The sequence below is a fragment of the Pseudomonas sp. 31-12 genome, assembly GCF_003151075.1.
Lineage (GTDB): Bacteria > Pseudomonadota > Gammaproteobacteria > Pseudomonadales > Pseudomonadaceae > Aquipseudomonas.
On sequence record NZ_CP029482.1, the window covers coordinates 4,571,133 to 4,686,475 of the forward strand.

Annotated in this window: 99 protein-coding genes, 8 tRNA genes and 4 pseudogenes (2 of these 111 cut by a window edge); 43 read left to right on the forward strand and 68 right to left on the reverse strand. The window is 60.4% G+C overall.

Annotation, left to right across the window (positions count from 1 at the left end):
- Together DJ564_RS21640 and DJ564_RS21645 are read right to left on the reverse strand one after the other, a co-directional pair.
- Nucleotides 1–2,197, reverse strand: the 5' portion of a protein-coding gene (locus tag DJ564_RS21640) for a xanthine dehydrogenase family protein molybdopterin-binding subunit (RefSeq protein WP_109633174.1). It extends 635 nt beyond the left edge of the window; 2,197 of the gene's 2,832 nt are visible here — the first part of the coding sequence; it begins with the start codon at nt 2,195–2,197; its stop codon lies off the left edge, out of view.
- Nucleotides 2,198–2,381: 184 nt separating this feature from the next.
- Nucleotides 2,382–3,323: a LysR family transcriptional regulator gene (locus tag DJ564_RS21645; protein WP_109633176.1), complete on the reverse strand. Its 942-nt coding sequence runs from the start codon at nt 3,321–3,323 to the stop codon at nt 2,382–2,384.
- A 125-nt stretch (nt 3,324–3,448) separates the two neighbouring features.
- Here DJ564_RS21645 and DJ564_RS21650 point away from each other — a divergent pair, with 125 nt between their 5' ends.
- Genes DJ564_RS21650 through aldA form a run of 4 tightly spaced genes read left to right on the forward strand, consistent with a single transcriptional unit; the run spans nt 3,449 to nt 8,214 of the window.
- Nucleotides 3,449–4,744 (forward strand): MFS transporter, encoded by a 1,296-nt coding sequence (locus tag DJ564_RS21650; protein WP_109633177.1) that lies wholly within the window; start codon nt 3,449–3,451, stop codon nt 4,742–4,744.
- A 17-nt stretch (nt 4,745–4,761) separates the two neighbouring features.
- On the forward strand, nt 4,762–5,946 hold the full coding sequence (gene rhmD / locus DJ564_RS21655) for an L-rhamnonate dehydratase (RefSeq protein WP_109633179.1): 1,185 nt from the start codon (nt 4,762–4,764) through the stop codon (nt 5,944–5,946).
- A gap of 14 nt (nt 5,947–5,960) precedes the next feature.
- Complete coding sequence (locus DJ564_RS21660) at nt 5,961–6,761, forward strand: aldolase/citrate lyase family protein (protein WP_109633180.1); 801 nt, start codon at nt 5,961–5,963, stop codon at nt 6,759–6,761.
- Nucleotides 6,762–6,780: 19 nt separating this feature from the next.
- A complete protein-coding gene (gene aldA / locus DJ564_RS21665; protein ID WP_109633183.1) occupies nt 6,781–8,214 on the forward strand; it encodes an aldehyde dehydrogenase in 1,434 nt (477 codons plus the stop codon).
- A gap of 143 nt (nt 8,215–8,357) precedes the next feature.
- On the opposite strand, the gene DJ564_RS21670 is transcribed toward aldA, so the two are convergent.
- From DJ564_RS21670 to leuC, 22 genes are all read right to left on the reverse strand, one after another.
- Nucleotides 8,358–10,781, reverse strand: coding sequence for a TonB-dependent receptor (locus DJ564_RS21670; protein WP_109633186.1), 2,424 nt, complete (start codon nt 10,779–10,781; stop codon nt 8,358–8,360).
- A gap of 67 nt (nt 10,782–10,848) precedes the next feature.
- The gene (locus DJ564_RS21675) at nt 10,849–11,799 is read right to left on the reverse strand and encodes a FecR domain-containing protein (RefSeq protein ID WP_109633188.1); all 951 of its coding nucleotides are present in this window, start codon (nt 11,797–11,799) and stop codon (nt 10,849–10,851) included.
- The gene (locus DJ564_RS21680) at nt 11,796–12,305 is read right to left on the reverse strand and encodes a sigma-70 family RNA polymerase sigma factor (protein ID WP_109633190.1); all 510 of its coding nucleotides are present in this window, start codon (nt 12,303–12,305) and stop codon (nt 11,796–11,798) included. Before DJ564_RS21680 ends, DJ564_RS21675 begins: the two co-directional genes overlap by 4 nt.
- A 249-nt stretch (nt 12,306–12,554) precedes the next feature.
- Nucleotides 12,555–12,631: transfer RNA gene (locus DJ564_RS21690), tRNA-Asp, on the reverse strand.
- Between the two features lie 92 nt (nt 12,632–12,723).
- A tRNA-Asp gene (locus DJ564_RS21695) sits at nt 12,724–12,800 on the reverse strand.
- Nucleotides 12,801–12,855: 55 nt separating this feature from the next.
- A tRNA-Val gene (locus DJ564_RS21700) sits at nt 12,856–12,931 on the reverse strand.
- A 283-nt stretch (nt 12,932–13,214) separates the two neighbouring features.
- Complete coding sequence (locus DJ564_RS21705) at nt 13,215–13,991, reverse strand: SDR family oxidoreductase (RefSeq protein WP_109633194.1); 777 nt, start codon at nt 13,989–13,991, stop codon at nt 13,215–13,217.
- A complete protein-coding gene (locus tag DJ564_RS21710; RefSeq protein WP_010456020.1) occupies nt 13,988–15,199 on the reverse strand; it encodes an O-succinylhomoserine sulfhydrylase in 1,212 nt (403 codons plus the stop codon). Before DJ564_RS21710 ends, DJ564_RS21705 begins: the two co-directional genes overlap by 4 nt.
- A 79-nt stretch (nt 15,200–15,278) precedes the next feature.
- A complete protein-coding gene (gene purF / locus DJ564_RS21715) occupies nt 15,279–16,784 on the reverse strand; it encodes an amidophosphoribosyltransferase (protein WP_046026886.1) in 1,506 nt (501 codons plus the stop codon).
- Nucleotides 16,785–16,825: 41 nt separating this feature from the next.
- A complete protein-coding gene (locus tag DJ564_RS21720; protein ID WP_109633196.1) occupies nt 16,826–17,386 on the reverse strand; it encodes a CvpA family protein in 561 nt (186 codons plus the stop codon).
- A 99-nt stretch (nt 17,387–17,485) separates the two neighbouring features.
- A complete protein-coding gene (locus DJ564_RS21725) occupies nt 17,486–18,163 on the reverse strand; it encodes an SPOR domain-containing protein (protein WP_109633198.1) in 678 nt (225 codons plus the stop codon).
- Entirely contained in the window at nt 18,147–19,454 is a 1,308-nt protein-coding gene (folC, locus tag DJ564_RS21730; protein ID WP_109633199.1) for a bifunctional tetrahydrofolate synthase/dihydrofolate synthase, read from the reverse strand. The genes DJ564_RS21725 and folC overlap by 17 nt, the downstream gene beginning before the upstream one ends.
- Entirely contained in the window at nt 19,451–20,371 is a 921-nt protein-coding gene (gene accD, locus DJ564_RS21735) for an acetyl-CoA carboxylase, carboxyltransferase subunit beta (RefSeq protein ID WP_109633201.1), read from the reverse strand. Before accD ends, folC begins: the two co-directional genes overlap by 4 nt.
- Before the next feature lie 208 nt (nt 20,372–20,579).
- Complete coding sequence (locus tag DJ564_RS21740; RefSeq protein ID WP_109633202.1) at nt 20,580–21,203, reverse strand: phosphoribosylanthranilate isomerase; 624 nt, start codon at nt 21,201–21,203, stop codon at nt 20,580–20,582.
- Nucleotides 21,204–21,266: 63 nt separating this feature from the next.
- On the reverse strand, nt 21,267–22,091 hold the full coding sequence (truA, locus tag DJ564_RS21745; protein ID WP_162556271.1) for a tRNA pseudouridine(38-40) synthase TruA: 825 nt from the start codon (nt 22,089–22,091) through the stop codon (nt 21,267–21,269).
- Between the two features lie 306 nt (nt 22,092–22,397).
- Nucleotides 22,398–25,046, reverse strand: coding sequence for a FimV/HubP family polar landmark protein (locus DJ564_RS21750; RefSeq protein ID WP_109633205.1), 2,649 nt, complete (start codon nt 25,044–25,046; stop codon nt 22,398–22,400).
- Nucleotides 25,047–25,254: 208 nt separating this feature from the next.
- On the reverse strand, nt 25,255–26,265 hold the full coding sequence (locus DJ564_RS21755; protein ID WP_109633207.1) for an aspartate-semialdehyde dehydrogenase: 1,011 nt from the start codon (nt 26,263–26,265) through the stop codon (nt 25,255–25,257).
- 282 nt (nt 26,266–26,547) lie between these two features.
- The gene (gene asd / locus DJ564_RS21760) at nt 26,548–27,660 is read right to left on the reverse strand and encodes an aspartate-semialdehyde dehydrogenase (RefSeq protein ID WP_109633208.1); all 1,113 of its coding nucleotides are present in this window, start codon (nt 27,658–27,660) and stop codon (nt 26,548–26,550) included.
- 69 nt (nt 27,661–27,729) lie between these two features.
- On the reverse strand, nt 27,730–28,812 hold the full coding sequence (gene leuB, locus DJ564_RS21765) for a 3-isopropylmalate dehydrogenase (protein ID WP_109633210.1): 1,083 nt from the start codon (nt 28,810–28,812) through the stop codon (nt 27,730–27,732).
- A 65-nt stretch (nt 28,813–28,877) separates the two neighbouring features.
- A complete protein-coding gene (locus DJ564_RS21770) occupies nt 28,878–29,645 on the reverse strand; it encodes a class I SAM-dependent methyltransferase (RefSeq protein WP_109633211.1) in 768 nt (255 codons plus the stop codon).
- A 147-nt stretch (nt 29,646–29,792) separates the two neighbouring features.
- A complete protein-coding gene (gene leuD, locus DJ564_RS21775) occupies nt 29,793–30,437 on the reverse strand; it encodes a 3-isopropylmalate dehydratase small subunit (protein WP_109633213.1) in 645 nt (214 codons plus the stop codon).
- 10 nt (nt 30,438–30,447) lie between these two features.
- Entirely contained in the window at nt 30,448–31,866 is a 1,419-nt protein-coding gene (gene leuC / locus DJ564_RS21780; RefSeq protein WP_109633215.1) for a 3-isopropylmalate dehydratase large subunit, read from the reverse strand.
- 148 nt (nt 31,867–32,014) lie between these two features.
- On the opposite strand from leuC, the gene DJ564_RS21785 reads away from it, so the two are divergent.
- Nucleotides 32,015–32,905 carry a LysR family transcriptional regulator gene (locus tag DJ564_RS21785; RefSeq protein WP_109633217.1) on the forward strand — a complete coding sequence of 297 codons (891 nt, stop codon included), beginning with the start codon at nt 32,015–32,017 and terminating at the stop codon, nt 32,903–32,905.
- Nucleotides 32,906–32,971: 66 nt separating this feature from the next.
- Entirely contained in the window at nt 32,972–36,250 is a 3,279-nt protein-coding gene (locus DJ564_RS21790; RefSeq protein WP_109633219.1) for a PAS domain S-box protein, read from the forward strand.
- 50 nt (nt 36,251–36,300) lie between these two features.
- On the opposite strand, the gene DJ564_RS21795 is transcribed toward DJ564_RS21790, so the two are convergent.
- The 10 genes from DJ564_RS21795 to gltX all read right to left on the reverse strand — a co-directional run bounded on the left by DJ564_RS21795 (nt 36,301) and on the right by gltX (nt 42,174).
- The gene (locus DJ564_RS21795; protein WP_109633221.1) at nt 36,301–36,744 is read right to left on the reverse strand and encodes an Hsp20 family protein; all 444 of its coding nucleotides are present in this window, start codon (nt 36,742–36,744) and stop codon (nt 36,301–36,303) included.
- 132 nt (nt 36,745–36,876) lie between these two features.
- Nucleotides 36,877–37,836 carry a tRNA-dihydrouridine synthase gene (locus DJ564_RS21800; protein ID WP_109633223.1) on the reverse strand — a complete coding sequence of 320 codons (960 nt, stop codon included), beginning with the start codon at nt 37,834–37,836 and terminating at the stop codon, nt 36,877–36,879.
- A 77-nt stretch (nt 37,837–37,913) separates the two neighbouring features.
- On the reverse strand, nt 37,914–38,351 hold the full coding sequence (locus DJ564_RS21805; protein WP_109633224.1) for a thioesterase family protein: 438 nt from the start codon (nt 38,349–38,351) through the stop codon (nt 37,914–37,916).
- A 48-nt stretch (nt 38,352–38,399) separates the two neighbouring features.
- Nucleotides 38,400–39,233, reverse strand: coding sequence for an alpha/beta fold hydrolase (locus DJ564_RS21810; protein WP_109633226.1), 834 nt, complete (start codon nt 39,231–39,233; stop codon nt 38,400–38,402).
- A gap of 31 nt (nt 39,234–39,264) precedes the next feature.
- A complete protein-coding gene (locus tag DJ564_RS21815; RefSeq protein ID WP_008028313.1) occupies nt 39,265–39,804 on the reverse strand; it encodes a TetR/AcrR family transcriptional regulator in 540 nt (179 codons plus the stop codon).
- Between the two features lie 183 nt (nt 39,805–39,987).
- Nucleotides 39,988–40,063, reverse strand: a tRNA-Glu gene (locus DJ564_RS21820).
- Between the two features lie 80 nt (nt 40,064–40,143).
- Nucleotides 40,144–40,219 (reverse strand) — tRNA-Ala (locus tag DJ564_RS21825).
- 53 nt (nt 40,220–40,272) lie between these two features.
- A tRNA-Glu gene (locus DJ564_RS21830) sits at nt 40,273–40,348 on the reverse strand.
- A gap of 79 nt (nt 40,349–40,427) precedes the next feature.
- A tRNA-Ala gene (locus DJ564_RS21835) sits at nt 40,428–40,503 on the reverse strand.
- A gap of 189 nt (nt 40,504–40,692) precedes the next feature.
- Nucleotides 40,693–42,174 (reverse strand): glutamate--tRNA ligase, encoded by a 1,482-nt coding sequence (gene gltX / locus DJ564_RS21840; protein ID WP_109633228.1) that lies wholly within the window; start codon nt 42,172–42,174, stop codon nt 40,693–40,695.
- 220 nt (nt 42,175–42,394) lie between these two features.
- Between gltX and DJ564_RS21845 the strand changes: the two genes are divergently transcribed.
- Together DJ564_RS21845 and DJ564_RS21850 are read left to right on the forward strand one after the other, a co-directional pair.
- Nucleotides 42,395–43,444 (forward strand): HlyD family secretion protein, encoded by a 1,050-nt coding sequence (locus DJ564_RS21845; RefSeq protein WP_109633230.1) that lies wholly within the window; start codon nt 42,395–42,397, stop codon nt 43,442–43,444.
- 49 nt (nt 43,445–43,493) lie between these two features.
- Nucleotides 43,494–44,984 carry an MDR family MFS transporter gene (locus DJ564_RS21850; protein WP_178082352.1) on the forward strand — a complete coding sequence of 497 codons (1,491 nt, stop codon included), beginning with the start codon at nt 43,494–43,496 and terminating at the stop codon, nt 44,982–44,984.
- A gap of 130 nt (nt 44,985–45,114) precedes the next feature.
- Here the strand turns inward: DJ564_RS21850 and uvrB are convergent, their stop codons facing one another.
- Nucleotides 45,115–47,130, reverse strand: a complete 2,016-nt coding sequence (gene uvrB / locus DJ564_RS21855; RefSeq protein ID WP_109633233.1) for an excinuclease ABC subunit UvrB — start codon at nt 47,128–47,130, stop codon at nt 45,115–45,117.
- A 351-nt stretch (nt 47,131–47,481) separates the two neighbouring features.
- Here uvrB and DJ564_RS21865 point away from each other — a divergent pair, with 351 nt between their 5' ends.
- Nucleotides 47,482–48,678, forward strand: a complete 1,197-nt coding sequence (locus tag DJ564_RS21865; protein ID WP_109633237.1) for an amino acid aminotransferase — start codon at nt 47,482–47,484, stop codon at nt 48,676–48,678.
- 237 nt (nt 48,679–48,915) lie between these two features.
- Entirely contained in the window at nt 48,916–49,125 is a 210-nt protein-coding gene (locus DJ564_RS21870; RefSeq protein ID WP_109633239.1) for a hypothetical protein, read from the forward strand.
- Here DJ564_RS21870 and DJ564_RS21875 read toward each other — a convergent pair.
- A complete protein-coding gene (locus tag DJ564_RS21875) occupies nt 49,122–49,352 on the reverse strand; it encodes a hypothetical protein (protein ID WP_109633241.1) in 231 nt (76 codons plus the stop codon). The genes DJ564_RS21870 and DJ564_RS21875 overlap by 4 nt on opposite strands.
- 227 nt (nt 49,353–49,579) lie before the next feature.
- On the opposite strand from DJ564_RS21875, the gene DJ564_RS21880 reads away from it, so the two are divergent.
- Both DJ564_RS21880 and DJ564_RS21885 read left to right on the forward strand, forming a co-directional pair.
- Nucleotides 49,580–49,655: transfer RNA gene (locus DJ564_RS21880), tRNA-Asn, on the forward strand.
- A gap of 148 nt (nt 49,656–49,803) precedes the next feature.
- A pseudogene (locus tag DJ564_RS21885) lies at nt 49,804–49,950 on the forward strand (integrase); the annotation flags it as partial.
- Nucleotides 49,951–50,220: 270 nt separating this feature from the next.
- Here DJ564_RS21885 and DJ564_RS21895 read toward each other — a convergent pair.
- From DJ564_RS21895 to DJ564_RS21905, 3 genes are all read right to left on the reverse strand, one after another.
- Nucleotides 50,221–53,307 carry an efflux RND transporter permease subunit gene (locus tag DJ564_RS21895; RefSeq protein ID WP_109633243.1) on the reverse strand — a complete coding sequence of 1,029 codons (3,087 nt, stop codon included), beginning with the start codon at nt 53,305–53,307 and terminating at the stop codon, nt 50,221–50,223.
- Complete coding sequence (locus DJ564_RS21900; protein ID WP_109633244.1) at nt 53,304–54,425, reverse strand: efflux RND transporter periplasmic adaptor subunit; 1,122 nt, start codon at nt 54,423–54,425, stop codon at nt 53,304–53,306. Before DJ564_RS21900 ends, DJ564_RS21895 begins: the two co-directional genes overlap by 4 nt.
- A gap of 177 nt (nt 54,426–54,602) precedes the next feature.
- Nucleotides 54,603–55,223 (reverse strand): TetR/AcrR family transcriptional regulator, encoded by a 621-nt coding sequence (locus DJ564_RS21905; RefSeq protein ID WP_109633246.1) that lies wholly within the window; start codon nt 55,221–55,223, stop codon nt 54,603–54,605.
- Between the two features lie 87 nt (nt 55,224–55,310).
- Here DJ564_RS21905 and DJ564_RS21910 point away from each other — a divergent pair, with 87 nt between their 5' ends.
- Nucleotides 55,311–56,828 carry an efflux transporter outer membrane subunit gene (locus tag DJ564_RS21910; protein WP_109633248.1) on the forward strand — a complete coding sequence of 506 codons (1,518 nt, stop codon included), beginning with the start codon at nt 55,311–55,313 and terminating at the stop codon, nt 56,826–56,828.
- A 226-nt stretch (nt 56,829–57,054) separates the two neighbouring features.
- Here the strand turns inward: DJ564_RS21910 and DJ564_RS21920 are convergent, their stop codons facing one another.
- Complete coding sequence (locus tag DJ564_RS21920; protein ID WP_109633252.1) at nt 57,055–58,572, reverse strand: nucleobase:cation symporter-2 family protein; 1,518 nt, start codon at nt 58,570–58,572, stop codon at nt 57,055–57,057.
- Between the two features lie 228 nt (nt 58,573–58,800).
- Between DJ564_RS21920 and DJ564_RS21925 the strand changes: the two genes are divergently transcribed.
- Both DJ564_RS21925 and DJ564_RS21930 read left to right on the forward strand, forming a co-directional pair.
- On the forward strand, nt 58,801–59,112 hold the full coding sequence (locus DJ564_RS21925) for a BrnA antitoxin family protein (RefSeq protein WP_109633254.1): 312 nt from the start codon (nt 58,801–58,803) through the stop codon (nt 59,110–59,112).
- Between the two features lie 103 nt (nt 59,113–59,215).
- The gene (locus DJ564_RS21930; protein ID WP_256597446.1) at nt 59,216–59,674 is read left to right on the forward strand and encodes a hypothetical protein; all 459 of its coding nucleotides are present in this window, start codon (nt 59,216–59,218) and stop codon (nt 59,672–59,674) included.
- A gap of 68 nt (nt 59,675–59,742) precedes the next feature.
- Here DJ564_RS21930 and DJ564_RS21935 read toward each other — a convergent pair whose 3' ends face one another.
- The 3 genes from DJ564_RS21935 to DJ564_RS21945 all read right to left on the reverse strand — a co-directional run bounded on the left by DJ564_RS21935 (nt 59,743) and on the right by DJ564_RS21945 (nt 64,147).
- On the reverse strand, nt 59,743–60,570 hold the full coding sequence (locus DJ564_RS21935) for an arylamine N-acetyltransferase (RefSeq protein WP_109633258.1): 828 nt from the start codon (nt 60,568–60,570) through the stop codon (nt 59,743–59,745).
- A 112-nt stretch (nt 60,571–60,682) separates the two neighbouring features.
- Nucleotides 60,683–61,477 carry an exodeoxyribonuclease III gene (locus tag DJ564_RS21940; RefSeq protein ID WP_109633260.1) on the reverse strand — a complete coding sequence of 265 codons (795 nt, stop codon included), beginning with the start codon at nt 61,475–61,477 and terminating at the stop codon, nt 60,683–60,685.
- A gap of 99 nt (nt 61,478–61,576) precedes the next feature.
- Complete coding sequence (locus DJ564_RS21945; RefSeq protein ID WP_109633262.1) at nt 61,577–64,147, reverse strand: EAL domain-containing protein; 2,571 nt, start codon at nt 64,145–64,147, stop codon at nt 61,577–61,579.
- Nucleotides 64,148–64,301: 154 nt separating this feature from the next.
- On the opposite strand from DJ564_RS21945, the pseudogene DJ564_RS21950 reads away from it, so the two are divergent.
- Nucleotides 64,302–64,622 (forward strand): annotated as a pseudogene (locus tag DJ564_RS21950) (GNAT family N-acetyltransferase); the annotation flags it as partial.
- A gap of 62 nt (nt 64,623–64,684) precedes the next feature.
- Here DJ564_RS21950 and DJ564_RS21955 read toward each other — a convergent pair.
- From DJ564_RS21955 to DJ564_RS21965, 3 genes are all read right to left on the reverse strand, one after another.
- Nucleotides 64,685–65,641: a zinc-binding alcohol dehydrogenase family protein gene (locus tag DJ564_RS21955; protein WP_109633264.1), complete on the reverse strand. Its 957-nt coding sequence runs from the start codon at nt 65,639–65,641 to the stop codon at nt 64,685–64,687.
- A 30-nt stretch (nt 65,642–65,671) separates the two neighbouring features.
- Nucleotides 65,672–65,845: a DUF1427 family protein gene (locus DJ564_RS21960; RefSeq protein WP_010458583.1), complete on the reverse strand. Its 174-nt coding sequence runs from the start codon at nt 65,843–65,845 to the stop codon at nt 65,672–65,674.
- A gap of 159 nt (nt 65,846–66,004) precedes the next feature.
- A complete protein-coding gene (locus DJ564_RS21965) occupies nt 66,005–66,790 on the reverse strand; it encodes a helix-turn-helix domain-containing protein (protein ID WP_109633266.1) in 786 nt (261 codons plus the stop codon).
- A 145-nt stretch (nt 66,791–66,935) separates the two neighbouring features.
- On the opposite strand from DJ564_RS21965, the gene DJ564_RS21970 reads away from it, so the two are divergent.
- Nucleotides 66,936–67,163, forward strand: coding sequence for a DUF6555 family protein (locus DJ564_RS21970; RefSeq protein WP_010458578.1), 228 nt, complete (start codon nt 66,936–66,938; stop codon nt 67,161–67,163).
- 69 nt (nt 67,164–67,232) lie between these two features.
- On the opposite strand, the gene DJ564_RS21975 is transcribed toward DJ564_RS21970, so the two are convergent.
- The 3 genes from DJ564_RS21975 to DJ564_RS21985 form a co-directional block, all read right to left on the reverse strand.
- On the reverse strand, nt 67,233–67,400 hold the full coding sequence (locus tag DJ564_RS21975) for a metallothionein (protein WP_109633268.1): 168 nt from the start codon (nt 67,398–67,400) through the stop codon (nt 67,233–67,235).
- 83 nt (nt 67,401–67,483) lie between these two features.
- Nucleotides 67,484–67,939 (reverse strand): DMT family transporter, encoded by a 456-nt coding sequence (locus tag DJ564_RS21980; RefSeq protein ID WP_109633270.1) that lies wholly within the window; start codon nt 67,937–67,939, stop codon nt 67,484–67,486.
- A complete protein-coding gene (locus DJ564_RS21985) occupies nt 67,939–68,424 on the reverse strand; it encodes a DMT family transporter (protein WP_109633272.1) in 486 nt (161 codons plus the stop codon). Before DJ564_RS21985 ends, DJ564_RS21980 begins: the two co-directional genes overlap by 1 nt.
- 249 nt (nt 68,425–68,673) lie before the next feature.
- Here DJ564_RS21985 and DJ564_RS21990 point away from each other — a divergent pair, with 249 nt between their 5' ends.
- Nucleotides 68,674–69,609, forward strand: a complete 936-nt coding sequence (locus DJ564_RS21990) for a LysR family transcriptional regulator (protein WP_109633274.1) — start codon at nt 68,674–68,676, stop codon at nt 69,607–69,609.
- 137 nt (nt 69,610–69,746) lie between these two features.
- Here the strand turns inward: DJ564_RS21990 and DJ564_RS21995 are convergent, their stop codons facing one another.
- Nucleotides 69,747–71,429: a methyl-accepting chemotaxis protein gene (locus DJ564_RS21995; RefSeq protein WP_109633275.1), complete on the reverse strand. Its 1,683-nt coding sequence runs from the start codon at nt 71,427–71,429 to the stop codon at nt 69,747–69,749.
- Nucleotides 71,430–71,558: 129 nt separating this feature from the next.
- The gene (locus DJ564_RS22000) at nt 71,559–72,875 is read right to left on the reverse strand and encodes a Na+/H+ antiporter family protein (RefSeq protein WP_162556272.1); all 1,317 of its coding nucleotides are present in this window, start codon (nt 72,873–72,875) and stop codon (nt 71,559–71,561) included.
- Nucleotides 72,876–74,404: 1,529 nt separating this feature from the next.
- On the opposite strand from DJ564_RS22000, the pseudogene DJ564_RS32890 reads away from it, so the two are divergent.
- Nucleotides 74,405–74,551 (forward strand): annotated as a pseudogene (locus tag DJ564_RS32890) (HAMP domain-containing protein); the annotation flags it as partial.
- A gap of 102 nt (nt 74,552–74,653) precedes the next feature.
- On the forward strand, nt 74,654–75,409 hold the full coding sequence (locus DJ564_RS32895) for a methyl-accepting chemotaxis protein (protein WP_371922087.1): 756 nt from the start codon (nt 74,654–74,656) through the stop codon (nt 75,407–75,409).
- Between the two features lie 201 nt (nt 75,410–75,610).
- Here the strand turns inward: DJ564_RS32895 and DJ564_RS22015 are convergent, their stop codons facing one another.
- Genes DJ564_RS22015 through DJ564_RS22030 form a run of 4 tightly spaced genes read right to left on the reverse strand, consistent with a single transcriptional unit; the run spans nt 75,611 to nt 78,206 of the window.
- Complete coding sequence (locus DJ564_RS22015) at nt 75,611–76,924, reverse strand: sensor histidine kinase (protein WP_109633281.1); 1,314 nt, start codon at nt 76,922–76,924, stop codon at nt 75,611–75,613.
- Nucleotides 76,921–77,589: a response regulator transcription factor gene (locus tag DJ564_RS22020; RefSeq protein WP_109633283.1), complete on the reverse strand. Its 669-nt coding sequence runs from the start codon at nt 77,587–77,589 to the stop codon at nt 76,921–76,923. Before DJ564_RS22020 ends, DJ564_RS22015 begins: the two co-directional genes overlap by 4 nt.
- Before the next feature lie 3 nt (nt 77,590–77,592).
- A complete protein-coding gene (locus DJ564_RS22025) occupies nt 77,593–77,898 on the reverse strand; it encodes a PepSY domain-containing protein (RefSeq protein ID WP_109633285.1) in 306 nt (101 codons plus the stop codon).
- Nucleotides 77,898–78,206: a PepSY domain-containing protein gene (locus DJ564_RS22030; RefSeq protein WP_109633287.1), complete on the reverse strand. Its 309-nt coding sequence runs from the start codon at nt 78,204–78,206 to the stop codon at nt 77,898–77,900. Before DJ564_RS22030 ends, DJ564_RS22025 begins: the two co-directional genes overlap by 1 nt.
- A 324-nt stretch (nt 78,207–78,530) precedes the next feature.
- Here DJ564_RS22030 and DJ564_RS22035 point away from each other — a divergent pair, with 324 nt between their 5' ends.
- The 5 genes from DJ564_RS22035 (at nt 78,531) to codA (ending at nt 83,784) form a co-directional block, all read left to right on the forward strand.
- Nucleotides 78,531–79,610, forward strand: coding sequence for a hypothetical protein (locus DJ564_RS22035; RefSeq protein WP_109633289.1), 1,080 nt, complete (start codon nt 78,531–78,533; stop codon nt 79,608–79,610).
- Nucleotides 79,611–79,694: 84 nt separating this feature from the next.
- Nucleotides 79,695–80,051, forward strand: a complete 357-nt coding sequence (gene queD / locus DJ564_RS22040) for a 6-carboxytetrahydropterin synthase QueD (protein WP_008152165.1) — start codon at nt 79,695–79,697, stop codon at nt 80,049–80,051.
- Between the two features lie 185 nt (nt 80,052–80,236).
- Complete coding sequence (locus tag DJ564_RS22045) at nt 80,237–81,070, forward strand: alpha/beta fold hydrolase (protein WP_109633291.1); 834 nt, start codon at nt 80,237–80,239, stop codon at nt 81,068–81,070.
- A 181-nt stretch (nt 81,071–81,251) separates the two neighbouring features.
- The gene (codB, locus tag DJ564_RS22050; RefSeq protein ID WP_109633293.1) at nt 81,252–82,523 is read left to right on the forward strand and encodes a cytosine permease; all 1,272 of its coding nucleotides are present in this window, start codon (nt 81,252–81,254) and stop codon (nt 82,521–82,523) included.
- Nucleotides 82,524–82,536: 13 nt separating this feature from the next.
- Entirely contained in the window at nt 82,537–83,784 is a 1,248-nt protein-coding gene (gene codA / locus DJ564_RS22055; protein ID WP_109633295.1) for a cytosine deaminase, read from the forward strand.
- 110 nt (nt 83,785–83,894) lie between these two features.
- Here codA and DJ564_RS22060 read toward each other — a convergent pair whose 3' ends face one another.
- Nucleotides 83,895–84,887 carry a diaminopimelate epimerase gene (locus DJ564_RS22060; protein WP_109633296.1) on the reverse strand — a complete coding sequence of 331 codons (993 nt, stop codon included), beginning with the start codon at nt 84,885–84,887 and terminating at the stop codon, nt 83,895–83,897.
- Between the two features lie 46 nt (nt 84,888–84,933).
- The gene (locus tag DJ564_RS22065; RefSeq protein WP_109633297.1) at nt 84,934–85,713 is read right to left on the reverse strand and encodes a helix-turn-helix domain-containing protein; all 780 of its coding nucleotides are present in this window, start codon (nt 85,711–85,713) and stop codon (nt 84,934–84,936) included.
- A 91-nt stretch (nt 85,714–85,804) separates the two neighbouring features.
- Between DJ564_RS22065 and DJ564_RS22070 the strand changes: the two genes are divergently transcribed.
- Both DJ564_RS22070 and DJ564_RS22075 read left to right on the forward strand, forming a co-directional pair.
- Nucleotides 85,805–86,056 carry a hypothetical protein gene (locus tag DJ564_RS22070; RefSeq protein WP_109633298.1) on the forward strand — a complete coding sequence of 84 codons (252 nt, stop codon included), beginning with the start codon at nt 85,805–85,807 and terminating at the stop codon, nt 86,054–86,056.
- A 137-nt stretch (nt 86,057–86,193) separates the two neighbouring features.
- Nucleotides 86,194–87,345 carry an MFS transporter gene (locus DJ564_RS22075; RefSeq protein WP_109633299.1) on the forward strand — a complete coding sequence of 384 codons (1,152 nt, stop codon included), beginning with the start codon at nt 86,194–86,196 and terminating at the stop codon, nt 87,343–87,345.
- 116 nt (nt 87,346–87,461) lie between these two features.
- On the opposite strand, the gene DJ564_RS22080 is transcribed toward DJ564_RS22075, so the two are convergent.
- The 5 genes from DJ564_RS22080 to DJ564_RS22100 all read right to left on the reverse strand — a co-directional run bounded on the left by DJ564_RS22080 (nt 87,462) and on the right by DJ564_RS22100 (nt 93,565).
- A complete protein-coding gene (locus DJ564_RS22080) occupies nt 87,462–89,885 on the reverse strand; it encodes a TonB-dependent receptor (protein ID WP_109636161.1) in 2,424 nt (807 codons plus the stop codon).
- Between the two features lie 97 nt (nt 89,886–89,982).
- Nucleotides 89,983–90,957, reverse strand: a complete 975-nt coding sequence (locus DJ564_RS22085; protein WP_109633300.1) for a FecR family protein — start codon at nt 90,955–90,957, stop codon at nt 89,983–89,985.
- A 40-nt stretch (nt 90,958–90,997) separates the two neighbouring features.
- Complete coding sequence (locus tag DJ564_RS22090; RefSeq protein WP_109633302.1) at nt 90,998–91,498, reverse strand: sigma-70 family RNA polymerase sigma factor; 501 nt, start codon at nt 91,496–91,498, stop codon at nt 90,998–91,000.
- A gap of 137 nt (nt 91,499–91,635) precedes the next feature.
- The gene (locus DJ564_RS22095) at nt 91,636–93,126 is read right to left on the reverse strand and encodes an aldehyde dehydrogenase family protein (protein WP_109633304.1); all 1,491 of its coding nucleotides are present in this window, start codon (nt 93,124–93,126) and stop codon (nt 91,636–91,638) included.
- Nucleotides 93,127–93,175: 49 nt separating this feature from the next.
- A complete protein-coding gene (locus tag DJ564_RS22100; RefSeq protein WP_109633306.1) occupies nt 93,176–93,565 on the reverse strand; it encodes a cytochrome c family protein in 390 nt (129 codons plus the stop codon).
- 232 nt (nt 93,566–93,797) lie between these two features.
- On the opposite strand from DJ564_RS22100, the gene DJ564_RS22105 reads away from it, so the two are divergent.
- From DJ564_RS22105 to DJ564_RS32905, 3 genes and pseudogenes are all read left to right on the forward strand, one after another.
- Nucleotides 93,798–95,120 (forward strand): hypothetical protein, encoded by a 1,323-nt coding sequence (locus DJ564_RS22105; protein WP_109633308.1) that lies wholly within the window; start codon nt 93,798–93,800, stop codon nt 95,118–95,120.
- 273 nt (nt 95,121–95,393) lie between these two features.
- Nucleotides 95,394–95,900, forward strand: a pseudogene (locus DJ564_RS32900) (cache domain-containing protein); the annotation flags it as partial.
- A gap of 147 nt (nt 95,901–96,047) precedes the next feature.
- Nucleotides 96,048–97,301, forward strand: a complete 1,254-nt coding sequence (locus DJ564_RS32905) for a methyl-accepting chemotaxis protein (protein ID WP_371922088.1) — start codon at nt 96,048–96,050, stop codon at nt 97,299–97,301.
- A gap of 150 nt (nt 97,302–97,451) precedes the next feature.
- On the opposite strand, the gene DJ564_RS22115 is transcribed toward DJ564_RS32905, so the two are convergent.
- A complete protein-coding gene (locus DJ564_RS22115) occupies nt 97,452–98,600 on the reverse strand; it encodes a hypothetical protein (RefSeq protein WP_109636162.1) in 1,149 nt (382 codons plus the stop codon).
- 450 nt (nt 98,601–99,050) lie between these two features.
- On the opposite strand from DJ564_RS22115, the gene DJ564_RS22120 reads away from it, so the two are divergent.
- Complete coding sequence (locus DJ564_RS22120) at nt 99,051–99,974, forward strand: hypothetical protein (protein WP_109633312.1); 924 nt, start codon at nt 99,051–99,053, stop codon at nt 99,972–99,974.
- A 194-nt stretch (nt 99,975–100,168) separates the two neighbouring features.
- Here DJ564_RS22120 and DJ564_RS22125 read toward each other — a convergent pair whose 3' ends face one another.
- On the reverse strand, nt 100,169–100,531 hold the full coding sequence (locus tag DJ564_RS22125) for a DUF6124 family protein (RefSeq protein ID WP_109633314.1): 363 nt from the start codon (nt 100,529–100,531) through the stop codon (nt 100,169–100,171).
- Nucleotides 100,532–101,251: 720 nt separating this feature from the next.
- Here DJ564_RS22125 and DJ564_RS22130 point away from each other — a divergent pair.
- The 5 genes from DJ564_RS22130 to DJ564_RS22150 all read left to right on the forward strand — a co-directional run bounded on the left by DJ564_RS22130 (nt 101,252) and on the right by DJ564_RS22150 (nt 104,776).
- A complete protein-coding gene (locus DJ564_RS22130; protein ID WP_109633316.1) occupies nt 101,252–102,400 on the forward strand; it encodes an amine dehydrogenase large subunit in 1,149 nt (382 codons plus the stop codon).
- A 13-nt stretch (nt 102,401–102,413) separates the two neighbouring features.
- Nucleotides 102,414–102,953 carry a MauE/DoxX family redox-associated membrane protein gene (locus tag DJ564_RS22135; RefSeq protein ID WP_109633318.1) on the forward strand — a complete coding sequence of 180 codons (540 nt, stop codon included), beginning with the start codon at nt 102,414–102,416 and terminating at the stop codon, nt 102,951–102,953.
- A 3-nt stretch (nt 102,954–102,956) separates the two neighbouring features.
- Nucleotides 102,957–103,577, forward strand: a complete 621-nt coding sequence (gene mauD / locus DJ564_RS22140; RefSeq protein WP_109633320.1) for a methylamine dehydrogenase accessory protein MauD — start codon at nt 102,957–102,959, stop codon at nt 103,575–103,577.
- Between the two features lie 19 nt (nt 103,578–103,596).
- On the forward strand, nt 103,597–104,118 hold the full coding sequence (locus DJ564_RS22145) for a methylamine dehydrogenase light chain (RefSeq protein WP_109633321.1): 522 nt from the start codon (nt 103,597–103,599) through the stop codon (nt 104,116–104,118).
- Between the two features lie 136 nt (nt 104,119–104,254).
- Nucleotides 104,255–104,776 carry a cytochrome C gene (locus DJ564_RS22150; protein WP_109633323.1) on the forward strand — a complete coding sequence of 174 codons (522 nt, stop codon included), beginning with the start codon at nt 104,255–104,257 and terminating at the stop codon, nt 104,774–104,776.
- Here DJ564_RS22150 and DJ564_RS32090 read toward each other — a convergent pair.
- A complete protein-coding gene (locus tag DJ564_RS32090; RefSeq protein WP_162556231.1) occupies nt 104,724–105,107 on the reverse strand; it encodes a hypothetical protein in 384 nt (127 codons plus the stop codon). The two genes, DJ564_RS22150 and DJ564_RS32090, sit on opposite strands and share 53 nt — an antisense overlap.
- A gap of 80 nt (nt 105,108–105,187) precedes the next feature.
- Here DJ564_RS32090 and DJ564_RS22160 point away from each other — a divergent pair, with 80 nt between their 5' ends.
- Nucleotides 105,188–105,748 carry a hypothetical protein gene (locus tag DJ564_RS22160; protein WP_109633326.1) on the forward strand — a complete coding sequence of 187 codons (561 nt, stop codon included), beginning with the start codon at nt 105,188–105,190 and terminating at the stop codon, nt 105,746–105,748.
- Between the two features lie 117 nt (nt 105,749–105,865).
- Entirely contained in the window at nt 105,866–108,154 is a 2,289-nt protein-coding gene (gene tynA / locus DJ564_RS22165) for a primary-amine oxidase (protein WP_109633328.1), read from the forward strand.
- Between the two features lie 43 nt (nt 108,155–108,197).
- Here the strand turns inward: tynA and feaR are convergent, their stop codons facing one another.
- The 3 genes from feaR to paaY all read right to left on the reverse strand — a co-directional run bounded on the left by feaR (nt 108,198) and on the right by paaY (nt 110,783).
- Nucleotides 108,198–109,112, reverse strand: a complete 915-nt coding sequence (feaR, locus tag DJ564_RS22170) for a transcriptional regulator FeaR (protein WP_109633330.1) — start codon at nt 109,110–109,112, stop codon at nt 108,198–108,200.
- Between the two features lie 84 nt (nt 109,113–109,196).
- Entirely contained in the window at nt 109,197–110,120 is a 924-nt protein-coding gene (gene paaX, locus DJ564_RS22175) for a phenylacetic acid degradation operon negative regulatory protein PaaX (protein ID WP_109633331.1), read from the reverse strand.
- 66 nt (nt 110,121–110,186) lie between these two features.
- The gene (gene paaY / locus DJ564_RS22180; protein WP_109633333.1) at nt 110,187–110,783 is read right to left on the reverse strand and encodes a phenylacetic acid degradation protein PaaY; all 597 of its coding nucleotides are present in this window, start codon (nt 110,781–110,783) and stop codon (nt 110,187–110,189) included.
- 361 nt (nt 110,784–111,144) lie between these two features.
- Between paaY and paaF the strand changes: the two genes are divergently transcribed.
- The 5 genes in view from paaF to pcaF are tightly spaced (at most 49 nt apart) and all read left to right on the forward strand, a layout consistent with a single transcriptional unit that may run on beyond the window.
- Nucleotides 111,145–111,918, forward strand: coding sequence for a 2,3-dehydroadipyl-CoA hydratase PaaF (gene paaF / locus DJ564_RS22185; protein ID WP_109633335.1), 774 nt, complete (start codon nt 111,145–111,147; stop codon nt 111,916–111,918).
- Nucleotides 111,919–111,967: 49 nt separating this feature from the next.
- The gene (paaG, locus tag DJ564_RS22190; protein WP_109636164.1) at nt 111,968–112,759 is read left to right on the forward strand and encodes a 2-(1,2-epoxy-1,2-dihydrophenyl)acetyl-CoA isomerase PaaG; all 792 of its coding nucleotides are present in this window, start codon (nt 111,968–111,970) and stop codon (nt 112,757–112,759) included.
- Between the two features lie 3 nt (nt 112,760–112,762).
- On the forward strand, nt 112,763–114,286 hold the full coding sequence (paaH, locus tag DJ564_RS22195; RefSeq protein WP_109633337.1) for a 3-hydroxyacyl-CoA dehydrogenase PaaH: 1,524 nt from the start codon (nt 112,763–112,765) through the stop codon (nt 114,284–114,286).
- A complete protein-coding gene (gene paaI, locus DJ564_RS22200) occupies nt 114,273–114,722 on the forward strand; it encodes a hydroxyphenylacetyl-CoA thioesterase PaaI (RefSeq protein WP_109633339.1) in 450 nt (149 codons plus the stop codon). The genes paaH and paaI overlap by 14 nt, the downstream gene beginning before the upstream one ends.
- A protein-coding gene (gene pcaF / locus DJ564_RS22205; protein WP_109633341.1) for a 3-oxoadipyl-CoA thiolase crosses the window boundary here: on the forward strand, nt 114,715–115,343 show its 5' portion. The gene runs 583 nt beyond the window's last position; only the first 629 of its 1,212 coding nucleotides appear in the window; its start codon is at nt 114,715–114,717; its stop codon lies off the right edge, out of view. The genes paaI and pcaF overlap by 8 nt, the downstream gene beginning before the upstream one ends.

The following is a 115,343-nucleotide window of genomic DNA, read 5'->3' on the forward strand; positions in this document are numbered from 1 at the left end:
AGCGGTTGAACCCGTGCACGGTTGCGCCGGTCACCAGGCCTTTTTCGTGGGCGTGTCTGGCCAGTTGCTCGAAGCTCAGCGGCTGCATGCCGTTGGCGGTGAGTCGGCCGTCGACCCAATGCGCATCTTCGCGGCGCACCACATACGGATTGGCCTGGCCGCCGTAAGGGCCTTGGCCCCAGATCTGCAACGCCGCCGGCCACAAACCGTGGTTGAACAGCACGCGCGCCGCTTCACGGGTGGCGTGGCTGAAGTAGTAAGCAGAGTTGGTCGCCGACGAAGCCGAGGCGAGCTTGCCGACCCAACGCGGATTGCGCAGGAAATTGTCCTGCTCGGCCTGGCTCATGATGTACGGATTGCCGCCGGTGATCAGCTGCAACTCTTTCCATTCGGTCTCGCCGGTCTTCACTTCAGTCGCCGGGACGCCGAGGAAATCGGCCACGACCAAGGCTTGCGAGGTGGACATGCCGGTGCCGATTTCGATACCGATGTGGCGCAGGGTGATGTGCCCATCAGCGGTGAATTCGATGCTCGCCATCGGCGCTTCGGAGCCGGTGCCGAAGTCTTTCTGGCAGATGGCGAAACCAACGCCGTACCAGTTATCCGGGTCCTGGGCTTCACGCTGCTTTTTGACCGCGTCGCGGTTTTTCCAGACTTCGTGGACAGCGGCTTTATCGAGAATTTCGTGCAGGCGCAAGGCACCCGCCGGCACCGCGCCCTGGGTGTTTTTCATGCCTGAGACCATGGCGTTTTTCTTGCGCAGATCAATCGCATCGATGCCGAGGCGATCGGCAATTTCATCGACCATCATCTCGGTGGAGGCCATGCTTTGCAGCGTGCCGTAACCGCGCATCGACCCGGCTTCAACGGCGCGGGAATGGTAGGAGGTGACCTGCAAATCGTTCTGCGGCATGTAGTAGATCGACTGCGCTGCCGTGGCGCCAACCGCCGCCACCGATGGGCTGTAATTGATCCGGCCGCCGCCGTCGACGTTCATCTCGGCGCGGAAAATCTTGAAGCTGTGATCGGTCTTGTCCACCGCCAGTTGATAGCGGATGTCGAACGGATGACGCTTGATGCCGCTCTGGAACTGCTCATAGCGATCGTTGGCCAGACGCACCGGCACACCGGCGCCGTACAACGCTGCAAGCGCCGCGTAGTACACGAAAATGTTGTGGTCTTTGGAACCGTAGCCGACGGTGTAACCGGGGTGCATGTTCAGGTTTGCCAGGCCGAAACGCGACGGCGCGATCATCTTCGCGGTCTCGGTCGCGGTCTCCAGCGGGCACTGTGTGGCGACGACAAAATGCAAGGTCTTGGTCGCCGGGTCGTACCAGCCGTTGCCGTTGTCCGGCTCCATGGCGGCCGGTTCGATCGACGGGGTTTTGTAGCGCTCGTCGAACACCAGCCAGTTGTCTGGCGGCGTGTCGATCTGCTGCTTCATGCGCTCGGCGTAGAACAGGCCGCGCTCGGTCAGGTTGCCGTGCAGATTCGGCAGGGAATTCCAGACCGGACGACGGTTGCGCAGCATCGGGAACAGGATCGAATCCTTGAGGCTGGCGAATTCGTCCTCGTCCGCCGAGGTCGCCCCGCCGACGCGCACGTAGCGGAAGCTGCCGTAAGTATCGCCTTCGTAGAACGGCACTTTGTCGCCGTAACGAATCGCTTTGTCATTGAATTTGAGTTTGGCCTTGGCCTGACGGAAACGCTCGAAGTCGTTCCAGATCAGGAGCGCCACCGGATGCCCGATGAACATCGGCACCTTGCCTTCCGGCAGCAGCGGATCCGGCGCGTGCTCTTCCGGGAAGGCGATGCCGTCCTTGTCCAGGTCAGCGGCGGTGACGATGCGGTCCGGCTGCAATTCGGCGTCGAGCCACGACAAATCGTAGCCGGCGTAAATGCGATCGGCCTTGGTGGTTTTCAGCAGCATGGCGTGGCCTTGTTGCTGCGGCCAGCCCGGCATGTCCTTGGCGCGGATGTCGCGGGCAAAGACTTTGCTGCCGCAGACCTTGGACAAGGCATCGTTACGCGAGCGCGCCTTGCCGTTGTTGCCGAGCCATTGCTCGGACGGCACGGTCACGCTGTTTTCCATCAAGGCCGCCAGCGCCTGACTGCTGAGCGGCGTGAGCGTCACGCTCACACCCGCCACCAGCCCGCCCTGAAGGAACGAGCGCCGGGATATTTCACGGTTGGACATGGATCATCCTCTGGGCGGTTATGGGTCCGCCCTTCTGGTTATGTTCTGGGGATCTCGAGTCTTGCAGAAGCCCTTTTTGACGAGGCAAAGGGCTGTGTTGACAGTGCAAAGCTGACCGAAAGGTTAACTTTATAGATTTATGCGCTTTTAGAAAACAACTGGTAACAAAAATCTGACCGAAGAATCAAAAAATCGCCGCTTTTCTGCGGAGCAAATCGATGAACAAACCCAACTCCCGGCTGATGTGTTCGCCCTTGCGCAGCAGCAATCCGAACGGCGCCAGTTGCACGTCCAGCTCTACGGGCAGCGCCACCACCAGCCCCATTTTCAGGTAGTCGCGCAACGCGGTTTCCGAGAGCACCATGATGGCGTCGGTCAGTTGAATCAGTTGCTGCATCGAATACACCGAGCTGCATTCGATGATGTCGGCGGGCGTCGGCAAGGCCAGGCGCTGCAAGGCCTGATCAAGACCGATGCGCGCCGGACTGGTCTCTGGCTGCAGGATCCACGGCCAGCCGCTGACCAGTTCCGAGAGTTCGAGTGCTTCCCTTTGCACCAAGGGATGACCGGCGTGAACGACAACCAGCAACCGTTCGTTGCCCAGCTGTTCGAATTCGTAATGTTCGCTGTCGGTGGCGGCATTGCGCCGGGCAATGGCGAGGTCGATGCGGCCCTGCTCCAGAAGCTGGATCACCTGGTCACTGGTGTCGCCCATGATGCGAATGCGCAACTGCGGATTGAGCGCCTTGATTTCGGCAATCGAATCCATCACCAGGTCAGGCGCGGCGCCCATGATGGTGCCGATGGACAGATAACCGTAACCGCCCTGCTGCCGCGCGATCAGGTCTTCGGCGCAGCGGTCGAGGCCGCTGAGGGCGGATTCGGCGAAACGAATCAACTCACTGCCCAACGCCGTTGGCCGCATTCCGCGCGGCAGGCGCTCGAACAGATCGCAGCCGAACATGTCCTCAATCTCATGCAGCATCCGGGTCGCCGCCGGTTGCGACATGTTCAGGCTTTGCGAGGCACGGTGCAGGTTCTGACTGCTGCTCAGCGTCACCAGCATGTGCAAATGCTTGTAGCGCAGGCGGTTGAGCAGGCTGCGGGAGATGATCGGTGTGGTCATGGCGGGCCTTTCGTATCGATACCCTGAGGGTATCAGTTGTGAGCTAGATTCGATTTGTAACGCATCGATCCACGGCCGTACAGTCTTTCCCATAAGAACAAATGCCCTACCAAAGGAAAACTGCGATGAAGACTCTACCCGCGCCTCTGCTCGCCAAAATTTCCTGGCGGCTGCTGCCCTTCCTGCTGCTGATGTACATCATGGCCTTCCTCGACCGCGCCAACGTCGGGTTCGCCAAACAAGCCTTTCAAGCCGACACCAATATCAGCGACGCCGCCTTCGCCTTCGGTGCCGGGGTGTTTTTCGTCGGATATGCGCTGCTTGAAGTGCCGAGCAATCTGATCCTGCACCGTGTCGGCGCCCGGCTGTGGATGTGCCGGATCATGGTCACCTGGGGCCTGGTCTCCGCCGCCATGGTCTTCGCCCACACCGAAACCAGCTTCTACATCCTGCGCTTTTTGCTGGGCGTGGCCGAAGCCGGATTCTTCCCCGGCGTCATCCTCTACCTCACCTATTGGTTCCCCAGCGCCGCGCGCGGCAAGGCCATGGGCTTCTTCTACTTCGGTGCGCCGCTGGCGTTCATCTTCGGCAGCCCGCTGTCCGGTCTGTTGCTGGAGCTGGACGGATTTGCCGGTGTCCACGGCTGGCAATGGCTGTTCGCGGTTGAAGGCCTGATGGCCACGGCGGTGGGTGTCTGGGCCTATTGGTATCTGGACAATCGCCCGGCCGATGCGAAGTGGCTGACGGTTGAAGAGCGCCAGCAAGTGCAAGGCATCCTCGATCAAGAAGACAGCCACAAACAGAACCACGGCCGCAGCCTGCTCAACGTCCTGTGCCAGCCGTCGGTGCTGTACCTGTGCCTGATTTATCTGCTCATTCAGGCCAGCGTCTACGGCGTGGTGTTCTATCTGCCCACCCAGGTCGGCGGATTGTTGGGCACCAAGGTCGGCCTGATGGTTGGACTGGTCACGGCGATTCCGTGGATCTGCGCGATCGTCGCGGCGTACCTGATCCCCGGTTACAGCGACCGCACCGGCGAACGGCGCCGCACCGCCTGCCTGACCTTGCTGATGTCGGCAGCCGGGATCGCCTGCTCGGTGACCTTCGCAAGCCCGTTCCTCGGCATCGTCGCGCTGTGCTTCGCCGCGTCCGGTTTCATCGCCGTGCAACCGGTGTTCTGGACCTTCCCTTCCAGCTACCTCGCCGGCAGCGCTGCGGCGGCCGGGATCGCCTTGATCAACTCGTTCGGCGCCCTCGGCGGCTTCATCGCCCCGGTGCTGAAAAACTGGGCCGAAGGCGCCTTCCATTCACCGGCCGCCGGTTTATACGTGCTGGCCGGCACCACTGTCATCGCCGCGTTGCTGGTGCTGGGTATCCGCTCACCCGTCCAGAAGCCTTCCAGTACACCGGCCACCGTTTAAACCTGAGGAGTCACACCATGGGCATTCCAACCATCAAACACGTCCGCGCCTTCACCCTGCGAGGCGGCGGCGCGGATTATCACGATCAGGCGGACGGCCACTGGATCGACGATCACATCGCTACGCCGATGAGCAAATACCCAGAGTACCGCCAGAGCCGCCGCACTTTCGGCATCAACGTGCTCGGGACACTGGTGGTCGAGATCGAAGCCAGCGACGGCACGGTCGGTTTTGCCGTGACAACCGGTGGCGAGCCTGCCGCGTATATCGTCGAAAAACACTTGGCGCGATTCCTGGAAGGTGCGCGGGTCACCGATATCGAAAAAATCTGGGACCAGATGTACCAATCGACGTTGTATTACGGGCGCAAAGGCATCGTCATCAACACGATCTCCGGCGTCGACCTGGCGCTGTGGGACTTGCTTGGCAAGATCCGCAAAGAGCCAGTGCATCAATTGCTCGGCGGTGCGGTGCGCGACGAATTGCAGTTCTACGCCACCGGCGCCCGTCCGGATCTGGCGCAGAAAATGGGTTTCATCGGCGGCAAGATGCCGCTGCACCACGGCCCGGCCGAAGGTGAGGAAGGCCTGCGCAAGAACCTCGAAGAGTTGGCCACCATGCGGGAACGGGTCGGCCCGGACTTCTGGCTGATGCTCGATTGCTGGATGAGCCTGGACCTCAACTACGCCACCAAACTGGCGGTCGGCGCCCACGAATACGGTTTGAAGTGGATCGAAGAAGCCCTGCCGCCGGACGATTACTGGGGTTACGCGGCCCTGCGCAACAACGTGCCCAAAGGCATGCTGGTGACCACCGGCGAACACGAAGCCACCCGTTGGGGCTTCCGCATGCTCCTGGAAATGGATTGCTGCGACATCATCCAGCCGGACGTTGGCTGGTGCGGCGGCATCACCGAACTGGTGAAGATCTCGGCTCTGGCCGACGCCCACAACGCTCTGGTCATTCCTCACGGCTCGTCGGTCTACAGCTATCACTTCGTCGCCACCCGACATAACAGCCCGTTCGCCGAGTTCCTGATGATGGCGCCGAAAGCGGATGAAGTGGTGCCGATGTTCCACCCGCAATTGCTCGGCGAACCGGTGCCGGTGAACGGTCGCATGCGCCTGTCGGCACTCGACCAGCCAGGTTTCGGCGTGACGCTCAACCCGGAATGCCAACTGCATCGGCCGTATAACCGCTGAGAAAGGACCCCGTCATGAACATGCCTCACAACGCTTTCAAGGCCGCGCTGAAAAATCCGGCGACCCAGTACGGCATCTGGGCCGGTTTCGCCACCGGCTATGCCGCCGAAATCGTCGCCACTACCGGTTATGACTGGATGTTGATCGATGGTGAACATGCGCCGAACACCGTGCCCGGCGTACTCGCGCAATTGCAGGCGGTGGCGCCCTACTCCACCGCGCCCGTCGTGCGTGCAGTGACGGGCGATGCCAATCTGATCAAGCAACTGCTGGATATCGGCGCGCAAACGCTGATGATCCCGATGGTCGAAACCGCCGAACAAGCGGCCGCGCTGGTGCGCGCCATGCGTTATCCGCCGCATGGCATTCGTGGCGTCGGCGGCGGCCTGACCCGCGCCACGCGCTGGGACGGCGTGCCGGATTACCTGAACACCGCCCATGAGCAGGCGTGCCTGATCGTGCAGGTGGAATCGCGCACGGGTGTGGAAAACGTCGAAGCAATCGCCGCTGTCGAAGGCGTGGACGCGGTGTTTATCGGCCCGGCGGATTTGTCCATCGGCCTCGGCCATGCCGGCAACCCGGGTCATCCTGAGGTTCAAGAACGCATCCAACACGCGGTGCACGCAACGCTCGCGGCCGGCAAGGCCTGCGGCATTCTCGCGCCGAACGAAGAAGACGCGCGCCGCTATCAGAGTTGGGGTTGCCAGTTCATTGCGGTGGCCATCGACATCAGCTTGCTGCGCCAGAGCGCCATGACCACCCTCGCGCGCTATCGCACACCGGCCACCGAGTACGCGCCGTCGCGCACCTATTGATCAGCCAAGGAGTCGTCCCATGTCGTCCGTGCCTGTCTACGAAAACTTCATCAACGGCCAGTTTGTGGCCAGTGCTGCCCACCTCGATGTGATCAACCCGGCCACCGGCGTCGCGCTGTCGAAAGTCCCGGCCTCGACAGCCGAAGACGTCGACCGCGCCCTCGCCGCCGCGCGTGCTGCGCAAAAAGACTGGTCACGCAAACCGGCGATTGAACGCGCCGGGCATCTGCGCCGCATCGCCGCCAAGCTGCGGGAGAACGTCCAGTACCTGGCGCGCACCATTACCCTGGAACAAGGCAAGGTCAGCGGCCTCGCAGAGGTCGAGGTCAATTTCACCGCCGATTACCTCGACTACATGGCCGAGTGGGCCCGACGCATTGAAGGCGAAATCATCACCAGCGACCGCCAGAACGAAAATATCTTTCTGTTCCGCAAACCGCTGGGCGTGGTCGCCGGGATTCTGCCGTGGAATTTCCCGTTCTTCCTGATCGCCCGCAAGATGGCCCCAGCCCTGCTGACCGGCAACACCATCGTTATCAAACCCAGCGAAGAAACGCCGAACAACTGCTTCGAATTCGCCCGGCTCGTCGCCGAAACCGATCTGCCGCCCGGTGTGTTCAATGTGGTCTGCGGCGATGGCCGAGTGGGCGCGGCGCTCAGTGCGCACAAGGGTGTGGACATGATCAGCTTCACCGGCAGCGTCGACACCGGCTCGCGAATCATGGCCGCCGCTGCACCGAACATCACCAAGCTCAACCTGGAGCTGGGCGGCAAGGCGCCGGCCATTGTGCTGGCGGATGCCGACCTCGATCTGGCGGTGAAAGCCATTCGCGATTCGCGGATCATCAACAGCGGCCAGGTGTGCAATTGCGCCGAACGGGTATACGTCGAGCGTAAGGTCGCCGATCAGTTTATCGAACGCATTTCTGCGGCGATGAGCGCGACCCGTTACGGTGATCCGATTGCCCGGCCGGACGTAGAAATGGGCCCGTTGATCAACCGTCAGGGCCTGGACAGCGTCAACCGCAAAGTCCGTACGGCGTTGAGTCAGGGCGCAAGTTTGATCAGTGGCGGGCAAATTGCCGATCTACCAAATGGCTTCCACTTCCAGCCCACGGTGTTGGCGGGTTGCAGCGCCGATATGGAAATCATGCGCGAGGAGATTTTCGGCCCGGTGCTGCCGATCCAGATCGTCGATGACCTCGACGAAGCCATCGCCCTGGCCAACGATTGCGACTATGGCCTGACTTCATCGATCTACACCCGCGACTTGAGTAAAACCATGCAGGCGATGCGCGAGCTGGATTTTGGCGAGACTTACGTCAACCGGGAGAACTTCGAAGCCATGCAGGGCTTCCATGCCGGGGTGCGTAAATCCGGGATTGGTGGTGCGGATGGCAAGCATGGGCTTTACGAGTACACGCATACCCATGCGGTGTATTTACAGGGCTGAGTTTTGCGGCGCTGCCTATGCCGCCATCGCGGGCAAGCCCGCTCCCACAGGGTTCTTGGTGTTCACTCAATGTGTGAAACAACACAGATCACTGTGGGAGCGGGCTTGCCCGCGATGGCGTCATGTCAGCCAATGAGATGCCGTCAGAAGTCCACCGTCGCCGAAAGCAGATAGGTCCGAGGCGTCGACAGCGTCAACCCTGGCTCGCTGTCATCCGACGCCCCGGCCGAACTCCAATAGCGCTTGTCCGCCACGTTCTCGATATTGGCGCGCAATGTGATGTTCTTTTCCTCGACCTTGAACGCGTAGCGTGCGCCCACGTCGAAACGCTCCCAGGAATCGATTTCCTTGTTGTTGGACTGATCCAGATATTGCGAGCTGGAATAGAGGCCGCGGCTGGTGAGGGTCAGGCCCTGAACAGTCGGCACGTCCCACTCGGCGCCGAGGTTGACGTTGTATTTCGGCGTGGCCGGCGCCCGGTTGCCGTCGAAAGTGCCATTGGTGGTGTTGGTCAGCTCGCTGTCGATGTACATGACACCGCCGAGCAGGCGGAAACCGTCGAGCGGCTCACCGAACACACTCAACTCCACACCTGTGTTTTCACGCTTGCCGTTCGGGCCGAAGACGCGTGTCGTGGCGTTGGTCTCATAGGCCGGCTGCTTGATCCGGAACACTGCGGCGGTCACCGCGAAAGCACCGGCGTCATACTTGGCGCCGACCTCGACCTGGCGGCTGATGAACGGCGGGAAAATCTCGTCTTCGTTGATCGAGGTCGACGGCGCGATCTTGCCCTGGCTCAGGCCTTCCATGTAGTTGGCGTAGAGCGACAGCTTATCGGTGGCCTTGAACAGGATGCCGCCTGATGGCGAAACCTTTTCCTCATCGTAGGCGGTGTCGCCTTTGATGTTATCCGACCAGTCGTCAACCTTGACCCGCTGCCAGCGCGCGCCGAGGGTCAGCAACAGCTGGTCATCGAAGAAACCCAGGGTGTCGGACAACGCCACGCCGCTGAAGCGGTTTTCGGTATAGACCTTCGGATCCTGTCGCGTCGGTCTGACCGGTGTCGGTGTTTCCACCGGATTGTAGAGGTTGCTCGGCGCCGCCGCGTAACGCGCGCCGCCATTTTCGAAGTCCATGTAGAAGTAGCTGGCGGCCAGGTTGACCTCGTGGCTCACCGGACCGGTGTGGAACCAGTTGCGCACCCCGGCCGTGGCCGTCCGCACATTTTCGTCGCGAGTAAAATCACGCGGCTGCACGCTGAAATCGCCCCGGTCATTGGTGACTGCAACGGCATGCCGGAGGAAGTCATGGTTGCTTTTGCGCGCACCAACTCCGCCGTACAGCATGACGGAATCACTGACATCGAACTCACCGTTCACCGTGCCGAAGGTGTCGTTGGTGCTCGCCTTGCTCCAGGGTTGCGCATAGTTGTGGCGCACATCGCTGGCCCGCGGAACCTGCGCGTTGGCGTTCACCTGCACGCGTTCCTGCGGGGCGTCGGTGTCACGCTCGGTGCGCCCGATGTCCGTCGAGAGTCGCAGGCGTTCACCGCGAAAATCCAGGCCGAGTACGGCCATCTCGCGGTCGACATTCTGTTGATCCCATTCGGTGTCGCCGGACTGTTTGACGCCGTTGAAGCGAATACCGAATTTGTTGTCTTCACCAAAACGCCGGCCGACATCCACGGCACCACCGACCTGGCTGTCGGACGCGTAGCTGCCGGTGAACGAAGTGATCGGTTTGTCGGTGGCGCGCTTGGGCACCACGTTTATCCCGCCGCCTACGCTGCCCCGCGGCGAGATGCCGTTGATCAGCTGGCTCGGCCCCTTGAGCACGTCGACGCGATCGGCCATTTCCATGTCAATCGTGTAGGTCGGCAGGATGCCGTAGAGACCGTTGTAGGCAACATCACTGTTGAACAGGCTGAGGCCGCGAATGGTGAACTGCTCGTAGCGCCCACCCGCCGGGTTGGTGGCGCGAACCGACGGATCGTTGGCGATCAGGTCGCCCAAGGTCCGCGCCTGCTGGTTCTTCACCACTTCACTGGTGTAGGTGGTCATGCTAAACGGCGTTTCCATGAAGTCCTTGGAGCCGAGCAAGCCTTGCGAACCGCGACGTGCGACCTGGCCGCCGGCATACGGATCGCCGTTTACCGGGTCGATGGAGCCGAGAATCGAGGTGGCACCCAGTTGCAGGCCGCTGCCTTCTGGCGCCGGGGTCAGGATATAGGCCTGTTCGCCTACCGGCTGCAGTTGCAGGCCGGAACCCTGTAACAGCCGGGCGAAGCCCTCCTCCACGGCGAACTCGCCGGAAAGACCGGGACTGTTGCGACCGCTCACCAACGCCGGGTCAACCGAGAGGTTGACGCCCGCCAGACCGGCGAAACGGGTCAATGCTGCGCTGAGGCTGCCTGCCGGCACCTGATAACTGCGTCGAGGCGCGTCTTCGGCCCAACTGGCAGCGATGAACAACGGACAGGCACTGAGGCTCAGCAACAGGCTCAAGTGCATTAACGGGCGCAGGCGGGATGAAGCCAGACGCGGACTCGATGGGAACACTGCGGGCATTGAAGAAGCTCTCTTATTTCGTTCACTTGCCTTGAATGACAAGCGACGCGAAAAAAGGGGACACACTTCAAACACTATTTTTGCGCGGCAGCAGCGTCACCCAATAACGCGTACGCGAATGCACCTCCAGCGGCAGGCTGGCCGCCAGCAACGCGAGGATACGGTCGGTGTCTTCCAGGCGAAAACTGCCAGTGACGCGCAGGGATTCCAGTTCCGGTTCCCAGCGCAACACGCCTGGACGATAAGTGCTGAGTTCGCGCAGGAAATCCCCCAGCGGCTGGTTCTGCGCCATCAGCACACCGTCACGCCAACCTGGGGCGAGCACGTCGAAGGGCTCCACGGCACCGGCACCCGCGACCTGAAGGCTGACTTGCTGGCCGGCGCGCAACGAGAAGACCGGTCCGTGCAACGGCTGCAACTGCACGGAGCCGTTAAGCACAGACACTCTGCAACCCGTCTGCCACTGACGAACACAGACTTCGCTTTGACTGACGACCACTTGGCCGAAATGGGTCTGGATCGTCAGCGGCGAAGTGCCGGGGACTTTCAGGGCTATTTCGCCTTCCACAAGCTTCAGTAGCCGGTTGTTCAGATCGATATCGACGGCACTGGCGGTGTTCAATTGCAGCGAGCTGCCATCGGCCAACTGGACTTTCTTTCCCTCCCCGGTCGCTGTGCGCAGATCGGCGCCCCAGACGTCCAGAGGCAATTGCCGATTGATCAGCCAGGCAGCCGGCACCAACGCGACCGCTCCGACGGCGCGCTTGAGTACTGCGCGTCGGCTTGGTTGCGGCCGATCCAGACTGGCCATCGCCAGTGCTGACGGCAGGTCGGTGAAGCGCTGGCGCAAGAGTTGCGCTTTTTGCCAGGCCTGCTCGTGGCTGGAATGGCTGTCGCGCCAGTTCTGCAATTCGGCTCGGTCGCGCTCATTGGCGGTGCCCGATTCCATGAGCGCCAGCCACCGTGCGGCAGCCCGGATGACTTGGCGGGCGTCGGCCGAAGGGGCTGAACCGATCACAGGTCCACCAGCAGGCAGTGTTCGTAAGCCTGGGCCATGTAGCGCTTGATCGTGCGCTCCGAGACTTGCAGTCGCTCGGCGATGTCTTGATAACCCAGGCCTTCCAGTTGGCTCCAGAGAAACGCCCGTCGCACCGGAGTCGGCAATCCATCAAGCAGTTCGTCGAGGGCTTGCAGGGTTTCCAGCAGGATCCAGCGCTGTTCGGGGGATGGCACGCAGTCTTCCGGCAGCAACGCCAGTGCATTGAGGTAAGCCTGCTCGAGGCTGCGGCGTTTGTAGAAGTTGGTCAGCAACCGTTTGCCCACGGTCGCCAGGTAGGCGCGGGGTTCTTGAAGGTCAGCGATGCGCTGGGAGCTGGCGAGCAAGCGCACGAACGTATCCTGGCTCAGGTCCGCTGCATCATGACCATTGCTCATGCGTCGTCTCAACCAGCTTTCGAGCCAGCCGCGATGGTCGCGGTACAAATCGTGGAAGGTTTGCTCCTCCGGCATCGCTGCATCGCTCATTTCAAGAAGCCCTGTGCCAAGGAGTTATCGTAAATGAGAGTGATTCTAATTAATGTCGGGCGTATGAAGGAAGCGCTTTATGCATCGGATGAGCAGAAAGGTTCGATTGGGAGGGTGTGGACGGAGGAAAAGCCAAATCGCAGACACAAAAAACCCCGGTCTTTCGACCAGGGTCCTTGCTATCGACTCGAAGACAGCCAGCGGCTTTCTTCGTAGCTCCAAGGCGTTCAGCGGGCCTTGAGGCAGATATGGCGCAGCGGACGGGACTCGAACCCGCGACCCCCGGCGTGACAGGCCGGTATTCTAACCGACTGAACTACCGCTGCGTATCGCTTTGGACTTTCGCCCAAGTAACTCGTCTGATTGAAAACTCAGAAGCTTCTCAATCTCGAACCAGATAAATCTGACTCGGAAAATATGGCGCAGCGGACGGGACTCGAACCCGCGACCCCCGGCGTGACAGGCCGGTATTCTAACCGACTGAACTACCGCTGCGCGTCGGTGGAGGCTTTTAAAAGCTTCCATCTTGCTTTCGCAAGACTCTCGGAAGTGGTGGGTGATGACGGGATCGAACCGCCGACATTCTGCTTGTAAGGCAGACGCTCTCCCAGCTGAGCTAATCACCCGTTTGCATCTCCGAGGCCGCGAAATTTACGCAGGTAGCGAACCTAAGTCAATAGCAGGATTGAAGTTTTTCTAAAAAAGACAGAATCGTGTCATTCCGCAAGGCGTTGCCAACCGCCACCATCACGCTTATGCAGTCACACCGCTTTCGCGAGCAAGCCCGCTCCCACAGTGATTTTGCGTCGTACACATAATCTGTGTTCACTGACAATCAACTGTAGGAGCGGGCTTGCTCGCGAAGGCGGCGGCACACCCAACACAAATGCTGGCCAGGTCGCCGCCGGATTACTCGCTGTAAATCATCTTCTTGGTCATGCCGCCGTCGACCACAAACTCCTGGCCCGTGACGAAACCGGCATTCTTCGACAGCAGCCACGCCACCATCGCCGCGACGTCCTCGACGGTCCCTACCCTGCCCGCCGGATGCTGCGCATGGTCGGCATCGGTCAGAGGTTCGGCACGACGTGCCGCCGGATCACGCGCATCGATCCAGCCGGGGCTGACCGCATTGACGCGAATTTCCGGCCCAAGGCTAATCGCCAAGGCATGAGTCAGGGCCAACAGACCGCCCTTGCTCGCCGCATAAGCCTCTGTGTCCGGCTCGGACTGCGCAGCGCGGGTCGAGGCCAGGTTGACGATCGCACCGCTGTGAGCGCGCAGATACGGCGCACAGTGTTTGGCCAACAGCATCGGCCCACTGAGATTGACCGCCAACACCCGATTCCAGTAAGCCAGATCGAGGCTTTCCAGGGTGATGTTGTGCGGGTCGGCCACCGCCGCGTTGCACACCAGCGCATCCAGACGTCCGAATTGCCCAAGCACCTCGGCGACGCCCAGCGCCACTTGCCCCTCGTTCGAGACGTCCATGGCGATGAACCAGGCGTTTGCGCCCAGCACCTTCGTCACTTTCGAACCGCGTTCTCGATCGAGGTCGGTCAGCACCACCTGCCAGCCTTCGCTGATCAGCCAAGCCGCAATACCGAGCCCGATGCCGCGCGCGGCACCGGTGACCAGTGCAACGCGGCCATGGGTGCCGGTGCCTGGCGTCGACAACTCGATCACAAGGCAGCCAACCCGCGCGCCAGATCGGCTTGCAGATCAGCCACGTCTTCCAGACCGACCGCGATGCGGATCAGGCTGTCACGAATGCCCGCCGCTTCACGCTCTTGCGGCGCCAGACGGCCGTGGGAGGTGGTGCTCGGGTGCGTGATGGTGGTTTTGCTGTCGCCCAGGTTGGCGGTGATCGAAATCAGGCGAGTCGCGTCGATAAAGCGCCACGCGCCCTCTTTGCCGCCCTTGACCTCGAAACTCACCACGGCGCCGAAACCTTTCTGCTGACGCAGGGCCAGTTCGTGCTGCGGATGGCTCTTGAGGCCGGCGTAATGGACTTTTTCGATACCGTCCTGCTGCTCCAGCCACTCGGCCAGTTGCTGGGCGTTGGCGCAATGCGCCTTCATGCGCAGGCTCAGGGTTTCGAGGCCCTTGAGGAAGATCCAGGCGTTGAATGGGCTCAGGGTCGGCCCGGCGGTACGCAGGAAGCCGACGACTTCTTTCATCTGCTCGCTGCGACCGGCAACAACGCCGCCCATGCAACGGCCCTGGCCGTCGATGAATTTGGTCGCCGAGTGCACGACGATGTCCGCGCCCATCTTCAGCGGCTGTTGCAACGCCGGGGTGCAGAAGCAGTTGTCGACTACCAGCATCGCGCCTTTGGCGTGAGCGATTTTCGCCAGCTCGGCAATGTCCACCAGTTCGGCCAACGGATTGGAAGGCGACTCGACGAACAGCAACTTGGTGTTGGCCTTGATCGCCGCGTCCCAGCCGGACAAGTCCGCCAGAGGCACGTAATCGACTTCGATGCCGAAGCGCTTGAAGTATTTTTCGAACAGGCTGATGGTCGAGCCGAACACGCTGCGCGACACCAAAACATGGTCGCCGGCGCTGCACAGGCTCATCACCACCGCCATGATCGCCGCCATGCCGGTGGCCGTGGCCACCGCTTGCTCGGCACTTTCCAGCGCGGCAATGCGTTCTTCGAACGCGCGCACGGTCGGGTTGGTATAGCGCGAGTAAACATTGCCCGGTACTTCACCGGCAAAGCGTGCCGCCGCATCGGCAGCGGTACGGAATACATAGCTGGAAGTGAAGAACATCGGATCACCGTGTTCGCCTTCCGGCGTGCGGTGCTGACCGGCGCGTACGGCCAGGGTATCGAACGCTACGCCTTCGAGGTCGCTGTCCAGCCGACCGGCATCCCAATCCTGACTCATGCTGTCACTCCTTGCCCTGCTCTCGATTTGGAGAGCTAATCAGTAGATACAAAACCGGCCCCTCAGGGCCGGTAGTTACTCAGTTGTTATACAGATCGATGATCGCACTGACTGCCTGCGTCTTGACCTTGGAGGCATCGTTGCGTGCCTGCTCGATCTTGTTCAGGTAAGCCTCATCGACGTCGCCGGTGACGTACTGGCCGTCGAACACCGCGCAATCGAACTTGTCGATCTTGATCTTGCCGCCACCGACTGCTTCGATCAAGTCAGGCAAATCCTGATAGATCAGCCAGTCGGCGCCGATCAGGTCAGCCACGTCCTGGGTCGAACGGTTGTGGGCGATCAGCTCGTGAGCGCTTGGCATGTCGATGCCGTAGACGTTCGGGTAGCGAACGGCCGGGGCTGCGGAGCAGAAGTAGACGTTTTTCGCGCCGGCTTCACGGGCCATCTGGATGATCTGCTTGCACGTGGTGCCGCGAACGATCGAGTCGTCCACCAGCATCACGTTCTTGCCGCGGAATTCCAGTTCGATGGCGTTGAGCTTCTGGCGTACGGATTTTTTCCGTGCGGCCTGGCCCGGCATGATGAAGGTCCGGCCGATGTAGCGGTTCTTCACGAAGCCTTCGCGGAACTTGACGCCCAAGTGGTTCGCCAGCTCCAGGGCCGCAGTGCGGCTGGTGTCCGGAATCGGGATGACCACGTCGATGTCGTGCTCCGGACGCTCGCGCAGAATCTTCTCGGCGAGTTTCTCACCCATGCGCAGACGGGCCTTGTAGACCGACACGCCGTCGATGATCGAGTCCGGACGCGCCAGGTAGACGTGTTCGAAGATGCACGGCGTCAGGGACGGGTTGGTCGCGCACTGACGGGTGTGCAGCTTGCCGTCTTCAGTGATGTAGACCGCTTCGCCCGGTGCCAGGTCACGAATCAGGGTGAAACCGAGCACGTCCAGGGACACGCTTTCGGAGGCGATCATGTACTCGACGCCTTCGTCGGTGTGACGCTGACCGAAGACGATCGGACGGATGCCGTGCGGGTCGCGGAAACCGACGATGCCGTAGCCGGTCACCATCGCTACGACCGCGTAACCACCGACGCAGCGGTTGTGCACGTCAGTGACGGCCGCAAACACGTCTTCTTCGGTTGGCTGCAACTTGCCGCGCTGGGCCAGTTCATGTGCGAACACGTTGAGCAGCACTTCCGAATCGGAATTGGTGTTGACGTGGCGCAGGTCAGATTCGTAAATCTCCTTGGCCAGCTGTTCAACGTTGGTCAGGTTACCGTTGTGCGCCAAGGTAATGCCGTAAGGCGAGTTGACGTAAAACGGTTGGGCTTCGGCCGAAGTCGAGCTGCCCGCGGTCGGGTAACGCACATGGCCAATGCCCATGTGGCCGACCAGGCGCTGCATGTGACGCTGATGAAACACATCACGCACCAGGCCATTGTCCTTGCGCAGGAATAACCGGCCATCATGGCTGGTCACGATACCGGCAGCGTCCTGGCCGCGGTGCTGGAGGACGGTTAGCGCGTCATACAGCGCCTGATTGACGTTCGACTTACCGACGATACCGACGATGCCACACATGCGACGCAACCCCTACTTAATGGATCTGAACTGAACACAACTCACTGAGGCGTTTTGGCCATCGGCAAGAGGTGCTCCTTGAACGGTATCTCAGCGGGTACGCTGATACCGCTGGCAAGCCACTGACTGCTCCACCCGAGGATCAGGTTTTTGGACCAGTCTGCGACCAATAGAAATTTTGGCACGAGCTGTGACTGTTGCCACCACCCGTCCTGCTGTACCGGCCCCAGGCTCAACAGCCCGACTGCCACGACCACCAGCAACACGCCACGCGCAGCGCCGAAGGCCATGCCGAGGAATCGATCGGTCCCGGACAACCCGGTGACACGAACCAACTCGCCGATAAGATAATTGATCATTGCGCCTACGATTAACGTGGCGACAAACATGATGGCACAGCCCGTGATCACACGAGCCGATGGCGTTTCGATGTATCCGGCGAGGTACTCGGACAATGCACCACCGAACATCCAGGCGACGACTCCTGCAATGATCCAGGTCACCAGCGATAATGCTTCTTTGACGAAGCCGCGGCTCAGACTGATCAATGCGGAGATGGCGACGATTGCAACGATCGCCCAGTCAACCCAGGTAAATGGCACAGTGCAGCCTACAGACGGATAAGGCGGCGCATTTTAGCAGAGCCCATGGCTATCGGTAAGCTGCGATTGTCAGTGCATTTCAAATCGGGGCGATAGTTTTTAGTTACGCTCAGGCTGGAAACGCACCACAAAGCCCTTGAGGTTCTTCTGACGGCCCAACAAGTCACGCAGACGGTCGGCCTCGGCGCGCTCGATCAGCGGCCCGACAAACACCCGATTCTTGCCGTCGGCCGTACGGATGTAGGCGTTATAGCCCTGACTGCGCAGGTCTTTTTGCAGGCTTTCGGCACTGGCACGGCTCGACAGGCTGGCCAGTTGCACTGACCAGCTGACCGACAGGCCATTGGCATCGACGCGGCTTTGAGTCGTATCAGGTTTGCCCGGTGCGGCAGAAATTGGCTGAGACGGCGCTGTTGCAGGCTTGGCTGCCAAAGCAGGCACGGGAGCTGGCGCGGCCGGCTTGGCGACTGGTGCTGGTGTCACTGGTGCACTCGGTGCTGCGGGTGCAATCGGCGCCGACGGCGCGGCTTCTTGCTGAGCAATTTCATCATCACTCGGCACAGGTTCTTGAGGCAGCGCTTGCGGCTCAGGCACGACCACCGGCTCGACCTGCACTTGCGGCACCGACGGTGCTTGCGGGGCAGTCGGAGCTTCGACCGTCACTTGACGTTGCTCATCCTGTCGGGAAAACAGCATCGGCAGAAAAATCACCGCCAGCGCCACCAGAACCAGGGCGCCAACCATGCGCTGTTTGTATGCCTTATCCAGCAATGCCATTTGCCGCTTCCTCCGTGGAGCGCCGGGCCAGCCATTCAAGGGCCTCGGCAACACAATAAAATGATCCGAACAACAGAATCTCGTCGTCGCTCGTCGCCAGTGCACACTGCCCTTCCAGAGCGGCGGCCACACTGTCATAGGACGTTACCGCAGCGCCAAGGTTCTGCAACGCCGCCTGCAAATCGGCAACCGGGCGCGCACGCGGTGAATCCAGCGGCGCGACAGCCCATTGCTGGACACTAGCATTCAATTCACTGACAACACCATCCAGATCCTTGTCCGCCAACAATCCGAACACCGCCAGGCGCTTGCCGACCGGTGGACGGCTGGCCAGACGGCGCGCCAGATACTCGGCCGCGTGCGGGTTATGACCCACATCCAGCAACAGGTTCAGGCGCTTGCCCTGCCAGTCGAATTGACGGCGATCGAGACGACCGACCACCCGCGTCGCTGTCAGGGCCTCAATAATTTGCGCACCCACCCACGGCAACCCGAGCAACAGGTAAGCCTGCAAGGCCAGCGCAGCGTTTTCCATCGGCAGATCGAGCAGCGGCAGGTCGTGTAACTCAACCACACGCCCTTGAGCGTCTACACCGCGCCACTGCCAGTTGTGATCAGTGACACCGAGGTCAAAATCGCGCCCACGCAGGAAAAACGGGCAAGCCAGCTCGCGCGCTTTATCCAGCAGGGGTTGCGGAGGATTCAGGTCGCCACAGAGCGCGGGCGCGCCCTGGCGGAAGATGCCGGCTTTCTCGAAAGCCACGGATTCACGGGTATCGCCCAGATAATCGGCGTGATCGACACCGATGCTGGTGACCAGCGCCATGTCGGCATCGACCACGTTGACCGTGTCCAGACGCCCGCCCAGGCCTACTTCCAGCACCACGGCATCAAGCCTTGCCTGTTGAAACAGCCAGAACGCCGCCAGGGTGCCCATTTCGAAGTACGTCAGGGACGTGTCGCCACGGCCCGCCTCGACCGCAGTAAAGGCTTCGCATAGCGCGGCGTCAGTCGCTTCGACGCCGTTGACCTGCACCCGCTCGTTGTAACGCAGCAGGTGCGGAGAGTTGTAGACACCAACGTTCAGGCCCTGCGCCCGCAGCAACGAAGCCACGAATGCGCAGGTCGAACCCTTGCCGTTGGTGCCGGTGACCGTGATCACCCGAGGCGCCGGCTTGCCCAGTCCCATGCGGGACGCTACCTGTTGCGAGCGCTCAAGGCCCATGTCGATGGCCGAAGGGTGCAACTGCTCAAGGTAGGCGAGCCACTCGCCAAGGGTACGTTCGGTCATATGTTGGCAGGTACCGGTGGAACCACGATCGGTTCGATAGGTGCGGCAACGAATGTCGGCGTTGGCAGGCCCATCATTTGTGCCAGCAGGTTGCCCAGGCGTGGACGCAGTTCCTGGCGGTGAATGATCATGTCGATCGCGCCGTGTTCCAGCAGGAACTCACTGCGCTGGAAGCCTTCCGGCAGTTTTTCACGCACGGTTTGCTCGATCACGCGCGGACCGGCAAAGCCGATCAGGGCTTTAGGCTCACCGACAATCACGTCGCCCAGCATCGCCAGACTGGCGGAAACACCACCGTAGACCGGGTCGGTGAGCACGGAGATGAACGGAATGCCTTCTTCACGCAGACGCGCCAGTACCGCGGAGGTCTTGGCCATTTGCATCAGGGAGATCAGGGCTTCCTGCATCCGCGCACCACCGGAGGCGGCGAAGCAGATCATCGGGCAACGGTTTTCCAGCGCGTAGTTGGCGGCGCGGACAAAACGCTCACCAACGATGGCGCCCATCGAACCACCCATGAAGGAGAATTCGAAGGCAGAAACCACCACCGGCATGCCCAGCAAGGTACCGCTCATGGAGATCAGTGCGTCTTTTTCGCCGGTCTGCTTCTGAGCAGCGGTCAGGCGATCCTTGTACTTCTTGCCGTCGCGGAATTTCAGACGGTCAACCGGCTCCAGGTCTGCGCCCAGTTCGGCACGGCCTTCAGCGTCGAGGAAAATGTCGATGCGCGCGCGGGCGCCGATACGCATGTGGTGGTTGCACTTGGGGCAAACGTCCAGGGTCTTTTCCAGCTCCGGACGATACAGCACAGCCTCGCAAGACGGGCATTTGTGCCACAGACCTTCAGGCACCGAGCTCTTCTTGACCTCGGAACGCATGATCGAAGGGATCAGTTTGTCTACTAACCAGTTGCTCATGCTTTCTTTCTCCAGTACCGGCGGCCCGAACGCTCTGGTTCGCAGCCCCGCGTATGCCCTTGAGCTAAATTCATGTGTGTGGCGATGATCGATCGATTGCCGGGTCAGTGAACGTGACCGGCGTACAACCCCTCAATCCTCAGCCGTGCCTGCTTTGTGCAGCGCAGTGCATTTTGGGACGGCGGCAGTCTGCCAGCCGTCACATCAACTACGTGCTACTGCGTACCGCCTTGATGAATGCCTGAATCTTTGCGTGATCCTTGATGCCCTTGCTCGCCTCTACCCCACCGCTGACGTCCACCGCGTAAGGCCGGACCCGGGCGATTGCCTCAGCCACGTTATCCGGGGTCAGGCCACCAGCGAGGATGATCGGTTTGCTCAAGCCTTGCGGTATCAGAGACCAGTCGAACGCTTCACCGGTTCCGCCGGGAATGCCTTCAACATAAGCATCGAGCAGAATACCGCTGGCACCTGGAAACGCATTGCATGCCGCCGCGATGTCGTCGCCGGCCTTGACCCGCAATGCCTTGATGTACGGGCGGTGCCAGCCTTCACAGTCGGCCGCGGTTTCGTCGCCATGAAACTGCAACAGGTCCAGCGGCACGGCGTCGAGCAGTTCGCCCAATTCGCAGCGGCTGGTGTTGACGAACAACCCCACGGTGGTCACGAACGGCGGCAGCGCCTTGATAATCTCGCGCGCCTGCTGGAACGTCACCGCCCGCGGGCTCTTGGCGTAAAACACAAAACCGATGGCATCCGCCCCGGCCTCGACCGCCGCCAACGCATCTTCTATGCGGGTAATCCCACAAATCTTGCTGCGAACGGCTGACATGTCGATAAAACCTCAGGGCAAATCCGAGAAAGTCCCGGATGGTAACAAATGCGTTCGAGGGCGTCAGCCGTCAAGTTCAGAGAAGCCGGTGAGGAAGTGTGGACCAATGTAACGCTCGGGCAATTGGAACTCGTCGCGATACTCGACCTGCACCAGGTACAGGCCGTAAGGATGCGCCGTCACCCCGCCAGAACGACGGATCCGGCTCTCCAACACTTCCTTCATCCACTCCACCGGACGCTCGCCGGCACCGATGGTCATCAATACACCGGCGATGTTGCGCACCATGTGGTGCAAGAAGGCACTGGCGCGAATATCCAGCACGATCATCTTGCCGTGGCGCGTGACCCGCAGGTGATGCAGTTCCTTGATCGGCGACTTGGCCTGGCACTGACCGGCGCGGAAAGCGCTGAAATCATGGGTGCCGACCAGATACTGGGCGGCCTCGGCCATGCGCTCGACGTCGAGGGGACGGTGGTTCCAGGTGATTTCTTCGTTCAAGTGCGCCGGACGGATCTGATCGTTGTAGATCACGTAACGATAGCGCCGGGCGATGGCCTTGAAGCGCGCATGAAAATGCGCCGGCATGATCTTGGCCCAGCTGACGCTGACGTCGTGGGGCAAGTTGATATTGGCGCCCATGACCCAGGCCTTCATCGAACGCTCGACCTGCGTATCGAAATGCACCACTTGGCCGCACGCATGCACGCCGGCGTCCGTGCGTCCGGCGCAGAGCAGCGATACCGGTGAGTCGGCGACTTTGGACAAGGCCTTTTCGAGGGTTTCCTGCACGGTGAGCACACCAGAGGCCTGGCGTTGCCAGCCGCGATAACGCGAGCCTTTGTATTCAACGCCCAGCGCGATCCGGAAAAAGCCGTCGGCCGCCATTTCGGCGGCCGGGTTATCTATATTTGCCAAGGAGTAACAGCCTGCTGATGTGCGCAAAGGCGGGCATTATAAGGCCGCCGCACCGGGACGCCAGTGCAACAGTCGATACGGTGCTGAATGTGACGCCGCCATCGCGAGCAGGCTCGCTCCCACAAGGATCGTGGCGCCGCACTATTTGTGTCTGGCACCAATCCCTGTGGGAGCGAGCCTGCTCGCGATGGCGGCCTGACAGACGCCGTCGGATCACCGCTGAAACAAAAACGGCAGCCTCACTGGGCTGCCGTTCTGTTACTGCCTACCGATCTCTCAAGCCAGATGCGAAAGCATCTCCTTGGCTTCACTCTTCTGGCCAGCATTCCCCTCGGCCACCACCTCATTCAGGATGTCTCGGGCGCCGTCGTTATCACCCATGTCGATGTAGGCCTGGGCCAGATCGAGTTTGGTGGCGACTTCATCGGTGCCGGAGAGGAAGTCGAAGTCCGGCTCGTCCGCCGCAGAAGCCATAGCGTCTTCTGCAGTAAAGGTCGGCTCACTCATGCTCTGGGACAAACGATCCAGCTCGGCGTTGACGTCATCCAGTTCAGCGGCAAAGGCGTCCTTGACCTCAGGCTCGGCCGGGGCGGCATCCATTTCATCAGCCAGCGACAGGTCGAAATCGGCCGGCAGCTCCAGATCGTCCTGAGGCAATTCAGGTTTTACAGGCTCCGCAGGCAGGTCCTTCACGCCTTCGTCCAGATCCAGCAGGAAGTCATCTTCAGCGAGGATGGCCGGCGATGTATCACCGCCCAAATCCATGTCCAGATCGAAGTCCGACAAGTCGTCGAGGTTTTCCTTGATTTCGGTCTGTTCCTTCAATACCGATTCAAAGCTCAGGTCATCGTCCAGCGGAAACTCGTCAAGGTCAGCCGCAGCTTCCGGCTCTGGCGTGACCACTGCTGGTGACGCGGCTTCCAGGTCATCCAGGCTCAGGTCGAAGGCACTGTCCAGGTCATCGGCCGGTGCTTGCGGCTCGTCCAGCAGCAGGTCCTTGACGTACTGCGCGTCCAGCTCGGCAGCGATGGCGGCGGCAGCAAGACCACCGGCAGCCGCGATAGCCATTGCCGGGAAGCGGCTTTTAAGCTGCTCGACCTGGGCGAAGTTGTCACCGTTGGCGACCAACTGGCGCTCCTGAGCCACAAATGCATCGCGATCGCCCTGCTGACCGTAGACTTCCATCAGCTTCAGGCGCAGGTCGCTGCGTTGTGGTTCTTGCTTGATGCCGTCCTCGAGCAACGCGGCTGCCTGGTTCAAACGACCGGCGGCAATGTGCGACTGGGCCTTGGTCAGCACGTCGTCATCGCGCTCGGCTGCTGGCGATACCAGTGGCGCGGCGATCGGCGTGGTCATTACGTCTGGGACTGGCGCTGGCGCTGGCGCTGGGGTTGGAGCTGGCGCAGGTGGTGGCGTTGGTATCGGCGCGGGAGCGAGCGTCACACTCGGCGGCGGAACCTCCAGGCCTTCAAAGCTGCTTTCCGGCAGTTCCTGTTCGACAGAGAATTCCTTCTCTTCTTCCAGGGCCCGCGCCATGCGCAGGTGTTTCTCGGCTTCTTGCTGGGCTTTGCGGCGACGTGCCAGCAACAGCAGCAACAGCAACAGAACCACTGCACCGCCGCCCACCAGACCCAGCAGGACCGGATTGGTCAGCAGCTCGTTGAATTTCTGGTCATCGGAGGCCTCTGGCGTCGGCTCGACTGCCGACTCGGCAGGCACTGGCGCCGGAGCAGCTTCAGGTGCCGCCGCCTCTGGAGCAGGTGCAGCCGGAGCAGGAGCCACTTCCGTCGGCGCTGCCGCAGGATCAGCGGCCAACTCGGCAGACATCGCTGGAGCGGTCGCCGCTGCAGCCGGCGCATCAGCAGCGCCTTCAGCCTGCAACTTGGCCAGTTGATTGTTCTTCAGTTCGATCAGGCGTTGCAGCTTGTCCAGCTGACTTTGCAGATCGGCCATGCGGCTTTTCAGTTCGGCGTTGTCACGACGGGTCGTGTCGAGGCTTTCCTGGGTCACCGCCAGTTTGTTGCCCAAGGCCTTGGCATCGCCTGCCGGACCTTTGCCACGGCCTTTGCCAGTTTCGGCAGAGACCAGGCTCAGGTTGTCTTTCGCCGCTTGCGACGGAGCAGCATCAGCGCGGCCACGCTTGGTGGCATCGAGTTGCTGCTGCCCGGTGCCGGGCTTCGCGACATAACGACGCCCCTGGCGCCATGCGGTGTTCTGTGCAGCGACTTCAGCGATTGCCTTGGATTGCGGCAGGCTGGTGCTTTGCGCCTGATCGGGCATGCGCAGCACCTGGCCGATTTTCAACCGGTTGATGTTGCCGTCGATGAAGGCATCCGGGTTCAGCGCCTGGATGGCCAACATGGTTTGCTGGACCGACCCGCCATTACGCGCCTTCGCGGCGATCTCCCAGAGGGTATCGCGCGCCGTGGTGGTGTATTGGGTCGGCTGGGTTGCACCGGTCACCGGCGCAGTGACTGCTTGGGTCGGCGCAGGCTGCGCAGCCGCTTCAGCGGTCTGCGGGGAGAATTTCGACGGGTCGAGCAACACGCTGTAATCGCGCAGCAGACGACCGTTGGGCCACATCACCTGAACCAGGAATTTCACCATCGGCTCGGACAGGGGCTTGCTGGACGTTACACGCAGGATGCTTTTACCGCTGGCGTTGAGCACGGGGGTGAACGTCAGGTCGTTGAGAAACACCTGGCGATCGACACCGGCCTTGGCGAAATCTTCCGGCGAAGCGAGGCTCGGCACCACTTCCGCGGCGGTGAGTTCCTTGACGTCGAGCAGCTCGATTTCCGCCACCAGAGGTTGGTTCAGCGTCGACTTCAGGGTCAATTCCCCGAGCCCGAGGGCATGCGCCATACCGGAGGACAGCGCCGAGGCGGCCGCTATTGCTAACACCAGTTTGCGAACTTGAACCATAGCCTCATCCTTTGTTTGAACATTCCTCGGCCAGCGAGAAGGTGTTGATAGCCGCTGCCGTAAGGCATTGCGCGCGACGACGAAGGGTCGTCACGCGCGATCGTTTCATTAATGCCCCGGAAAGCCCCACAGGGTGGCTCGCCATCAGCGATCCGGCCAAGCATAGCGCTCGGCAGGACTCATTCGAAAAATTGTTGCCAAGTATCTTTTACAGCAGGTCTTTTATCAACAATTCAGCCACCTGCACAGCATTGAGCGCGGCGCCCTTGCGTACGTTATCTGACGTCAGCCACAAATTAAGTTCCGACGGGTCGTCGATTCCCGCGCGAACCCGACCGACGTAGACCACATCCTGCCCTACCGCATCGCCCACCGCTGTCGGGTAATCGCCGGCTTCCACCAGTTCGATACCCGGCGCGTCTTCCAGCGCCGCGTTGACTTTCGCCAGGTCCACAGCGCTCGCTGACTGCAAGGTCACGCTAAAGCTATCGCCAAAAAACACCGGGGCTTGAATGCAAGTGACGGAAATCTTTAATAAAGGCAGCGCCATGACCTGACGCAACTCACGCACCAGGCGTTTTTCCAGCAACGTATGGCCTTGCTCATCCGGCTTGCCGACCTGGGCCAACAGGTTAAAAGCCATTTGCCGATCGAAAAAAGTGGGCTCCAGCGGACGCACGTTGAGCAGCTCGGCGGTTTGCCGGGCCAGCTCGGTCACGGCTTCGCGGCCCTGGGCGGAGACGGCCAGGCTGGCGGTCAGATTGATGCGTTGCAGGTCAAGCAAACCGAGCAACGGCGCCAGCACCACGGCCAGCGTGGTGGCCGACGGGCTTGGGCTGCTGACCTGGAACGGTTTTTTCAAACCGGCGAGTACTTGGGCGTTGGCTTCCGGCACGATTTGCGGCGCCTCATCCGCCGGCAGCGCGCCGGACAGGTCGATCAGCGAGCAACCGGCTGCACGGGCGCGCGAGGCGAAACTCAGGGTGACCGCCGGGCCGGCGGCGAAGAATACGAGCTGGACTTTACTGAAATCGAACTCATCGACTTCGCGCACCCGCACGTTCTTGCCGCGAAACGGCACCGAATGCCCGGCGGATTCGCTGCTGGCCAACAGGTGCAGGTTGCCGACCGGGAAGTCGCGTTCTTCGAGAATCTGCACGAGCGTTTCGCCGACAGTACCGGTGGCGCCGATCACGGCAATATCAAAGGACTGGCTCATGGTTCTACCTCTGGCGAAACGGGGGGAGCGGCACTTTACCGGGTGGTGGGCATGCAGGCAATTCGGTCAAGGATTTGCGGTGGCTGTTCTGGCCTCTTCGCGGGCAAGCCCGCTCCCACAGTGGTTGGTGTCATACACAAGATTTGTGTACACCACTGAAACCTGTGGGAGCGGGCTTGCCCGCGAAGAGGCCAGAACAGGCAACAGATCAACATCAGCCTGCCGGGAATAAAAAAACCCGCACCTCTTTCAAGGCGCGGGCTCTTTGTTTACGTCAGTCGATCAACGCTCAAGCAGGATCCGCAGCATGCGACGCAGCGGTTCGGCCGCGCCCCACAGCAGTTGGTCGCCGACGGTGAACGCACCGACGTACTGCGTGCCCATGTTCAGCTTGCGCAGACGGCCAACCGGTACGTTCAGGGTGCCGGTGACTTTCGTCGGGCTCAGTTCCTGGATGCTGGCTTCGCGGTTGTTCGGCACCAGTTTGACCCAAGGGTTGTGCTGGCTGATCAGCCCTTCGATGTCGGCGATCGGCACGTCTTTGTTCAGCTTGATGGTCAGCGCCTGGCTGTGGCAGCGCATGGCGCCGATGCGTACGCAGATGCCATCGACCGGGATCGGGCTCTTGAAGCGACCGAGGATCTTGTTGGTCTCGGCCTGGGCCTTCCACTCTTCGCGGCTCTGACCGTTCGGCAGTTCCTTGTCGATCCACGGAATCAGGCTGCCGGCAAGCGGTACGCCGAAGTTTTCGGTCGGGTACGCGTCGCTGCGCATGGCTTCGGCGACACGGCGGTCGATGTCGAGGATGGCGCTGGCCGGGTCGGCCAGTTGATCGGCGACAGCGGCGTGGGTCGCGCCCATTTGCTTGATCAGTTCACGCATGTTCTGCGCGCCGGCACCGGAGGCCGCCTGATAAGTCATGGCGCTCATCCACTCGACCAGACCGGCTTCAAACAGACCGCCCAGGCCCATCAACATCAGGCTGACGGTGCAGTTGCCGCCGATGTAGTTCTTGGTGCCCGCGTCGAGCTGCTGGTCGATGACCTTGCGGTTCACCGGGTCCAGCACGATCACCGCGTCATCCTGCATGCGCAGGCTGGAAGCGGCGTCGATCCAGTAACCCTGCCAACCGGCTTCGCGCAATTTCGGGAAGACTTCGCTGGTGTAGTCGCCACCCTGGCAGGTCAGAATCACGTCGAGGGTTTTCAGCTCATCAATGCTGTAAGCGTCCTTGAGCGGAGCAATGTCCTTGCCCACGGACGGGCCTTGGCCACCGACATTGGAAGTGGTGAAAAACACCGGCTCAATAAGATCGAAATCCTGCTCTTCCAGCATCCGCTGCATGAGCACGGAACCGACCATACCGCGCCAACCGATCAGACCTACACGTTTCATCGCAACTACACCTTCTTTAAAAAGTGGGCCGCTGCTTTCAAGAGTGAAAGTGGCAGCGGGCCCGAGAGATTACAGATTCCGCAGCGCGGCGACTACTGCGTCACCCATTTCCTGCGTACCGACTTTAGTGCAACCGGCCGACCAGATGTCGCCCGTGCGCAAGCCCTGATCCAGCACCAGGCTCACGGCTTTCTCGATGGCATCGGCCGCGTCCTGCAGATTGAAGCTGTAACGCAGCATCATCGACACCGACAAAATGGTCGCCAACGGGTTGGCAATGCCCTTGCCGGCGATGTCCGGTGCCGAACCGTGGCAAGGCTCGTACATGCCCTTGTTGTGGGTATCCAGCGACGCTGACGGCAGCATGCCGATGGAACCGGTGAGCATCGATGCCTGGTCGGACAGGATGTCGCCAAACAGGTTGTCGGTGACGATCACGTCGAATTGCTTCGGCGCACGCACCAGCTGCATGGCGGCGTTGTCGACGTACATGTGGCTCAGTTCGACTTCAGGGTAATCCTTGGCCACTTGCTCGACGATTTCACGCCACAGCTGGCTGGACGCCAATACGTTGGCCTTGTCCACCGAGCACAGCTTCTTGCCGCGCACCATGGCCATGTCGAAACCGACGCGGGCGATGCGGCGGATTTCGCTTTCGCTGTACGGCAGCGTGTCGTAGGCCTGGCGCTCACCGTTTTCCAGGGTGCGGGTGCCGCGTGGCGCGCCAAAGTAGATGCCGCCGGTCAGTTCACGGACGATCAGGATGTCCAGGCCCGCCACGATCTCCGGCTTCAGGCTCGAGGCCTCGGCCAGTTGCGGGTAGAGGATCGCCGGGCGCAGGTTGCCGAACAGGCCCAGTTGCGCACGAATTTTCAGCAGGCCGCGCTCAGGGCGGATGTCACGCTCGATGGTGTCCCATTTCGGGCCGCCCACGGCGCCCAGCAGCACCGCGTCGGCGGCGCGGGCACGGTCCAGGGTTTCGTCGGCAAGCGGCACGCCGTGCTTGTCGATGGCGGCGCCGCCGATCACGTCGTGGCTCAGCTCGAAGCCCAGGCTGTACTTGTCATTGGCCAGTTCCAGCACCTTGACCGCTTCGGCCATGATTTCCGGACCAATACCGTCGCCCGGGAGAATCAGAATCTGCTTGCTCATGCTTTCCTCATGTCATCAGTCGGTGCGCCCAGGGGCGCACCCGGAAAAATTCTATCGTCCGGAGCCTATCGCTCTGCAATCAGCACCAGCACATCTGTACTGAACGAACCATCGGCCTCAATTTCAAAATATTCGCGTACTTCATTGCCCATCGACTGCTGCAGCTCGCGGATGGCCGCGCGCATGACTTGCGGCGTGCGCATGCGTTCGACCCAGCTGTTGTACTCCAGCCGCAACCGTTGACGCGTGGTGCTGCGGGTATGCAACCCCGCCTCGCTGACCTGACGCAACCACTCGCCGGCGGAATAATCGCGCACATGGCTGGTGTCGCGCAGTACTTCGACGCTCTGCAGGTAAGTGTCGAACAACGGACTGCCCGGTGACAACACGTCGACGAACGCCGCCACGCCGCCCGGCTTCAGCACCCGGCGCACTTCGCGCAGGGCCAGGCCGAGGTCGCTCCAATGGTGCGCCGAATAACGGCTGAACACGAAGTCAAACTCGCCGTCGGCAAACGGCAGGCGCTCAGCGGCACCGTTGACCGTGGTGACATTGCTCAAACCACGGTCGATGGCGGCTGCGGCGACCACGTCGAGCATCTGTTGGGACAGGTCGTAAGCGACCACTTCTTTCACCAGCGACGCCACGTGAAAACTCACGTGACCGGCGCCGCAACCCAGATCGAGCACCCGTGCATCGCCCTGCCCGGCCAGCTCGGCCTGTAGCAGCGCGAATTCAGTGCCTTGAGCGTGTACGGCGCTGCTCAGGTAGGCCGCGGCCTGTTCACCGAATTGCTTTTGGACTACCTGGCTGTGCTGGGCGGTGCGGGTCATCGGGACTTCCTTTTTTGGGGTGGAGTCTTGTGTTGCCTTCAAGGGCCTCATCGCGAGCAGGCTCGCTCCCACAGGGTTTTGTGAACGCCGCAAATCCAATGTGGGAGCCAGCCTGCTGGCGATGGCGTCATCACGCCTTACGCAAAATCAAGCGTCGCGAAACAACCAAGGCTGGCTCGCACGATGCTTGGCTTCAAACGTCGCAATCGCTTCATGGTCCATCAACGTCAGACCAATATCGTCCAGACCATTGAGCAAGCAGTGCTTGCGGAACGCATCAATCTCAAAGCGCAGCACTTTGCCATCCGGACGGGTCACGGTCTGGGCTTCCAGATCAACCTGCAACTGATAGCCAGGATTCGCTTCAACCTGCTCAAACAGCTCATCCACTTCCGCATCGCTCAAGATGATCGGCAGCAAGCCGTTCTTGAAGCTGTTGTTGAAGAAGATGTCGGCGTAGCTCGGCGCGATGATGCTGCGGAAACCGTATTCTTCCAGGGCCCACGGCGCGTGTTCACGGCTGGAGCCGCAACCGAAGTTCTCGCGGGCCAGCAACACGCTAGCGCCTTGATAACGCTCGGCGTTGAGCACGAAGTCCTTGTTCAGCGGGCGCTTGGAGTTGTCCTGGTACGGCTGGCCGACATCCAGGTAGCGCCACTCATCGAACAGGTTCGGGCCGAAACCCGTGCGCTTGATCGACTTCAAGAACTGCTTCGGGATGATCTGGTCGGTGTCGACGTTGGCACGATCCAAAGGCGCGACAAGACCAGTGTGCTGGGTAAAAGCTTTCATGCTGCGCTCCTTAGATCAATTCACGGACGTCGACGAAACGACCGTTCACAGCGGCGGCGGCGGCCATCGCCGGGCTCACGAGGTGGGTTCGGCCACCGGCGCCCTGACGGCCTTCGAAGTTGCGGTTGGAGGTCGAGGCGCAATGCTCGCCCGACTCCAAGCGGTCCGGGTTCATCGCCAGGCACATCGAGCAACCCGGCTCACGCCATTCGAAACCGGCGTCGAGGAAAATCTTGTCCAGGCCTTCGGATTCGGCCTGTGCTTTCACCAGACCCGAGCCCGGCACCACGATGGCCTGCTTGATGGTCGAAGCGACTTTGCGGCCCTTGGCGATGACTGCCGCAGCGCGCAGGTCTTCGATCCGCGAGTTGGTGCAGGAACCGATGAACACGCGATCCAGCTGGATATCGGTGATTGCCTGATTGGCAGTCAACCCCATGTATTTCAAGGCGCGTTCGATGGAACCGCGTTTGACCAGGTCCATTTCCTTCGCAGGATCGGGAACATGCTGGTCCACGGCCAAGACCATCTCGGGCGAAGTGCCCCAGCTGACTTGCGGCTTGATTTGGGTCGCATCGAGCTCGACGATGGTGTCGAATTTGGCGTCTTTATCGGTCACCAGGTCTTTCCAGGCTTCGACAGCCAAGTCCCATTCCGCGCCTTTCGGGGCGAATGGACGGCCCTTCACGTAGGCCACGGTTTTTTCGTCAGCCGCCACCAGGCCTACGCGTGCGCCGGCCTCGATGGACATGTTGCAGATGGTCATGCGGCCTTCGACCGACAGATCGCGAATCGCGCTGCCGGCGAACTCGATGGCATGGCCGTTACCGCCGGCGGTGCCGATCTTGCCGATCACGGCGAGGACGATATCCTTGGCGGTCACGCCGAACGGCAATTTGCCTTCGACCGACACCAGCATATTCTTCATTTTCTTGGCGACCAGGCACTGGGTGGCGAGCACGTGCTCGACTTCGGAGGTGCCGATACCGTGAGCCAAAGCGCCAAACGCGCCGTGGGTCGAGGTGTGGGAGTCGCCGCAGACCACGGTCATGCCCGGCAAGGTCGCGCCCTGCTCCGGGCCGATCACGTGAACGATGCCTTGACGCACATCATTCATCTTGAATTCGACAATGCCATATTCATCGCAGTTGTCGTCGAGGGTCTGAACCTGCAAACGCGAGACCTGGTCGGCAATGGCTTCGATGCCGCCCTTGCGCTCCGGGGTGGTCGGTACGTTGTGGTCCGGGGTCGCGATGTTGGCATCGATGCGCCAAGGCTTGCGCCCGGCCAGACGCAGGCCTTCAAAGGCTTGCGGCGAGGTCACTTCGTGAATGATGTGACGATCGATGTAGATCAGCGCAGAGCCATCGTCGCGCTGCTTGACCAAGTGCGAATCCCAGAGCTTGTCGTAGAGCGTTTTGCCGGCCATCAGACGTTTTCCTCATCAGCTTGTTTCTATGCCCCGGGCTTTGAACGTTTCAATAACCCTTTGGCTTGTGAGGTCGATCCTAGGGGGTTACATTAAATAACTCAAATTCATATTTTTTATGCTTTGGATAACCAACTGGAATACCGTAATGGACCTGGCCAACCTAAATGCCTTTATCGCGATTGCCGAGACTGGAAGCTTTTCTGGCGCGGGCGAACGGCTGCACCTGACGCAGCCAGCGATCAGCAAGCGCATCGCCGGACTGGAACAGCAATTGAAGGTACGTCTGTTCGATCGCCTGGGCCGCGAAGTCGGCCTGACCGAGGCCGGGCGCGCCCTGTTGCCGCGGGCCTATCAGATTCTCAACGTGCTGGACGACACCCGCCGCGCCCTGACCAACCTGACCGGCGAAGTGACCGGGCGCCTGACGCTGGCCACCAGTCACCACATTGGCCTGCACCGTTTACCGCCCTTATTAAGAGAGTTCACCCGACGCTACCCACAAGTGGCGCTGGATATTCAGTTCCTCGATTCGGAAGTGGCCTACGAAGAAATACTCCATGGCCGCGCGGAACTGGCAGTAATCACCCTGGCCCCGGAACCTCATACCTTGGTCAAAGCGACGCCAGTGTGGGACGACCCGCTGGACTTCGTGGTCGCCCCGGAGCATTCGCTGGTCAGCAACGGAGCGGTCAGCCTGGCGGACATCGCCCTGCATCCGGCGGTGTTTCCCGGCGGCAACACCTTTACTCACCACATCGTCCATCGACTGTTCGAGGCTCAGGGACTGACGCCGAACATCGCCATGAGCACGAATTATCTGGAAACCATCAAGATGATGGTCTCGATCGGCCTGGCCTGGAGCGTGTTGCCGCGCACGATGCTCGATGATCAAGTTGCGCGAATACCTTTGCCGGGCATACAACTCACGCGCCAGCTAGGCTATATCTTGCACACCGAACGGACGCTGTCGAACGCGGCACGGGCCTTCATGGCCTTGCTGGATGCACAAATCGATCTGCCAGGGACTCAAGGCTAACGTGCGCTACTGCCATCGAGCCGCGAACTCCTGTGCCTAACGCCCAATTCAGCCCAAGGCCTGCCAATGCCGAAATCTGTTGACCGTATTCCGCCGATGCCCCGTATTCAGGCGCTTGACCCGAAACGGTCCGAGCAGAGCTGGGAAAGTGCGCCGCAGTTGCTGGCCGCTCTCAACGGCGCGCGCCTGGGCGCCTGGTATTGGGACATCGAACGCGGTCAGATCAGTTGGTCTCGGGGCACCCAGGCGTTGTTCGGCTTCGATCCCCGGCAACCGTTGCCGGCCGATCTGGAATACCTCGACTTGCTGCCCCCGGAGGATCGGGCCAAAACCATCCGTGCCTTTCATGCCGTGATTGCCGGCGCCCCGCTGGAACAAGCGATGCACCACCGCATCCGCTGGCCCGACGGCAGCCTGCACTGGCTGGAGATCAACGGCAGCCTGCTGCCGGACAAACACGGCCGGCCACGGATGATCGGGGTCATTCGCGAAATCACCCACCAGCGCCAGCGCGAACAGGCGCTGAGCAGCTCGGAAAAACGCTTTGCCACGCTGTTTCACCTGTGCCCGAACATGGTGCTGCTGACCCGCCAGGAAGATGGCCTGATCACCGAAGCCAACCAGTATTTCGAAAGCCTGTTCGGCTGGCCGGTGCAGGACGCCATTGGCCGAACGACCGTCGAACTGGGCCTCTGGGTACACCCGGAGCAACGGGACGTGCTGGTCAAGGCGACCAAGGCCAAGGGCGAACTGACCAGCATGGAGGTGCAGTTTCGCGCCAGCAACGGCCAGATCCATGACGGCATCCTCAGCGCACAGAAAGTCGAACTCGAAGGCCAGCCCTACCTCCTGAGCACTTTCCTCGACACCACGGAACGCAAAGCCGCCGAACACGCGCTGAAAGACAGCCAGGAACGCCTCGACCTGGCCCTGGATTCGGCGCAACTCGGCACCTGGGACTGGCACATTCCCAGCGGCATGCTGTACGGCTCGGCACGGGCCGCGCAGTTGCACGGGCTGGAGGCCATACCCTTCCATGAGTCTTTCGACGCATTTTTCGAAGGCGTGCCCGACGAAGAACGCGGTTCCATGCGCGACGCATATCGCAGCCTGCGCGAAGGGCCGGCCGGCAATTATCAGCTGACCTATCGGGTGCAACTATCGGACGGCAGCTCCCGTTACCTGGAAAGCCGCGCCCGCCTCTACCGCGATGAAAACGGCGCGCCGCTGCGCATGGCCGGCACCTTGCTGGACATCACCGACCAAGTGGAGCGTGAACAACGGCTGGTGGCTTCGGAAGAGAAATTCGCCACGCTGTTTCAAGTCAGCCCGGACCCGATCTGCGTTACGCGCCAGGACACCGGCCAGTTCATCGAGATCAACTCCAGCTTCACCCAGACCTTTGGCTGGAGCGCCGCCGAAGTGATTGGTCGCAGCGCCGACGAAATCGGCCTGTGGGACGCATCGGCGAAAAGCCTGCAACGGATCGAACAGGTCATCCGCGAACAGGGACTGAATAATGTCGCGATCGTCGCCCAGCACAAAGACGGGCAATCCCTGACCTGCGTGATTTCCAGCCGGCAGATCAGCGTGGGCGACCAGCCGTGCATCGTCACGACCCTGCGCGACATCACCCAGCAACAGCGTTCCGAAGCGGCACTCAAGGCGAGCGAAGAGAAGTTTGCCAAGGCGTTCCACTCGAGCCCGGACGCGATCACCATCACCGAGCGCGATACCGGGCGCTACCTGGAGGTCAACGATGGTTTCTCTCGCCTGACCGGTTACCGCGCCGACGAAGTGATCGGCCGCACTGTGTATCAGGTCGGCATCTGGGCTGAAGAGAAACAACGCTCGGCGCTGCTGGCCGAGTTGCAACTCAAGGGCCGCGTGCACCATCAGGAAATGCTCGGCCGCAATAAACGCGGCGAACTGCTGACCGTCGAAGTCTCGGTGGAGCCGATCACCCTCAACGAAACCGCGTGCCTGCTGCTGACTGCCCGAGACGTCAGCCTGCTGAAAAATGCCGAAGCGCAGATCCGTCACCTGGCCTACCACGACCCGCTGACCAACCTGCCGAACCGCGCGCTGTTGATGGATCGCCTGAGCCAGCAGATCGCGCTGCTCAAGCGCCACAACCTGCGCGGTGCGCTGTTGTTCCTCGACCTCGATCACTTCAAGCACATCAACGATTCCCTCGGTCACCCGGTGGGCGACACGGTGCTGAAAATCATCACGGCCCGGCTTGAGGCCAGCGTACGCATGGAAGACACCGTCGCGCGTCTGGGGGGCGATGAATTTGTGGTGCTCCTCAGCGGCCTCGAAGGCTCGCGCAACGAAGTCAGCGCCCAGGTCAGTGATCTGGCCGACACCTTGCGCGAATTGCTGTCGGAGCCGATGTTCCTCGATGGCCAGCGCCTGCAAGTGACGCCAAGCATCGGCATCGCACTGATTCCCGATCATGGCTCGACCCCGACCGACCTGCTCAAGCGTGCCGATATCGCGCTGTACCGCGCCAAAGACTCGGGCCGCAACACCGCGCAGATGTATCACAACACCATGCAGAAGGCCGCCAGCGAACGCCTGCGCATGGAAACCGATTTGCGCCTGGCCCTTTCCCGGGGCGAGTTTCAAGTGCATTACCAACCCCAGGTCGACGCCCGTGGCAACCGCATTGTCGGGGCCGAGGCGCTGGTGCGCTGGGACCACCCGGAACTCGGCCCGCAATCGCCCACCGAATTCATCAAGGTACTGGAGGACAGCGGACTGATTCTGGAAGTCGGCACCTGGATCATCGACGAAGCCTGCGGGGCTTTCAAAAAGCTGGTCGCCAAAGGCCTGGTGAACCCGCTCAGCTTCAGCCTCTGCGTGAACATCAGCCCGAGGCAATTTCGTCAAAACGATTTTGTCGAACGCATCGAACACAGCCTCAGCAGCCACGGCCTGCCCTGCTCACTGCTGAAACTGGAAATCACCGAAGGCATCGTCATCCAGAACCTGGAAGACACCATCAACAAAATGCGTCGCCTGAAAAAACTCGGCGTGAGCTTCGCGATGGACGACTTCGGCACCGGTTATTCCTCGCTGACCTACCTCAAGCGCCTGCCGGTCGACACGTTGAAAATCGACCAGTCGTTCATCCGCGACGCCACCACCGACCCCAACGACGCCGAAATCATCCGCGCCATCGTGGCCATGGCCCGCAGCCTGGAACTGAAAGTGATCGCCGAAGGGGTGGAAACGCCGGAGCAGCTGGAGTTCTTACAGGGGTTGGGGTGCCATTTTTATCAGGGGTATTTGCATAGCCGGCCGTTGCCGGTGAAGGAGTTTCAGAAGCTCCTCAAATAACGGGTACAAAAAAGGGCGCCAAATGGCGCCCTTCTCAATGCTCTGACTTGTTATTGCAGAGCGGTTTTTTGCGTCCCGTTGATCGGAATGCGTTTGGCTTTCGCCTCTTCCGGAATCACCCGCAACAGGTCGATGCTCAACAAACCGTTGCTCAGGCCGGCGGCCTTGATTTCGATATGGTCCGCCAGACGGAAAGACAGTTTGAAGGCGCGCTGTGCGATGCCTTGGTACAGATAGGTGACGTCTTCGTTCGCGTCACGCTTGCCGCCACTGATGGTCAGCACACCTTTTTCCACTTGCAGCTCCAGGTCTTCTTCCTGGAATCCGGCGGCCGCAATGACGATGCGGTACTGGTCGTCGCCGTGTTTTTCCACGTTGTAAGGTGGGTAGGTGCTGCCTGGCTCGTTGCGCAGGGCGGTTTCGAACAGGTCGTTGAAACGGTCGAAGCCCACCGAGGAACGGAACAGTGGGGCCATCGAAAATGCAGTACTCATGATTCAAATCTCCTGAAAACATATCAGCAAGTTTTTTTGTCTCCGCGACCCGAATTCGGCATCGCGTAATCCCTAGATAGGGATCGCTGATTGCTTTTCAAGAGATTATTTTCAGATTTTTTTAGAATTTTCTTAGGCCGCTTCGGCCACCTGCAGACCCAGCAAACGCGAGACCTGGTCCAGTTCAGTTTCCCTACGCAGGACGGTGAACAGCTCGACGGCTTCGGGATAATTGCGGGTCAGCATCGCCAGCCATTGCTTCAAGCGACCCGGCGATTGGCGCGCTGTCATCTGCGCCTTGGCTTGTAGCCAGAAGTCCTGAACCAGTGGCAGCAACTCTGCCCAGGTCATCTCGACCACTTCTTCACCGGCCCGCGCGGCGGCGATTTGCCGGGCCAGGTCCGGGCGCGACACCAGGCCGCGACCGAGCATGATGTCTTCCACGCCGCTGATTTCGCGGCAACGGCGCCAGTCCTCGACGCTCCAGATGTCGCCGTTGGCGAATACCGGAACCTTGACCACTTCCTGCACCCGCGGGATCCATTCCCAGTGTGCAGGCGGCTTATAACCGTCGGTCTTGGTCCGGGCGTGAACCACGATGTGCGCCGCACCGCCTTCGGCCAGCGCTGTTGCGCAGACCAGCGAACCGTCGGGGCTGTCGAAGCCCAGACGCATCTTGGCGGTGACCGGAATGTGTGCAGGCACAGCACGGCGGACATGCTCAACGATTTGGTTGAGCAGTTCGGGTTCTTTCAGCAGGACGGCGCCGCCACGGGACTTGTTGACGGTCTTGGCCGGGCAGCCGAAGTTCAGGTCGATGACCTCGGAACCCAGTTCGCAGGCCAGCGCGGCATTTTCAGCCAGGCACACCGGGTCGGAACCGAGCAACTGCACCCGCAGCGGTACGCCGGACGCGGTGCGGGCGCCGGTCAGCAATTCCGGACCGAACTTGTGGTAATAGGCAGGCGTGAGCAGTTGATCGTTGATCCGAATGAACTCGGTCACGCACCAATCAATGCCGCCCACACGGGTCAGCACGTCCCGCAGGATGTTGTCGACCAACCCCTCCATGGGCGCCAAAGCAATTTGCATGAAAAACACACTCGACGAAAAACGTGCGGCAGTTTACTGGATTCTCTGTCGAAAGACCTGCATCTGCCTCTGTGGCGTCAACTTGGAACTTGCAACGCCGGGCCGTAGCCTTCGATGAACTCGGCCGGCATGCGCTTGGGCTTGCCCGTGGACAGTTCGATGCAGACGAAGGTGGTTTGCGCCCGCAGCAACGTGGTGTTGTCGCTGGGGCGCTTCAACTGGAAGTGGCGGGTCATTTTCAGGCGTTGATCCCAATCGACAATCCAGGTTGCCAGTTGCAACTCGTCGCCCTCGTACGCCGCGGCCAGGTAATCGATCTCGTGCCGCACCACTGCCATTGCCCGGTCCAGTCGACGGTACTCGACCAGGTCCAGGCCCAGCCGCTGCGAGTGGCGCCAGGCGCAACGTTCGAGCCAGGTCACGTACACCGCGTTGTTCGCGTGCCCCAGCCCGTCGATGTCCTCGGCGCCGACGTGCAGATCAATGATAAATGGCGTTGCCCGATCCCAGCCCATGCCCCACTCCCGGTCAGATGATTTCGACCGGGGCAGTGTAACGGATGCTTATGCCGATTGGCGCGATTGCAGGCTGCGACCGGCCAGCAGTGATAGCACGCCATCAATCACCCGAGGATCCGCCAGCACCCGCCGATGACCGCCCTCTTCCAGGCGCAACAGCCGACTATCGAACCAGGCCTCGTGGATCAACCGGGACTCCTTGACCGAGACGAAGTTGTCATCTTCGGCGTGGACGATCAGGCCGGGCATGTCGAGCTGATAGTGCGCAACATCCAGCGTCGCCGCACGCATGCCGACGTCTTTCTCGACCTGACGGATGAACGCCGAACGCGCTTTGGGCGGCAGCCGAACATAGCGGGCAAAACCGCGCAACACACCAAGAATCCGCGCCGGAGCGGCGATAGTGACCAGAGTTTCGGTGCGCAAGCCCAGCTGTACGGCGAGCATCGCACTGGCGCCGCCCATCGAGTGACCGATGACGGCCTGCAACGGCGGCAACTCGGCGGCGGCCTCAAGCATGGCGCGGGCGAACAGCACGACATTCGCTTCGTTACCCGGCGAGCGACCGTGAGCCGGTCCGTCCAGGGCAACGACGGTATACCCGGCCTCAACCAGCGCCGTGATCAGGCTGGCAAACTGCGTCGGCCGGCCTTCCCAGCCGTGCATCAACAACACGGCCGGACCTTGCCCCCAACGCAGCGCCGAGAGCCCGAAGCGCAAGGTGATTCGTTCGGATTTGGCCAGGAGCGGCAACTCCCAATCACGCGGAGGAAAATCCCGCGGCGTCATGAACGCCAGTCGCATTTTGCTCGCCACCAGTTTCGGTGCGAACCAGCCCAAGGTGCCATTAACGCCACGAACCCACTTCAACGTGCTCATCGCTCTCACTCCTCAGGCCACTGCCTTCAGGTCATAGCACCGCCGACTTGGCGGCGCGCAGCAATCGATCGGACAACTCGCCTGGCCCCAGCGCCCGTGCCAGAGCCAGACCACCGACCATCAAGGCCATGTCGGCCAGGGCTTTGTCGGTGTCTTCCGGGCTGGCCGCCAACTGCGCGACCATCATTTCCACATGCTCATTCAACGCCACACGAAACGCGTCCGGCAGGCGCCCCAGCTCACCGACAGACGCCGGGATCGGGCACGCTGACTCCGAGGAATCACGGTGTTTGCGTGACAGGTAAAACGCGGCAACCAAAGCGCGACGCTCTTCGCCGGTCAATTCGGCGTCCATGTCGGCGATCAAGCCACGGCGGTGACCAAGCAGTTGCTTGAACGCCTCCAGCATCATCGCGTCCTTGCTTTCGAAGTGCGCATAGAAGCCGCCAACCGTCAGGCCGGCTGCGCCCATCACTTCGCCCACGCTCGGTTCGGCCGGGCCGCGCTGAATCAGCGCTGCACTGGCGGCTTTGAGAATGCGTTCGCGGGTTTGAGCTTTTTTATCGTTCATCGTTGCCTCCGAATATTACGACTAGAATATTATTCTCATAATAATTTTCCGCAAGTCGTGGATGTGACCGCTGGTCTGAAGAACAGTTTGAAAGAAATGGGGGATTTGGCCAAACGCCAGACAAACAAAAGGGCCATTCAATAATTGAATGACCCTTATAAAATCCCGCAGAGCGGGTAATCGTGGCGTCCCCTAGGGGACTCGAACCCCTGTTACCGCCGTGAAAGGGCGGTGTCCTAGGCCACTAGACGAAGGGGACGCAAAACCTTCTATACAACTGATCAGTGCTGAGAACTGATCGATTCAAGACCGGTGTGGCCAGATCTTGAACTGTAAAATTGGTGGAGCTAAGCGGGATCGAACCGCTGACCTCCTGCATGCCATGCAGGCGCTCTCCCAGCTGAGCTATAGCCCCGGATTTTTCGCCTCGCGGCGGAGCGACATCTTGCAACGTCGCTTCTGTAAAACTGGCGTCCCCTAGGGGACTCGAACCCCTGTTACCGCCGTGAAAGGGCGGTGTCCTAGGCCACTAGACGAAGGGGACGCAAACCCTTCTATACAACAGATCAACGCTGAGTGTTGATCGCTTCAAGGCCGGTGTGGCCAGACCTTGAAGTGTAAATTGGTGGAGCTAGACGGGATCGAACCGTCGACCTCTTGCATGCCATGCAAGCGCTCTCCCAGCTGAGCTATAGCCCCTCATCGCTGAGGACGGGGCGAATCTTAATGGCGCTTCGGAAAGCTGTCAAACTTATTTTTAAAATATTTCAAAGTTTTTTGCCGACATAACAATCACTTACCGCCCTCCCCCCGGAAAAACGGGGGGAGCACCGAAGATCACGAACAAATGATCGCAACCTCCGGCAGTTCCTACAGGGGCAAACGTCCTCAGGCGATGTTGCCCAGGAGTTTTTCCCACTCCTTGTTTTCCTTCTTCGACACACCGCCCAACAGGTCGATGGCCTGGCGCAGACGGAAACGGGTCAGGTCCGGACCGAGGATTTCCATCGCATCGAGCACCGACACCGAACTGGCCTGGCCAGTGATCGCGGCAAACATCAGCGGCATGGCATCACGCAGCTTCAGCTCCAGGGATTCGACCACCGCCTGAATCGTCGCGGTGATGCTGTCCTTCTCCCACTGACGCAGGCTTTCCAGCTTCCACAGAATCAGTTGCATCAGCTGACGCACCTGGTCGCCCGAGAGCTTCTTCGATTCGAACAGCTTGGCATCCGGGTTCACGCCACCGGCGAAGAAGAAACCAGCCAGCGGTGCAACCTGGCTGAAGGTCTCGACGCGGCCTTGTACGTGTGGCGCGATCTTCATCATGTATTCAGGGTTAAGTGCCCAGGTTTGCAGGCGCGAAGCGAACTCTTCCACCGGCAAATCACGCAGCCATTGTCCGTTGAGCCACGACAGCTTCTCGATGTCAAAAATCGGCCCACCGAGGGACACACGGCTCAGGTCGAAGTGATCGACCATTTCCTGCAGCGAGAACTTCTCGCGCTCGTCCGGCATCGACCAGCCCATGCGGCCGAGGTAGTTGAGCATCGCTTCCGGCATGAAGCCCATGCGCTCGTAGAACGTCACCGAGGTCGGGTTCTTGCGCTTGGACAGTTTGCTCTTGTCCGGGTTACGCAACAGCGGCATGTAGCACAGCTCCGGTTGTTCCCAGCCGAAGTATTCGTAAAGCAGGATCAGTTTCGGTGCCGATGGCAGCCACTCTTCACCGCGCAGTACGTGGGTGATGCCCATCAAGTGGTCATCGACCACGTTGGCCAGGAAGTAGGTCGGCAGGCCATCGGTCTTCATCAACACTTGCATGTCCATGCGATCCCACGGGATCTCGACGTCGCCACGCAGCATGTCCGGCACCACGCAAACACCTTCGCTCGGCACTTTCATGCGGATTACGTGAGGTTCGCCGGCGGCCAGGCGGCGCGCGACTTCTTCTTTCGAGAGCAACAGCGCACGGCCGTCGTAACGCGGGGTTTCGCCACGGGCCATTTGCTCGGCGCGCATCTGGTCAAGCTCTTCGGCGGTGCAGAAGCACGGGAAAGCGTGGCCCATTTCGACCAGTTGCTGGCAGTACTTCTGATAGATGTCGCCGCGCTCGCTTTGACGATACGGACCATGCGGACCACCAACGTCCGGGCCTTCGCTCCAGTCGATGCCCAACCAGCGCAAGGCGTCGAAAATCTGCTGCTCGGACTCGCGGGTCGAGCGCAACTGATCGGTGTCTTCGATCCGCAGGATGAACTCACCGCCATGCTGCTTGGCAAAGCAATAGTTGAACAAAGCGATGTAAGCGGTACCTACGTGGGGGTCCCCGGTAGGCGATGGCGCGATGCGCGTGCGGACGGTGGTCATGGCAAGTCTCGAAATGAAGATAAAACAAAGGGCGAATGGTAACAGGCGATACCCGCCCGGCTCCAGTCAGCAGGGCATTTAAGCCAACGTTGCGTCTACAACGGGCCTGAGCCGCGATGAATGAAGGATTATCAGCCGATGGCATTTACCCACTATCGACTGTATGCCAGATTCACCTGCTGATAACTTTCCTTACAATTTCTCGACTACAGCTTGCCCCATGCCTGCCCAACTCAAGCGTCGCCTGTTCATTTTCCTGCTGATCGTCCTGCTGATTGCCGGGGGCTTTTTTGCCCAGTGGTTCTTCAAGGGACGGTTTTATGAAAGCACCAACAACGCCTACGTGCAGGGCGAGATCACGCGTGTCTCCAGCCAATTGGGTGCGCGCATCGATCAAGTGCTGGTGCAGGACAACCAGCACGTCGACAAAGGCCAGTTGCTGATCAAGCTCGAAGGCGATGACTTCCAGCTCGCCGTCGACCGCGCCAACGCCACCCTCGCCACCCGCCAGGCCGAACGCCTGCAAGCCCAGAGCAAACTGACCCAGCAAGCCAGCCTGATTGCCGCCAGTGACGCGCAAGTCGCCTCTAGCCAGGCCAGCCTGGGACGCTCGCAAATCGACTTGTCCCGCGCGCAAACCCTGCGCAAACCCGGTTACGTGTCGGAAGAACGGGTGACCACCCTTTCCGCCGACAACCACATCGCCCGCTCGCAAGTGACCAAGGCCCAGGCCGACGCGCAAAGTCAGCGCCAGCAAGTCAATTCCTTGAGTGCCGAGATCAAGCGACTCGATGCCATGATCGCGAATGCCAAGACCGACCTCGCCCAGGCCGAACTGAACCTGACCCGCAGCGAAATCCACGCGCCCATCAGCGGTTTGATCGGCCAGCGCGCCGCTCGCGAAGGCCAATACGTGCAGGCCGGCGCTTACCTGCTGTCGATCGTCCCGGATCAGGACATCTGGATTCAGGCCAACTTCAAGGAAACCCAGATCGGTCACATGCAGCCCGGCCAGAAAGCCAAATTGACCTTTGACGCCTACAGCGACACGCCAATCGATGCGCGGGTCGACAGCCTGTTCGCCGCCTCGGGCGCGCAGTTCAGCCTGTTGCCGCCGGACAATGCCACGGGCAACTTCACCAAAGTCGTACAACGGATTCCGGTCAAACTGACCTTCGCCGCGGACAACCCGCTGCACGGCAAGATTCGCCCAGGCATGTCGGTCACCGCCAAAGTGAACATCAAAGACACCCCTGACGATGGCCGGTGATCAACTGATCCGCCCGGTCGAAGAGCCGACCCGGCGGGACTGGATTGCGGTGATGAGCGTGATGCTCGGCGCCTTCATGGCCGTGCTCGACATTCAGATCACCAACTCGTCGCTCAAGGACATTCAGGGCGCATTATCAGCAACCCTCGAAGAAGGCTCGTGGATTTCCACCTCCTACCTGGTCGCAGAAATCATCATGATCCCGCTGACTGCGTGGCTGGTGCAGCTGCTGTCGGCGCGACGCCTGGCGGTCTGGGTTTCATTGGGATTTCTCGCCGCCTCCCTGCTTTGCTCCATGGCCTGGAGCCTGGAGAGCATGATCATCTTTCGGGCGCTGCAGGGCTTCACCGGCGGCGCGCTGATCCCGCTGGCGTTCACCCTCACCCTGATCAAACTCCCGGAACACCACCGCGCCAAAGGCATGGCCATGTTCGCCATGACTGCGACATTCGCGCCCTCCATCGGCCCGACGCTGGGCGGCTGGCTGACGGAAAACTGGGGCTGGGAATACATTTTCTACATCAACATACCGCCGGGCCTGATCATGATCGCCGGCCTGATGTACGGCCTGGAGAAGAAAGAAGCGCACTGGGAACTGCTCAAAAGCACCGACTACATGGGCATTCTCACGCTCGGCGTCGGTCTCGGTTGCTTGCAGGTGTTCCTGGAGGAAGGCCATCGCAAGGACTGGCTCGAGTCGAACCTGATCGTGACCCTGGGCAGCATCGCGCTGGTCAGCCTGATCACCTTTGTGATCGTGCAGTTTTCCAAGCCCAATCCCTTGATCAACCTCAGCATCCTGGGTAATCGCAACTTTGGTTTATCGAGTATTTCCAGCCTCGGGATGGGCGTCGGCTTGTACGGCTCGATCTTCCTGTTGCCGCTGTATCTGGCGCAGATCCAGAACTACAACGCTTTGCAGATCGGTGAAGTGATCATGTGGATGGGCGTGCCGCAGCTGTTTCTGATTCCGCTGGTGCCGAAGCTGATGAAGTACGTGTCGCCGAAATGGCTATGCACGCTGGGCTTCGGCCTGTTCGGGTTGGCGAGTTTTTCGTCAGGGGTGCTGAACCCGGACTTTGCCGGGCCGCAGTTCAATCAGATCCAGATCATCCGGGCGCTTGGCCAGCCGTTGATCATGGTGACCATCTCGCTGATCGCCACCGCTTACATCCTGCCGCAGGATGCGGGGTCGGCGTCGAGCCTGTTCAACATCCTGCGCAACCTCGGCGGCGCGATTGGCATCGCCCTCCTCGCCACATTGCTGGATGCGCGGACCAAGACCTATTTTGATTATCTGCGTGAATCCATCGTGCCGAGCAATCCGCAGGTGGCGGAGCGGATGGCGTTAATGACGGACCGGTTTGGCAGTGAGACGGCGGCGCTGGGCAAACTGAGCGAGATTGCGCATCAGCAGGCGTCGATCATGGCGTACAACGATGCGTTTCACTTTGTCGGGATTGCATTGGGGATCAGCATGCTGGCGGTGTTGTTGACCAAGGCGTTGCCGGCGGGGCTCAAAGCTGGGGAGGCGCATTAAGACCGAGGCGTCCCAATCGCGAGCAGGCTCGCTCCCACAGGGTTCTCTGATGTTCACATAACAGTGAACACACAGAAGTCCAATGTGGGAGCGAGCCTGCTCGCGATGAGGCCAGCAAATTCAGCGGAAATCAGACAGTGATCAACCGATCCCGCAACTTGCCAATCTCATCGCGCATCTGCGCCGCCGCCTCAAACTCCAGATCCCGCGCCAACGCGTACATCTTCTCTTCCAGGGCTTTAATGCGCTTGGCGATCTCGCCCGGTGAGCGCAATTCGGCCTCGTACTTGGCGCTCTCTTCGGCGGCCTTGGCCATGCCTTTGCGCTTCTTGCTGCGCGAACCCGGTACGGTGGCGCCTTCCATGATGTCGGCCACGTCCTTGAACACACCCTTCGGCGTGATCCCGTTGGCAAGGTTGAAGGCGATTTGCTTGTCGCGACGACGCTCGGTTTCACCGATCGCCCGCTCCATGGAACCGGTGATGCGATCCGCATAGAGAATCGCCCGGCCATTGAGGTTTCGCGCCGCCCGGCCGATGGTCTGGATCAGCGAACGCTCGGAACGCAGGAAGCCTTCCTTGTCCGCATCGAGGATCGCCACCAGCGAGACTTCCGGCATGTCCAGGCCTTCGCGCAGCAGGTTGATCCCCACCAGCACATCGAAGGTGCCCAGACGCAAATCGCGGATGATTTCGACTCGTTCCACGGTGTCGATGTCCGAGTGCAAGTAGCGCACGCGCACGCCGTGGTCGGCCAGGTAATCGGTCAAGTCTTCGGACATGCGCTTGGTCAGCGTGGTGACCAGCACCCGCTCTTCCAGCGCCACGCGCTTGCCGATTTCCGAGAGCAAATCGTCGACCTGGGTCAGCGCCGGGCGGATTTCGATTTGCGGGTCCACCAGGCCGGTGGGGCGCACCAGTTGCTCGACCACGCGACCGGCGTGTTCCGCTTCGTAATTGCCCGGCGTGGCCGAGACGAAAATCGTCTGCGGGCTGATGCCTTCGAATTCGTCGAAACGCATCGGCCGGTTGTCCAGCGCTGACGGCAGGCGGAAGCCATATTCCACCAGCGTCTCTTTACGGGAACGGTCGCCTTTATACATGGCGCCGACCTGCGGCACGCTGACGTGGGATTCGTCGATCACCAGCAAGGCGTCGGCCGGCAGGTAGTCGAACAGTGTCGGTGGCGCCTGGCCGGACTCACGGCCCGACAGGTAGCGCGAGTAGTTTTCGATGCCGTTGCAGTAACCCAGCTCGAGGATCATCTCCAGGTCGAAACGGGTGCGCTGTTCCAGGCGCTGGGCTTCAACGAGTTTATTGTTGGAACGCAGGTAATCCAGGCGCTCCTGCAATTCGACTTTAATTCCTTCGACGGCACCCAGCAGGGTTTCCCGTGGCGTCACGTAGTGGCTTTTCGGATAGAAGGTGAACCGCGGCAGCTTTCGGATCACTTCACCGGTCAGCGGATCGAAGGCCGACAGGCTCTCGACTTCGTCATCGAACAACTCGATGCGGATCGCTTCGAAATCGGATTCCGCCGGGTGGATATCGATCACATCGCCGCGCACCCGGAAGGTCGCCCGGGCGAACTCCATGTCGTTGCGGGTGTATTGCAGATCTGCGAGACGGCGCAGCAACGCGCGCTGATCGAGCTTGTCGCCGCGATCCACGTGCAACACCATCTTCAGATAGGTTTCCGGACTGCCCAGGCCGTAGATACAAGACACCGTGGTGACGATGATCGCGTCTTTGCGCTCCAGCAGCGCTTTGGTCGCGGACAGCCGCATCTGTTCGATGTGGTCGTTGATCGAGGCGTCTTTCTCGATAAAGGTGTCCGACGACGGCACATAGGCTTCGGGCTGGTAGTAGTCGTAGTAGGAAACGAAGTATTCGACGGCGTTGTTCGGGAAGAACGCCTTGAACTCGCCGTACAACTGCGCGGCCAGAGTCTTGTTCGGCGCCAGCACCAGGGTCGGACGCTGCACTTGGGCGATCACGTTGGCGATGCTGAAGGTCTTGCCCGAGCCGGTCACACCGAGCAACGTCTGGTGCGCCAGCCCGGCTTCGATGCCCTCGACCATCAGGCGGATGGCTTCCGGCTGATCGCCGGCGGGCTCGAAGCGGGTGACTAGCTGGAATTCAGACATGCATACCTCTCGATTCTCGAAGCAGGGTATCGCGCCAGCGCGGTCAAACCGGCAGCAACGAGATAGGCCGCAAACGACTCACGTCGCCCGAGGAAAAAACTGGATTGTGCTCAATGTGGTGCCGATTGCCTGCGCTTTCAAGGCAAACGTCCTACATCCCTTGAAGTCTTTGATGGCGACATTCGACTAACGGTCGAAAAATAATCGAAAAAACTTAACCTAAAAGCCGAATCGTCTGTCGCCATCAATCGCAGATGGCCTCTATACTAGCTCCCCGTTTGTGCACCGCTCTAGTGCATTCGGCTGGAGCGCGACACGTCCCTCCACTCTCCATTCAGAGCCGCCGCAAAAATGAGCCTGTTCTCCGCTGTCGAAATGGCACCACGCGATCCAATCCTGGGCCTCAACGAAGCATTCAACGCCGATACTCGTACCACCAAGGTCAACCTGGGGGTCGGTGTTTACTGCAACGAGGAGGGGCGAATTCCACTCCTGCGCGCCGTTGTCGAAGCCGAGACGATTCGCGTCGCTCAACACGCGTCCCGTGGCTATTTGCCAATCGACGGCATCGCCGCCTACGACCAGGCAGTGCAGAAATTGCTGTTCGGCAATGACTCTCCACTGATCGCCGCTGGCCGCGTCATCACCACCCAGGCCGTCGGTGGCACGGGCGCCCTGAAAATTGGTGCCGACTTCCTCAAGCAACTGCTGCCGAACGCCGTCGTGGCGATCAGCGACCCGAGCTGGGAAAACCACCGAGCCCTGTTCGAAACCGCCGGTTTCCCGGTGCAGAACTATCGCTACTACGACGCCGCGACCCACGACGTCAACCGTGCCGGCCTGCTCGAAGACCTGAACGCCCTGCCGTCCGGCTCGATCGTTGTGCTGCACGCCTGCTGCCACAACCCGACCGGCGTGGACCTGAGCCCGGCGGACTGGAAAAACGTCCTGGATGTGGTGAAAGCCAAAGGTCACGTGCCGTTCCTCGACATGGCCTACCAGGGTTTTGGCGATGGCATCGACGAAGACGCCGCTGCCGTGCGCCTGTTCGCTGAGTCGGGTCTGACCTTCTTCGTTTCCAGCTCGTTCTCCAAATCCTTCTCGCTGTACGGCGAGCGCGTTGGCGCCTTGTCGATCGTCAGCGAATCGAAAGAAGAAAGCGCACGCGTGCTGTCGCAAGTCAAACGTGTGATCCGCACCAACTACTCCAACCCGCCGACCCACGGTGCAAGCATCGTCGCCGCTGTGTTGAACAGCCCGGAACTGCGCGCCCAGTGGGAAGAAGAACTGGCGGAAATGCGCCTGCGGATTCGCGGCATGCGCACCCAGATGGTCGACCTGCTGGCGAAAAACGCACCACAGCGTGATTTCAGCTTCGTCGGTCGTCAGCGCGGCATGTTCTCCTACTCCGGCCTGACGGTTGAGCAAGTCACCCGTCTGCGCAGCGAGTTCGGCATCTACGCCCTGGACACCGGCCGCATCTGCGTGGCGGCGCTGAACCAGAGCAACATTGATGCGGTGACCAAGGCCATCGTTGCGGTGATCTGAGTCGTTGCGTGATACGAAAAACGGGAAGCCATTTGGCTTCCCGTTTTTTTTTGATTGCAGATAATTCTCAAAGCAACGACTGACCGCTCTAGACTGCACACATATCAAATGTGGGAGCGGGCTTGCTCGCGAAGGCGGCGGTACATTCAGTACTTATTCAAGCTGACCCACCGCATTCGCGAGCAAGCCCGCTCCCACAGGTTTTGTGAACACCCGAGAATTCTGACGAGAACCCACATGAAAAACGATGACCTGCGCGCCGAGCGCGATGACCTGGACGACTTGAATGACTTCACTCCCCGCGTCCCGGCCAAACGCAGCAATAACCTGGTACTGCAAGTGGCCGCTGGCGTATTTCTCGGCGGCCTGGCCTTGTGGCTGGTGCAACTGGCCGCCACGATGCTGTACGCCAAGCTGATGCTCGCCACGGTGACCTTCGGCGGTTAAGCCAGTTCGGTCGCACGCTGACTGGCGGCGTCGTCATAGGCGACGTAGAGCGATTCGGCGACCTGACTCTTGATGGCTTTGGCGCTTTCCAGACCGAGGACGAAACCTTCAGCCTTGCCGCCCGCGCGGTTCAGATCGTCAGCGGTGCCGGCCTGAGTGATCGCGTCAAACAGCTTTTCGGCATGCGGGCCGACACCTTTGGGCAGGCTGATCTGAGCGATGCTCATGCGAACACCCCGTTGTCTTGAGGGGTGAGGATTGGGTGATTCATGGCGCGTACCTTTTCGGCGAATGGCCGGCAGCGCGTGTAACCACTTCCGGGCGGACATGGTAGACCCCTGAGGCGATTCTGGTAACCGTCCAAGGTCGATAAACCACCGTCCGTCTCGATGAATCCATCAAGTTGTTAACAGATGCTTGACTTCTCTTTTTGAATCAGTAACATACACGCCATTCCGCGATAGCTCAGTTGGTAGAGCAAGTGACTGTTAATCACTGGGTCCCTGGTTCGAGTCCAGGTCGTGGAGCCATACAAGGCTCCAGAGAAGGCTTTCAAAATCTCTGAAGCAACCGAAAAAACCCGCCTTTTTGGCGGGTTTTTTCGTTTTGGCGTTCTGTCGGGTTCCGGTAAGTACCAGCCATTTTAAGGGTGAGTTTGGCTTCGAGAGGAATTTGATCATGGCATTGGTCGGTAGACGGAATGGACGGAATTTTGGCTACGGCTGGCAATTGAGCTATGCCGGGCCATAGGCGTTGAAAGACCTGTTTGGCGGCTGGCATTACGGCACGGTCAAAGCGCACAGTGATCAGTGGCAAGCGGTAATCACTGAAGGCGGGATAACAGAAACAACTGTTGCGCTGAGTTCACTGCACGCTAGGTAAAAATCGCTACGGTCTGGCGTGCCCACAATCCGGCCATGCCTCAAACAACACCGTCTGCAATGACAGCGCTGCAGATAGCCCGCAAAACACCGTTCTTCCCTGAAGCCAGTTGGCCGGAGCCACGAAGGGCGCAGCGGGATCAAACTGCTGAGAAATCCGGGCCAACGAGCTCATATCGATTTTCCTTTTTGAGACGATCCAGGCACGCAGGTATCAAGCAACATGAGTGCTCGCTGCAAGCTCATGCGCGGGCTCGGGCTTGATCTTGAACCAGAGGGCGTACATCGCTGGCAGGAACACCAGGGTCAGCACGGTGCCGGCAAACGTACCGCCAATCAGGGTGTAGGCCAGCGTTCCCCAGAACACCGAATGGGTCAGCGGAATGAACGCCAGCATCGCCGCCAACGCCGTGAGAATCACTGGCCGTGCACGCTGCACAGTGGCTTCGACCACTGCGTCATAAGGCGACAGACCGGCTTGCTTATTAGAGTGAATCTGGCCAATGAGGATCAGCGTGTTGCGCATCAGAATCCCTGACAAGGCAATCAATCCCACCAAGGCGTTGATCCCGAACGGCTGCTGGAACAGCAGCAGAATTGGCACCACACCAATCAGACCCAAAGGCGCGGTGGCGAACACCATCATCATTGCCGACATTGAGCGCACCTGAATAATGATGGTCAGCAACATCAGCGCGATCATGATCGGGAACAACGGTAGCAATGCCTTGTTCGCTTTACCCGACTCCTCGATCGCGCCGGCAAACTCAATCCGGTAGCCCGCCGGCAGTTTTTCGATGATGGGCTGCAACTGCGTTATCAAGGCGTTGGAGACATCGGGAGGCTGAAGACCTTCAGCCACGTCACCGCGCACGGTTATCGTCGGCGTACGATCACGACGTCGCAGAATGGGCTCCTCCATGCGCACATCCACCGCCCCTACCTGGGACAGCGACACGCGCTGGCCTTGGACGCCGGTCAGCGTGAAGGCGGCAATTTTCGACGGATCCAGACGCGTCTCTCCCGCCGAGCGAGCGATCACCTGAACCGAACGAATGTCCTCACGCACCTCGGTGACAGGCACCCCCGTGAGCAGGAATTGCAGCTGTTGCGCGACATCGGTCGAGGTCAAGCCGAATGCTTGCAGGCGATCCTGATCCAGCGTGAGATGAAGTGCCGGCGCACGCTCACCCAAGTCGGTGTTGACGGTCCTCATCATGGGGCTGGCGGTCATGACCTCACGCACCTGCGCGGTGATATCCCGCAACACCGCGGGGTCGGCGCCCATCACCCGAAAGGCCACCGGATACGGTGAATAAGGACCAAATACCAACTGCGTCACCCGCACCCGAGCTTCAGGCGCCAAGCCATCGGCCGCCGCTTGTCTGAGGCGGAGCTTGAGCGCCTCACGCTCTTGCTGATTCGCCGTCAGGACGACGATTTTTGCGAAGGATGGATCGGGTAGCTCAGGGGCCATCGCCAAATAGAAGCGCGGCGCGCCTTGCCCAATGTAAGCGGTGACGATCTTGGCCTCCGGCTGCTGAGCCAACCACGCCTCGACTTTGGCCGCTGCCATATCAGTCTGTTCGATAGACGTGCCGTAAGGCATCTGCACCTCAACCAGCACCTCAGGCCGGTCGGACGTTGGAAAGAACTGCTTCTTGACCACGCCCATGCCCAAAATCGCAACAACAAACAAGCCCACGACGGATGTCGCCACCAGGCCTTTGCGGCGGATCACACTGCCCAGCAGACGCCTGAAACGCTGGTAGTTCGGTGTACCGTAAATCGCCGTATGCCCGCCTTCAGGCACCTTGATCTGCGGCAGCAGTTTGACGCCCAGGTAAGGTGTAAACACCACGGCCACCACCCAGGAAGTAATCAGCGCGATGCCAACGATCCAGAACATGTTCGCGGTGTACTCACCAGCGGTCGACTTGGCAAAACCGTTGGGCATAAAGCCGATCGCCGTCACCAACGTTCCCGACAACATCGGCGCGGCCGTGTGGCTCCAGGCATAAGCGGAGGCCTTGATACGGTCGTAGCCCTCCTCCATCTTCACCACCATCATTTCAATGGCAATGATTGCATCGTCTACCAGCAGTCCCAGCGCCAGAATCAACGAGCCCAAGGTAATTCGATCAAAGTCTTTGCCCGTGGCCGCCATGACAATGAACACGGCCGCCAGGGTCAGCGGCACCGCCGCGGCAACCACAACGCCGACACGCCAGCCCATGCTGAGAAAACACACCAGCAGCACCACGCCCAAGGCAGCAAAAAACTTCACCATGAACTCGTTGACGGAGGCGCCAATATTCACCGCCTGATCCGTGACCTTGGCCAGGCTCATGCCCAAAGGCATCTGCTCGTTGATCGCTGTGGCCTCAGCGTCCAGCGACCTCCCCAAATCCAGGCCGTTCCAGCCGTCGCGCATGACCACGCCGAGCAACAGTGCCGGCTCGCCGTTGTTGCGTACCAGGAACGTCGCGGGGTCCTCATAACCACGCTTGACCTCAGCCACATCGGACAACTTGAGGGTTCTGCCTTGCACCGTCAGTGGGGTATTACGAATCTTCTGCAGGTCATCAAACGCGCCATCCAGGCGGATGAAAACCTGTGGGCCCTTCGCTTCTACCGAACCTGCCGGGGTTATCATGTTTTGCGTGTTCAACGCACTGAAGATGTCTCGTGCGGAAATGCCCAGTGTCGCCAAACGCTCGTAGGACAGCTCGACAAAAATGCGCTCGGCCTGTTCACCGATGATGTTGACCTTCTTCACACCCGCCACATGCAGCAGACGCTGGCGCAAGCTCTCGGCTTCGCGCACCAACAGACGTTGGGGCTCGCCCTTGGCCTTGAGCGCATAGAGCGCGAAGGTGACATCGGAATACTCATCATTGACCATCGGGCCGATCACCCCAGACGGCAACCCCTTCTGCTCATCCAGGATTTTCTTGCGCGCCTGGTAAAACTCCTCCTGGACGGCTGAGGGCGGCGTGCTGTCGAGCAGGTACACCGTAGTGAATGCCAAGCCGGGCCGGGTAAAGGTCTCGGTCCGATCGTACCAACGCAGTTCCTGCATGCGTTTTTCCAGCTTTTCTACCACCTGGTCTTGCATCTCCTGGGCTGTCGCCCCAGGCCAGGCGGTGACCACCGTCATTTGTTTAATGGTGAATGCGGGATCTTCCGCACGCCCCAGTTTGAAGAAGGCGTACAACCCACCCACAGAAATCAGCAGGATCAAAAACAGGGTGATTGAGCGCTCGCGTACGGCCAGCGCCGAAAGATTGAAGCCGCTCATCGACTTACCTCAACCACTGAATTTTGCGGAGCATCGGCGAGTTCAGTCCTGACCTTCTCTCCCTCGCTCAGCAAGTGAGCACCCAATGCGACAACTCGATCACCCACCTGCAGACCCCCCATCACGCGCACGCTGGCCTCATTATTCAGGCCGCGAACCTTGATCGGGCGCCATGCCACCTGCTCAGTTTCCCCGCCCACCACCCAGACCCCCGGGCCTTTACCGGCGTCGTAGAGTGCCCCCATGGGCACCTGTAATTCCTTGGCATCAGCAACATCCGTGTCAGCGATAACCACTGATATCGTCGAACCCAGGGTGGCGTTGGAGAGTGCCCCCTCCAGCACATAACGCGCTTCAAACGTTCGGGTCTGTCGGTCGGCAGAGTCGGACAACTGGCGTAAACGCGCTTTACCTGCAGTCTGGTGCTGGCCGTATAGCTCAACCGTCGCCGCCGAGCCCAGCGCAGGACGTAGCGTCTCGGGTAACTGGATCACGGCCTCGCGCTGCCCTGAATGGGCAACGCGTACCACCACCTGCCCTGCGCCAACTACCTGCCCCGGCTCCGCCAAGGTATCCACTACCACCCCGTCAGCATCCGCCAGCAACGTCGAATAACCGATCGCGTTTATCGCCACATCAGCCTGGGCCTGGGCAGCGTTGAGTTGGGCTTTCGCCGAGTCGGCAGCTGCTTTGAACCCTGCGTAAGCTGAAGCAGATACCGCTCCGACGGACACCAGATCACGGTAGCGAAGCTCGTCATCGGAGGCCTGCCGAGCTCGGGCCATGGCGGCCAGTACCGCTTCCTGCTGTGCCCGCGCGGTCAGCGTCAGGTCGTTGGCATCGATCCGCATAAGTGGCTGCCCGCGCTTGACACTCTGTCCAGCATCCACCAAACGCTCCAAGACCTTCCCTGGCACCCGAAAACCGAGATCGCTCTGAACTCGGGCCGCGACGATACCGGTGAATACCCGTGCCGCAGGCGCGGAGGGTTGAACCACGCTGATGCGCACCAAGGGCACTTGAAGGCGAGGATCGGCAGGCGTGGCCTCGTTGCAGGCCGCTAGGGCAAACGGCAACAAGACAATGAAAATGAATGACAGGTGGTGGCGCTGGATCATAGAGACCTCTCAGTAGCGGATGCCCCATGCTTATTCAAGTGACCATTTATGTCAATAGTCACTACCGAGGCGAATGAACATCGCCCACTTGATCAGAGCAGAGCAAAGAGGCTCGATATCTAGTTTTTTCAGGTGCACGCGCTAATACGGATGCGCAGCGCATCCGTCAGCAGAGGTTTAAGGCATCAGGCTGCGCAGAACAAGATTGGAGATGAGAGAAGGGGCTTCTTCAACAAAATCGAGGTTGTACTGCAATAGCAGAGGATTGATGAAGGGCCGCAGAGCGAGATGAATCGCCTCTACCGTCTCGTCCAGCGGAGTCTTGCGTTCAAACTCACCGAGCTCTCGCCCCTCACGCACGATTTGCAACACAAAGTTCTTGATCTGAGCGTCATAGACTTGCGAGCTCGGCCAGCGCTCCGACGCGGAGAACGCTGCGATATCATAGAGTTTACGGTCGTTAAAGAACAGGCTCACACCTGTAGCGATTAGGGTTTTGACCAATCGCCGAAAACGCTCAGTCGGCGAGATGCCGTCTGCATTGATGGCCTGCTCCACAGCTGCAACGATTTCCGTCAGGCAATTTGTACAGATAGCGTTACCAATCGCCTGCTTGGATTCAAAGAACTTGTAGATGTAAGCCTTGGAAAAACCGATGGCCTTGGCTAGGTCAGAAACCGTTGTTTTGCCGTAACCGTACTGACTGAAATGCTCGTTGGCCGCCGCGACAATCTGGTCTCGGATGTCGTGATCGGCTGGGCCACGGGCGCTGGGCGAAGAAACGGATGGCTGATTCATGCGAGCAGCTTACTCATCCCAAAGGTGGTTGACAACTTGTGACCAAATTGTAACATCGTCACAACCCAACCCTTTCGCAGGTATCGCATGCACCCTCCTCCTCGTTTCGCCGTCTTACTGTGTTTGGGTATGGTTGCAGGTTGTGCAGTGGGCCCCGACTACTCAGAACCCAGTGTGGAATTGCCCGAGAATTTCTCGGCGCAAACGTCCAAAGCACGACAAGTGACCGCCGCAAATGCCGATCTCGCCGCTTGGTGGAACGCATTTAATGACCCGGTACTCAGTCAGCTGATAAATCGAGCACTTGAACAGAACCTCGATTTAGCCCAGGCAAGCGCAAGGATCGAGCAGGCTCGCGCCGGTTTGGGCGCAGCTAACGCAGCCCTCCTGCCGTCGGCTACCGTCAATGGTCAGGCGGCCCGAGCCCGTCAGTCGTTAGAGACGCCGTTGGGCCAAGTGCTGAATTCAGACCCTTCCTATAATCGTTACGGCAGTGCCTATGAGGCAAACTTGAATGCCGGCTGGGAGCTGGATGTGTTTGGCGGGCTACGCCGCAGCAAAGAGGCGGCCTCCGCCGATTATCAGGCCTCACAAGCCGGGGCGATTGCCACACGCCTGGCAGTGGTCGCGCAAACAGCCGACCTTTACATCAGCATCCGTGGCCTGCAAGCACGCCTGGAAATTGCCCGGCAGCAAGTAGACACACGACAACAACTGCTCACCACCATCGAACATCTCTACGCAAAAGGCCTGGCGGCTGAACTGCAGTTGAACCAGACCCAAGGCGCGCTGAACCAAGCGCAGGCCACCGTTCCGGTACTGCAAGCAGGCATTGACGCGGCAATGAATGCGCTGGATGTCATGTTGGGCAAGGCGCCCGGCACTTACAGCGCGCAGTTGACTAAGCCGGCGCCCATCCCTGATGTGCCAGGCCTCTCGGACATGGGCGCTCCGGCCGACCTGCTGCGTCGGCGTCCAGACTTGATCGTCGCGGAGCGCCGTCTTGCGGCATCCAGCGCGCGCATCGGCGAAGCCATTTCCGAGTACTACCCCAAACTGTCTGTGGCTGCTCTGCTCGGCAGTGCTACCTCGGTATCAAGCGCAAACCTATTCAGCAACAGCGCCAGTCAGGCTTCGGCGGCACTGGGTATACGCTGGAGGCTGTTCGATTTTGGCCGCATCAACGCTCAAATTGATTTGGCGAAGGGCCAAGAAGCCGAAGCCTTAGCCGCTTACCGCCAGTCCGTCCTGCGGGCCTGCGAAGATGTTGAAAGCGCTTTTTCGGCGCTGATCAACCGCGAGCAACAATCGACACAACTCGCCCAAGGCGAGTCGGCGTATGCGAAAGCCCGAGCGACGTCGTTTGTCGCTTATGAAAAAGGCGTGGTCAGCCTGATCGAAGTACTGGATGCCGATGAACACCTTTTAGCGGCATCTGATGGCAGAGCTCAGGCACAAACTGAATCGGCTCGCGCTGCAGTGGCCACGTTCAAAGCATTGGGAGGTGGCTGGCAGCGAGACGACTCAGATGCTCGCGTTGTCTCAAAAAGAGCGGGAACTCGAATGTTTTTTCCTGATCCAGGGATATCGAAAGAACTCCAATAAAATACGGGCTGGATTAGGATAATCGTAGGGATATGAATACCAAAAAAAAGAATAATTTCATTGTAAAACAAATGCTTATTTTTTCTGTTCGAGTCCAGGTCGTTGCCAGACAGCAATATCGAAAAGCCCCTGAATCGAAAGGTTCAGAGGCTTTTTTGTGGATCCTGGAAAAGCAAAAGGCCGATCTGTCTATTCAACAGATCGGCCTTTTTAGCAGGTGATGCCGTTAGACATGCTCACTGCTTTTCGCGTGAGCCGCACGATGCTCGCTCGAATCATGGGCTGCTTCCACCACCGGAATCTCATTCCCGTCGCAGTCACGCAGCTTGCCTTCGCTGAAGTAATCCCCTTCACGCAACGCCGCCAGGTCCTGGTAACGCAGCACCCGTTCCGTACCGGCGGCAAACACCGATTGCTGATCCGAGTTACCGGCGGTGAGGTGGTTGAAGGCCAGGTTCAGCACGATGGCCATGATCGCCGAGGAGCTGATGCCCGAGTGGAAGATGGTCGCGAACCAGCTTGGGAAGTGGTCGTAGAAATTCGGCGCGGCGATCGGGATCATGCCGAAGCCGATGGAGGTGGCGACGATGATCAGGTTGACGTTGTTGCGGTAATCAACCTTGGACAGCGTGCGAATGCCACTGGCCGCCACGGTGCCGAACAGCACGATGCCAGCGCCGCCGAGTACCGAGGTCGGTACTGCGGCGATGACCCGGCCCATGAACGGCAGCAGACCGAGAATCACCAGGAACAAGCCGCCGGTGGCGACCACGAAACGACTCTTGATGCCGGTCACGGCCACCAGCCCGACGTTCTGGGCGAAGGCGCTTTGGGTGAAGGAGCCGAAGATCGGCGCGATCATGCTCGACAGCATGTCGGCGCGCAGGCCGTTGCCCAGGCGTTTGGAGTCGACCTTGGTGTCGATGATTTCACCGACGGCGAGGATGTCCGCCGAGGTTTCCACCAGAGTCACCATGACCACGATGCACATCGACAGGATCGCGGCTAAATGGAAGGTCGGCACGCCGAAGTGGAACGGGGTCGGAAAGCCGAACATCGGGCCTTGCGTGACCGACGAGAAGTCCGCCATGCCGAGGAACACCGCGAGGATCGTGCCGATGACCATCGCCAGCAGGATCGACAAACGGGAGATGGTCGCGCTACCGATCTTGCTCAGCAGCAGCACCAACACCAGCGTCACCGCCGCCAGACCGATGTTGGCCATGCTGCCGAAGTCCGGGGCATGGCTATTGCCGCCCATGGCCCAGCGTGCAGCCACTGGCATCAGCGTCAGGCCGATGGTGGTGATCACGATGCCCGTCACCAGCGGCGGGAAGAACTTGGTGATTCGTGAGAAAACCGGCGTGATCAGTAACCCGATCAACGACGCGGCGATCACCGCCCCGAGAATCGACTGAAAGCCGCCCTCCCCGCCGCTGCTGACAATCGCCACCATCGTTGCGACGCCCGAGAACGACACGCCCTGTACCAGCGGCAACTGACACCCGAAAAACGGTAAACCGAGGGTCTGCAGCAATGTCGCCAAGCCCCCCGCAAACAATGAAGCAGCAATCAACAAACCGATGTCCGCCGGCGAAAGCCCGGCCGCCTGGCCGATGATCAAAGGCACCGCGACGATGCCGCCGTACATGGTCAGAACATGTTGCAGGCCGTAAGCCATATTCGCGCCGACCCCGAGGTTTTCGTCCTCAGGCCGTTGGTGTGAAACATGGGGCGTTTTCATGGTTGGGGGGTTCCCTGGTTTTTTGTTATGCGCACACTGTATGCAAGACTCAGGACAAATGTCTATAGAGTTGTATACAACTCATCAGTCAGATAATGGACATATGTCCATGCTGCCCTTTTGCCGCGCGGGTTCCCCTCCAAAAAATCTTGAAATACATCTACTCTCTATATGCATATTAAATATGCATAAATGCGCCTTTCGACATCTTGTCTCGAGGCCGTACCAATGAAAGACCAATACGATTTCAGCACCTCCGAACGTGGAGTGGTTGCCTCCAGCAAAGGCAAAACCCGGATTACCATCATGTTAGATGATGCCGTTATTGAGGCGGCTCGATCGCTGGCAGAAAGCGAGGGATACGGTTATCAGACGGTGATCAATAACGCCCTGCGTCAAACACTTCTAAGCCATAAAGGCTGTGTGGTGGGTGTCGGAAAAATCAAAAAAGGGATTACAGCCTCCGAGCTGAAAACGCTGGAGGACAAACTGCTCGAAGTCGCCAGCGATATCCACCGCATGATGGAACCTGAAATTTGACCCTGGCAACTTCGATATCCCTGACAGAGTCGCTCTGCACGGCACCTGATAGACTGCGCCGAGCCGGCCACTCTGTCGGTGTCGGACATGGATGCCTACCCCCTTGATCAGCGAATCGACACTCAGCCACCTTTGGCAGACCTTCATCCTGGCGTACCGCGCATTTCGCAATGTCGTGGCCGTGCAAGCATTCATCATTGCGTTGTATTTTGTTTGGGGTATGCCTGAGCTGACGGTAGCGCTCTGGATCTGGATCTGGCTCGGTGTTTTTGCATGTTTTATCGTCGGCGGAGTCTGGTTCGGAGCGTTGCCATTGGTCTTGGGCTTCACGCCTCTGTACGCCTGGATCAGCGCAAAGGGATATGCGAACTGGATTACCGGTCTATTGGCAGGATTGGCGATTGCCGGGGTCGTCTGTCTTCACCCAAAGCTGCGACTGCTCTGGTATTTCTGGATGGTCGATGGGGCGCTGGTCGGACTGCTTACTCACTGGGCCTGGCGGACAAACGCAATAGCGCAAACTGACGAACTCAGCCTGCGCCAGACATCATCACCGCCCTGAAAACAATCGAACAACTCAAGCTTTTGCCCAGAATCGACGGCAAGACGCCGACACGGGCATTTCAGGTTTCAGTCTGGTTCAATCAACCGCCCAAGCACCTGCCGCAACCCCGCATGCTCCGGCACGCGAATCCCGAACTCCCCCTCCAGCAACCCGATCAACTCCTCCACATTTGCCACCTGCCGCCGTTCGCTCTCGGCGCCCACCCGATGAATCGCAAAACTGCCATTGTTCAACGTGCGCCTCCAGCCATCCCCGGTACGCGCGACCATCAGTTGCTTGGCAAACGATGATTCCGGATGGGTCGAGACATACCAGTTGCCGACGGCGTAATCGATGTCTTCCTGGCGCTGCAGATCGAAGATGTACATCGGCCGCCACTCGCCGCCGACGTTGGCGCGCAGAGTGTAGCCGTCTGCATGGCGCTCGATGCGATACGGTTCGTGGGGCGTGGGTTGTGCCGCATCGGTGTCGAGCAGGAGCGGTGCGGTCGGCACCATGCCGCCGAAGCCGACGTCGGTGATGTAGCGCACGCCGTCCAGAGTGACCAGGCTCAAGCGGTGCGTGCGGGCAGTCCACGCACCTTCCGGCTGGCCCATCACCACCCGACCGGTGATGCCATGGGCGTCGAAGCCGAGCTCCTGAAGCAACATCAGAAACGCGTAGTTGAGTTCGTAGCAGTACCCGCCGCGCCCCTCGTGCAGGATTTTCTGTTCGATGGAGGGCAGGTCGATGCGTACCGGCTCGCCGGACAGCGTGGTGAGGTTTTCGAACGGGAAGGCCCCGGTATGGCGCAGCTGAAGTTGGCGCAGGGTGTCCAGGGTTGGCGCCGGGGGCGCGTCGAAACCCAGGCGTTGCAGGTATGACGCTCGGTTCGTCAGGCGTGGCTCGCTCATTGCTAGGTCCTTATGCATGGGGCCGCGGATCTCTCCGCCGATGGGCGCCATGTATAAGGGATAAAGCGGTTCGACTGACAATTGATTTAGCCAATCGCCCGCCACCCAAAGATCAACGCCGCTTGCGCGAACTCAAGCGAATCCACGTCGGCGCGTGATCGCTGGCGTGCGGTTCGTTGCGCACCCAGGCATCGACCCCGGCCTCATGCAGATAAGGACTCAGGCCTGAGTTGAGCAACAGATGATCAATGCGCAACCCCGAGTTTTTCTGCCAGTGCTGCCGGAAATAATCCCAGAAGGTGTAGAGCCGATCCTCCGGGTACAGATGACGCAGGGAATCGGTCCAGCCCTGATCCAGCAAGCGCTGGTAGCACTCGCGACTTTGCGGTTGCAGCAAGGCGTCCTTGAGCCACGAGCGCGGGTTGTAGATGTCGAGGTCGGTGGGTACCACGTTGTAGTCGCCGGCCAGCACCACCGGGTGTTCGCTGTTTTGCAGGTCCTTGGCATAAGCAATCAACCGCTCGAACCACGCCAATTTGTAGTCGAACTTAGGCCCCGGTTGCGGATTTCCGTTGGGCAAATACAGGCAGCCCACCAGAATTCCGTGCACCGCAGCCTCCAGGTAGCGGCTATGGGTGTCGGCGTCATCACCCGGCAGCCCGCGCCGGCTCTCCAAAGGTTGCGCATCACGGGCCAGAATCGCCACCCCGTTCCACGACGATTGACCTTGCCAGATGGCACCGTAGCCAATGGCCTCTAGCTCGGCGGCCGGAAACGCGCTGTCCACCGACTTGAGCTCCTGCAAGCAGGCAATGTCCGGCTTTTCGCGCTCAAGCCAGGCCAGCAGATTCGGCAGCCGGGCACGCATGCCGTTGACGTTGAAGGTGGCGATTTTCAGGTTTTTCATGGGCCGAGGCTCGCAACGGATGGACGGTATCCAGTTGTGACCGGGGTGCGTGATGGCAGTTGCCACGACAAACGAATCAGGCGACTAAAGGTCCCCCCATTACACCGGATGCTCGTCATGCGATGCCTTGAGCAATGGCAACAGCGCCTGATTTTCCATCGGTCGGCTGAGGTAAAAACCTTGCACTTCATGACACTCGTCTGAGATCAGGAAGTCCAGTTGCTCCAGCGTCTCGACGCCCTCTGCGGTCACGGTCAGTCCCATGGCCTTGCCCAGGTTGATGATCGCCTGCACGACCGCACGGTCGTTGCCGGTGCCGCTCATGGACGAGATGAAACGCTTGTCGATCTTGATCCCGTCGAACGGATACGTGCGCAGGTAACCCAGCGACGAATAACCGGTGCCGAAGTCGTCCATGTTCAGCCGCACACCCAGCTCCTTCAGCGAGTTCATGGTCGCGAGAGCGCCGTCGACGTCGTTGAGCATCACGTTTTCGGTGATTTCCAGCTCCAGTCGACTGGCCGGCAAACGGCTTTGGATCAATGCTTCCCTGACATCCTCCACCACGTCACTGCGCATGAACTGCACGGGCGACAGGTTGACCGACACCATCAGCTCACCCGGCCAGGTCAGCGCCGTCTCGCACGCTTCGCGCAGCACCCAGCGCCCCAAGGGCACGATCAGATCGGTCTGCTCGGCCAACGGAATGAACGAGTCAGGGCTCAGCAGCCCTTGCACCGGATGCTGCCAGCGCAGCAACGCTTCGACCGAGACGATCTGCTTGCCATCGACGTGATAACGCGGCTGATAGTGCATTACGAACTCGTTGTTCTTGATCGCCTGGCGCAGGTCGTTTTCCAGTTTGCGGCGATGCTGGATCTGATCGTTCATGTGCGGCGCAAAGTAGCACCAGGTTTTCTTGCCATCGGATTTGGCCTGATACAGCGCGATGTCGGCACAGCGGATCAGTTCCTCCGGCATATGCCCCTGACGCCGACTCAAGGCGATGCCGATGCTGGCGCCGATGTGCAGCGTGTGATGGTCATAATGAATCGGCTGCTGCAGGCTTTCGAGGATACGCTCGCAAATCCGGTCGATTTCCGTGTGGATGTCCATGCCATTGAGCACCAGCACAAACTCGTCACCGCCCAGGCGGGCGACCAGGTCAATGTCCCGCGTGCACTCACGCAAGCGGGTGGCCACTTCCAGCAACACCGCATCACCGGCCGGGTGGCCGAGGGAATCATTGATCGGCTTGAAGTTGTCCAGGTCGATCATCAACAACGTCAGCGGTGCCGAATGCTCCTTCAGCACCAACGCATCTTCGAGGTAACGCGCCAGTTTGTTGCGATTGGGCAGGCCGGTCAGCGCGTCGTGCAACGACAGATGCTGGATCTGCGCATGGGCGGCGACTTCATCGGTGATGTCACTGGCCGTTCCGCGATAACCCAGCACCGCGCCTTTGCTGTGGATCGGTCGTGCCGACACCCGACAGACACGTTGCTGTCCGGATTGATCGCGATAGGAACAGCGCAGGTGGCTGACGTTGTGTTCTTCGTTGAGCTTGTCCAGCCACAGTGACAACGGCGTGGTATCGCAATACAACAGCTGCTCGATGTCCTGCCCCAGCCATTGTTGATCGGAGAAACCGGTGACGGCGCCGAAGCGTCCTGACAGATACGTGATTCGGTGTTTGTCGTCGATTTCCCAGATCCAGTCGGAAGCAGCCTCGGCCACTGCACGAAAACGCTCTTCACTGGCCTCCAGCGCCTGATTCGACAGATCCAGATTGATGTAACTGGCGTCCACGTGCCTTGAGGTGCGCAATACATAACGAAAGAACCAAGCCGTCAGCAACGCCAGAATCAACAGCGCCCCGCCCAGTGGCGGCAGCAGTGACCAAAGCAATTGATGGCCTGGCTGCTCGAGCCGCGAGACCAGGCTGTAACCGGTACCCGTGAGTGCAACCGCAGGTTGACCGGGAGCCAGGGTGTTGTCGAGCGCGAGGCTCAAGTCATGTAAACCGTAATCGGCACTCAAGGCGCTGAGCTTTTCCGGACTCAATTGATCGACGAACATCAGCACCGAGGTGCTTTTGGGATCGACCGCAGGCCGTTCGTCGTTGGGCACGATCGCGGCAGCCGTCAACAGCGCGGGTTGGCCCTCGAACAACGTGAAGCGGCTGATGGGCACGAGCAGGCTTTCCTGCTCCTGAACCTCTTCGATCAATGCAGGCATCGATATCGAAAGGAGAGCCGCCGCGTCATCCTGCACCAGAAGGCCGCGCACCGTGGCGTATTTGCTCCGCTGGTGATCGACCACGAAGACACCGTCGTAATGGTCCATGGTGAACAAGGTTTTACCCATGTTCTGCTCGACGTAAGCCCACGTTACATCGACCTCACCGTTGAGATGGTCGTAGGCAGTGGTCCAGGTCGCATAACTGGCGACGTAGTTTTTCGAGGCTGAAATGCGGTTTTCCAGCGCACGCTGGGTGTAAAACGTGGTCTTGGCCAGGTCCTGGGCATCGAGCCGGCCGGCAATGCTGAACAAGGCAACGAGGGCGATCAGCACCCCTAATACAAATACCAGTCCGACGGACCAGACCAGGTTCCGTGTGATCGGTGTATGGCGCCCGGGGGCGGTGGTGGTCGTAGCGGTCAATTCCATGCATGGGATCCTGTCAATCGATTGCCTGATCGGGTGGATGACAGGCAAGCGTCCATTGACCATAGCAGTCATGGTCCTTCATGGCCCCACACTATTGCCAATCGACAGCCGCTACCCTGTAATGGCATGCATCACCCGCAACCTTTTTATGTCGAGAACCGAAATCGGCAGCAGCTGGATCTCTGCGCGCTGGCAGAAAACCTTCGTCAACACCGAGGCCAAATACCTGATGCTGCGTTACGCCTTCGAGGTGCTGGACTGCGTGCGAGTGCAATTCACCACCGACGAAAACAACCAGAAGTCGCGCAACGCGATCTTGCGGCTTGGCGCGCAACAGGAAGGCATCGTGCGCCACGAACGAATCATGCCGGATGGGCGCAAGCGTAACTCGGTACGGTTCAGCATCATTGATGAGGAGTGGCCGTTGGTGCGGGAAAATCTCGAGAAAAAACTGACCCGATACAACCTTCGCTGACGCCTCGAACGATTGTGCGAGCCTGCTCACGAAGAGGCCAGACCACCCACCATCAATGCCGGTTACGGCAACAAAATCACCTTGTCGCCAGCCCCTTGATTCACCTCGGCATACCGCTCCACCCCCTGCGCCAACGGTGATTCAAACAACCCTTCCGGCAACGGCAACAGCCCCTGATCAAAGAACTTGCCGAACTGATCCAGCATCGCCGCACACGCCTGCACGCCGTACAACAGCGAATTGATCCCCACCACCGAACCGCCCTTGCGATACAACGCCAGCGCCGGCAGTTGCACCATGCCGTCCACCGGCGCGGCAATGATCGCGATGCGACCGAAAGTGGCCAAAGCCGGGACCGAGGCCGGCAGCCAGAAACCGGTGGTGTCGAAAATCACATCAGCGCCGCCGGCATACACAGCGTTCACCTGCGCACCCAGCTCGTCCGGTTTATCCAGTTGCAACGTCTGATAGCCCTGCGCCTGCAGATCCTTGACCTGCTCGGGCCGGCGCGCCGCCGCCAGTACCTGAGCGCCACGCACCTTGGCCAGCGCCAGCGCGGCACTGCCCACCGCTCCGCCGCCGATCACCAGCAGCCGCGTTCCGGTCGTCACCAGACTGCGTTCCAGGGCATCCCACGCCGTGGTGTACGGCACACCGAGGCTGGCAGCCTGGGCGAAGCTCAAGTGGGTGGGTTTGAGCACTACGCCATTGGCCGGCAGTTTGACGAATTGCGCGTGGGAGCCGTCGGCAAAAAAGCCCAGTTCACGACCGGTGCCCCAGACGTCCTGACCGATCAGTGCCTGTGGCCCTTCCACCACCACTCCGGCGAAATCCCGACCGGGAATCCGCGGCAACGTAGTGTAGGGAAAACGCCCCAGCACGTTCTTCACATCGCTGGGATTGAGGCCGGCCGCCTTGATCTGGACCAGCACTTCATCGGCACCGGGAACGGGGGTCGGAACATCAACGTAGCGCAGGGCCGAGAGGTCACCGGCCTGGTCGAATTGCAGTGCTTTCATGAGAGTTTCCATCGCAAAAAGGAAGGGGTTTCAGGAGACCCAGCCAGCCACCAGCTGTCGGCCCATGGGCCACAACTTTTCGCCGGCGAGCATGCCCAGCAGGCCCACCAGGGCAATGGCCGGTGGGGCGGGAGAACGAAAATCCAGTGCGCCGTAGAGCAGACCGACGCCCAGACCGATGACCAGCGAGATGAGGTAGCTCATGGCAGACTCCGTGGGCAAACAAGGTAGGTCTGAAGTCTAGAGAGCGGTGGCGAAGGGCATCGGCCAAGTGCTTCTGAATATCGGCCAAGGCGCCAATACAGGTTGCAATGCAAACTGGGTAGTAACCCACAGGGATTCGCCAGTGGCCACAAGTCTGCGTTATGGCTGGACGTCGCGTTGGCCCGTCGAAAATTGCGAAGGCGCGACACCCAGTTCCCGGCGGAACATGTCGCTGAAGCTGCTCGGCGAATAGCCCAGTTCCCGGGCAATCGTGCTGACCGGTACGCCCTGAATCAACTCCGCCGCCGCAGTCGCCAGTTGCACCTGGCGTCGCCATTCGGCGAAACCCATGCCCAAGCCGTCCTTGAACAGCCGGGCCAGAGTGCGCACGCTGGCACCGGCGTTTTCCGCGTGCTGTTCGAAGGGGATATCCAGCGAGGGTGCGGCCATGACCGCCTGACACAGGTTCATCAGGCGCCGGTCGGAATCATCCGGCAACGGGATTTTCAACAGCGATCGCCTGGCTCGCCTAAGCTCCAACAGCGCCAGGCCGACCAGCGCTTCGTAGTACTCGGGCGTGCCATTGTCGCCCTGCTCCACCAACCCGACGATCAGCTCACGCAGCAACCCGCCGACTTCGATCACCTGAACACGGTCGTCCAGCGTGGCCGCCAACGAGGGCCGCAAGTAGATGTTGCGCATCTGCAGATCCGAGACCACGCGAATGCCATGCGGCACGCCTGGCGGCAGCCACACCGCCCGTTGTGGCGGCACCACCAACGCCTCATGAGGCGTTTCGACCCACATCACCCCGCTCATCGCGTATAGCAATTGGCCCCAGACATGCTCGTGCGGCTCGATATACAAGCCGCGCGGGTACGTGCGTGCCAGCGGTTGCACGGGCACATCGGTATCACTCAGGTCTGGCGGGGCGGCAAGGGCCATGGGCAATGATCATTGGGGTTTTCAGGTCTTGCATGGTAACGGGGCAGCGACCTTGTCGCTACGGGCGGCAACCGTCTGACAATCCAACTGAATTTTCCGTAGCCCAGACGATCCTTGTATTACCACAGGGAGGAATACGGGCTTTATGAACAACGCAAAACTTTTCGTCATTGAATACACCCTTCATGGCGCGCCAAAGTCTTTCATTATCCGCCTGGACAAAATGGACAACGCGGAGGCTTGGCACTGGGCCAGTTGTGATGCAGGGGTCGGACGAATCCCCCGCTTTGGCCGAGAGAAGGTGCAAAAAACCAGCAAGCCGCTGGCGGAGAAATTCGGCATCGAAAATGTGACGTGGCGACCGGCTGGCTGAAGATCACGAGGGGAGGAAACCAGACATAAAAAAAGTGGAGCCCGAGTGGCTCCACTTCCTGTTGATGAGCTATTTGGCGTGCGCGCACTTGCAGCCCTTGCTCGCACACTCCTCGCCATGTTCGTGGTGCTTGGCGCACGCTTCACAGCAATAGTGCTTGCCGTGACGCGCTATCGGGTGTTCGCCCAGTTTGCAGGAACATTTGGGGCAGTCGCATTTACTGTCACTGCTGATCATGAGTCTGACTCCATTGATGTGGTCGTCGCGTGCGGCAAATGCGCACCTCAGTCATCAGTGTAGGAGCTACAAAATGGCTCGGGTTACTCGCTTCGCGTGCTGCTGCGATACATGAACAGCAACGCCAGCGCCAGGCACACCATCGCCAGCATCCGGCTGCTCGACAACTCGATTGCCGGGTTACCCAGCCAGCCGAAGTTGTCGATCAACATCCCCATGCCCAACTGCCCGACGATCACGGCCACGGTCGCCACTGCCGTGCCGACCCGCGGCACCGCGCCGACCATGACCATCATGTAGACCACGCCGAACAAGGCGCCGCTGAGCTGCCATTTCGGCACATCCAGCAGGGTCACGGCATGGGCCGGTTCGAAAAACAGGATCAGCAAACCGGTGACCACCGCGCCCACCGCGAAGGTCAGCAGACTGCTGCGCAACACGCCGACGGTTTCCCCCAGGCGTCCGTTGATCGCCGCCTGAATACTCAACACCGCACCGGCGGCCACGACCACGGCCAACAAAATAATCAGATTCATCATCAACCCCGAGCAATCAGAACAAGTGCCGCGACAATCAGCAGCAACGCCAGCCAACGTTCACCGTTGACCTTTTTGCGGGTGGCACCGAACCAACCGAAGTGGTCGATCAGCACGCTTTTGCCGACCTGCCCGGAGAGGATCGCGATCATCGTCATCGCGATCCCGATGTGCGGCGTGGCCAGGGTGAGCACCACCACGTAGATCGGCCCGAGGAAACCGCCGATCAACTGCCAGCGTGGCAAGGTGTTCAAAGCTGGGCCTTGTTGCTTGCCGCTGAACAACAACAGCAAAAACAAAATCGCCGAGCCGACGCCGAAGATGCTCAACGTCGCCCATAAGTGCCCGACCTGCACCCCGAGCGGCCCGAGCAAACCGGCCTCCACGGAAAGGCCCATGCCGGCGAGAATCACCAGTGGCAGCAGTAACAGTCGCAGCCCCGGTTGGGTCGCTGGCGCTGCAGCGATGTCGATTGAAGAAGATTGCATAAGGAAAATCCTACCAGTATCAGTTGAGGCGCTAACCCTGTGGGAGCGGGCTTGCCCGCGATGACGATGTACCAGTCGACACTGCAGCGCCTGATACACCGCCATCGCGGGCAAGCCCGGCTCCCACAGGGATTCGCGGTGTTCAGGCATTAACCCGCCGGATGGCGCGCATTATCGGCTGGCGCTGCTTTGCGATAAATGGGAGCATCCTGACAACACTTTTGCGCAAATCGCACAGCAGGACTCATCATGCACGGCCTCAACGAGCTGGGATTCAAGGCACTTCGGCTGTTTGTCGCGGTGCTCGACCATGGCAGTTTTTCCGAAGTCGCCCGCCGCGAGGGCCTGGCGCCCTCTTCTATTTCCCGGCAGATCCAGTTAATGGAACAGGCCTTGAACCAGCAATTGCTCTACCGCCACACGCGAGCCGTCACGCCCACCGAAGCGGGACGCATGCTCGGCCATCACGCGCGGCTGATGCTGGTGCAACTGGAGGAAGCCGAACAGGCCTTGCAGGAACAGCAAAGCGAACCCAGCGGACTGGTGCGAATCAACGCGCCTGTGGTCTTCGGGCAACGGCATCTGACGCCGTGGCTGGGGCAGTTGTGCGCGCGCTATCCGAAACTGCAGCTGGATATCCAGCAAACCGACAGCTACATCGACCCGTTGCAGGAAGGTGCCGACCTGCTGTTCCGCATCGGCCCATTGCACGATTCGAGCATGCAGGCACGGATCCTGGCGCCCCATCGCTTTCAAGTCGCTTCCAGCCCGGCCTACCTCGAACGCCATGGCACTCCACAAGCCCCCGAAGAGCTGGCGGGGCATCAGTGCCTGGCCTACAAAGGCGTGGCCGGTCAGCAACGCTGGTTTTTCCGCAAAGAGCAACAGGACTGGACGCCCTACTCGGTGAAAGGGCCGATCACCGGCAACCACGCCGACACGCTCACGCAAGCCGCCGAACAGGGTTTGGGGCTGGTGATGTTTCCGTCGTGGCTGATTGGTGAGGCGGTGCGCAATGGCACGCTGGTGCCGGTACTGGGGGAATATCAGGTGTCCAACAGCCTTGAGCCGCAGCAGATTGCAGTACTGTGGCCGGGCAGCCGCCGGTTGTCGGTAAAGGTGCGCACGGTGATTGATTTCTTCGTTGAATGCTTCGGCACGGTGCCTTATTGGGACAGACCCTGACACCACATAACCTGTGGGAGCGAGCTTGCTCGCGATAGCGGTTGATCAGTCACATTGATGCTGGATGTGCCGACGCTATCGCGAGCAAGCTCGCTCCCACAGGTTCAGTGCTTGCCTCCAATATTTTGCAAATAAAGTCAGATTCGGAACTGGCCGACCAGTTTGCCCAGGCGCTGACCGAGGTCGGCGAGGCTGCGTGAGGTCTGGGCGCCGAGTTGGGTTTCGTCGGCGACGTTGTCCACCGCCACGGCGATCTGATGCACGCTGCGGTTGATTTCTTCAGCCACGGCAGTCTGCTCTTCAGCGGCGCTGGCGATTTGCGCGTTCATTGAGTTGATGGTGCCGATCAATTGAGCCATGGTGTCCAGCGATGCACCGGCCTCATTGGCCTGTGCCGAGGTGCCATCGCCCGCCTCGCTGGAACGACGCATCGCTTCCACCGCCGATTGGGTCCCGGCCTGCAAGCGGTCGATCATGCCCTGGATTTCCTGGGTGCTGATCTGCGTGCGACTGGCCAGCGCCCGCACTTCGTCGGCCACCACTGCAAAACCACGACCCGCCTCACCGGCGCGCGCGGCTTCAATGGCGGCGTTCAGTGCCAGCAAATTGGTCTGTTCGGCAATCGAACGAATCACTCCCAGCACGCTGACAATCGACGACACGTCTTTTTGCAGGCTATCAAGGGACACGCCGCTGCTGCGAATGTCGTCCACCAACGCATGAATCTTCACGATGCTGCCGGCCACCACACGCTTGGCGGTCTGGCCTTCTTCGTCGGTTTGCTGAGCAGCCACCGCCGCGTTTTGCGCGCTTTTCGCCACTTCCTGTGCCGCCGCCGACATTTCGTTGATCGCCGTGGCCACCTGATCAGTCTCGTGACGCTGACGCTCCATGGCCTGATCCGAACGCTGGGCCTGATCGGAAACCTGATTCACCAGGCCGGTCAGTTGCGAAGTCATTTCGGTGATCTGGCGCACCAGGCTGTGGATCTTGTCGACGAAGCGGTTGAACGAGCCGGCCAGTTCGCCGAGTTCGTCCTGGCTGGTGATGGTCAGGCGACGAGTCAGGTCGCCCTCGCCCGCCGCGATGTCATCGAGGTTGGCTTTCATCAGGTTCAGCGGACGCAGGATGGTATTGGCCAGCAGCAGTCCGACCGCCGCGATCACCAGCAACATCACCACCGCGAGGCCGGCGATGGTCAGCACCACGCCTTCCATCCGCTCCTGCACCTTGGCCTGGACCAGCGCGACTTGCGCCTCGATACCGTCGAGGTTCACCGACGTACCGACCGCCATGTCCCACTTCGACAGGTATTCGGTGTAGCCCAGTTTCGGCACCAGCACTTGGGTGTTGCCGGGCAAAGGCGAGCTGTATTGCAGGTAATGCGTGCCGTCTTTGGCGACTTTCACCAGGTCGCGGTTGACGTAGACGCCGTTCGGATCGCGGTTGTCCTTGAAGCTCTGACCCACGCCGTCGGGGCTGTTGGCCTTGAACAGGCGCACGGTGTTGGAGTCGTAGCCGAAGAAATAACCGTCCTTGCCGTAGGTGATGCTCGACAGCAGCTTGATCACCTGCGCCCGCGCCGCGTCATCGCCAGGGGCGGCCGCGTCGTAAAGCGGTTTGATCGTGGTCATGGCCACGGCAACGTAGCTTTGCAGGGTGGCCTTGGCATCGCTGAGCAGGCGCTGGCGGGTTTCCTCGACTTCCTTGTGCGCCTGCTCCTGCAAAATGAACAGCGTGGTCAGGCTGATGACCAGCGCAAATAGCAACACCGGGAGGACGGCAAGGGACAGGACTTTAGCCTTCAGGCTCATGCGCATGACGGTTCACTCTTTTGATTTTGTTGGCGTGGTTAAAGGCTTTAACGGCACGCCAGCTCAAAAGTTGAATCGCAGGCACACTGAGTTCCCTGTGGGAGCGGGCTTGCTCGCTCCCACAGGGAATAGGGGTTAAAGGACCATCGCGGCGACCCAGCCGAACGCCAGCAGTGGCAGGTTGTAGTGCAGGAAGGTCGGGACCACGGTGTCCCAGATGTGGTGATGCTGGCCATCGATATTCAGACCAGAGGTCGGGCCCAGCGTTGAGTCCGAGGCCGGCGAACCGGCGTCACCCAGGGCGCCGGCCGTGCCGACGATGCACACGATCGCAATCGGGCTGAACCCCAGTTGCACGCACAACGGCACGAAAATCGCCGCCAGGATCGGTACGGTGGAAAACGACGAACCGATGCCCATGGTCACCAGCAGGCCGACCAGCAACATCAACAACGCGCCGACGCCTTTGCTGTGCCCGATCCACGACGCCGACGTCTCAACCAGCGTTTGCACCTCACCGGTGGCTTTCATCACTTCGGCGAAACCCGAGGCGGCAATCATGATGAAGCCGATCATCGCCATCATCTTCATGCCTTCGGTGAACAGGTCGTCGGTGTCGCGCCATTTCACGATGCCCGACACCGAAAAGATCAGGAATCCAGACAGCGCCCCGATGATCATCGAATCCAGCAGCAATTGAATGATGAACGCCGCCGCGATGGCCACAGCGGCCACCATGAGGCTCAGCGGGTTGTATTCCACCGCGACTTGCTCGACTTTCTCGATCTTTTCCAGGTCGTAAACGCGTTTCTTGCGGTAGCTGATAAACGCGACCGCAAGGCCCACGACCATGCCCAGCGCCGGAATGCCCATGGCATGTGTGACGTTGATGCCGCTGATGTCGACGCCGCTGCGGGCAACATTGGCCAGCAGGATTTCATTCAGGAAAATGTTGCCGAAGCCCACCGGCAGGAACATGTACGGCGTGATCAGGCCGAACGTCATGACGCAGGCGATCAAACGGCGATCCAGTTGCAGCTTGGTCAGCACATATAAAAGCGGCGGCACCAGCAGCGGAATAAAGGCGATATGTATCGGCAGAATGTTCTGCGAAGCGATGGCCACTACCCAGAGCAAGCCGATCAGCAGCCACTTGACCTGACGGCCACCGTTGGCGTGTTGACGATCAACCATCAGCAGGGCTTTGTCCGCCAGGGCATGGGCCAGGCCGGACTTGGCAATCGCTACGGCGAACGCGCCGAGCAAGGCATAGGACAACGCGACCGTCGCGCCGCCGCCGAGGCCGCTGTTAAAGGCTTTAAGGGTGGCGTCGATGCCCAGGCCACCGGTCAATCCGCCGACCAGGGCGCCGACAATCAGCGCGATCACTACGTGCACGCGGGACAGGCTGAGGATCAGCATGACGCCGACCGCGGCAATTACAGCATTAATCATCGTTACCTCAGGGCAAGCGAAATGAGCTCAGCCGGCCGTCTGCGAAGAGCCGCCAGCGGATTGAAGAATGGGTTTTATTAGAGGGCGCGCACTGTGCCGCAGAGTCGGCCCGGTGTCAAAGCGTGTGGTCGGTAACGATGTGTAACAACATAGGGTGACCTGTGGCGAGGGAGCTTGCTCCCGCTCGACTGCGCAGCAGTCGCAATTGAGCCTATGCGGTGTACCTGACAAACCGCTATCTCAGGTTTTAGGGGCGCTTCGCACCCCAGCGGGAGCAAGCTCCCTCGCCACAGGTACCCATTTATCCGATGGCATAAAGAAAGCCGAATGACGGCCGTTACAGTGCAAAGTCTCAGATAAATATCGAATAAGGACGTCTCTCCATGTCGCTCAGACAACTTTCCATCCAATGGAAAATCACCCTGCTGGCCGGGCTGTGCCTGACCGGCATCGTGACCCTGCTGGTGGGTCTTTCCCTGTATCGCATGGAGCACAGCTCCGAAATGGTGAAAGCCTCGAGCATGGAGATGCTCACCGAAGCCGCTCAGGCCCGGATCGAATCCCAGGGTGAAAACCAGGCGCTGGTGATTCGCCAGCAGTTCATGGACGCCTATCAGTACGGCCACGGTTTTTCGCGTCAGGTGCTGTTCCTGCGCGATCAGGCGGAGAAGCGCTTTCTGGACGCCTTCGACCTGCGTGAAGACCTGACCCGCCAGGTCAAGTCAGCGTTGCAAGCCAACCCGGAATTGCTTGGCCTGTCGCTGGTGTTTGAAGCCAACGCGCTGGACGGCAAGGACGATCTGTTCGCCGGCCAGGCCGAGCTGGGCAGCAACGACAAGGGCCGTTTCGCCCTGTACTGGTCGCAACCGACGCCAGGCAACGTGACGTCGATGGCGCTGCCGGAAAGCGACATGGCCGACACCAAAGCTGGCCCCAGCGGCGAAGCGGCCAACGCGTGGTTCACTTGCCCGCGCACCACGCTCAAGCCGTGCGTGATCGAACCGTATTTCTATGTGATCGACGGCCAGAACGTGCTGATGACCAGCATCGTGTTCCCGCTGATGGTCAACGGCAAAGTCATCGCCTCGCTGTCTGTGGACATTAACCTCAACAGCCTGCAGGCCATGAGTCAGGGCGCGAGCAAAAAACTCTATGACGGCCAGACCAATGTCAGCATCATCAGCCCGGCCGGCTTGCTCGCCGGTTACAGCCCGGACGCCAGCAAACTCAGCCAGCGCCTGGATGCGGTGGATAAGACCAACGGTGCCGAGCTGATTCGCATGCTCGCCACCAGCAGCAAAACCGAAAGCCTGCACAGCAACCAGCAACTGAAAGTGCTGTCCCCTTTCCAGCCGATCCCCGGTGGAAAACCCTGGGGCGTGTTGCTCGACGTGCCGGAAAAAGTCCTGGTCGGCCCTGCCGAAGCCCTGAAAAACCAACTCGATGACAGCAACCGCAGCGGCACTCTGGTTGAACTCGGACTCGGTGTACTGGCCGCGCTGATTGGTTTGTTGCTGGTGTGGCTGATGGCGCGCAGCGTGACCAAACCGATCCTCGGCGTGGCGCACATGCTCGAAGACATTGCCAGCGGCGAAGGCGACCTGACCCGGCGCCTGGCTTACGACAAGCAGGATGAACTGGGCCAGTTGGCCGGCTGGTTCAACCGTTTCCTCGACAAGCTGCAACCGATCATCGCCGAAGTGAAACGCTCGGTGCAGGACGCCCGCAGCACCGCGGACCAATCCTCCGCCATCGCCACGCAGACCAGCGCCGGCATGGAGCAGCAATACCGTCAGGTCGATCAGGTCGCCACCGCGTCCCACGAAATGAGCGCCACCGCCCAGGACGTCGCCCGCAGTGCCGCGCAAGCCGCCCAGGCGGCAAAGGATGCCGATCAAGCGACTCGCCGAGGCCTGACCGTCATCGACCAGACCACCACCAGCATCGACAACCTCGCCGCCGACATGAGCGCGGCCATGGTGCAAGTCGAAGGCCTGGCGGCCAACAGCGAGAAAATCGGTTCGGTGCTGGAAGTGATTCGTGCCATCGCCGAGCAGACCAACCTGCTGGCGCTCAACGCCGCGATCGAAGCGGCCCGTGCCGGTGAGGCCGGCCGTGGGTTTGCGGTGGTGGCCGATGAGGTACGCAATCTGGCGCGACGCACGCAGGAGTCGGTTGAAGAAACCCGTCTGGTGATCGAGCAGTTGCAAAGTGGCACGCAGGATGTGGTCGGCTCGATGAACAACAGCCATCGCCAGGCGCAAGGCAGCGTCGAGCAAGTGGGCCAGGCGGTGACGGCGCTGCGTCAGATTGGCGAGGCGGTGACGGTGATCAGCGACATGAACCTGCAGATTGCGTCTGCGGCCGAAGAGCAGAGCGCGGTGGCCGAGGAAATCAACAGCAACGTGGCGACGATTCGCGATGTGACGGAGTCGCTGTCAGGGCAGGCGAACGAGTCGGCACGGGTGAGTCAGTCGCTCAATAGCCTGGCGAATCAACAGCAGAGTTTGATGGATCAGTTTCGGGTCTGAACTTAGTGGGGCGTCATATGAAAACACCCCTCACCCCAGCCCTCTCCCCAAAGGGGAGAGGGGGAAAGGGAGCCGATCTCCATTGGCTTCCAAACCTGAGCTCGTCTTTATTTCCTCGGTCGCAGAATATCTAAAAAACAACTCGGTGAGTCCCCTCTACCCCCTGGGGAGAGGGTTAGGGTGAGGGGTGGATTTCAAGTTCTAGCGCTTAGGCAACTCAATCATCACACGCAACCCACCCCACTCGCTCTCCTCCAACCTCATCACCCCGCCCCACGTGTCGACGATGTCGCGCACAATCCCCAGCCCCAACCCATGCCCATCCGTCTGTTCATCCAGCCGTGTTCCCCGGCTCAGCACCTGATCGCGTTGTGCCTCGGGAATCCCCGGCCCATCATCTTCCACGCTTAGCTCAAACCCTTGCGCCGTTTCGACCACACTCAACCGCACCTCGGCATCCGCCCATTTGCAGGCGTTATCCAGCAGATTTCCCAGCAATTCGAGCAGATCCTCGCGATCCCACGGCAGCTGCAAACCGGCCGGTGCGCGGTAGCTCAGGTTCAGGTGTTCGCCGTGAATCATGTTCAACGTCGCCAGCAACCCCGGCAGTTCCCCGTCGCAATCAAACAACGCCCCCGGCAGCGCATCGCCGGACAACCGGGCGCGATTGAGTTCGCGATTGAGTCGTTGCTGGACCTGTTCCAGTTGCGTCTTGAGGAGCTTGCGCAGTTCGGGATGACCGTCGAGCTTCTCGCTGGAAGCCACGCTCAACAACACCGCCAACGGCGTTTTCAGCGCATGCCCGAGGTTGCCCAAAGCGTTGCGCGAACGCTTGAGGCTGTCTTCAGTGTGCGCGAGCAAATGGTTGATCTGCGCCACCAGCGGCTCCAGTTCCACCGGCACCTGATCATCGAGTTGCGAGCGCTGGCCCTGCTGCAACTGGGCTATTTGTTCACGGGCCTTTTCCAGTGGACGCAAGGCGCGGCGCACGGTGATGCGTTGCAGCAGCAGAATCAGCAGCAGCCCCGCCAACCCGAGGCCCAGACCGATCTGCTGCATGCGCCGGAAGCTCTCGCGCACCGGCGTGTAGTCCTGCGCCACGCTGATCGAAATCGATTGCCCGAGCCGTCGATAATCCGAACGCAGCACCAGCAATTGCTGGCCCTCCGGACCCAGTTGCAGGTTGCTGTGCAGGCCGGGATGGTCGAGTGGCGGCAGTTCCTGATCCCACAACGAGCGGGAGCGCCAATGCTTGTCGGCAAAATCGATACGGAAGTAGTGCCCGGAAAACGGTCGTTGATAGGCTGGCGACAGGTGCCGCTCATCCAGTTGCAACCCCGCCGGCCCGCGCACCAGCGCCACCAGCAGGTTTTCACTGTCGTTGCGCAAACCGTCTTCGAGGTAGCGCTGAAGCCCCTTTTCGAACAACCACAAGCTGGTTTGCGCCAGCACCAGGCCGACGACCACCATCACGCTGATCAGCCCCAGACTCAAGCGGCGCTGAATCGATCTCACTGGGCTTGTCCGCCGAACAGGTAACCCTGGCCGCGACGGGTTTCGATCACGCTGCGCCCGAGCTTGCGCCTCAGGTGGTTGACGTGAACTTCGAGCACGTTGGAATCGCGCTCGGTTTCACCGTCGTAGAGGTGTTCGGCGAGGTGGCTTTTGGAAAGGATCTGCTCGGGGTGCAGCATGAAATAGCGCAGCAGGCGGAATTCAGCGGCGGTCAGCTGGATGTCGGCGCCGTCGCGGGTCACGCACTGACGGCCTTCATCCAGGTGCAGCCCGGCTGCCTTGAGCGTCGGCTGATTGGCCTGACCGTGAGAGCGACGCAACAACGCCTGGACTCGCAAATGCAGCTCTTCAGGGTGGAACGGTTTGGTCAGGTAATCGTCGGCGCCGGCCTTGAGGCCTTCGATGCGCTCGGCCCAGGAACCGCGCGCCGTGAGGATCAGCACCGGCGTCGCCAGACCTCCGGCCCGCCATTGCGCCAGCACCTCGAGCCCCGGCAACCCCGGCAGGCCGAGGTCGAGGATGATCAGGTCATAGGGCTCGCTGCTGCCCTGATACACCGCGTCGCGGCCATCGGCCAGCCAGTCCACGGCGTAACCTTGCCGGTTGAGGCCGGCCATCAATTCGTCGGCCAGCGGCACGTGGTCTTCCACCAGAAGCAAACGCATCGATCAATCTTCCTTGTCTTTCAATAACTGGCCAGTGGTGGCGTCGAGGTCCAGCTCACGGACCACCCCTTCGGCGGTCAGCAGCTCGACTTCATAAATGTAGACGTCGTGTTTTTCTTCAAGCTCGGCTTCCAGCAGTTTCGAGCCGGGGTAGCGGTCGAGCGCCTGCTTCAACAGTTGCTCCAGCGGCAGGATCACGCCTTGCTGGCGCAAGCGCAGGGCTTCGTCCTGGTCGAGGTCGCGGGCCATGACGACTGAGCAGAACGCCAGCAGTACCAGCGCCATGCGTGAAAATGAACACACCTTCATTACGTATCCTGATGATCCTTGAGAATCTGCCCGCTGACAGCGTCTAATTCCAGATCCCACTCAATGCCTTGTGGGTCGCGCAGCTCAACCTGGTAGATGTACTTGCCGTACTCTTCTTCCAGCTCGGTTTCGGTGATCTTGGCACCGGGATGTTTGGCCAGAGCGGTGGCGTTGAGCTTCTCGAAAGACACAATGGTACCAGCGTCGCGCAGCCGCAGGGCTTCATCGGGGCCCAAGTCACGAGCATGGACGAGGCTGGCGGTCAGGGTGAGGATGGACGCGGTGAACAGGGCAGTCAGGGTTTTCATGGGTGTCTCCGTATTTTTTATGTGTTGCCTACGGGGTGCACCATAACGAGGCGAACTTAACTGAAACTGAATTGCCATCATTGGGAGTGGCACCTCGATATCGCAGAGCTGCACAAAATCTGTGGGAGTGAGCTTTGGTGGCGAGGGGATTTATCCCCGTTCGGCTGCGAAGCAGTCGTAAATTCTGTGCTGTCGCCTAAATTTTTGGGGTCGCTTCGCGACCCAACGGGGATAAATCCCCTCGCCACAGGTCACTCCCACAGTGGATTTGTGGTGATGCCTGAGCTGTTTATAATCCCCCGCTTGCCAGACATCGAGACCGGTATGACCGCCATCCACATCAAGTTCCCTTCCCTGACTCTCAAGGCCGGCCCGCGTGCCTTGGCGCGCATCCGTGAAAACGGTTTGAGCGCCGCCGATGTCGGTACGCTGCCAGGTGCCGCCGGTGGGCCGAAAGCCTTGGGGATTCAAGGTCTGGACCTGGCGTTGTTCGGCGAATGGCTGCCGACGGCTCCGCGGGAGCGTTCGTTGATTGGTGCGTCGGTCGGTTCCTGGCGTTTTGCAAGCGCCTGTCTGCCGGACGCCGCCGAAGGCATCCGGCGCCTCGGTCACCTCTACACCGAGCAGAACTTCGACAAGGGCGTGACCATGGCGCAGATCAGCCAGAGCTCCCGACGCATGCTCGATGAGCTGCTCGACGGTCGCGATGCGTCGATTCTGGACAACGCCCATTACCGCCTGAACATCATGGTGGTCAAAAGCCACGGCTTGCTCGCGGATGATCATCGCGGCCGCCTCGGGTTGGGCCTGTCGTCGGTGATCGCTGACAACCTGCGCGGTCGCGCGCGCCTGTCGCGGCACTTCGAACGGCTGATCATCCACGACCCGCGCTTGGCGCCGCCGGTCAATGCACTGAATGATTTCCCGTCGCGCTTCGTTGCGCTGAATGCCGGCAACCTGCGCCAGGCCCTGCTCGCCTCGGGCTCGATCCCGATGGTGATGGAAGGCGTGCGGGATTTGCCGGGCGCAGGTGCGGGGACGTTCCGCGATGGCGGTCTGCTGGACTATCACCTCGACCTGCCCTACAGCGGCAACGACATTGTGCTGTATCCGCACTTCACCGACCGGGTCATTCCCGGCTGGTTCGACAAGACCCTGCCGTGGCGCCGGGCCTGCCCTGAACGGTTGCAGGATGTTCTGCTGCTGGCGCCGTCGAAGGACTACCTGGCGCGCCTGCCCTACGGCAAGCTGCCGGACCGCAACGACTTCAAACGCTTCATGGGCGATGCCCCGAGCCGGCAGAAATACTGGCGTACGACGATGGATGAAAGCCGTCGCCTGGGTGACGAGTTCCTCGAACTGGCCGCCAATGGTCGCCTCGGCGAGCGCTTGCTGACCCTTTAGTCAGTGTTTTGCCCGACGCTCTGGTAAACTCGCCGCCTGCCCACATCGCCGCGGCGATCGCCACCTGACAGAGCTGAAATCACTGTGGAAATCTTCAAAGAGTTTACGTTCGAATCCGCCCACCGCCTGCCTCACGTACCGGAAGGCCACAAGTGCGGCCGCCTGCACGGTCACTCGTTCAAAGTGGCGATCCACTTGAGCGGCGACCTCGATCCGCACACCGGCTGGATCCGCGATTTCTCGGAAATCAAGGCGATCTTCAAGCCGCTGTACGAACGCCTGGACCACAACTACCTGAACGACATACCCGGCCTGGAAAACCCGACCAGCGAAGTGCTGGCCAAGTTCATCTGGAAAGAGCTGAAGCCGCTGCTGCCGGAACTCAGCGCAATCCGCATTCACGAGACGTGCACCAGTGGCTGCATTTATCACGGCGAATAAGCCGTTCTAAAAGACAACACAAACCCCTGTGTGGGAGCCTTTGTGGTGAGGGGATTTATCCCCTCGCCACAAAAGCCCGCTCCCACAGGGGGAATGCGTTTCGTCAGTGATACAAAAAACAGCCTTCATCGGCTGTTTTTTTATGCCTATGCTTTTTGGCTCGAACACGCCAAGAGGACATCCCCATGAGGACTGACTGGCCGCTGGCTCAGACCTATCGCTTCAACGGGCATTCCGTTCGTTACGCCGTCCGTGGCGACGGCCCGCCGCTGGTGTTTGTGCACGGCACGCCCTTTTCGTCTTACGTGTGGCACCGCATCGCTCCGCACTTCATCACCACCCACCGGGTGCATTACTTCGACCTGCTGGGTTACGGGCAATCCGAGAAAATCACCGGCGATGTGTCGCTGGGTGTGCAGAACGACCTGTTGGCGAACTTGCTCGACCATTGGGGCCTGGAGCGACCGGACGTGGTGGCTCACGACTTCGGCGGCGCCACCGCGCTGCGCGCGCACCTGCTGAACGGCAAGGATTATCGCAGCCTGACCCTGATTGATCCGGTGGCGCTGACACCGTGGGGTTCGCCGTTCGTGCAGCACGTACGCCAGCATGAAGCGGCGTTCAGCGGACTGCCCGATTACATTCAGCGGGCGATTGTGCCGGCGTATATTCGCGGGGCGATCAAGCGCGACATCCCCGATAAAGAACTCGACCCGTACGTGCAACCGTGGCTGGGCGATCCCGGGCAAGCAGCGTTCTATCGGCAGATTGCGCAGATGGACGAGCGCTATACCCGCGAGGCCGAAGGGTTGTACCCGACGGTGCGTTGCCCGGTGCAGATTCTATGGGGCGAGGATGATCAGTGGATTCCCATCGAGCGTGGACGGGCGCTGCATCAGATGATGGCCGGGTCGCAGTTTTATCCCGTCCCGAATGCCGGGCATCTGGTTCAGGAGGATGCGCCGGAAGCCATCGTCGCGGCGTTGCTGAAGTTTTTGCCCCTGATCCAATCTCCCTGAACAAACCGAATCCCCTCACCACAGGTCGCTCCCACATGGGTTCTGTGTTCTGTCGGGCGCACCGCTTTTGTGCCCGCCCCCGCGTCAATCCCGCCTGCTCGGCTATACATAACTAAGCCATCCCCGCTTGGCACGACCACTGCAACCCTCCCGCGTCCCCCCATTCAGCAAGGAACGCCACATGACGCAAAAAGATCCGGGCAACGATTACCCCCTCAGCGAAGTGCCGATGCATGCCCGCAAGGGCCTCGCCTCCACCGCCATGGTGCTGCTGGGCTTTACCTTCTTCACCGCCACCATGTTCGCCGGCGGCAAGCTCGGCGTGGCGTTCAGTTTTGGCGAGATGATGGCGGTGATCGTCGTCGGCAATCTGCTGCTGGGGATCTACGCCGCAGGCCTGGGTTACATCGCCTTCAAGAGCGGTTTGAACTCGGTGCTGATGGGGCGTTTTTGTTTCGGTGAAGTGGGTAGCAAGCTCAGCGACTTGATCCTCGGCTTCACCCAGATCGGCTGGTACGCCTGGGGCACGGCCACGGCCGCGGTGGTGCTGGGCAAGTATTTCGAACTGAACGAAGGCACCGTGCTGGGCCTGATGGTGTTGTTCGGTCTGGCGTTTTGCGCGACCGCGTATGTCGGTTATCGCGGGCTGGAAATCCTCTCCTACATCGCGGTGCCGGCGATGATGTTGCTGCTGATGCTGTCGATGTGGGTCGCCACGGTAAAGGTCGGCGGGCTCGATGGGCTGCTCGCGGTGGTCCCGACCGGCACGCTGGACTGGTCGACCGCGATCACCCTGGTGTTCGGCACCTTCGTCAGCGGCGCCACCCAGGCGACCAACTGGACGCGCTTCTCCCGTTCCGCCCGGGTCGCAGTACTGGCGAGCCTGATCGGCTTCTTTATCGGCAACGGCCTGATGGTATTGATCGGGGCCTACGGGGCCATCGTCTACCAGCAACCGGACGTGGTCGAAGTGCTGCTGTTGCAAGGGTTCGCCATGGCCGCGATGGCCATGTTGCTGCTCAACATCTGGAGCACCCAGGACAACACCATCTACAACTTCGCCGTCGCCGGCTGCAACCTATTGCGCACCGGTCGTCGCAAAACCGTGACCCTGGCCGGCGCAGTGATCGGCACCTTGCTCGCGCTGCTGGGCATGTACGACATGCTGGTGCCGTACCTGATTCTGCTGGGCACGGTGATTCCGCCGATAGGCGGCGTGATCATGGCGGATTTCTTCTACCGCTATCGTGGTCAATATCCTCGTCTGGCCGATGCTCGATTGCCGGCGTTCAACTGGCCCGGTTTGACCGCCTATGCCGTGGGCACTGTCGCCGCGTTCAGCTCACCCTGGATCGCGCCACTGGTAGGGATTGCCGCTGCCGCGCTAACGTATGTGTTACTGACCAGCGTACTGGGTGCCCGTGCTGCTGAAGCGCCATTACAAGATTTATAAAAGGATTCGCCTGATGCACATCATCAACGCCCGCCTGCGCAACCAAGAAGGCCTGCATGAGTTGCACCTGGAAAACGGCCTGATCCGCTCCATCGCCCGTCAGACCGAAGCCCCGACCCTCGGCCCCGACGACCTCGACGCCGGCGGCAACCTGGTGGTGCCCCCCTTTGTCGAGCCGCACATTCACCTCGACGCCACCCTCACCGCCGGCGAGCCGCGCTGGAACATGAGCGGCACGCTGTTCGAAGGCATCGAGTGCTGGGGTGAACGCAAGGTGACCATCACCGAGGAAGACACCAAGACCCGCGCCAAGAAAACCATCCAGACCCTCGCCGCCCACGGCATCCAGCATGTGCGCACCCACGTCGACGTCACCGACCCCCAACTGACCGCGCTCAAGGCGATGCTCGAAGTGCGCGAGGAAAGCCGTCACTTGATCGACATGCAGATCGTCGCGTTCCCCCAGGAAGGCATCGAGTCCTATCGCAACGGACGGGAGCTGATGGAAGAGGCGATCCGCATGGGCGCTGATGTGGTCGGCGGTATTCCGCATTTCGAGTACACCCGCGATCAAGGCGTCAGCTCGGTGAAGTACCTGATGGACCTGGCCGAACGCACCGGTTGCCTGGTGGACGTGCATTGCGACGAGACCGACGACCCGCATTCACGCTTTCTTGAAGTGCTGGCCGAAGAAGCCCGCAGTCGTGACATGGGTTCGCGGGTAACGGCCAGCCACACCACGGCGATGGGGTCCTACGACAACGCTTACTGCGCCAAACTCTTCCGTCTGCTCGGGCATTCGAGGATCAGTTTTGTCTCCTGCCCGACCGAAAGCATTCACCTGCAAGGGCGCTTCGACACCTTCCCGAAACGCCGCGGCGTGACCCGGGTGAATGAGTTGCTGGAAGCGGGGATGAACGTGTGTTTCGGCCAGGACTCGATCGTTGACCCGTGGTATCCGCTGGGTAACGGCAACATTCTGCGGGTGCTGGAAGCGGGGCTGCATATTTGCCACATGCTGGGTTACCGCAACCTGCAAAGTGCCCTGGACCTGGTCACCGATAACAGCGCCAAGGCGATGAACCTTGGGGACCGCTATGGGCTGGAGGCCGGACGGCCGGCGAATTTGCTGATTCTGTCGGCGGACAGCGATTACGAGGTGATTCGCAGTCAGGGCTTGCCGTTGTATTCGGTGCGCGATGGCAAGGTGTTGATGAAGCGGACGATGCCGGTGGTGGAGTTCAGTGACGGTTCGAGCTGAGATTTTCGTTGAATTTGCAGGCCCCATCGCGGGCAAGCCCGCTCCCACAGGGATCTGTGTCGTTCACAAACCCTGTGGGAGCGGGCTTGCCCGCGATGGGGCCCGCTGATTCAACTCATCAACCGCGCCGTGCCGAACAGCCTGACCCGACTCAATTCGCCCTCCGACTCTTCCAGCAAAATCGGCGCCGTACCGCCCGGCATGACCACTTTCACTTCCCCCGCCGCCACCCAACCCACCCGCCAAGCCGCACACGCCACCGCACTGGCGCTGGTGCCTGACGACGCGGTGGGCCCTTCCCCACGCTCAAACACCCGCGCCACCACGCGCCCCTCGGACTCAAGCATCGCCCATTGCAAATTCACCCCCGCCGGACACGGCAGCCCTGCTCCGGTCGGCGCGGCGTAGGCGATACGCAACAAGCCTTGCGCCAAGGGCGGCTCACGCATCTGCTCATTGCTCGGCAACGCCTCGGCATCTGTCAGCAACGTCACACAATGCGGATTGCCGATGCGCACAAACTGGCTGCGATTCCAGGCCGGATCAAGCGCCGATAACGGCTGCACATGACTGACTTCGCGCTCATTCAGCGTCGCGCCTTCAACCTCGCGCGCGCCCACCGCTTGCGACCCGAACGAAGGTTTGCCCAAATCCAGCCAGAACCCTTGCACGCCATCGACTTCAGCGGGTTTCACCGTGGTTTCCACCGGTGAAACCGCATCGCGCTTGTCGTGATGAATCCGCAGCAGGCACGCCTGTTCTTTCGGCATCAATCCTTGCTCGCTGAGCGACTGGGAAAAAATCGTCAACCCGTTGCCACTGCGCTCGGCCAGGGTGCCGTCGGTATTGACGATTAACAGATCAAAGGGTGGCGACGATTGAAACGGCCCCACCAGCAACCCGTCGCAGCGATGGTCTTTGCTGCCCGCCGGTTGCGTGCCGGGCGCCCAACTGCAGAACGACTCGATGGCTGCCAACGCCCAATGCTCGCGGGATTGCGTAGCGTGGCTGGCCTGGTCCGGCAATTCGATACCGCTACCGCGCACCTCGTCGGGCGCCACCACCGCGTAGATATTGCCTCGAGCATCGTAGAACGGCGTCATGGATCAGTCCTGAAATCAGCCTGAAAAAGAGCCTGTACTGTAGGCGTCAACTGGCTGCGATGAAATACCGCCCCGGCGTCACGCCAAGCGCGCGGCGGAACATGGCAATGAACGCGCTGACATTGTCATAACCCAGTTGCAGCGCAATGGTTGTCACTGGAACGTCTGCGGCGAGCAACTCCAGCGCCCGCAGCAAGCGTGCGCGCTGGCGCCATTGGCTGAAGCTGAAGCCGGTTTCACTGACGAAGCGTCGGGCCAGGGTCCGGCCAGACAAGCCTGCCCATTGCGCCCACTCCGCGAGTGAACGGTTGTCGGCAAGGTCGTCGGCCAGTGCCTGACTGATCCGTCGCAGACGAGGATCGAGTGGCAGCGGCAGTCCGAGGGGCTCGGCGGGCAGCACGGCGATCTCATCAAGCAGCAGTTGGGCGATCCGCTCCTGCCGCTGATCCATCGGTCCCTCGCCCCAGGTCGCCGCCCGATCGACGGCCTCGCGCAGCAACCCCGAAATCGCGATGATGCAGGGTTGCCCGGGCAAATCGACACAGGCCGGCGCGGCCACGTAGACACTCCAGCCGTGGAACGGACCGTGGGAGCGCAAGCCATGCACACAGTCCGGTGGAATCCAGACCGCATGGGTCGCCGGCACCACCCAGTGATGGTCAGCCGCCGCCACCGTCAACAGCCCGCGCCGCGCGCCCAGCAATTGCCCGCGCGCGTGCCGGTGGGGAGCGCTGGTTCGCTCGCTCGGGCTGTTCAGGACTGAGGCAATCACCATGGGCCCCGTGGAGGATTGCACCCGTTCAGTAGATATCAGCGGTTTAGTCATTGGCAGTTTCACGTTATCGAATGACCCGGATAGCGCAGTTTAGCCAAGAGCAACACATTAATCTGAGCGCTCATCCACTGGAGCCTCAACCATGCGCGCCGAAGACCTGCTTCCCGACGATCAAAACCAGGGCCAATTCAAAGGAGTTACCGTGCGCAAAGGCACGGTCGGGGCCTTTCTGACCAATGCCCGGGTATTTGCCGACGACCGTGCAAACGAAGAAAAACGCCGAAGCGCCGAGCTCGATATTGTGGCGGCCTTGCCGGCGCTTCGCGCATTGGGGTTGTTCGACATCCTGCAAGTACGCGACGAGTCCTTGCGAGTGTTGTGCGACCAACCGTGACACCCGCGCTCGCGATTATGGGTCAGGCTGTGCAAGGATGTCCCCCTGCCTCACCGCAAACCTGCGCGGACGCTGACCGAACCCTATGGGTCAGTCACTGTCCCTTGGGAACGCGACGTTTTTTGCCAAGGATTGATATGACCAGCCTCAATACCCAAGCCTCATTTGTTCCCGGACGCCTGGAGCAGATGTCCACCCGCATCGCCTTTTTCATCGCAGGTCTTGGCATCGCCGCCTGGGCGCCGCTGGTGCCGTATGCCAAGGCACGGGCCGGGCTCGACGAAGGGACGCTCGGGTTGTTGCTGTTATGCCTGGGGGTGGGCTCGATTCTGGCGATGCCGATGGCGGGTCTCTTGTCCACGCGTTTCGGCTGCCGTCGGGTTGCGACCGGGGGAACGTTGTTGATCTGCGTCGCGTTGCCGTTATTGGCGACGGTGTCATCGGTGCCGGCATTGATCGCCACGCTGTTCCTGTTTGGCGCTGGTTTGGGCACGGTGGATTCGACGGTGAACCTGCAAGCGGTGATCGTCGAACGCGCCAGTGGCAAGAACATGATGTCGGGGTTTCACGGGATGTTCAGCCTCGGCGGAATTGTCGGCGCGGCGGGTGTCAGCGCTCTGCTCGGCCTGGGACTGTCGCCGCTGGGGGCGATGGCGGTGGTGATTGTCGTGCTGGTGCTGGCCTTGCTTAAAGCGGCGCCGCACCTGTTGCCTTACGGCAGCGAAAGCTCGGGACCTGCGTTTGCCGTACCCCATGGCATCGTGCTGTTTATCGGCGGCATGTGTTTCATCGTGTTCCTGGCCGAGGGCGCGGCGCTCGACTGGAGCGCGGTGTTCCTGGTGCAGGAACGCGGGATCGACACGGCATACGCGGGGCTGGGCTACGCGGCGTTTGCCCTGACCATGACCGCCGGGCGGCTGACCGGCGACAGGATTGTCCGGCATCTGGGCGCGACGCGGGTGATGGTGTTCGGTGGCCTGATGGCGGCGGCGGGACTGGCACTGGCGACATTTGCACCGGCCTGGGAGGCGGCGCTGGTCGGTTATGCGTTATTGGGTGCGGGTTGCTCGAACATCGTGCCGGTGCTGTACACCGCGGTCGGAAAACAGACAGTCATGCCTGAGCACATTGCGGTGCCGGCCATTACCACGTTGGGCTACGCGGGGATTCTCGCGGGCCCGGCGGTGATCGGGTTTATCGCCCATGGTAGCAGTTTGAGTTTTGCGTTTGGGTTGATGGCGGTGTTGCTGGTGGCGGTGGCCATTGGCGGCAAGGTGTTGAAGGTCTGATAAAGCTATCGCCAGCAGGCTGGCTCCCACAGGGGATCTTCAGTGAACACAAATTGTGTGTTTAGCAGAGATCAATGTGGGAGCCAGCCTGCTGGCGATGGGGTCACCTCGATCCATCAGAACCCGACGCTGGCCTGCACAAAGAACGTGCGCGGCGCGCCGACGTACATCCCCGAGTTGTTGTCGCTGGAGCGGGTGAAGTACTGCTTGTCGAAGATGTTTTTCACACCGGCGCCGACTTTCAGGTTCGACAGCTGCGAACCAAAGTCATAACCGCCGCGCACGTTCCAGGTCACGTAGCCCGGGATATCGCCGTACTGACCATCAGCGGAGCCTTCGGTGATGTAGTTGTTGGTGAAGCTGCCATCGGCGTTCACCGCAACGCCCGGTGAGCGCTGCTTGGACTGGGCAAACGCATCGAGGTTGTAGGTCCAGCGGTTGATGTCGTAGCGCAGTCCGGCGGTCGCCACCTGGCGCGAGTAGAACGGCAGGTCACGGCCCTTGAAGCCTGGAATTTCACCTTCATACACCGCGCGGGTGTAGGTGAAGCCTGCATTGGCGGTCAGGCCGTCGAGCCGTGGGTCGAGTGCCGCCATGTTGTAGTGCACCGACGCCTCGATACCCCGGTGCGTGGTCGCACCGAGGTTGGTCCAGCCCGCGTCGTTGCTGATGTATTGCAGCTCTTTATCGAAGTCGATGTAGAACGCCGTCAACTCGCCGCCCCACACTTCATTGTTGTAGCGCGTGCCGACCTCATAGGTCTTGGCCTTTTCCGGTTCCAGGCCATTGGCGGGTTCGTCCCCCGTCCCGCCCTGACCCAGCTGGAAATACTGCAGGCTGCCGAACGAGGTTTCGTAGTTGGCGAACAGCTTCCACTCTTCCGACAGGTGATACATCACGCTCAAGGCCGGCAGCGGCTCGTTGCTTTCGATGCTGCGGTTCTTCTCCGGTACACGTCTGCCGGCGGTGTCGAGCACAGCGCGGTCGTGCCAGTCGGTGCTGATGTGTTCGAAGCGAATGCCGGGGGTGATGGTCCAGTTGCCGACGTCGATTTTGTTATCGACGTACACCGAGTTGGCTTCAGTGCCGCCGGTGCGATCCTGGTACACATGGCCGTCCGAACCGGGACGAATCACCGGCTCGTTGTTGACCAGCGCCAGGCGGCTGGCCTGCTCGTGCATCGCTTCCTTGAGGTAGCGATAACCGACACTGACTTCCTGGGTGGTCGGACCGACGTCAAACACACGGGACACCCGCGGTTCAATGCCGATGGTGTAGTAGGTGCGCGGGAACGAGCCCAGGGTTTTCTGATCGCGAGCGGCGATGTTGCTGCCACGGAAGCTGTCGGTGTAGTAAGTCAGCACTTCGGCCTGGGTGCGGTCGTCGAGCTGCCGCGTCCACTTGAACGAGACATCCTTGCGGCGTCCGCTGAAGTTGTCATTGTTGCGGTCGGACTGAAACGGATTGGCGTCGTACTGCGCCTGGGTCAGGCCGCCGGGCATGTCGGCGCTGGCGTCGTAGTAGTGAAAATTGAGGCTGAAGTCGTCGACATCGGTCGGCGCCCAGTGCGTCTTGAGCATCACGTCGTCGATGTCATTGCCGTTGTTGCGCTCGCGGTAACCGTTACCGTTCACGCCCGAGTACAACAGCGCCATGCCGATGCCATTGTCGGCGGTGCCACCGAGAAACGCCGTGTCGATGTGTTTCCAGCCGCCGTGCTGGGAGGTTTCCAGGGTGGTGCCGATTTCACCGGTGGCTTTCTCCGGGATCGCGCGCGTCACGAAGTTGATCACGCCACCGACGTTCTGCGGTCCATAACGCACGGAACCGGCGCCACGTACCACGTCGATGCTGTCGAGGTTGCCGGAGGAGATCGGTGCCATGGACAGTTGCGGCTGGCCGTACGGCGCGAAGGCGGCCGGTATACCGTCGATCAGCACCGTGGAGCGCGGCGAGAGGCGCGAGGTCAGGCCGCGCACGCCGACGTTCAGGGAAATGTCGCTGCCGCCGGTACCGTTGGCGTCCTGCACTTGCACGCCGGGCACGCGCTTCAACACGTCGCCGACATTCATGGCGCCCTGCTCGACCATCGCTTCGCGGCGGATCACCGTGCGTGCGCCGGGATGGTTCTGCACCACCGCTGCGTCGGCATCGCCGAGCCAATCGCCGACCACTTTGATGTCAGTCACGCCCAGTTCGATCGGGCCTGCGCCAGCGGAAGTCGGGACCGGCGTGAGGGTCACCGAGCCTTGATCGATCTGGTATTGCAGGCCGCTGCCTTGCAGCAATTGGCGCAAGGCCTGTTCCGGAGAGAGGTCGCCGTCGACGGCGGGTGCCTGTTTGCCGGCCACCAGTTCAGGACTGAAGAAAACCTGCAGCGACGTTTGCTGACCCAGCTCACTCAAGGCCTGGCCCAACGGCTGCGCCGCAATATGGATGCCGTCGGCGGAGAACGCCTGGGGTAGCGCGGCACTGACGGCCAGGGCGAGCGCGAGCCGCAACCAAGGTGAATTGTTGTTTTTAGCGGTGGTTTTCTTCACGTCGAACATTGTCCTGTAGATCGCAAGAGTGTGCGGCTGTTAATGCAAACCAGTTGCAGTTGGACAAGAAGACGAAGAACTCAAAAAAAACCTGAATCTATTTTGAAATTATTTCCTGACTGCCGTCGTCGAGGTTTCGTACGGCCACCGGCAAAATGCTCGGCAAGGCCTTGAGCAGCGCGTCGGTGTTGTCGGATTTGAACACGCTGGTCAGGCGCAGATTGCCCACTTTGTCGTTGCCGACCGTCAGCGGCTTCTCGCGGTAACGCGAAACTTCTGCCGCGACATCGGCAAGGCTGGCGTTGTTGAACACCAGTTTGCCGCTGCGCCACGCGGTCAGTTCTGCCGGATTGACCGCGTAAGCGGCAGCCACCACGCCTTGGGCATCGACGCGAGTGCCGAGGCCGGCGGTGAGACTGATGACATCCGGTCCCTGCCCCTGGACCTTGACCGTGCCCTGCTCCACCGCCACCCGGGTTTCCGTGAGGTCGCGGCGCACATCGAAGCGCGTGCCGGTGACGGTCACTTTGCCGCTGCCCGCCTCGACCACGAACGGCCGGTTGCTGTCGTGCTCGACGCTGAACATGGCTTCGCCTTCAGTCAGCTCGATGCCGCGACGGTCCTTTTCATAGCGCACCTGAATGCGGCTGCGGCTGTTCAGGTCGATCACCGAACCGTCGGGCAACGCCACATGACGGCGCTCGCCCAAAGCCGTGGAATAGTCGGCGGTGTAGGTCGCCGGGTGATTCAAACCGCTGAACAGCCCCAACCCGAGCGCCACGGCCAATACACTGGCCGCCACCGCGTAACGCACCAACGGCTGACGTTTACGCCGGGCCGGCGGGGTTTCGCACAGGGCTTGCAGACGCTTGGCGGGCAGCAGATCGGCGGCCGACCACAGGCCCTGGAGCACTTGGAACTCATCGCGATGCTGAGGGTGTTCAGCCAGCCAGGCTTCGAAACGGCGGTACTCCTCGACATCCACGGCCGGTTCCTGCAAACGCACAAACCACCGCGCCGCGTCGTCGCGAACCGTTGTTTGCCCGCACGCACAATCACGAGTATCCATCATGGAAGTTCCTGTTTGGCTGGGGGTGAGAAGGCGCGGGCGATCATGGGTGCAATCCGTCGAGGCGGTCGCGCAGATGCCGCAAGGTGCGGATCATATACTTTTCCACCATGTTCTTGGACAGACCCAGGCGTTCGGCGATTTCCGCCTGGGTCAGGCCTTCGATCTTCTGCCAGACGAACACCTTGCGGCAATTGACTGGCAGCTCGGTGAGCGCCCGTTCGATGGAATCAGCCAACTGGATCGCATGCATGAAATGCTCCGGGTCGCCGGACGACGACGCACTGTGATCAACCGCCTCCGACTCCATGGCGCCCCGCCGATCCTCACGCCGATACCCATCCACCGCGATGTTGCGCGCGGTCTGGTGCAAATACGCCCGGGGTTGCTCCACCGCCGACGAATCGGACTCAAGCACCCGCACGAAAGTGTCGTGGGCCAGATCCTCGGCCTGCTGACGATTTCTCAGGCGACGGGTCCAGGTGCCAACCAACTCTTCGTAATGCTCGAAAAAGCCGTGTCTGCGGGGCAACTTGGGGGTCATTGCGGTGTGCTGTGGAGACGGGGCGTGAATAGTAATGCTTCCTATTAAGGGGAAGCAATGGATTCCACATCGGCAGGGTCGCCGTTAGTCAGTCGAGCCAACGGCCCCCGTTGCAGGGGCCGTCTTAAACGTCTGGATCAGTGCGCGATGCACACCGATTTCAGCTCGGTAAACGCCTCAATCACCGCGCGACCAAACTCGCGGCCCATGCCCGATTGTTTGACGCCGCCAAATGGCATCGCCGGATCGAGCAGCACGTGGGCGTTAACCCACACCGTACCAGCCTCGATACGCGGCACCAGGTTCATGGCTTTGCCGAGGTCGTTGGTCCAAAGGCTGGCGGCCAGTCCGTAACGGTTGTCGTTGGCCAAGGCGATCACCGCATCTTCGTCGTCGAACGGCATCACGCCCAGCACCGGACCGAACACCTCTTCACGGGCCACGGCCATGCTGTGGTCGATGTCGGCCAGAATGGTCGGCTGCACGTAGAAGCCCTCGCCTTCCAGCAACTCGCCACCTGACACTACGCGAGCGCCTTCGCGACGCGCCATTTCAATGTGCTTGAGCACGCTTTGTTGCTGCTTGCGCGACACCAGCGGGTTGATCGCCGCATTGCTGTTCATGCCCGCGCCGATCGGCATCGCCGATACCGCGGCGGCCAGCGCTTCGACGAACTGATCGTGGATCGAGCGATGCACATAGAAGCGCGACGCCGCCGCGCAGACCTGGCCGTTGTTCAGCAGGCCGCCGAGGATCGCGCCCTGCACCGCTTTCTCGATGTCGGCATCGGCCAGCACGATCATCGGGTTTTTGCCGCCCAGTTCCAGCGAGAAGCGCGTCATGTTGGCCATGCACGCCACGCCGACACTTTTGCCCACCGCCGTGGAGCCGGTGAACGAGACTTTGCTCACCAATGGATGCGCGGTCAGCACGCCACCGACCGAGGCGCCGCCACCGGTGACGACGTTGAACACGCCGGCCGGAATGCCGGCTTCCAGGGCCAGTTCAGCCAGGCGCATCGCCGTCAGCGGCGTTTCCATCGCCGGTTTGATGATCACCGTGCAACCGGTGGCCAGCGCCGGCATCAATTTCCAGGCAGCGATCAGCAGCGGGAAGTTCCACGGCACGATGCCGACCACCACGCCCACCGGTTCGCGCTTGGTGAACGCGGTGAATTTGGCACCCGGCGGCAGCGGGATCGACACGTCGAATGTCTGGCCTTCGATCTTGGTCGCCCAGCCCGACATGTAGCGCATGAACTCGACGGTGGCGTTCAAATCCAGCGCGCGGGCCATGTTGATCGACTTGCCCTGGCTCAGGGTTTCCAGCTGCGCCAGTTCTTCGGCATGCGCCTCAACCAGCGCGGTGAAGTTCAGGAGGATGCGTTCCCGATCCGCCGGGCGCAAACCGGACCACACGCCGGATTTGAAGGCTTTATGGGATGACTGCACGGCCTGCTCGACCACCTCCAGCGGCGCATCCAGGGTTTCGCACAGGGTTTGCCCGGTGGCCGGGTTGACCACGGCAATGGTCGGGCCGTCGGCCAACACCCATTGACCGTCGATGAAGCAGCCATGGCGGCGGTCGAGGAAGGCAGCGACCTGCGGCAGAATTTCAACGTTGCTCATAATTCACCTGTCGTTCGAACGAGTGGATCAGCCTGAAATATCCGGCCGATTAGCGTTGTTCTTTGAGGAAGCACACGACCGCCTGGCGATCATCTGCGGAAGCCATGCCCATGTAGGGCATGTAGGTCCCGGGCACATAGGCCTGGGGTTGGGTGATCAGCTGGGTGATGGTTTCCGCCTGCCAGGCCACGTCTTTGCTGCGCATGGCCTGGGAGTAGCTGAAGCCTTCCAGCGAGCCGGATTTGCGCCCGACCACACCCGCCAGGTTCGGGCCCATCAGGCCGGCCGTGCCTTTGCTCACCGAGTGGCAAACCCCGCATTCATTGGCGAAGACCTGGGCGCCATGGCCCTGGTCCGGCGCGCAATCGGCGGCGACCACGGTTTGCGTCACCGCCAGTGACAGCAAACCGATAAGGGAGAATTTCTGCGAAGTGATCATAGAAGACAACCTTGAAAATCCGTATGGACCAGAGTTGATACGGATTGTCAGCGCTCGCTACCACGCAGGTTTTGCCCTGCGTGCCAGTTGTATTGGCAAGGCTGCCAAACCACGCATTTTGGCAAGCACAACCAACTCTTTGGCAACCAGACAAAAGGGCGAAAAAGTTCCGCGCCTTAGTATCAAAAAAGACCTCAACCCTGTGGTCATGAACAAGAATGGATGCCACACCATGCTCAAGTCCCCCATGCTTCGTCTCTCGACGCTGGCGCTGCTGATCGGCGCCAGCCAGGCCCATGCCTACGAACTGTATGCCGATGACGACAGTCACCTGAACGCCACGCTGGAGGCGGTATTCGGCATTTTCCACAGCCAGGAAAACTATGCGCTGTCCGGGCGTCTCGACGAGGGTTCTTCGTCGTGGCGCGAGGGCTACATCAAATACGGCCTGAGCTTCGACCAAGGCCTGGCCGGCGTCGGCACCGCTTACGGCGCGGCGAATCTGCTCAGCTCCGGCACCTGGGGCGACGGCGATGCCGCCGGTTTCAGCGACGGCTCGGAGCGCACCACCAAATTCGAAGACGCCTACCTCGGCTGGCGCTCGGGCAAGCTGTTTGACGTGCTGGGTGAGGACGGTGTCGACCTGTCCTTCGGCCGCCAGAACATCGTGGTCGGCGACGGTTTCCTGATTAATGGCGACGCGCTCAACCTGGGCAAAGGCCTGGCCGACGGCGAATTCAACCGTGGAGGCGCCTATTGGCTGGCCGCCCGCAAAGCCTTCGACGAAACCGCGGTATTGCGTCTGGGTGGCAAGGAAGGCTGGCGCAGCGACCTGATGTGGCTGAAGTCAAACAACCGCTCGCAAGCGAAAACCGAAATGTACGTCGGCACCCTCGAACACGTTGCCGAAGCCGGCACGGTCGGCCTGACCTACATCGACACCAAAGATGTCGATGAACAGTACGCCTCACCGTTGCAGCTCGAACGCGACGGCATGAAAACCTACAGCCTGCGGGCGACGGGCAATGCCGGGGTGAAAAGCCTGTTCCTCTCCGGCGAATACGCCAAGCAAGACAAACCGCACACTGCCACCGAAGACGCGTGGTACCTGGAAGCCGGCTGGACCTTTGCCGACGCGCCCTGGACGCCATATGTCAGCTACCGCTACAGCCGTTTTTCGGAAGGTTACGACACGCTGTTCTACGGGTTCAGTCGCGGTTTTGGCACCTGGTTCCAGGGTGAAGTGGCGGGCAACTACGCTGGCCCGTTCAACACCAACTCGCGCATCCAGAACGTCACGCTGAAAGTCTCGCCACTGGAAAACCTCACAGTCGGCGCGATGTATTTCAACTTCGACACCATCGATCGCAACCTCGGCAACACCGACGGTCACGAGATCGACCTGTACGCCGAATGGCACCTCAACGATCACCTGACCATCATGCCGCTGATTGGTCTGTATCAGCCGGACAAGAGCGCCGATCAGGGCGGCACTCAGCTGGGCAACAACGACAAAAACCTCTACAGCCAAGTGGTGTTTGCCACCACCTTCTAAGTCAGACAGGGGCAGTGGCGCATCCGCTGGCCCCTATGGAAAAAGGCCTTTCCAATGCACAAAAGATTCCTGACGATCCAGAGTAAGATCGCCCTGCTCGCCGGCCTCTGCCTGTTGCTGGTAGTGGGTTTGCTGATGGGCTTGTCGCTGTATCAAACCCATCAAAGCAGCCAGCAAGTAGCACGCGCCAGCAGCGAAATGCTCGCCAACGCGGCCAAGGAACACATGCAGGCGCTGGGCAAAGTGCAGGCGATGCAGGTGCAACGCACCTTCATGCAGACTCACGAATACGGCCAAGGGTTGTCGCGCTATTTGCTGTACCTGAGGCGGTTGCAACAACAGGGCAAATTGACCCGACCGCAGTTGCGCCAGGAACTGAGTACTCAACTTCACCAGGCCCTGATCGACAAGCCCGACCTGCTCGGGCTTTATGTCATTTTCGAACCCGACGCCCTCGACGGCGCCGACGCGAGTTTCGTCGATCAGGCCGCCGTGGGCAGCAACGAAACCGGACGCTTTTCCCTGTACTGGGTGCAAAGCAAACCCGGCGAGCTGCAGGCGGTGATCGGCGACGAAGCACTGCTCGCCAACACCTCGCCCGGCCCCAGCGGCGCGCCGTATAACGCCTTCTACACCTGCGCCCGTGATACCCGCCAGGCGTGCGTGCTGGAACCCTATTTCGACGAGGCCTCCGGCAGCCGCAAACTGGTGACCAGCATCGCGTTCCCGCTGATGGACAACGGCAAAGTCATCGCCGTGGTCGGCCTCGACATCAACCTCGCCGCCCTGCAACACAACAGCGAAGCCAGCGCCCGACAACTGTTCGACGGCCATGGCCAGATCAGCATCATCAGCCCGCGCGGGGTGATTTCCGCCAACAGCCAGGACGCCAGCCGCCTCGGCCTACCGCTGGAGAATGCCGAGGTCATGGACACCTTGCGCCAGGGCCAACCGAAGGTGTTCGTCGATCAGCAACAGATCAACGTCCTCGAACCGCTGGCCCCGATCGCTGGCGCGACACCGTGGGGTGTGCTGGTGGGCGTGCCGCAAGAGGTGCTGCTCGCACCCGTCACCACGCTGCAAAAAGAGCTCGATGCGCAAGATTTACAAAGCACCGCGCTGGAGTTGTTGTTGGGCGGTGGCTCGGCGCTGCTCGGTTTGCTGTTGATCTGGTACACCGCGTTCCGCATCACCCGGCCGCTGCAACTGCTGACGCGGGTCATGGAAGATATTTCACTGGGCGAAGGTGATTTGACCCGGCGTCTGGCCGTGCAATCGCGGGATGAAATCGGCCAGCTGGCGACGGCGTTCAATCGCTTCGTCGAGCGCATCCATCACTCGATTCGCGAAGTGTCTTCGGCGGCGCTCGGCGTCAACGAAGGCGCCAAGCGCGTGCTGCTGGCCTCGAACTCGTCGCTGAGCAACTTCGACGAACAATCGACCCGCACCCACAGCGTGGCCGCCGCGATCAACCAACTGGGCGCCGCCGCACAAGAGATCGCCAACAATGCCTCCGACGCGTCACAACAGGCGTCTGCCGCGCGGCAACAAGCCGAAGACGGGCGTCAGGTGGTGGAGCGCACGATCCAGGTGATGAACGAACTGTCCGGCAAAATCAGCACCTCATGCGTCAACATCGAAGTACTCAACAGCAAAACCGTGAACATCGGACAGATCCTCGAAGTAATCAAAGGCATCTCGCAGCAGACCAACCTGCTGGCACTCAACGCCGCCATCGAAGCCGCTCGCGCAGGTGAAGCCGGGCGTGGTTTTGCCGTGGTCGCCGATGAAGTGCGCAGCCTCGCCGGACGCACGCAAACCTCGGCGGCAGAGATTCAGCAGATGATCGAAGAACTGCAAATCGGCGCCCGCGAATCGGTGACCACCATGACCGAAAGCCAGCAGCACAGCGAAGAAAGTGTCAGCATCGCCAACCTGGCGGGCAAACGGCTGAGCAGCGTGACCCAGCGCATTGGCGAGATCGACAACGTCAACCAATCCGTGGCGGCGGCGACTGAGGAACAGACGTCGGTAGTTGAGGCGTTGAATGTCGACATCACCGAGATCAACACTTTGAATCAGCAAGGGGTGGAGAATTTGCAATCGACGTTGCGGGCGTGTACGGAGCTGGAGCGGCAGGCGGATCGGTTGAATCAGCTTGTTGGTAGTTTCCGGATCTGAGAGTGATGTTGCCTGCTACACCGGTTTCGCGAGCAGGCTCGCTCCCACATTAAATCGCGTCCGCCTGGACAACTCGGTCAACTGTGGGAGCGAGCCTGCTCGCGAAGAACGATGACGTGGTGCTTTAGTGGCTACTCGGGCAGTTCAACGTCAAGCCGTTGGCATATCCATCCTATAACCCGCCCCAGGCGCCCCTTCATGCATCGCCGCCTGAATGTCTGCATACAAGGCGTTCGCCTCAGCAGTAGTGATCGATCGTGAACAATCACGCAGCACCACACGCAAAAGCACATTCTCCTGGCCCGGCAGCATCCCGAGTCGCTCAATTGCCTGCGAAGGTAACTCCGAGTAATCCCAACGCCCCTTGACCTGCATCTCCTCGATCCAGTTAGAACTGTCACCCGCAGCCAGCAACATTCTCTCGGTCAACACCTCTTCGCTTAGCCCCGGTGTTACCGCCAACGAAATGTCACGAGCAATCGACGGCAAACGAGATACCGCAGTCCATGGATTCAGATCATGCATCTGCGCCTGCACTCGCGTGTTCTGATCGCGTAACAAGCGAATATCCGGGATGCCTTTGCGCAACATCGTCAGGCGATCCAGTCCCATCCCGAGAGCCAGTCCTCCGTGACACAGCGGGTCGATCTTCAAGCGTTCCAACAAAGACTTCGCAATACGGCCGCACTCCAGCACCTCGACCGGCGCGTTGTCATTCAACACATTCACTTCAATTCCACCCTCGGTGTAGTGATGCGGACTGTCGCTGTAGACCCACGCTTTTTCAGGAACGGCGGACTTGAGGATATCCCCGACCAGACGCAACAGATGCTCATGTGTAGCCAATTCCGGATCACCCAGCACCCAGATATCCATTTGATGCGGTTCGGCACAATGCCAACGATCCCGACTATCACGACGAAAAGTAATGCCCGGCGCAGCCAGCAAGATCGTTTGCCCAGTTTGCCGCACCTGAGCCGCTCGCTGGAGCGCTGACGGAATCTGGCTGGTGGTTTGTGTACGTAACAGTGAGCACTCATCGACCCATCGGGTGTGTTCACTCCCTAGCGTGACCTCTGCCGGGTCATAGCCGAGTAATCCGTAATTTTCCTCAGCGGACACAATCCGCGGCCCCGTCTGTAGTTGAGCCTGAGGCCAACCTTTTTCGGCAATTCCTTGGAGGATTTCAGTTAACAGGAGCCGGACGGCGTGGTCAGGATTGTTTGATTCGGTTAGATCAACCATTAATAGGGCTTGATGAACAGACATATCCGTCAGATATTTCTTTGATGCATGCACTATATAATCCTCTCTACAATTAAATATCGAGCTAAAAACGCCCATAAATAAACCTAACGACACAAGATCATTAATCACAACCAAAAAAAGTAATATTTCAGATTTTCAGAACAAGACTACAGACCGAACCTACATAAATAACCGCCTTGAACACCCCCGCATTCTTCATAGCCAAAATTATTCTAAAAAACCCAAAACAAACTATTTATCACATTAAAAAACTCTGTATTAATTAATCCACTCCCGAGCAACTGAGGGAGCAAAACCAAAAAAATGAAAAAGGATGATCAAATGAAAAATAAAAAAAACGTCAAAGAGAAGCTTAACCGGATCACTTCTGGCCCGGAGAATTTCGGGTGGGCGCCGTTAGCTTGGGCTCACACTGAAGAGTAAATAGCTATAATGCACGGCAAGCTTTCTTGCCGTGCATTAAAAAATCAGGAGGGTTTTATGTCACTAAAAAATATAACATCGACACTCTTCCACCATGAGAAACCATCAATCATCGCGGACTCAGAGGACTTCCTCAGAGAGTGTGCGTTCCTAGGATTCAACACGGCCAATATTTCTGGGCTACAGAAATTACCAAAAAACAGTATTGTGTTTTCTTTTAGCAATGACGCTGCAAAAAAAACGTTCGAACTGGCAAAAAACACAGAAAGCAAGAAAAGTGTTTTCTGCGCGACTCAAGTGTTCGAGCCCACCACAGCTATTGCACTCTATAGCTTGAAACTTTTGCTGAGCAGCAATTTTGAAGATGCATTGCACACACAGCGCACTGTGTTAAACATGCTAAATTCAAATGAGAAATTTGTCCTATCTGGTAACGACGCCGACGCGAAAGTCTCAATTTCTCCACACGCCGAACCTTACGCACTACTTGCTGAAGACGTGTCTTGTGATTTTGTTCAGTCCGTAGCAGAGTTTTTTGAAGTTCATTATGCACACATGAATCCACAAGAGCCCTGTCCGTTTTCTTTTACAGGAACATTAAAAATTGCGGGCATATTGACCGTACTTAGAAAGCCTAACCCGATACTACCAGAGGGTTTGAAAATCTCACTTAAATGGCTGAGCGATCGAATATCGAATGACGGAGCACTCTTATCTATTGAGGACAACACCATCACATCACTTCAAATAAAAAACGAGGAGCACATAAAGCTTCTGGATCTTGCAGCCGGTTTTCGTGGACTGAAATTGACGGAGTTCGCCATCGGGGTCAACGAGTCTATTGCTTCAAACATTGATTACAGTATCAACTCACAAATGAATGAAGGCATCAGCGGGATTCACTTAGCTATTGGTGATGGGTCCTCTGGTTATCACATTGACTTCCTAAGTCCTGCAGTGAGCGTATATCCCGATCATTAGTGGTTTTATTAACACACGGAGATTACAAATACCTGCTTTATATCCCCTATCGCGAAAACACCTACGATGCGTCGCCTCATACGTCGCCTTCCCGAGCAAACCCGCTCCCACAGTTGACCGAGTTGTTAAGGCGAACGCGGTCGAATGTGGGAGTGAGCCTGCTCGCGATGAACGATGACGCGGTGCTCTGGTGACTACTTCGGCACTTCGACGTTATCCATCATCCGGTTCACCGCCAGTTCCGCCTGCATGATGATCTGCTGGATGCCCAGCGCCGTATGCCGATGCGGTCCTTCCAGATAGGCCGCGAAGTCGGCGGTCATGACGCTGGCCGAGGCCAGTGATTCGCAGGTGTGTGCCAGCAGGTCTTCGTCTTTGATGTCCGGCGCGATCATGAACAGGGTGCTGGGTTTGCGGGCGACCGGGATTTTGAGGGCTGCGGGGTTGAGGTAGTGGTCGAGGGCGCGTTCGGCGGCTTCGTGGAGTTTTTTTGAATCGAGTGATTCGTAGGGGGATGCCGGATCTGTGTCTGGCGGATTTGGCGTTGCTTTGAACATATTTACCTTCTTCCTTATCGGGCAGCCACGCCTCGCTACTAATACGAGGGGTGGCGGCTGTACGCAGGTTAGTAGACCGGGGAAAGAAGGCAAAGCCGGCGCGCCCGAGGGCGCCCTGCGCACAACCACCATCAAGTACAGGCATGGAATACCTGTCTGACAGACGCTTGTGCAGCCTTCAAACCTCGGGCTACTAAACCCGATCACTGGGAATCAGTGACGGGGATCAAGTTACCGAGGGCGTCCAAAGGGCACAAGCCGGCGGATTCTGGCGTAGTCGTAGGCAATGGCGCAAGGCGTTGTAGCTTTCAGGAAGTAACGCTAAACACGTTTAAACAAGCACTCCGATCCCGCATGTGCGGCGCGGTTTCACCTTCTCCCTACCCCTCGAAAATCCTGCATGACTCTCCTGGGATCACGCTAAAAACCTGAGCACCACAAACCTGTGGCGAGGGAGCTTGCTCCCGCTGGACTGCGCAGCAGGCCCCTTCTTTTCTGGGTAAAAAGGGGATCGCTTCGCGACCCAGCGGGAGCAAGCTCCCTCGCCACAGATACCGCGTTCCGACACTTTCGAACGGTATCCCCCAAGACTGGCACAGACACACAAACACTTGGCAGCCACAGCAATTCTCCCGTTTTCACGGCGAGGCAGAATCGAATTGTAAAAATCTGCCCAAGCACCCGCGATCTGCGTGAACAACACTTCAGGGAGTTCCCCTAATGCGAACCAACAGGATCAACGTACAGTCAGCGCTAGGTCTGAGCCTGCTTGTACTCGGCTTGAACAGCGCCCGTGCGGACCTGCCGGCTGACACCATCGGCCAGACCGTCCTGGCCTTCCCGCCAGAAGCTCACCGTGCGTTCATCGTCGACGTCGAATTCGAAAGTTTTGTGATGGGCCGCGTCACCGTGGTCGACCCCGACAAAAAACGCGTGCTCGGCATGGTGCCGACCGGTTTTGCCGCGCCGTCGACCCTCAGCCACGACCAGAAAACCCTCTACAGCGCCGACATCTTTTACTCGCGCGGCACTCGTGGCACGCGCACCGATGTGTTGACCGCGTGGGACAGTTCGACCCTGTCGCCAGCCTGGGAACTGTTGATCCCCACCAAGCGCGCCGAATCCCTGACCCAGCGCTACGGCCTGAAGACCAGCGGCGATGACCGTTTCGTCTACGTCTACAACTTCACACCGTCGACCTCGGTGACCGTGGTCGACACCCAGGCCAAGGCCGTGGCCGCTGAACTGGCGATTCCGGGCTGCGTGCTCAACTACCCGGTCGGCAACCGCCGCTTCGCCTCGCTGTGCGGTGACGGCAGCTTGCAGGTGATCACGCTCAACGATCAGGGCCAGGAAACCGCGCGCAGCCGCACGCCGTTCTTCGACCCGAACGCGGAGAAGCTCAACGAGCGCGCAGTGAACGTCGGCGATACCTATTACTTCACCACCACCACGGGCACCGTTCGCCCGGTGGATTTCGCCGGCGACGCGCCGAAAATCCTGCCGTCGTGGTCGTTGACCACCGACGAGGAAAAGAAAGCCGGCTGGGCGCCGGGTGGCTGGCAGTTGATGGCCGTGGCGCCGAAGTTGAATCGTTTGTACGTGCTGATGCACGACGCCCACGAACCGATGAAGTGGGAAGACCCGAGCACGCTGATCTGGGCGTATGACCTCAAGACCCACAAGAAAGTCGCCACCCTGGAAGCACCGGTTCCGGTGTGGAGCATGCAGGCCACCGGCGACGACAAGCCGCTGTTGCTGGGAGCCGACGTTACTGGTGGTTTGCAGATCTTCGATCTCAAGACCAACACGCTCACCGGCAGCATGCCCAAAGTCGCGAAAACCGCGACTCAGGTCATGAGCTACTAAACGAGGTTCGGCCATGCACTTAGATCCGATCTTCATCATTGCCAGCGCCCTCGCCACGGCGGTGTTGCTGGCCAGCGCCGCGACGCACAAGGTGCGCGCGCCGGCACGCTTCGCCAAACAGTTGGCAGACTACCAATTGCTGCCGGACGCACTGGTGCGCCCCGTCGCCCGTGTGATCCCGGTTATAGAGCTGGTGATTGCGTTCGCGCTGCTGGTGCCAGCCAGCCGGTATTGGGCCGCGTTGGCAGCCGCCAGCCTGATCGCCCTGTACGCCGCCGCGATTGGCATCAACCTGTGGCGCGGCCGTCGCGACATCGACTGTGGCTGTGCCGGTCCGGACCAGGCGCAACCGCTGCGCCCGATGCTGCTGCTGCGCAACGGCGCACTGGTGGGCCTGGCGCTGCTGGCCAGCGTTTCGCCGGTCGCCCGCGACCTCGGTTTTTTCGACGGCTTCGTCACTGTCGCCGCCAGCGGCGTTGCGCTGCTGATCTACGCCGCAGCCGATGGCTTGCTGGCGAACTCCCCTCTTCTGCTCAAACTGATTGGTAGGTGATCAATGGAAGGCTTAATCGTTTCCAACGTTCTGCTCTGGGTACTGCTGGTGGCCGTGACTTTTGTCGTGATGGGCCTGGTGCGGCAGATTGGTGTGTTGCACGGCCGTCTCGCTCCCGCCGGGGCGCTGATGGTCGACAAGGGCGTGGCGGTCAATGAGGCCGCGCCGCAAGTCACGGCGTCCGACCGTCATGGTCGCCCGGTGAACTTCGGTTATGCCGGCGAAAAGAACCAGTTGCTGTTCTTCCTCTCGCCGACCTGCCCAATCTGCAAATCGCTGTTGCCGGCGATCAAATCCATCGCCAAAGAACAGGCCGGTCGCCTCGACGTGGTGTTCATCAGCGACGGCGACATGGACGCCCAGCAAGCGCTGATCCGCGAACACAAACTGGAAGACGCCACCTACGTGGTCGGCCCGGAGGTGGGCATGACCTACCAGATCGGCAAGCTGCCGTACGCCGCTCTGATCGACAAAACCGGCACCCTGCGCGCCAAAGGCCTGGTCAATTCCCGTGAGCACCTGGACAGCCTGTTCGAAGTCGAGCACCTGAAAAGCGCCACGCTGCAGCAATACCTCAACAGCCAGCCGCAGGCACACGACCACAGCCACGGCCATAGCCACTGATTAAGGCAGGGAGACTTTTATGAAACTGCTGGATCTGTTATTCGAGCGCTCGACCCGTCGAGTCGCCGACACCACCTCACGCCGTAAACTGCTGGCGCGCATGGGTTCCTTGATGGTCGCCGGTGCCGCCCTGCCGCTGCTGTTGCCGCTGGACCGCACCAGCAAGGCGCTGGCGGCGGACAACCCGAAGGCCGGCGATCCGGGTGATCCGAACACTTGCGACTACTGGCGCTACTGCTCCATCGACGGTTTCCTGTGCAGCTGCTGCGGAGGGTCGGTGACGTCCTGCCCGCCGGGCACCGAAGCCTCGCAAGTGACCTGGATCGGCACCTGCCGCAACCCGGCCGATGGCAAGGATTACATCATTTCCTACAACGATTGCTGCGGTAAGCAAAGCTGCGCCCAGTGCGCTTGCACCCGAAACGACAGTGAAGAACCGGCTTACCGCCCGTTCAACAACAACGATGTGAACTGGTGCCTGGCCGCCAAATCGCACATCTATCACTGCACCGTTTCGATCATCCGTGGCGTCGCCGTCTAACGCGCGTTGGCCGTCGGTTGCCCAGGCAATCGGCGGCTTTTTTTGGTGCCACAACGCGATCCCGTGTAGCCCCTGGTGAAACCTGTGGGAGCGGCGGCTACATAAAAGTGTGTTTCACCGTAGAGGTGCCATTGTCATGCGTAAGTTGCTACTCCTCGGTCTTGTCTGCGCCCTGAGCGCCCCGCTCGCCCATGCCCGAGCCATTCCCGATCCGGCGCAGCGCCATGCACCGGGTAACGAAGCGCTGCAAACCCCCATCGCTCAGGCGGGATATAGCGTCGGCGTCAACTACCAGCTGCAATGCGCCGGTTGCCACTTGGGCAATGGCATGGGCTCCGCCGCCAACGACACGCCGCGCATGACCGGGTTTGTCGGCAACTTCCTGAAAGTACCGGGCGGTCGTGAGTTTCTGGTGCGGGTGCCCGGCATGTCGCAGTCGGCGCTGAACAATGCGCAACTGGCGGACTTGCTCAACTGGTTGATCCGTGAAGACGGCCTGGCCGGCAAAAGCACACCGGCCAATTACCAACCGTACAGCGCAGAAGAAGTCGCGCATCTGCGCGAGAAAGCCATGCTCAACCTGCCGGGCACCCGCGCGGAATTGATCAAGGCCATGCGCGCACAAGGCATCGCGATTGAGGACGGCATGAGCAACTAGCCAGGTCCTCGAACCGTTTCGGATCTGACTTCTTGTCTCCCCGGTGAGCCAAGGGGCTATCCAGCACCCAATGCATTTTCTGAAAGGCTTTGCGCACGCGCGCGACCGCAGCGTCCCATTCATCCCCGAACGCCTTGCCCGAGCGGACCCGTTCCATGACCGCAGCCGTTGCGGCGGTCAGTTCCAGGCGGGCCTGGCGCAGGTCTTCGTTGAATTTCTCAATCGTCATCCATGCACTCTGAAAGCAGTCGCAGGCGTTCGCATGGCCGGGAGTCAGGTTTTTTTTCGGCCAATATTGAGGGTCGATGGGTCGCAGGTCATCGAGGTTCAACTAGAATTCTAAACTTCAGCAGGCAGGTTGCAGCCGCGCTCAAACAACAAAAAATAGTGCAAAACTAGGGGCATTCAACCTTGAAAATTTCAGTTCTCTGCGCTACCGGGAGCCTGTTGGTTTCGACTGCGACGTCTGCCACCGGGGTTATTCCTGTCCTCGACCTGGACTTCACACGACCGGCTGCCGATACCCTGAAAAAAATCGGCATCAATGACGCGTGTATTGTTGCCGCCTCCAACCCTGCAGCGTTTACCTACTGTCGTGAAGGGTCATCAACGCTCTGGAAATATCAGGCGCTGGATCTGGAACAACAGGCGTCGATCCTTAAAGGCGAACACCGGGCCGCCACGGATTACGGGCGAATCACGATCGTGGAAGTTGACAGCCCCGCTTGCGAGGAAGACACCCCTGCGCCTTTGATCAAGCCGGCTATCACTCACGGCTTGGCCCTGGGCGCGATCTTGCTGTTTTTGTTGATTGGCTTTCGATATGCCTACCGGGCAATCATGCCCCACCGCCCTGACCACGCAGTGCTTTCGGATTTGTCCTTGCAGCGATTGAACGGATACTTGCCGGCAAAGGCATTGGGAGCATTTGGTATCGCCGCTGCCGTGGCTTTGGTTTACTGCGTCTGGTGACAAAGGCTGAATCAGGCACAGAGCCACAGCGTTCTGGCAGACATCAAAAAGCAGGCATCCGCTGGCTGTAGCACAGTGCAGGTGTGCCAGCCATCTGCTTTCTCCAGGAACCCGTAAATGTTCAAACCCATGACGCTGCTAAACAGAAAACCGCTGGCCCGCCTCGCGCTGGCCATCACCTTGGGCACCCTGGGTTTGCCCTGCTGGATGACCAGCGCCCAGGCCCATGGCGAGGCCGCTGACATGCTGCCCTTGCAATCGACCCTCGAAGCATTCGGTGCCACGGTCAAATGGGACGACTACGCCGACCTGTTCGTGATTGCCAAGGACGGTGTCTACCTCAAGGTCAAACCCGGCAGCAAAGTCGCCGTGCTCAACGGCAAACGCATGGAGCTGTCGGTGCCGGTGGTGTTCAAGGACAAGACCGCGTTCATGGCCAAGGACTTCATCAACCAGGTGTTCCAGTCCGGCCTGGACAAGACCTTCGTTGTCGAGACCCGCCCCAACCCGCTCAACCCGTTGAGCGCGAATGAAATCGAGGCGGCGGTGGCTATCGTCAAGCAATCGGAGCACTACAAGCCCGGTTTTCGCTTCACCGAAGTTTCGGTCAACGAACCGCCGAAAGACCAGGTGTGGAATTTCGTCTACACCGGCCAGAACGTCACCCAGCCGCGCCAGGCCCGCATCGTGGTGCTCGACGGCAAGCAGGTGATCGAGGCGCTGGTCGATCTCGACAGCAAGACGCTCAATGCATGGAACCCCGTCGAAGGCGCCCACGGCATGGTGCTGCTGGACGACTTCGCCACCGTGCAATCGGCGGTTGAAGCGAGCCCCGAATACGCGCAGGCCCTGGCCAAGCGCGCTATCAGTGATGTGAAAAAGGTCGTGGCCACGCCGTTGACCGTCGGTTACTTCGACGGCAAAGACGGTCTGGCACAGGACAAGCGGCTGCTGAAAATCGTCAGTTACCTCAATACCGGCGACGGCAATTACTGGGCGCATCCGATCGAGGGGCTGGTGGCAATTGTCGATCTTGAGCAGAAAAAACTGATCAAGATCGAGGACGAAGCGCTGATCCCGGTGCCGATGAAACCCACGCCGTATGACGGGCGCGGACGCAATGCAACGCCGGTCAAGCCGCTGGAGATCATTGAGCCGGAGGGCAAAAACTACACCATCACCGGTAACAGCATTCATTGGCAGAACTGGGATTTCCATGTCCGCCTCGATTCGCGGGTCGGGCCGATCCTGTCCACGGTGACCTACGACGACAAGGGCAAGAAACGCAAAATCATGTACGAAGGCTCGCTCGGCGGGATGATCGTGCCGTATGGCGACCCGGACGTCGGCTGGTACTTCAAGGCTTACCTCGACTCGGGCGACTACGGCATGGGCACCTTGACCTCGCCAATCGCGCGCGGCAAAGACGCGCCGGACAATGCGGTGCTGCTGGACGCGACGATCGCCGATTACACCGGCACGCCGACATCGATCCCCCGCGCCATGGCGGTGTTCGAACGCTACGCCGGCCCGGAATACAAACACCAGGAAATGGGCCAACCGAATCTCAGCACCGAGCGTCGCGAACTGGTGGTGCGCTGGATCAGCACCGTCGGCAACTACGACTACATCTTCGATTGGGTCTTCCAGCAAAACGGCACCATCGGCATCGACGCCGGTGCCACCGGCATCGAAGCAGTCAAGGGCGTGAAATCCCGGACCATGCACGAGGCCACCGCCAAGGAAGACACGCGCTACGGCACGTTGCTGGACCACAACATCGTCGGCACCACGCACCAGCACATCTACAACTTCCGCCTCGACATGGACGTGGACGGTGAAAACAACTCACTGGTGGAAGTGAACCCGGTGGTGGCCCCGAACGACCGGGGCGGGCCGCGCACCAGCACCATGCAGACCGAACACAACGTGGTCGCCACGGAACAACTGGCCGCGCAGAAATTCGACCCGTCGACCGTGCGCCTGCTGACCAACTTCAGCAAGGAAAACAAAGTCGGCAACCCGGTGTCCTATCAACTGATTCCGTATGCCGGCGGCACGCACCCGATGGCCAAGGGCGCCAACTTCGGCAAGGACGAATGGCTTTATCACCGCCTGAGCTTCATGGACAAACAACTGTGGGTGACGCGCTACAACCCGCAGGAGAAATACCCGGAAGGGAAATACCCGAACCGCTCGGCCAAGGATTCGGGGCTGGGGCAGTTCACACAGGATAATCAGTCGATTGAAAACACTGACGATGTGGTGTGGTTGACCACCGGAACCACGCATGTCGCGCGGGCTGAAGAGTGGCCGATCATGCCGACCGAATGGGTGCATGTGCTGCTCAAGCCGTGGAATTTCTTCGATGAAACGCCGACGCTGAACCTCAACGTCCCGAGATAAACACACAAATCCCCTGTGGGAGCGGGCTTGCTCAGACGGAAGCTCACGCATGTTTTTTGCGGTACTCACCCGGCGCTATGCCGAACCGGGTCTTGAACGCCGTGGAAAAATGGCTCGAATCGGAAAAGCCCCACGAATAACCCAACACTGACAGCTTCTGCTCGGTGCCCGACTGGCGCAGGGATTCGGCACACAAATCCAGGCGCCGATTCTTGATGTAGCGCGCGACCACCAGGCCCTTCTTCGCGAAGATCCGATAGAGGCCGCGCACCGACATCCCCACTTCCCGTGCCAGCCATTCAGGGCAGAGTTCTTCCGAGCGAATGTGCGCGTCGATGCACTCCAGGGTTTTGCGGAAGACTCGCTCATGCACATCACTGCACTCGTCGGTCTGGCTGATGGCCGGACGCAGCAGGCTGACAATCGCCTCCAGGGTCGCCTCGCTTTCTTGCAGGCTGAGGTTGTCCTGGCGTGTGGCGTCGAGGATCAGGCGGTGCGACAGCATCGCCAACGGCGACGTCGCGGCGATCCGGTGCCCGCACTTGACCTGATTGAAACGCAAGGTTTGCTCCACCAGGTGCGACGGCAGGATCAACGACAATTGCCGGGAGTTTTCACTGTAGGTGAAGTCACTGGGGCGCGAGGCGTCGATCAGCGTGATGTCCCCGGCCGACAGCAGGACCTTGTTGTCGCCTTGGGCCATGCCGGCGGTGCCGTCGAGCTGGAACACGGCAAAAAATTTGCCGCCCTCGCCCGCCGCGACTATCGCCGGCGTGCGGTACAGGCGCGCCTGGCAGGCGTCGACAAAACTGAGCTTGAGGGCGCCGCTCTGGTGTTCGCGGATTTGCCCGGAGAACCCGGTGCCCAGGGTTTGCGCGTCGAAGGCGCCGCAGATCTGGTTGATCTGATGGATCCACTGATCAAATCCATCACGGCGCTGTGCAATTGAAGAAATCATGTCAGGCCTCACGCAGGCTTATTTTTATTATCTACGCCAATCCACAGGTTCTCCTGAACAGCCACGCTCCTTGAACGCGACGGGTTATTTCAGCCCGCCAAACCGTCGATAAAAACTCTCGCCCACGTCCGGCAACGGGCCGTCGGCGGTTTCCAGCGCACTGTTCAGCCATTCCTCGGCCTTGGCGTAGATCAACCGGTAAATGTTGCGGCACAACTGGCGAGCGGCACGGCCTTCCCAGTCGCCGGGCAACAACTCGTCCGGCAATTGCGGGTCGCGCAACAGCAGTTTGCGGTACTCATGAATAAGCAGAACCCGTGCCAGGAAACAATCGGACGGCTGCAGGTTCTCCTGCTCGCGAAGCGTTTGCCAGAGCGGTCGGAACAGTTGGATGAACTCGCTGTAATGGGTCGCCAGTTCTTCGATGTTCCAGCTCTCGCGCACCTGCAACCGCAGGGCCTTGGAGGCCAGTACGTCTTGCGCGGTGGTCTCGAAGACGATGGTGTCTTCCTGGGCGCCGAGGTCGAGCAAGGTCGCATTGAGGTCGGCACGGTCGCTGCGTGGGCAGGCCAGCACCGCCGGCGAGATCGCACCAAAACCTTGCCACTCCAGTTCTTCGCGCACTTGTTTGCGCTTGTCCTGGGTCAGTTGCGTCAGCATCACCAGGCTCCAGGAACCGTCCCAAGCCGGCACGGTGGAGCTGTAGACCCGCTTGAAAGCCTTGTCGAACCGCCGGCGACCGGTACCGGTCAGGCTGTAATAGCTGCGGCGTCCGACTTTCTCGGCGGTCAGCCAGCCTTCTTTGGTCAGGCGGAAAATCGAGGTACGGATCAATCGTTCGTTGATGCCGATGGGCTCGAGCAACTGAATCAGACTGCCCAGCCACACCGTACCGCCATGGGGTTCGATGGCATCGCCATATAACGTGATGATCAGGGAGCTGGCGCGGATCGGCGTCTGTTCCTGGAATCGGGTGATCAAGTGGTTCAAGGGTGTCAGGGACGACATGGGCGTACCGGGTTGAAAAAAGAAAAGGAATATACCGAAAGCGTGCCTGTTAAGCCCAATCAGCGTTCATGAGGCGCTGCCCTTGGGTCGCAACCCGCTGTCGCTGATGCGCGGGCGGCCGGGCTCAGGTTCGCTCAGCGGTTCGCAGACCTGCATCTGTTCAAGGCAACGCTTGGCCAGTTGTTGATATTCGCGAGTGCCCGCCTGTTTCCAAGACACTTCTTCATCATTGAGGCTGCGCTTGACGCTGGCCGGCGCGCCCATCACCAGGGACTGCTCGGGGCACTCGAATCCGGCTTTGACGAACGCGGCCGCCGAAACGAATGAGCGAGCACCTATGCGCGCGTTGTCCATCACGACCGCATTCATCCCCACCAGCGCATCGGCGCCGACACGGCAACCGTGCAGCACCGCGCCGTGACCGATGTGGCCGTTGCGTTCAACCACGGTGTCGCTGTCCGGAAAGCCGTGCATCACGCAGGTGTCCTGCAGGTTGGCGCCCTCTTCCAGCACGATCCGCCCGAAGTCCCCGCGCAAACTCGCCAGCGGGCCGACGTAGCAATGGGGGCCAATGATCACGTCGCCGATCAGCACGGCGGACGGATGAACATAAGCCGTGGGATCGACCACCGGGGTCAAGCCATCGAGGCTGTAGCACGTCATGGGACCTTCCCTCTATAGGGCATTCACAAAGCGATGCCGATACAGGGTCATTTTGTATCACATCGGTTTTGTTAGCACAAAGCACAAAAAACGTATCACTTATGAATCCCGCCGAGCGCGTCTCTTTCAGACGACTAGAACCCGCCATAGAACCCAATGAAATCGACATAAAAAGCGCCTTACAAGGCCAGTCACGGTCAAAGCCTTAAAACCAAACAACCACAAATAAGACACATTAAATCAATTTTACTATTGTATTTGCGTATCACGTTGTAGGTATACTCGGGCAAAACCGGCCCACTGCGCCGATCCAATAATGAGCCGGCATCACAGCCGAGCGTGCACCGTGAGGGCATCCGCCATGCCTCTAACCCTTGCTGTCGAAATCATCGAACCGGGCGTTCGCCTGATTACCTTGCAGCGCCCGCAAGCGCTGAACGCCCTGACCACCCAATTGCTCGGTGAACTGGCGGATGAACTGGACGCCGCGCAAGCCGATTCCGCCACCCGCGTCGTAGTCTTGACCGGCAACCGCAAAGCCTTCGCGGCCGGCGCCGACATCAAGGAAATGGCCGAGCGCAATCTGGTCGGCATTCTCGACGACCCGCGCCAGGCGTCGTGGCAGGCCATCACCCGTTTCAGCAAACCGCTGATCGCCGCCGTCAACGGCTTCGCCCTCGGTGGTGGCTGCGAATTGGCGATGCACGCCGACATCATCATCGCCGGTGAAGACGCCCGCTTCGGCCAGCCGGAAATCAACCTCGGGATCATGCCCGGCGCCGGTGGCACCCAACGTTTGCTGCGCGCCGTCGGCAAGTCCATGGCCATGCAAATGGTCCTGACCGGCGAGCCGATTGACGCCCGCCAGGCCCAGCGCGCCGGCCTAGTCAGCGAAGTGACCCAACCGGAATTCACCGTCGAACGCGCCCTGCACCTCGCCCGCAGCATTGCCGGCAAAGCGCCGTTGGCGGTGCGCCTGGCCAAGGAATCACTGCTCAAGGCGATGGACACCGACCTGGCCAGCGGCCTGCGTTTCGAGCGTCATGCCTTCACCGTGCTGGCCGGGACGCGCGATCGCGATGAAGGCATTCAAGCCTTTCAGGAAAAGCGCACGCCGACCTTCACCGGGCAATAACCCGGCATAGCCATTGAATTCGAACGACCTCTCAGAGAGCGCCATGACCATGAACTTCGAACACATCCTGTTTTCCATCGAGGCCGGCGTCGCCCTGCTCAGCCTCAATCGCCCGGACCAGCTCAACAGCTTCAACGCGCAGATGCATGGCGAAGTGAAGGAAGCGCTGAAACAGGTCCGGCAGAACCCGGACGTGCGCGTCTTGCTGCTGACCGGCGAAGGTCGTGGCTTCTGCGCCGGGCAAGACCTCAGCGACCGCAATGTTGCGCCGGGCAGCGCGGTGCCGGATCTGGGCGAATCGATCGAGAAGTTCTACAACCCGCTGATCCGCCAGTTGCGCGACCTGCCGCTGCCGGTGATCTGCGCGGTCAACGGCGTCGCCGCCGGAGCCGGCGCCAATATCCCGCTGGCCTGCGACCTGGTGCTGGCGGCACGTTCGGCGAGCTTCATTCAGGCTTTCTGCAAAATCGGCTTGATCCCCGACTCCGGCGGCACCTGGACCTTGCCGCGTCTGGTCGGCATGGCGCGCGCCAAGGCGCTGGCCTTGCTCGGTAATCGCCTGACCGCCGAACAAGCCGAGCAATGGGGCTTGATCTACCGCGTGGTGGACGACGCCGAATTGCGCAATGAAGCCCTGACGCTCGCGCGCCATCTGGCCACTCAACCGACCTACGGCCTGGCGCTGATCAAGCGCAGCCTGAATGCCAGCCTGAGTAATACCTTCGACGAACAGCTTGAGTTAGAGAAGGACCTGCAACGCCTGGCCGGGCGCAGCGAGGATTACCGTGAAGGCGTCAGCGCCTTCATGGAAAAACGCAGCCCAAGCTTCAAGGGGCGCTGAGTCATGACGGCATTGAATTCCAACGCGCGCATCGCGGTGATCGGCGCCGGAGCCATGGGCGCCGGCATCGCGCAGGTCGCCGCGCAGGCCGGCCATCCGGTGCTGTTGCTGGACAATCGTCCGGGTGCTGCCGCGCAAGCCATCGACGGCATTGACCGCCAACTGGGCAAGCGCGTCGAGAAAGGCAAGCTTTCACCTGAGGCGCGGGCGGCGACCATCGCCCGCCTGCAGGCAGTGGAAGCCATAGAGGCACTGGCCGATTGCGCGCTGATCATCGAAGCCATCGTCGAGAACCTTGAGGTCAAGCGCGCCCTCTTCCGTCAGTTGGAAGGCATCTGCGGAGAGCGCTGCATCCTGGCCAGCAACACTTCCTCGCTGTCGATCACCAGCATCGCCGCGCAACTGGACCATCCGCAACGTTTGCTCGGCCTGCACTTCTTCAACCCGGCGCCGGTCATGGCGTTGGTGGAAATCGTCTCCGGCCTGGCCAGCGATCCGGCATTGGCCGAATGCCTGTACGACACCGCCAAAGCCTGGGGCAAAAAACCGGTGCACACCCGCTCAACACCAGGCTTTATCGTCAACCGTGTCGCCCGCCCGTTCTACGCCGAAAGCCTGCGCCTGCTACAGGAAGACGCGGCCGATTGCCCGACGCTGGATGCGCTGATGCGCGAGGCCGGTGGCTTTGCCATGGGCGCGTTCGAACTGACCGACTTGATCGGGCATGACGTCAACTATGCCGTGACTTGTTCGGTGTTCGACGCCTATTACGGCGACACCCGCTTCCTGCCGTCGCTGATCCAGAAAGAACTGGTGGACGCCGGGCGTCTGGGCCGTAAAAGTGGCCATGGCTTCTATCGCTACGCCGAAGGTGCCGAGCGTCCACAGCCGACGTCTATCAGCAGCGAACATGCCGTTGGAACCTGCGTTATAGAAGGCGATCTCGGTATTGCCCATGCGTTGATCCCGCGCCTGCGTGAACACAACATCGAAATCGTTCAGCGCGACGGCCAAGGCGTGCTGCGGGTCGGCGACGCGCTGCTGGCGTTGAGCGACGGGCGCTTGGCCTGTCAACGGGCCAGGGAAGATGGCCTGCGCAATCTGATCCTGCTGGACCTGGCATTCGACTACGGCAAGGCCAGCCGCATAGCCATCAGCTACGCGACAGACATCGACCCCGGCGCCCTCGATCACGGCGTCGCCTTACTGCAACAGGCCGGATTCACCGTCAGCGCGCTCAGTGACAGCCCGGCCCTCGCGGTGCTGCGTACGGTGGCAATGCTCGCCAACGAAGCCGCCGACGCCGTGCTGCAAGGCGTGGCCTCGGCCGCCGACGTCGACCTGGCGATGCGCGCCGGGGTCAATTACCCGCAAGGCCCGCTCGCCTGGGCCGATGCCATCGGCCTTTCGCACATCCTCAACGTGCTGGAAAACCTGCAAGCCAGTTATGGCGAAGAACGTTATCGACCGTCGCTGCTATTGCGCCGCAAGGTCGCTGAAGGGAGAAATTTTCATGACCAACCATGAAGCCATGAACCTGGCCAGCGACTGCGCGCAAGCGCTGTTCAAGCGTGACACCGCCAGCCAGTCAATGGGCATGCGCCTGCTCTCCGTCGCGCCAGGTTGCTCGCGCGTTGGCATGAGCGTGCGCGCCGACATGATCCAGGGCCACGGCACGTGCCACGGCGGCTACCTGTTCGCCCTCGCCGACTCGGCGTTTGCCCTGGCTTGCAACAGCTACAACGAAGCCACCGTGGCCATCGGTTGCAGCATCGATTACATCGCCCCGGCACGCTTGGGCGACACCTTGAATGCCGACTGCACCGAGCAAAGCCGCTCCGGTCGTACCGGCAACTACGACGTTCGCATCGAAAACCAACTGGGCCAGCTCATCGCGCTGTTCCATGGCAAATCCTACAAAGTGCGCGGCACTGTGCTGACGCAGGAGAATCCGAATGAATGACGCCTTGATCATCGACGCGGTGCGGACCCCGATCGGCCGCTATGCCGGCGCCTTGAGCAGCGTGCGCGCCGACGACCTCGGCGCGATGCCGTTGCGCGAATTGCTGCGCCGTCACCCGCAGGTCGACTGGAATACCGTGGATGATGTGATCTACGGCTGCGCCAATCAGGCCGGCGAAGACAACCGCAATGTCGCGCGCATGTCGGCGTTGCTGGCCGGGTTGCCGGTCAGTGTGCCCGGCACCACGCTCAACCGTTTGTGCGGTTCCGGGCTGGACGCGATTGGCACGGCAGCGCGGGCGATCCGCTGTGGCGAGGCCGGGTTGATGCTGGTCGGTGGCGTCGAATCGATGTCCCGCGCGCCCTTGGTGATGGGCAAGGCCGAGCAAGCGTTTTCCCGTGACGCGCAGGTGTACGACACCACCATCGGTTGGCGTTTCGTCAATCCGCTGATGAAAAAAATCTACGGCATCGACTCCATGCCGGAGACCGCCGAGAACGTCGCCGAGCAGTTCAACATTTCCCGCGCCGACCAGGACGCCTTTGCCCTGCGCAGCCAGCAGCGCGCCGGCGCGGCCCAGGCCAGCGGGCGCCTGGCCCGGGAAATCGTCGCGGTAGAAAT

Bases quoted from the DNA above. Each gene is read 5' to 3' on its own strand.
- DJ564_RS21990 (WP_109633274.1), top strand. From the start codon at position 68,674: ATGCACGGCCTCAACGAGCTGGGATTCAAGGCACTTCGGCTGTTTGTC.
- DJ564_RS22145 (WP_109633321.1), top strand. From the start codon at position 103,597: ATGAAACTGCTGGATCTGTTATTCGAGCGCTCGACCCGTCGAGTCGCC.
- DJ564_RS22085 (WP_109633300.1), bottom strand. From the start codon at position 90,957: ATGATGGATACTCGTGATTGTGCGTGCGGGCAAACAACGGTTCGCGAC.
- DJ564_RS21845 (WP_109633230.1), top strand. From the start codon at position 42,395: ATGCCTGCCCAACTCAAGCGTCGCCTGTTCATTTTCCTGCTGATCGTC.
- uvrB (WP_109633233.1), bottom strand. From the start codon at position 47,130: ATGTCTGAATTCCAGCTAGTCACCCGCTTCGAGCCCGCCGGCGATCAG.
- leuC (WP_109633215.1), bottom strand. From the start codon at position 31,866: ATGGCCGGCAAAACGCTCTACGACAAGCTCTGGGATTCGCACTTGGTC.
- DJ564_RS21970 (WP_010458578.1), top strand. From the start codon at position 66,936: ATGAACAACGCAAAACTTTTCGTCATTGAATACACCCTTCATGGCGCG.
- gltX (WP_109633228.1), bottom strand. From the start codon at position 42,174: ATGACCACCGTCCGCACGCGCATCGCGCCATCGCCTACCGGGGACCCC.
- paaF (WP_109633335.1), top strand. From the start codon at position 111,145: ATGCCTCTAACCCTTGCTGTCGAAATCATCGAACCGGGCGTTCGCCTG.
- DJ564_RS21750 (WP_109633205.1), bottom strand. From the start codon at position 25,046: ATGGTTCAAGTTCGCAAACTGGTGTTAGCAATAGCGGCCGCCTCGGCG.
- asd (WP_109633208.1), bottom strand. From the start codon at position 27,660: ATGAAACGTGTAGGTCTGATCGGTTGGCGCGGTATGGTCGGTTCCGTG.
- DJ564_RS22090 (WP_109633302.1), bottom strand. From the start codon at position 91,498: ATGACCCCCAAGTTGCCCCGCAGACACGGCTTTTTCGAGCATTACGAA.
- DJ564_RS22060 (WP_109633296.1), bottom strand. From the start codon at position 84,887: ATGACGCCGTTCTACGATGCTCGAGGCAATATCTACGCGGTGGTGGCG.
- rhmD (WP_109633179.1), top strand. From the start codon at position 4,762: ATGGGCATTCCAACCATCAAACACGTCCGCGCCTTCACCCTGCGAGGC.
- DJ564_RS21985 (WP_109633272.1), bottom strand. From the start codon at position 68,424: ATGCAATCTTCTTCAATCGACATCGCTGCAGCGCCAGCGACCCAACCG.
- DJ564_RS21770 (WP_109633211.1), bottom strand. From the start codon at position 29,645: ATGACCCGCACCGCCCAGCACAGCCAGGTAGTCCAAAAGCAATTCGGT.
- mauD (WP_109633320.1), top strand. From the start codon at position 102,957: ATGGAAGGCTTAATCGTTTCCAACGTTCTGCTCTGGGTACTGCTGGTG.
- DJ564_RS21975 (WP_109633268.1), bottom strand. From the start codon at position 67,400: ATGATCAGCAGTGACAGTAAATGCGACTGCCCCAAATGTTCCTGCAAA.
- DJ564_RS21925 (WP_109633254.1), top strand. From the start codon at position 58,801: ATGAAAGACCAATACGATTTCAGCACCTCCGAACGTGGAGTGGTTGCC.
- DJ564_RS21865 (WP_109633237.1), top strand. From the start codon at position 47,482: ATGAGCCTGTTCTCCGCTGTCGAAATGGCACCACGCGATCCAATCCTG.
- DJ564_RS21740 (WP_109633202.1), bottom strand. From the start codon at position 21,203: ATGTCAGCCGTTCGCAGCAAGATTTGTGGGATTACCCGCATAGAAGAT.
- DJ564_RS21935 (WP_109633258.1), bottom strand. From the start codon at position 60,570: ATGAGCGAGCCACGCCTGACGAACCGAGCGTCATACCTGCAACGCCTG.
- DJ564_RS22135 (WP_109633318.1), top strand. From the start codon at position 102,414: ATGCACTTAGATCCGATCTTCATCATTGCCAGCGCCCTCGCCACGGCG.
- DJ564_RS22070 (WP_109633298.1), top strand. From the start codon at position 85,805: ATGCGCGCCGAAGACCTGCTTCCCGACGATCAAAACCAGGGCCAATTC.
- feaR (WP_109633330.1), bottom strand. From the start codon at position 109,112: ATGATTTCTTCAATTGCACAGCGCCGTGATGGATTTGATCAGTGGATC.
- paaY (WP_109633333.1), bottom strand. From the start codon at position 110,783: ATGACGTGCTACAGCCTCGATGGCTTGACCCCGGTGGTCGATCCCACG.
- paaG (WP_109636164.1), top strand. From the start codon at position 111,968: ATGAACTTCGAACACATCCTGTTTTCCATCGAGGCCGGCGTCGCCCTG.
- accD (WP_109633201.1), bottom strand. From the start codon at position 20,371: ATGAGCAACTGGTTAGTAGACAAACTGATCCCTTCGATCATGCGTTCC.
- truA (WP_162556271.1), bottom strand. From the start codon at position 22,091: ATGGCGGCCGACGGCTTTTTCCGGATCGCGCTGGGCGTTGAATACAAA.
- DJ564_RS22075 (WP_109633299.1), top strand. From the start codon at position 86,194: ATGACCAGCCTCAATACCCAAGCCTCATTTGTTCCCGGACGCCTGGAG.
- DJ564_RS22130 (WP_109633316.1), top strand. From the start codon at position 101,252: ATGCGAACCAACAGGATCAACGTACAGTCAGCGCTAGGTCTGAGCCTG.
- leuD (WP_109633213.1), bottom strand. From the start codon at position 30,437: ATGAAAGCTTTTACCCAGCACACTGGTCTTGTCGCGCCTTTGGATCGT.
- codB (WP_109633293.1), top strand. From the start codon at position 81,252: ATGACGCAAAAAGATCCGGGCAACGATTACCCCCTCAGCGAAGTGCCG.
- DJ564_RS21945 (WP_109633262.1), bottom strand. From the start codon at position 64,147: ATGGAATTGACCGCTACGACCACCACCGCCCCCGGGCGCCATACACCG.
- DJ564_RS21815 (WP_008028313.1), bottom strand. From the start codon at position 39,804: ATGAACGATAAAAAAGCTCAAACCCGCGAACGCATTCTCAAAGCCGCC.
- DJ564_RS21870 (WP_109633239.1), top strand. From the start codon at position 48,916: ATGAAAAACGATGACCTGCGCGCCGAGCGCGATGACCTGGACGACTTG.
- DJ564_RS22125 (WP_109633314.1), bottom strand. From the start codon at position 100,531: ATGTTCAAAGCAACGCCAAATCCGCCAGACACAGATCCGGCATCCCCC.
- DJ564_RS21755 (WP_109633207.1), bottom strand. From the start codon at position 26,265: ATGAGCCAGTCCTTTGATATTGCCGTGATCGGCGCCACCGGTACTGTC.
- DJ564_RS32895 (WP_371922087.1), top strand. From the start codon at position 74,654: ATGGAGCAGCAATACCGTCAGGTCGATCAGGTCGCCACCGCGTCCCAC.
- DJ564_RS21810 (WP_109633226.1), bottom strand. From the start codon at position 39,233: ATGAGCACGTTGAAGTGGGTTCGTGGCGTTAATGGCACCTTGGGCTGG.
- DJ564_RS21660 (WP_109633180.1), top strand. From the start codon at position 5,961: ATGAACATGCCTCACAACGCTTTCAAGGCCGCGCTGAAAAATCCGGCG.
- DJ564_RS21955 (WP_109633264.1), bottom strand. From the start codon at position 65,641: ATGAAAGCACTGCAATTCGACCAGGCCGGTGACCTCTCGGCCCTGCGC.
- DJ564_RS21920 (WP_109633252.1), bottom strand. From the start codon at position 58,572: ATGAAAACGCCCCATGTTTCACACCAACGGCCTGAGGACGAAAACCTC.
- DJ564_RS21995 (WP_109633275.1), bottom strand. From the start codon at position 71,429: ATGCGCATGAGCCTGAAGGCTAAAGTCCTGTCCCTTGCCGTCCTCCCG.
- leuB (WP_109633210.1), bottom strand. From the start codon at position 28,812: ATGAGCAAGCAGATTCTGATTCTCCCGGGCGACGGTATTGGTCCGGAA.
- DJ564_RS21710 (WP_010456020.1), bottom strand. From the start codon at position 15,199: ATGAGTCAGGATTGGGATGCCGGTCGGCTGGACAGCGACCTCGAAGGC.
- DJ564_RS21785 (WP_109633217.1), top strand. From the start codon at position 32,015: ATGGACCTGGCCAACCTAAATGCCTTTATCGCGATTGCCGAGACTGGA.
- DJ564_RS22105 (WP_109633308.1), top strand. From the start codon at position 93,798: ATGCTCAAGTCCCCCATGCTTCGTCTCTCGACGCTGGCGCTGCTGATC.
- DJ564_RS21895 (WP_109633243.1), bottom strand. From the start codon at position 53,307: ATGAGCGGCTTCAATCTTTCGGCGCTGGCCGTACGCGAGCGCTCAATC.
- DJ564_RS22065 (WP_109633297.1), bottom strand. From the start codon at position 85,713: ATGACTAAACCGCTGATATCTACTGAACGGGTGCAATCCTCCACGGGG.
- tynA (WP_109633328.1), top strand. From the start codon at position 105,866: ATGTTCAAACCCATGACGCTGCTAAACAGAAAACCGCTGGCCCGCCTC.
- DJ564_RS21790 (WP_109633219.1), top strand. From the start codon at position 32,972: ATGCCGAAATCTGTTGACCGTATTCCGCCGATGCCCCGTATTCAGGCG.
- DJ564_RS22150 (WP_109633323.1), top strand. From the start codon at position 104,255: ATGCGTAAGTTGCTACTCCTCGGTCTTGTCTGCGCCCTGAGCGCCCCG.
- DJ564_RS22035 (WP_109633289.1), top strand. From the start codon at position 78,531: ATGACCGCCATCCACATCAAGTTCCCTTCCCTGACTCTCAAGGCCGGC.
- paaH (WP_109633337.1), top strand. From the start codon at position 112,763: ATGACGGCATTGAATTCCAACGCGCGCATCGCGGTGATCGGCGCCGGA.
- aldA (WP_109633183.1), top strand. From the start codon at position 6,781: ATGTCGTCCGTGCCTGTCTACGAAAACTTCATCAACGGCCAGTTTGTG.
- DJ564_RS21725 (WP_109633198.1), bottom strand. From the start codon at position 18,163: ATGGCATTGCTGGATAAGGCATACAAACAGCGCATGGTTGGCGCCCTG.
- DJ564_RS32905 (WP_371922088.1), top strand. From the start codon at position 96,048: ATGGACACCTTGCGCCAGGGCCAACCGAAGGTGTTCGTCGATCAGCAA.
- paaX (WP_109633331.1), bottom strand. From the start codon at position 110,120: ATGTCGTCCCTGACACCCTTGAACCACTTGATCACCCGATTCCAGGAA.
- DJ564_RS21960 (WP_010458583.1), bottom strand. From the start codon at position 65,845: ATGAGCTACCTCATCTCGCTGGTCATCGGTCTGGGCGTCGGTCTGCTC.
- codA (WP_109633295.1), top strand. From the start codon at position 82,537: ATGCACATCATCAACGCCCGCCTGCGCAACCAAGAAGGCCTGCATGAG.
- DJ564_RS21905 (WP_109633246.1), bottom strand. From the start codon at position 55,223: ATGAATCAGCCATCCGTTTCTTCGCCCAGCGCCCGTGGCCCAGCCGAT.
- DJ564_RS22100 (WP_109633306.1), bottom strand. From the start codon at position 93,565: ATGATCACTTCGCAGAAATTCTCCCTTATCGGTTTGCTGTCACTGGCG.
- DJ564_RS21900 (WP_109633244.1), bottom strand. From the start codon at position 54,425: ATGATCCAGCGCCACCACCTGTCATTCATTTTCATTGTCTTGTTGCCG.
- DJ564_RS21795 (WP_109633221.1), bottom strand. From the start codon at position 36,744: ATGAGTACTGCATTTTCGATGGCCCCACTGTTCCGTTCCTCGGTGGGC.
- DJ564_RS21800 (WP_109633223.1), bottom strand. From the start codon at position 37,836: ATGCAAATTGCTTTGGCGCCCATGGAGGGGTTGGTCGACAACATCCTG.
- DJ564_RS21980 (WP_109633270.1), bottom strand. From the start codon at position 67,939: ATGATGAATCTGATTATTTTGTTGGCCGTGGTCGTGGCCGCCGGTGCG.
- DJ564_RS22045 (WP_109633291.1), top strand. From the start codon at position 80,237: ATGAGGACTGACTGGCCGCTGGCTCAGACCTATCGCTTCAACGGGCAT.
- DJ564_RS22120 (WP_109633312.1), top strand. From the start codon at position 99,051: ATGTCACTAAAAAATATAACATCGACACTCTTCCACCATGAGAAACCA.
- DJ564_RS22095 (WP_109633304.1), bottom strand. From the start codon at position 93,126: ATGAGCAACGTTGAAATTCTGCCGCAGGTCGCTGCCTTCCTCGACCGC.
- DJ564_RS21965 (WP_109633266.1), bottom strand. From the start codon at position 66,790: ATGGCCCTTGCCGCCCCGCCAGACCTGAGTGATACCGATGTGCCCGTG.
- DJ564_RS22020 (WP_109633283.1), bottom strand. From the start codon at position 77,589: ATGCGTTTGCTTCTGGTGGAAGACCACGTGCCGCTGGCCGACGAATTG.
- DJ564_RS21910 (WP_109633248.1), top strand. From the start codon at position 55,311: ATGCACCCTCCTCCTCGTTTCGCCGTCTTACTGTGTTTGGGTATGGTT.
- folC (WP_109633199.1), bottom strand. From the start codon at position 19,454: ATGACCGAACGTACCCTTGGCGAGTGGCTCGCCTACCTTGAGCAGTTG.
- DJ564_RS21645 (WP_109633176.1), bottom strand. From the start codon at position 3,323: ATGACCACACCGATCATCTCCCGCAGCCTGCTCAACCGCCTGCGCTAC.
- DJ564_RS22025 (WP_109633285.1), bottom strand. From the start codon at position 77,898: ATGAAGGTGTGTTCATTTTCACGCATGGCGCTGGTACTGCTGGCGTTC.
- DJ564_RS21670 (WP_109633186.1), bottom strand. From the start codon at position 10,781: ATGCCCGCAGTGTTCCCATCGAGTCCGCGTCTGGCTTCATCCCGCCTG.
- DJ564_RS21680 (WP_109633190.1), bottom strand. From the start codon at position 12,305: ATGAGCGATGCAGCGATGCCGGAGGAGCAAACCTTCCACGATTTGTAC.
- paaI (WP_109633339.1), top strand. From the start codon at position 114,273: ATGACCAACCATGAAGCCATGAACCTGGCCAGCGACTGCGCGCAAGCG.
- DJ564_RS21875 (WP_109633241.1), bottom strand. From the start codon at position 49,352: ATGAGCATCGCTCAGATCAGCCTGCCCAAAGGTGTCGGCCCGCATGCC.
- DJ564_RS21805 (WP_109633224.1), bottom strand. From the start codon at position 38,351: ATGGGCTGGGATCGGGCAACGCCATTTATCATTGATCTGCACGTCGGC.
- DJ564_RS22030 (WP_109633287.1), bottom strand. From the start codon at position 78,206: ATGAAAACCCTGACTGCCCTGTTCACCGCGTCCATCCTCACCCTGACC.
- DJ564_RS21650 (WP_109633177.1), top strand. From the start codon at position 3,449: ATGAAGACTCTACCCGCGCCTCTGCTCGCCAAAATTTCCTGGCGGCTG.
- DJ564_RS21940 (WP_109633260.1), bottom strand. From the start codon at position 61,477: ATGAAAAACCTGAAAATCGCCACCTTCAACGTCAACGGCATGCGTGCC.
- purF (WP_046026886.1), bottom strand. From the start codon at position 16,784: ATGTGTGGCATCGTCGGTATCGTCGGTAAGTCGAACGTCAATCAGGCG.